The sequence below is a fragment of the Paenibacillus planticolens genome, assembly GCF_013141725.1.
Classification (GTDB): Bacteria; Bacillota; Bacilli; order Paenibacillales; family NBRC-103111; genus Paenibacillus_E; species Paenibacillus_E planticolens.
In genome coordinates this window covers 1-115,343 of record NZ_WHNZ01000042.1, presented here as the reverse complement: position 1 = coordinate 115,343, position 115,343 = coordinate 1, and the positions used below count along the sequence as shown (strand labels likewise).

Below are 115,343 nucleotides of genomic sequence, written 5' to 3'. Positions count from 1 at the left end.
ATTTATAACATTCTTATTGTCACACATTCGCATGGTAGATTTCAAGACTTGCAAAGGAGTTGTAGAAAATGACGGAAACGAGAGAAATTTTGCTGGAAGAGCTTCACAACATACAGGTTTGGGAAACGGAACAAAAAGATTTGTGGTTTTGGGAGAAAATAGGACGGCTGCCTTTCCAATTATTAGATCGGTTAACGCCCAAATTTGTAACTGCCAAATGAGCGAAGCCTTGAATGAGCTGGGGAATTATTTACAAGCGGGTGGCCGGTACCTGATTTCGGAAGCAGGCACACTGCGACATATTGAGGAAGTACGATATCGCAATGAGGGAATCCGTTCGGCGACAAAGGAAGTCGCGGCGATCGAAGACGTGAGGTCGCTTCCGCTGAACATCTTGGATCAAGCTGCCGATGAAATTGTTCAAAGCAGGACGAAGCTGGCCGGGCTCCAGGGAGCGACAACAGGCATTGGCGGAATTCTGACCCTCGCCATCGATATTCCGGCCGTACTTGGTTTGTCTCTCAAAACGATTCAAGAGCTGGCCATCTGCTATGGTTACGATCCAAATATCAAGCAGGAACGGATCTTTACGATCAAATGCATGCAATTCTCGTCAGCAGACATTGTCGGTAAAAAGGCGATCCTCGAAGAGCTTGCCAATGAGGCAGCGAATGAAAAAGCTGACGTTCAGATCATTTCGCAGCTTCAAGGCTGGCGTGAAGTTTTCGCGACATACCGCGATAATTGGGGCTGGAAAAAACTTTTTCAGCTGATTCCCATTGCCGGTATTCTCTTTGGCGCTTGGATCAATAGCGGAACGCTTAAAGACGTCGGAGAAGCCGCAAAGATGCTGTACAGGAAGCGGCGAATTATCGAACGATTAAGCGAGCTGGAACGAGATGGTATTTCATAGTTACTCAAGTACTTCAAGTTTCTTGATTTTTTTCTCGAATCGCAAGCAGCCGTAAGATAACAGCAGAACACACAAAAATTCCAGAAGTACCACGAAGGATATCGCGCTTCCTATCGCCACAGAGCGTGATTCGGAAAGTAAATTATTGATATTCAGAATAAGCGTTGGAATGTTTGCAATGGCAACGATTCCTAAAGTCAATTGGATCCTGCGGAAAAGCTGCTTCACCGATACGCGGTCGGTATAAATGTCATAGGACGCGTCTTCATGATAAGGTTTTCTGAAATAATGCCAACCTACCAGCGATCCTGCATGCTCCCAACCTGAATCCTCAAAAATGGCCAAATAATCATTTAAGTTTTTTTCCCCGGTGATTTTCTGGTAATCCATGCGATACACAAATCGAACAGAGGGATCCTTTTCAAATCGGTTTCGAAATATCCCCGGTTTATTCAGGTGTAAGCCTTGCGCAGACAAGCCGGTAAGCCAAGACTCATCCCTCTCGTAATTCCAGACAAATGAAAACCTAGTCCGATATTCGAAACCATTATTTGATGATCTTGTCATATTCCGCTCTCCCTCTCCTTCTGAACATTCGCGATGATTGATCTCGCATTCAGCAGCAACTCTTCCATACGTTCCATTTCGGCTTTTAAAACGCTTTTGCCCAACTCCGTTATACCATACAGCTTGCGTCGCGAATCCGCGCCAATATCGGTCTCAGGCACGTTTTCGATAAGCCCTTTTTTCAAGAGCGTGTTTAAAGCGGTATATAAGGTGCCTGCCCCGATGCGAACCCGGCCTGCGCTCATTTTTTCTACATCCTGCATCATGGCATAACCATGCGCAGCACGGGGATACAGAGTCACTAGAATGTAGTAAAACGCCTCCGTCAAGGGCAGTAAATCTTTAGATAACTCCGTCATGGTTCCTCCTCATTTCAATCGAGCTCTCTATACCGTCATTAATTATATAGACCTACGATATATCGTATGTTGATATAGTATCGCATGATATATCGTGTGTCAATATAGTTTTGGTCATTATTCGCAAATATAGTTAAAAAAGACTGCCGATTATTGCGGCAGCCTTTAATATAGGAATGCTTAATCTAGTTGAGGCGGAAAACGATGTTTCGTCGCTTGTTCAAATCCGTAAGCTATTTTAATCAGCGTAGGCTCAGAAAAAGCTTTCCCGGAAAAGACAACACCGAAAGGTCCCTTCGTGTGATCTCCATCCGCATCGATTACTCCAGTAAAGGAGTATCCTGCCGGTACACATACCAATGGATATCCCAAACGTGCGGCTATGTACATGCCGTCTACATCTCCCGGTAATAATAAGGCATCTAGTTGATAATTATCTATCACATAATCTATCCCTTGTTTTAAAGATAACTCGCTGTACGCTTGTTTCTTTTGCAAGTAAGCAAGTTCTGTCATCATTATTTCATCCGACCTGATCAATGTATCTTGCCCGTATTGCAAAGCAAGTTCCGAATGACTGTAATTATAGGCAATTAAATCCTTCAAAGAGTGAACCGGAACTGAGTGATCTAATTGCGATAAGTATTGATCAAGCCCCTTCTTAAACTCATAGCAAATGACGTCATTATTCCAACTGTTTTGTTCAATGTGAATAGTAATATGATCTACAACCGTGACACCTTCATTTTTCAAAGTCGTAATCGCCGCTTCCATGATCACCTTTCTTTCAGGATCTAAATGCTCATAGTAATGTCTTGGAATGCCGATTCTAGCATGTCGTAAAAAGGTTGCATCCAAGAAAGGCGTATAGTCTTTAAAGTGGCAATTCATGCTGGACAGTGTTGCCTCGTCTCTGTCGTCAACCCCGGCTAATGCGCCTAAAAGGATAGCTGCGTCCTTAACTGTTCTGGCGATAGGTCCTGGCGTATCCTGACTAACGGAAATCGGAATAATCCCAGCCCTGCTCACTAATCCGACAGTGGGCTTGATGCCTACGAGGAAATTTTGACTCGCGGGGCCAACGATTGAACCCGCCGTTTCCGTTCCGATGGCGGCAGCCCCCAAATTCACTGCGATTGCAGCCGCTGAGCCGGAACTTGAACCGCTAACGAACATTTCACCGGCTCCATAAGGATTAAGAACTAGACCGCCTCGTGAGCTGTAACCTGCCGGCATTTGACTGGACATGAAGTTAGACCATTCCGTCATATTCGTTTTTCCAAGCAGTATGGCTCCGGCAGCTCGCAGCTGTGAAGCGACATGCGAATCCCTGGCCGCAAAAGATTCGGCTAATGCCACTGATCCTGCACTTGTATGCATATTATCATGTGTGTCTATGTTATCTTTCAATAGGATAGGAATGCCGTGGAGCATTCCGCGGCTCCCTGTTTCTTTACGTTCCTTATCCAGAGCTCTTGCTATAAATAAAGCATCTGGATTTACTTCCAAGATTGAATTGATTTTACCGTCATATTTATGAATACGCTCTAAATAAACCTTAACTAAATCCTCCGAGGTAAAAAGCTCCGCTTCCAACGCATTTTGCATACTCGCAATATCAGCTTCTAGTATCCATTCATGTATATCGAAACTCATTCTGTCAGCTCCTTTCATCCATGCTTTTTTTCATCTAAAACTTACCATAAAAACTCAGATAGATGACACGGAGAGAATGGCTATATTAAAAAGGCCGTCTCAAAGTCGTTTCAGACTTTTTGAGACAGCCTCATATTTTGTACAGATTATGATACGGTTCTTCGTACTGCCTTTAATGGCAAGTTTTCGCTTAAACCAAGCGCATGCGCTGTTGAAGTATGAATTTCGTTGATAAGCTCTGGGTTTTTCAAAAGTGACACGCCATAAGTTGGAATCATCTCTTTTATTTTCGGCTCCCAAGCTTTCATTTGTTGCGGGAAGCATTTTTTAATGACTTCCAGCATGACGTGAACAGCGGTAGAAGCACCTGGAGAAGCACCAAGCAAGGCTGCAATCGAGCCATCTGCTGCACTAATAACTTCCGTACCGAACTGAAGTGTTCCTTTGCCGCCAGCTTCCGTATCTTTGATAACTTGTACACGTTGACCCGCTACTACTAGCTCCCAATCCTCGATCTTGGCACTTGGGATAAATTCTCGCAGCTCTTCCATACGCTTTTCTTTCGACAACATAACCTGCTCGATCAGGTATTTTGTCAAAGACATATTTTTGGCGCCTGCCGACAACATCGTGACGAGATTATCCGGTTTTACGGAAGTTACCAAGTCAAACATGGAGCCGGTTTTCAGAAACTTTGGTGAAAAGCCTGCAAACGGTCCAAATAACAGCGATTTTTTGTTGTCGATAAATCTTGTGTCAAGATGTGGAACTGACATCGGCGGAGCTCCAACCTTAGCTTTGCCGTATACTTTTGCATGATGCTGCTCGACAACTTCCGGGTTATTACATACCATGAATATTCCGCTTACCGGGAATCCTCCAATATGTTTTCCTTCAGGAATACCGGATTTTTGCAGTAAATGCAGGCTTCCTCCCCCGCCGCCAATGAAAACGAATTTAGCCGTATGGCGTTCGACGTTGCCCTTGTCGTTGCGTACTTTCAATTCCCATGAACCGTCACCGGCACGGTTTATATTATCAACGCTATGTTTATATTTAATATCGACGTGTTGACTTTTTAAGTGCTCAAACAATATGCGTGTTAAAGCACCAAAGTTGACATCAGTCCCTGAGTCGATTTTAGTTGCCGCAATAGCCTCGCTAGATTGACGATCTTTGATAATAAGCGGGATCCATTCCATGAGTTTTTCAGGATCATCGGAAAATTCCATCCCTTGAAACAGAGGATTGCTGGACAGAGCTTCAAAACGTCTCTTTAAAAACGCTACATTTTGTTCCCCTAGGACCATACTCATATGTGGCAATGGCATGATAAAGTCCTTCGGATTACGGATCAATTTGCTGTTTACAAGATAAGACCAAAACTGCATGGAAAGTTGAAATTGCTCATTAATTTTGATAGCTTTACTAATATCTACAGATCCGTCTGGTTTTTCTTCCGTGTAGTTAAGCTCGCACAGCGCCGCATGCCCCGTTCCTGCATTATTCCATTCGTTAGAGCTTTCCTCGCCTGCATTTTCGAGCTTCTCAAACACTTTAATTTCCCATTCCGGTACCAATTCTTTCAGAAGTGTCCCTAGCGTAGCACTCATGATACCGGCACCAATTAAGATGACGTCTGTCTTAGTTTCTCTGTTGCCCATTATTACCATCCTTATACCCTGAATTTGCAGAAAAGATGTAGGCTCTCCCGCTTAGGCGCACAGCAAGCCAAGGCGTAAGATATCACTCATCTTTTCCATATCAATTATAAGCCTATAGATTAAAATATTATCTTCTATTATATGACGATATACGCTATACGACAAGAACCGCGGAGAGAAAGTATTGGCTGATTATCCTTATTTCGCACAAATCAGCAACATTATGATGGGTTTAAAACAAAATAGCCGCGATTTACGCGGCTATTCATGAAATTAAACACCTTTCATTTGCATCGCTCTCTCCAAAATAATAGTGTCATATAGCTGCGACGATGTATGCACGTGGCTTTGCGTCCATTCGGACAACTCCTTGTCTTGGGGCAAAGGGTAATTAAACAGCGACTTCAGACCGCTGCCGTATCTCATCATGATTTTCGACCGGCTGTTCGCTGCATGCTTCAGCTCTTCAAGAACCTCAAGTTTATTCTCAACAAGCGAAGCTACAATAATATGCGTAGCCTCCTTGGTAAAGGCCAGCTGCTTCAACTTTTGATGACTGAAACCTATTTTGCTGCCGAAATCGGACATCGCAGCTGCCTGTTCGGCAAGCAGCACGGCTTCCTTGTCGATGTCCACCCCCAATACTTCTGCCCCCGTTTCCTGCGCAATCGTTAAAGCGGACAAAGGGAAAGCGCCCGAACCGACAAACAGTACCTTGGATTGATGATCAACTTGCAAGCTTGCTAACTCAGCCTGGACCGAATTTGATAATTGATCGATGTAATGACTAATTTGCTTTTCATGCTTATGTATAAGCCGCGATTGATATTTCTCTAATTCACAGAGAGCTTGAACGGCTGTCTCCCTTAGATTCCGCGCATGCTCCTGCACTTCGTCAAGCTGATTCCATGATTGCCATTTCTGCACATTTTCATCGTCATTAATAAATTCGCACAGAAAATCCAATTTATTTTTCAGTAAGGCAAAACAACTGGGGAAAACATTCGTGTACTTGGTCATTTGCCTAATTTCAAATTCCAACAGTTTCAAAGCAAGAATAAATTCGTACTTTTCTAACATCGATCACCCTCCTTTTACCTACTGGTTATATGCATATCAGACTCTTCCTGTGAAAAGTACTGAAACATGCTTAGAGGGAGAATTTATTTTTTAGGAAGGCGAGACAACAAGTGAATCGATAGGGATGGAGAAGCTCCCCCACGCTATAGTACAATGGGTATCATATGCTACTTATTTCGCATCAATTTGGAGGGCATGATGAGCCAACATACCGATCAACGATCACAGACTAAACTTGTTTTTTATCAAACTGAACATAAAACCGCTCTAGAAGCGTTTCATTTACCTGACACGCAGAAACAGTTTACCGGGATGCCGAAGGAAATGCTGCAGATCGCACTAGAGGATAAGCACCGCTTTCCGGTTGTTATCGTTGCGAATGGCAATCCCGTCGGATTCTTCGTTCTGTATGACGGCGAAGAAAGATTTGAGTATTCAGATCATGCGAATTCCCTCGTTCTTCGCGCATTTTCAATCAATTATTATGAGCAGGGAAATGGCTATGCCAAAGCCGCGCTTAGGCAACTCAAAGATTTTGTTGAACTGCACTTTCTCGAAGTTGAAGAAATCGCCTTAGCAGTAAACTTGCAAAACCCCTGTGCACGCCATGTTTACTTATCATGCGGATTCATAGATAATGGCCGAACAAAAATGGGCCGAAACGGCCTTCAGCATATTCTGGTCATGCCGATGAAAACAAAGAGGAGCTGCCATTAGGCAAGCTCCCCTTACTGTTTGTCGATGACAGGCATTTTCCTCCGTTTTGCCTGAACAACCAAATAGAGGCTGGTCAACACAGCTCCTATCGATCCGCAAATGATATCGGTCATCGTGTCAATTAAACTGCCGTTTTGCGAATTCAGTCCGAACCAGCGATCCGTCGTGAACTCATAGATTTCCCAGACTCCGGCCATAGCCACGGAAAAGAAAAGACTGAGCCATATCGCGACTTTCACACTTGAAACGACCGAACTTTCCTCGCTAGCACTTGCTTTTTGATAAATGAGTAAACCGACAAAACACAAAATTACGCCAGAAAAGAGATGCTCGACTTTATCCAAATAAGGAATCACACTGTAAAACCCGAATTCGTTCGCCAAAAACATCGTGATAAAAATGAACAGCAGCACGCAAAAGCGCAGCGCAGCAAACATCGTCGTCTTCGTCAACTTCAGCACAATTCGAATCAAAAGCAGTACCCCTGCAATCAAGACAGCCTGCCACATTTTTGGCGCTATGCCTTTGATCAGAAAATATACAAAACAAACCCCTGCAAGCACATACAATGCCAATTCAAAAAGATCGTTGCCTCTGCCTTTCCGGATCAGCTTTTGCATCTCAATCCTCCGTTTCCCATCAATAATTGCCTTTTTCCCATTCAGTAAATATTATAGTATTACCAAATTCGGTGCGGTGATACGGAGGCGTTCCTTGCCGCAAGTTTAGTTATAACTATCTTGCACCGTTGACGAAAAGAGACCTAAAAATTATATTTTATATGACATCTAACTATTCTTTTTTATACACCTTGCATAGGGAGGACTTCCATTGTCTGAGTTACAGGATAACGAAGAACTTGTTCCCGAGATGAACAATCGACGTCTGCGGTCTGATTGTGAAAACTGCTTCGGCTTGTGCTGTGTAGCTTTGCCGTTCTCCGCTTCGATCGACTTCGCGATCGACAAGGCAGCCAGCCGCCCCTGCCATAACTTGCGAGACGACTTTCGCTGCGGCGTGCATCAAGAGCTGCGGGAGATCGGCTTTCGCGGATGTACCGTGTACGATTGCTTTGGTGCCGGTCAGCAGGTCGCTAAAGTCACCTACAACGGGCAAAATTGGGTACAAGCCCCACATACCGCGAAGCAAATGTTTGAAGTGTTCCCAATCATGCGTCAGCTTCATGAATTGCTCTGGTACTTATCTGAAGCTCTGGAGCTGGAACAGTCGCGCTCGATACACACAGCGCTGCGCTCAGCGCTCGATGAAACGGATCGTCTAACAGCGTTAAGTCCTGAAACGCTCCTAGAGCTGGATATCATAGCGCACCGCGCGAATGTGAATGTTCTGCTCCTGCAGACAAGCGAGCTTGTGCGAGCCGGCGTTCAGCGAGAGCAGAAAGGTCCCCGCAAGCGTCAAAAGAGCTATGATCGCGGAGCCGATTTGATCGGAGCCAATCTCAGAAACGCTGATCTCCAAGGCGCATATTTGCGTGGCGCTTACTTGATCGCTGCGGATCTCAGAGACGCCGATCTGAGATCGGCTGATCTGATCGGAGCTGACCTGCGGGATGCCAACCTCCGTGGGGCTGATCTCACGGGAAGCCTTTTCCTCACGCAGTTCCAAATCAATGCGGCAATGGGCGATGCTCGTACCAAGCTGCCTTTATCGCTCAGCCGCCCTCCGCACTGGACATCTTAGATAGAGAAAGAAAGCTGTGCCAGAACGTCTTTTCAGACCTCTGAGACAGCCTCCTTTCTCCGCTTTGCCTTCAGTTACGATTTCCTTGGCTCCAATGGAAAATGGAGCGTCATTGTCGTTCCCTTGCCCAAACGGCTATCGGCGAGTATCGTACCGCTGTGCGCGCTTACGATCCATTTCGCGATGGCAAGGCCGAGGCCTGCTCCTCCGCTATTGCGGCTGCGCGCTTTGTCTCCCCTGTAAAACCGGTCAAAAATGTGCGGCAAGTCATGGCTGTCGATCCCCGAACCCGTATCCTCGACGACGATCTCGGCATGACTGCCTCTCTTGCGAGCGATTAGCCTAATTTTGCCCGAATCCGTTGTAAACTTCATGCTGTTGTCAAGCAGAATGACCAAGAGCTGATGCAGCCTTTCCGCATCTCCCAAGATTTCAAGCCTCTCCTCGATCTTCAGCACAAGCGCCTGCCCTTTCAGCTCGGCTACCGATTCAAACTTTCGTCCTACTTCCCGAACGATTTCATTCAGCTGTACAGGCTTTAAGCTCATTTCCTCCTGATTGGAGTCCGCCCTTGCGAGCGTAAGCAGTTGTGCCGTCAGTCTCCCCATCCGCAGCGACTCCGCATGCACCATCGACAGGGGTTCGCTCATATCGAGAATGCTGCGATCCGGATGACGGAAAACAAGCTCGGTATTCGCCTGGATGATGGACAGCGGCATGCGCAGCTCATGAGAAGCATCCGCCACGAACTGCTGCTGCTTGTCCCATGAACGCTTAATCGGGAGAAGCGCCTGATTGGCCAAATACAAGCCTGCCAGAACAGTCACCGCGCCGCCTCCGAAAATACCGAACAAAATCAGCTTTAGCAACTGTTTGAGCATATTTTGCTCGGAGTCAATGAGGGAGATCGCTTGAACGGACACGATATTCGAAGCAGGGCTGCTTGAAACATGCGTTTGAATCGTACGTTGGGATACTTGAGCGATATCTGTCAGCATCTGCTGGTTCATCGCAATCGGCTGCTCGTATTTCGTTGCATAGATGCGGTACGAATGTCCGTCCACATGGATGGTTTGCGGCTTAAGAATCGACCGGTACGGCTTGAACGCATCGATCGTTTTGCGATTCTGCGCCCCCGCGAGAATGGGATATGGATTCTCTTTGTCATCCCACATGACCAAAAAAGCCCTCGGATCTATCCCCTGCACCTGAATCAATGTTTTCTTCGTGTTCCCGTCCGTACGGGACATCTCGTTTTGGGCAAACAGCTGCACTTTGGCGAACATGAGCTGGGAATCCTGTTGAATTCTCAGCTGCAGCGATTCATCGACTTTAGCATACAGCTGATGCCGTAATTCCGAATACACGATTACACCAATGAGCGCAATGATGATGAAAAATACAACCGCATTCAACGCCGTAAGCCGGATCCGGGTTTTGTTAAACATGCATAGGCTCCTTCAACATATACCCAACATTCCGAACGGTATGGATGAGATGATCGTAGTCAAAAGGCTTTAGTTTTTTCCGCAAATAATAGATGTAGACATCTACCACATTTGAGCCTAAGTCGGAGTCTAGTCCCCACACCCGCATGCAAATTTGCTCCCTGGTCAGAATTTGCTCCCGATTTCGCACCAAATATTCGAGCAGCTCAAACTCCTTCTGCGAAAGATCCACCGGGTTTCCGCCTATGGCGGCTTCCTTCGTTCTGACATTCAGCGCAATCCGATGATACTCAAGCCCCGTTTCGCTATCGATTGCACCGCGTCTTCGCAGCAGCGCCCGCACACGTGCGAGCAATTCCGGCACCTCGAACGGCTTCGTCATGTAATCATCTGCTCCGGAGTCAAGCCCTTTCACCATATCCTCGACACTGTCCCTAGCGGTAAGGAATAAAATAGGCGTTAGTATCTGCTTAGCACGAATGGTGCGTACAATATGAAGACCGTCCATACCTGGCAGCATTCTGTCGAGCACCAATAGATCGTAGATATTTTGCTCCGCCATATAGCAGCCTTCTTCCCCGCACACAGCCGGATCGATTTGATACCCCTCTTCCGTGAGCAGAGTCGTAATGGTTTTGAGTAGATGGACGTCGTCCTCGACAACGAGAATTTTCATTATGTATGCCTCCTGTTTCTATGCCCGGCGAAGACTTGAACGCTTACGTTTTTACGGTTGGCTTAAGTATATAAGGACAAGATGAATGCCAGCTTAAAATGTCATGATCTTACTCCGCAAAAATAAACCAGTCAAGGTCCTTTTGAGCCAGCAGCACTTTCTGACCTTGAAATTCGTGGTAGACGCTGAGCCGATACGATGCGAAGTCTTTGACTTTATAAATTTTATCTTTGTTTGTGTAAGAAATGGTGGCATCGTGACTACCCAGCAGTAGTGACTTAGCGGGATCTGTTCCCTCAAAATCAAACGTTTGGCTTACGATAAGTTCTTTGCCGCTATCGACAAGCTCATCCGTCAGCTCAACGATAAGTTTATGATCTCTCATCTCGGCAGCAACCAGATCATTCCGGCTTAACTCATAATCGAAATCGAGCTGTACGGTTCCAGCGATAAAATTCGCCTGAGTACCGATATGACTTAACGTTATCGAATATGGATAAACAGCCAAACCAGCAAAGCTTGCCTGCGGCACTTTGTTTCCTTCAGGGATTCCGAATGCAACCCCGTTGACATAGCCCTCTTGCCGAGGTTTCGCCTTGTCATTTGTGGCAACAGCAGGTATTTCGTCTCCGAGTATCAACTGCATGCCTTCTGTCTTGTACCCTTTCGGTACCATCGCCCAAATGTACTGCAGCGCTTTCCCGCCAGGCATCACTTTATCGGAGGGAGCCGTTATGCTCGCCGGAAATACCGTCCCATCGGCCGCTTTGAATTGGGCGACCTGCTTACGCAATAGTGTAAACCTTTTTTCCAGATTTTCTACGTCCATGAGCACGGCGTACAAATCGGACGTATCACTATGAAAAATTTGATCGGCTCGAACGGTGTAAGCAGCGCTTTGACCGGTATCCTTCAGCGTTTTGGTTTCCCTTGCAGGGACAAATGCCATATTCATCAGATCTTTATTATGCTTGAACGTAAGCAGATCGACAATGGTATTGTCCGACTCCTTCTCTTGCAGATACAGGCTAATAGAGCTGAATTCGTCGGTATAAGGGATTTTGCCAGCAAAATGGATGTTTAGCTCTTTTCCTGGCTGCAGCGTTAGCGCTTTATCCATCCGGACGATCTTAGCTTCCACATTGACGGCATCATCGAGTCTAAAAGCACCCAGCAAATCCGGAATCGGAAGAGCCGCATTACTTTTATTTTTGATGATCACATTGGCGGCTAATATATCTTCATCCTCCCAGGGAAGACGCTGCAGCGAAGTCAACTGGGTAGTATACGTTCCAGTCTTAGTGGTAAAGTCATAATCGTGGCCAATCGACACTTCTTCAGCTGCTGCATCCGGTACTTCAAAAAAGGCGAGAGGCAGCTGAACGCTGCTTCCCGATTCTCCCGTAGAGACAGATTGCGTGATGATTAGCTGCCATCCTTCCGCCCCTGCTTCTCTCGGGATGGACCCGCTCAGTGTCCCCTCCTTCGTTGTTAGGGGCTGAATCGCGCTTCCTGCCGTGAATGCGCTCGATTGCAGCGAATACATCGCTCCGCTGCGCGTTCGCATGTAGTAACCGAGATCCGGCAATTTAGCTCCTTGAGACCCGTCATGAGTCAGTTCAAAGGATACTAGCGGCAAAAAATAGTCATCGTTGTAACTGAGCGTGGCACGGTTTATTTTGCCATGAAACGGTGTGCTTCCAATATTGAAAGCGCGCATGGCACCTGCGGGGGTTACGAAGCTGTAGTCCTGCGGCACGATGAGCCGGCCCACCTCTTGTTCATACCCTGCTGCCGCAAAATCCAATTTAACGAACTTAAACACCAGATCCTGCAGCTTTGCAGCCTGATTCACTTTGGCATAGAAATGAAATTCCTGTATTTGACCAGGGATAATCTTGTTTTTCACCTTATCCTGCTGCAGTAAATTGACAGTAAACTTCTCTCCGGCAGCGGACATCAATCTAACCAAATAGCTTTTAAAATCGATGTCATGCCCATCCCTGTTCGTAACGCTGAGCGTAAAAGTAACTAAAGCGCTATTGTCGCCGGGAAGCAGCTGAACGTCCTTGACCTCCATCGTGCTTTCATTTGTCAAGTTGACTTTCCCCACAGTATTGTCTTTGATCCGTTGGTCGTTCGTTACGTGCAAGGCCGAATCTGCCTGAACCGATTCCGTACTGGCCACGCTGCCGAAAACCATGAACAGGACGAGACAAATAATGAAATGTGAACGGTACATCATGCTTACTCCTGCAAATAAGTGCTGACTTTGTTTTGAATCACCTTGGCGACTTCTTCAGCGGATTTCTGGCCTTGGAAAAATGGCGCGGTTTCTTCCGCTACGACCATACTAATTTTCGGATCGCTTTCGGCAATTACCTTCGCGTTGCTTACAGCCTTCTCAATTGCGGCAATTTCCTCATCCGTAGCCGGCTGAAGCGTCATAGATTTGCCATTAATATTCAGCTTCATGTTTTTTCCGCCTTCGCCGGAACCCAGCTTCTTCAGGGTATCGCCTTGTGCTTTAGCGCCGTTCTTGTTCACAGCGAATCCGTTCAGTTCCATCGTCGATTGCATCTCGTCAGAGAGCAGAAACTTCACAAATTCCCAAGCTTCCTTCTTATTGGGGGATTTGCTGTTCATGGCAACGGGAAGCGAACTTGTAAACGAGCTTCCTCTCGTTTCATTTTCCGAAGGGAGATCGTAAAAACTCGATTTACCGTCAAAAGACATTTTTGGCATCGCATACATGTCCATGTACATAAGCAAGTTGGATTTGGGTTGAAAAACAACGGCGTCTTTATCGGCATTGTCGCCTTGAATGATGTTATCGTCATACATCGATTTGGCTAACTTCAAAAGATTGATGAATTCCGGCTTATCGAAGCTTGCCTTTTTGCCGCCCGCATCAACGAATTTGTTGTAAGAACTGTTCAGCATCAAGGTGATAAGCTGATCAGGATCGATTTTTCCCAGCGGATACGCATCGGGCTTGCCATCGTTATTTTTATCCGCCATCCAATTCTGTGCCAGCTTTTTGAAATCCGCCCATGTCCATTTGGTATCGTCAATCTTTTCGCTGCCTAGCACATTTAGATTGCCAAGCCATTTATTCAAGCCTATCCTCACAGGGACGTTATACAATACGCCATCGTATTTCATCGCCTCGAAAACCCCTGTATAATAGTTGTCTTTGGGGAAAGAAGCATCTTTATTCATCATATCGCCCATATTTTCGAGCAGCTTTTTGTCGGCATACTTTTTGTAAGGTAAATTACTGGTAACGATCAGATCCGAAGCTTTGCCGCTCATTAACTCAGCACCGACCGAACTTACGTATTTCTCGATGTTCTTAGGATCCGGCTTTGTCATCATGACGATATTTTGTCCGGGCCCCTGCGCTTTCGTCGCTGTATTCGGCGCAGCCGCATACTCTTTGATCTCGATTTTAATATCGGGATGGGCCTCTTCGAACTTTTGTTTCGCCAGTTCAAGAAACCGGTCCGATGTCATGACGGACAGCGACACCGTTTTGGGACCTGAACCGCTTTTCCCTTCACTGACTGTCGGGGCAGCGGTTGGATTTCCTGAACAAGCGGTAACACCTAGCATGGAAATGAGCGTACAAGCGAGAATGGTTTGTTTAGCTTTTATCTTGAATATCAAGAGAATTCACTCCTTTGAATTTATGAATAAATAAGACACATGAAATCATGAACACGCCTACGACAGCGTACTCTGTAAGGTCCAGCCGCATATTCAGCCCTGTTAGCTTAACGGTGGCAAATACCACTAGGGCTATAACCGGGATCATTAGAAATAGGCTTTGCAGTTGTATGCTTACCGGCACCCGCCTTATCGCCCACCACTTGAGCCCCGTCCATAAAATCGGAATCCCGCATGCCCCAATGAGCAGCAGTCTCCAAGAAAGCAGATCGACCACATCTGAGAGCCGTTCTTGCGGCGAAGGGACGTAGCCCGCCTGCACGGCTTGCTGCTCCCATACGCTCCTCAGCTTATCCACGTAAAAAGAGACTTGAATCAGCTCTTCTGGCAGCCATTCCGGGGCAATATAGAAGCGAAACCGGATCTGCTGCCATATCAAGGCTGTGCATGCAGCTGCGGCGAGCGTTGCGATGATGCAGAACAACAGAGTATATCGTTTATGCTTTACGATATTCGAAAATTCTTCTATCAACCGCCTCCGCCGGAATGATGTGATCTGCTCCCCCCACAGCCGGATAATCAACCGCACCAGCATATATATCGCAGCCGTCCCACAGCCAAACAGCAGCAGTTTTGGCAGTTGGGCGAGTTGACGATATCTGAGCACTTCGTTATCGATACGGAAGTTCGCCGGGTTCATCCCGAGGGCTCTCAGCCCGTTAACAGCGTCTGTCTCCGCTCGAACAGCCCCCTCCGAGTGAACGGCTAGCTGCATGTGTTGGATTCGGCTTTCCGGTCTCACATCAAGCATCGCAGTTACCGGAATCCATATATCCGCTATGCCGTCATCCGAGAGCTGTTTCAGTAAAGACTCGCGATCGGCATAAACCCCGGTGATCGTGAAATTTGTGTCAAACAGCTTTATTTGTTTGCCGACAACCGATCTGGAACGGAACAGCTTGTCAGCCGTCCGTTCACTAAGAACAGCGACGCGACTATGTTCATCAACCGCTTTTTGTGAAATCGTTGAACCGCTTCTCATCGGAAAGGAGGTGAATTGGCTGTAATCCCCGCTCACGCCGAATACATCGCAGAGCACCGAGACGCTGCCGGCAGCGGCCTTCTCCTGACCTGCCGCCGAGTAGGCGATCCCCAGCGGCCATTTCTTGGAGAACTGTTCGGCTTCTTGAAGCTCCAAGCCTTTCGCCTTCGATTCAGCGGCGTTCGCGTTCACAATAAGCTTATCCAACTGACGAGCCCCGCTTACCCGCTCCCAATCGGAGAGCACTGACGACATTAGCCCTAAGCTCCCTAGGATGAGCAGCATACCTAGGAGCACCAACCAGCCTCTTATGCGTAAATGACGCACCGCATTTGCCTCCTTACTCATTTGCTCTTCAGCACCCGGTCGCCTTCGGAGACAGGCTTGCTGCTGGAGACCACCACTTGATCCAGAGGTGAAATGCCATTCTCAATGGAAGTCATCTCGTCATCCGCATCTCCTGCCTGCAAGGAAGCCCGCTGCAGGACATATTCATTGCCAAGCGGCCCTTTCTTCTCCTTCACGATCAACGCATACTTGCCTTTATCGTCTTCCCTGATCGCATCATTGGGCAGCAGCGAACGGAATGGCGCCGTCTTCTGAACAATGTTGAATTCCCCTTTCTCCCCGCCTGTAAGCCGATCGTTTCGCAAGGCGAATGTCACCTCCTTCCGGTCCGAGCTAGACTGCGGAGCACCGGAAGAGGATGCTGCAGGCGTAACATCCCGAATGTCGGCAACCTTGGCTTTCATTCGTGCGTTGCTCAATGCGGCGAATAAGATATCGGTTTCATCGCCTACCTTCACATAAGAGCTCTTCTCAGTGGGAATCGTAGCTTTGAGCAACTGCCCCTTGGAAAAATCCGCAATTCGCACCGCAGCTTTCCCGCTTGGCACGGAGGCGTTCTTCACCGCATTCAGTTCCATTACAATGCCGTCAACCGGGGCAATCACTTGTGAATATTCAGCAAGCTGCCTCTGTAAATTATCGATTTGCCGCTTTAGAATTTGCAGATCCAGCTTCGCCGTTTCCATATCACGGGATAAATTGCGAAGCTGCTTCTCGTCATCGACTTGAAAAGCCTCGGCATAGGCATCCTGCTGCTTTTCCAAACTGATCTTCTTTTGCTCGTATCTGGCTTGGTTGTCTTTGAGCGTGTCCTCTGCATCTCTTGTTTTTAAAGTGACCAATACCTGACCCGCTTTGACGGTGTCACCTGCTTTCACATTCACCTCCAACACCGACCAAGTTGTTTCTACATACAAATCCGCTGTTTCCGCCGCTTCCACCGTTCCATAGCCCGAAACCTCGTGCGATAAACTGCCGGCATGCGATTGTTCCACAGTCACCTCAGGCAGTGAGATATTCAGCAGCGTATTTGAAAAAAACGTCAATGCCGCCATCGCAATCACGAAGCTGATGATAACCCTTTTGATTCCTCTTTTTTTGACCTGTTCGTCATCGGGGACGGCCATGGTTCCTTCCATTGCTAGTTCCTCCTATAAAGCTTTCTTTATCCCTTAATGCCGGAAAGTTGAATGCCTTCGACCAAGTATCTCTCCGCATAAAGCGCAATCAACAGAATCGGCAGCATATAAATCGCTGATGCGGCAAACGCAATGCCTCGCTCCCCTTCGCTGATCACCGATAAATAGACAGAGAGCGGCTGTTGGTAAGCCTCCTTCAAAAAAATGAGCGGCTGCTCCACCATATTCCATTGATCGATAAAGACGAGAATGGCCAGCGACGCGACTCCCGTGCTGCACATGGGCATAACGATTCTGGCGAATATGTACAAATGGCTCGCACCGTCTACACGAGCCGCTTCGATGTAACTTCCCGGCACGTAGGTCATAAACTGTCGCAGCAGAAACACACCGAAGCTACTGAATATCCCCGGATAAATGATGGCTCCATAGGTGCCAAGGAGGCCCAGCTTATCGGCGATGATGAAATTCGGTACGAGAGTTACTTGAAAAGGCATGAGCATCGTGACGATGTAGATGAAAAACAGGCTCTCACGGAAACGGAAGCGCAAATGGGCAAACGCATAGGCAGCTAACGAGGCAACCGCAATTTGACCGGCAATGACCGGCACTGTAATTTTCATAGAATTCCAGAACATGACCAGAAAATGGGGTCTTCCGATCAGGACGTTGTAATATTGCGAGAAGCTCACAAGCTCCGGAATCCATTTCAACTGTACGAACTCGCTGCTACTCGCTTTCGCTTTGTCCACGCCATCAAGAGCCGCATAATTGTTCGTTATTTCGCTCTCCGACATGAACGAATTGGAGGATGTCAGCACTAACGGAAAAAGAAATCCCGCTGTCATCGCCGTCAGCATCACAATGGCCGCCATTTGTCGAAGCTTGCGACCGGCCCGGAAGCGAAGCCGTTTATCCATACTGCTTCTCCTTTCAACTTAAAGTTTCAATTACCCGAACATTTTGCTGATTCGCCGCTCGATCAAGAAAATGAACCAAACCAGAAGTACAATGCCAAGCGCCATTAGGAAAGCTGCCGAAGTCAGCTTCTGGTAATCTAACGCTTTGAACATGTTGTTCATATAATGCTGCAGCATGTAAATGCTTGCATCGGGATATTCGCCGGCAATCAGATACGTTTCACGGAATACTTTGAACGAATTGATAATCGACATCAACAAAACGAAAAATGCCGTTGGAGTCAAGTAGATCAGCGTGATGGAGCGCCATTGCCTGAATCTCCCCGCCCCGTCGATCGAAGCCGCCTCGTAGTAGTCGTTCGGTATATTTTGAAGACCAGCCAGGAATAAAATCATGTTGTACCCGATATTTTTCCATAGATACACAATCATGACCACGAACAAGGCGGCCTCGCTCTCCATCCAGTCCTTTGGAACGAATCCCCAACCCGCGAGCAATCCGTTCAAGCTCCCATGCAAATCGAACAGAGCCTTCCAGACAAGTACGACCGAAGCAACAGGGATGACGAGCGGCGTAAGGAAAGCAATCCTATACGTTGAACGAAACGGCAGCTTTCGGTTTAGAAGCATGGCCAACCCCAATGAAAGCAGCATATTCAGAGGGACGCATATGCCTGTGAACAAGCTTGTGTTCACCGCCGCCCGGCGAAACATCGGGTTTCCCAGCAAGTCGCGGTAATTCGTCAAACCCGTAAACGAGCCGTCCACAGGGCTGTCTAACAGCGAGTAATAAAATCCCATTCCGAAAGGAAGCAGGAAAAAAACAACAAACCCCGTTACACTCGGCAGCAGAAAGCATAACGCCGCAACTCCTTCCTTATTCCTTAACCAGCTCAGCACAAAGCTATGACCTCCTCTCCACTTTGCACATCTTCTCATGCAAAAATTAGAATTGGATTAGAGCATAAAAAAACAGCCCAAAACTTGTCGTTTTGGACTGTCCGTAACTTATTTATTTTGAGAGTAATGCCCAATCAGAATCGGTATAATTGCCCATGTACCATAAGGAAATGCCTTTTAATCCATAGTACTTCGCAAGCCATACTTTTTTCTCAATACTTGTCGTGTCTTCGTAGTACATTTCGTGACGGCCCCGATCATCTTGAAAGACGATTTCCCTCAGAAAAAACGGCATACTCAAACCCTGATTCGCGCCCGGCGCCTTTAGGCGGTTCTCGACGGCCTCGATGTCCGGATTAAATAATTCGGATTGGCCGTTAGCTGTTATCCATTGATTGGCCTGCTTGGAAATGCCAAGCACGAGCTTTTCTTTCGGAACATACGCCAATGTTCGCTTCACAGCATCGTTCACGAGCGGCAGCGGCGCAGATGGAAGCTTACTGTCAAGATGAGTAAAATCATAGGCCATAAGAATGACCGTATCCGCTAAAGCGCCGATTTCCTTAAGATCATAGCCTTTGTAATAATAATCCGGCTGTACGGCTACAGACATTGGGTATGTCGGTATTGCCGCTTTCAAGGCTTTGAGAAATTGGATATAGTCCGGCGCGCTATCGGCTTCCATGAGTCCTTCGAAATCCATCGTCACTCCGGTGAAACCATACTTAGAATCAGTAAGAACCGCTTTTAATGATTGGATAAAAGCTTTCTGAGCGGGCTCGTCCTTCAAAAAATCCTTAAGATTCTTCTCACCGTAATAAACCATCAAATCTTTATCGACTTTAGCCGCATCCGCTGTCTGTACAGCCTCTTCCCATCCCGATGGAATACGGTATTCTGTTGTGTCTGTCTCTAACTTGGCAGTGCCTGCAGCTGTGTAAGCCAAATGCGACCATCCGAAGGCAACTTGATTCAGCAGTGGCATACGTTTAATCGCCGGATAGGAACGAATCGCATAGAAACCTATCTTCTCTATTCCGTGCGCAGCCACCTCTGTATCAATTAGACGGTAAATGATGGCAGCCGCTTCTTTACGCGTTAGTGATTGCTGCGGGTGAAAGCCTGTTTGATCACCTTCCATGATCCCTTGGTTTACCGCATAGTAAGCGTATTGCCCGAGTTTATCACTCATGGCCCCGCTGTCGGCAAAGTTTCTCTTCTCCTTCTCCTCTTTCCAGCCTTGAACCGTCCAACGGTTGCGAGCTTCGGCCGTCTGAGAATCGAGTAACGCTTTGCCTACAACGCTTGCCACTTCTTCTCTGGTTATCGCATTTTCCGGATGGAGCATGCCTTGCGAATCCAGCATGAAATCAATCCATTTCCGCTCATAAGCCGCGGATACGAATGGATACGACCATCTTCCCTGGTTAACATCCGAAGGCGCTCCCGCCAAAGCGGAGGCGGATGTTGCCTCTTGGTGTTTGGCCGTCATCAACAATTTAATGAAAGCTTCCCGGGTCAACGTATTGTCCGGCTTATAAGTTAAACCCGAGTATCCGTCAATGATACCGATCGCGGATAGCGAATACACTTCATTTTGAAACCAATCTTGATCGGTTACATCCGTGAACGGCTTTAAGGATACATCATACGCATAGGCGGTTCCTGCCGAGGCCAATACGCAAAGCGCAGCAGCTTGAACCGCTACTTTTTTGAATATAGACAATGCAACTCTCTCCCCTCTGTCCTAATTTGACGTCAACAGTGAGATTTAGTTGCACAACATTCCAAATCTTTAAGGAAGCAAATTCTTCTCATGCAAGTGATCAAAAATAAGTTGAACGACACGAGATGCTCGATCCCGGTCCTTGTAGGACAGCCACGCCAATTCATCGATTTCGGAAGCGGGGCTTAATTCGCCGTCAAAATCTGCCGTATAACAAGCCATTTTTACTACAATACCTTCAGTCTTACCGTCCGCTTGCGCTTCGAAATTCCCGAAATGTTTGACCGTTTCCGGCTTAACACGTACGGAAAGCTCCTCTTCGATTTCCCGGATCAGCGTCTCGGTATCGGTCTCTCCAGGGTCTCTTTTACCTCCCGGCAAATAAAATAATTCTTTCCCCTTCGAGCGCGTACCCAATATTTGGCCGTCAACGATGCGAATTAACGCGATTTTATCAATAAATACAGACATTTCCATGTGCTCCCTTCTATTCCTTTGAAACTCTATTTTCTATAAAAGCGTATTAAAACAATACCAAACAATTCAAGTATTCTCAAATTACGCGAAAAAGGAGCTCGAAAAGCAATTGCTGACCTTACAAACGCAAATCGAGCAATTTAATTTGCAAAGCGTACCGGCTTTCGCCAAAGATTTTCATCAGCAATTGGTAGATAAAAATAAAATCTTATTAGACGAGATTAATCAAGTGGTGGAAAACGGACATCTGGCGCTGGATAAACTGCAAAACTCCCAAATCCTTGCAACCATCAATGGCATCTCCGGCCTGATCAATCGGATTTCAAATCTGGGAGCCTAACAAAAGGAGTTGAGCGGCTTTTACGCTTAACTCTTTTTTTATTCAAAAGGGAACCTTTTGTGCTCTGAACGGTCTTATTTATTGAGGTGAACAAATGTCGGACGAGATGGAATACATACAGTTTCTAGCACATGGATACGATCGTGAACTCATACTGTGTGACTTAATGGAAAAGTTCGGGGAAGATGTGTGGAACTTTGCCTTCTTTATGTCCAAGCGCGCTGATGTAGCTGATGACTTGTCACAGGAAGTCTTCTTAGCTGCATACAACGGGATGTATGCCTTTCGCGGGGAATGCTCTGTAAAGAGCTGGTTGCTTACGATCACCAGAAATAAAGCGTTGCATTATTTGCAAGGTGCTTTTATTCGCAAAGTTACGTTGACGAACCGCTTCATTGCAGAGGATTCGTCCCCTCCGGCTGAACAAGTCTTATTCAATCGGCTTGAAAACCAACAGTTATGGGACACCGTTATTCAGCTGCCGCGAAAATATAGGGAAGTCCTAATTTTGGATTACCACTATGGGCTAAAACATAAGGAAATTGCCAAGTTGATACGTGTTTCGGAAGGTACCGTCAAATCAAGAACACATCGTGCGAAGAAGAAATTGAACGAACTGTTAAAACGAGAACACGAGGAGGTATAACCTATGACAGAAGAAAAGCCATACTGGGCGAAGGGAATGGCCGAATCACCTTTTTCTGACAAACATTTCACACCTCAATTGAAAAACAAAGTACTGATTCGAGCAAGTGCTGCACGCAGTAAAAGCAGATTCTCCACGATTGCTGCTGCAACGTTATTGCCAGTAGCCATTGTATTGTTTGTGTTTGTCATCTTCACGAATAAAGATGATCTCACATTCTTTGATACTCCTACTTTTGAGGTATCGACAGGTTCCGTTGCCGAACAGAAACAATATTATGAGCATGGGCGCTTACTGCTTTCCGTCTCTCCCCAACCTGACGCAAGAGCCGGGGAAATGAACGGATATCTTTTTCATTTTGAAGAGCCTTTCGAGAATTTTTCGGGGAAAACAATGACGATTCAAGCAGCACATTTAGGGACTGGTCTGGTGGAAACAGTCTCTTCCGAGATCATCAAAGAACCAAGCAGCGGTTACCCCGGGCTCGAAAGATACGCGGTCAGATTTGCACTTCCACTAGATGGAATGTGGCGAATCGATGTGAAAGTAAATGACAGCATTTATGGTAAATTGATGTTGCATATGCAAAAACCGTCTTGGGAGATCACTCCGTTGTTCCAATCAGATGTTTATTGGCTACATGGAATAGAAAAAAAAATCGGTTTTATTGATGCAGGGTTCATCGCGGGAAAGTCTCAGAAATATATGTGGCATTTTTGGGGAACGGATGAACAGCTAAACGGCCCCTTTGAGGTGAAAGCGGTAAAAGAAGGATCCGATAACATTATCAAAGTTTTCGCTTCAAACCCTTTGAGCTCAGCAAATGCTTTAGGCGGACCACTTAATGGTGCCGACAGAGTGCTTCCAACCTCCATGATGCTTCCCGAAACGGGGCGTTGGCGGCTGCTCCCTTATGTGCATGGACAACTGCTTGATCCGATTGTAGTTGATGTCAAGTGAACGGCATGCTTACGTTTCTCAATACCAGTAAAAACTACCTCTAATTTCAATGGCGCTATATCGACTTGGAAATTAACGGTAATTTCTCCTGCTAATGAGTTAGGATTTGCGAAAAATAGGCAGTTTCAGAAAAGTAACGGTAGTTTTTCAGGCTGTCGAGAAAGTCTTGTGGAGTTTTCGACAGTTTGATATTTATGTGGAGGGTGTCTCCTTTTAGAATAAAAATTGATTTAAATCGATCTGAGAGAGAACTTTTGAACCTAAAAACGACACTATTTATTTTAAACTTAAAAAAAGGCACTTTCTCGACAGCCTGAGTTTTTCCAGTTAAACGTTCCAGGATGAATTAATAAGTGAAAATACATGGAGAAAATCCTGTTATTCCAAAATAGGCGAGTCACCTCGAGGGAACATCAAAACGGCTATGATGAGAATACCATCATAGCCGCTTTCATTGCTTATGGCTAGACAACGCCCATGCGCAACCGGTAACCAAACAAAATCTCCCTTTCTTCACCGCCGAATGCCTTTGCTACTTGTTCACGAAAGGCGTTAATTTCGTCATTCAGCTCATCTGCGCCTAATTTCAATGCCGTTTGCAAGCCACCCTGGCTAAATGCAAGATTGGCATAACGCTCCGCATCGCAAGTTTCCCAGTTATGAAAAACGATCTCTCTGGCATAGCGGAATAAGCCTGAGCGGCGAATTTGCTGCAAATGCTCCTCCTTGTTCCACTTGTGAGCCTGCTGCTCCTTCGGTGCCAGCTCTAACGCGCGCGCGTCGCCCAGCGTGATTAGCCTCTGGTACTGCTCCTCGATTTTCCAATCGAACGCCGGCGGCCAATCACAGTCGTATGCGGCGAATACACCGCCGGGACGGAGTACGCGGGCGAACTCGCGGAGCGTGCTTTGCGGCTCCATCCAATGGAACGACTGCGAGCAAGTGATGACGTCGGCGGATGCCGATGGCAGGTCCAACTCATGGGAGAGCCCTTTTACAAACTGCATATGGTCCGGCTGATTGCTCGCTTCCCACTTGCTCACGGCTACCGCGCGCATATCGTCGCTTGGCTCTACGCCAATGATTCGTTCAGCTTCATTCAGCCATAAAAAAGTCGAGAGACCTGTGCCGCATCCAACGTCAACGACCGTTTGCGGTTTTCGCTGCAAGTATGTAGTTAACAACTTAACGACTTCTTGCGGAGCCGCGGGACGATTCTGATCATACAATGCGCCGAAGCCGGCAAACCGCTGTACATTACTTGTGCGTACGTTTTCAATCATGGTCCATTCACTCCTTCATTCAGCTATATTCCTGATTATACCTTATTCTGTTAGGACCTGCCGAAATGAGAAAAGAGCCGCCAAGGCAGCTCCTGCAACTTCCGATTGCTTTATTTAATCCGTTATCGCTTTTTTCAATAACTCATCGACTTTGGCTTGCATGCTGCGAACGGTAGTTTTTTTATACTGCATACCGAGCCGAAGCACCTTCAGCTGCTGTCTGCGCGAAAGACTACGAAACCGAGGCTCCCGTTTCATAAAAGTACGGATGATCGACCAACTGCTAACGGTCACTCGATCCGGACGAATGGCTGGCACATCGTAAGGAAGAGATCGTTTGCGAAACTGCTGAACAAACTTCCCGATGCCTGCCGACAACTTACTCTCATCGACCAAACACACTGCTGTTTGTTTCGATGTATGCTTTTTGAGGAAATGAAAATGATGATGGCCATCTAAAATGACGTATCCCTTCGCCTTTCTGCTTTTCTGAACAACCAACAGGTGCATGAGGTCTTGCGCGACTTTTTTTAATTCTTTTTTTCGTCCCGAGGTTTTGGTTATGGTACTTTCCGGTTTGATTTTACTTAGAGGAATATATTGCACCGTAAATCTCATCCGTCCCCCTCCTCGTCACCACTGTTTAAAGACATCAATTTGTTTGATGTAACAGTGTATGTGGGATAAGATTGAGTAGTTGCATGTCTCCTCGAAAATCGTCGTAAGAATACTAGATCTCTTCTATATCCGACCAAGGCTTAGTCAATTGCTTCCAACTATCTGGGAGAGCTAGAGCCTCATTTCCGCTCACATAAACAGCTGTTAGAAGGTCCTTTACACCCTGCATTTTCCCTTCAAGGAGGACCTCACGTATCTGAGATGGCGTGCTGGGCACCAAATCATTCTTAATGAGACTAAACTCCTCAAGTGGCAAAAACATAGCCAAACTCTTCTTATACGAACAATGCTTTGGAAATCGCGGCGAGCTGCCCGAATCGTATTTGGATAGCTTTACTTCGGTGCGGTGTTTGGATAACAAGTTATAGGCATGAAATGCAAGAACAGCAAAGGCCTCCTGCGGCTCTCTCCTGGCGTAGGTGGCCATCATTTTTTGACAATCCCTTAACGTCGGCCAAAAGAACACATGTCGGTCTAGATATGTCCGAAATTGTTTTTGCGTTGTGGACGCATCGATCATGCTGTCAGCAATTCTCAGGTGAGAATTGATCGTGATCTCTAGATCGTAATAATCGAGATGCTCGGGCTTTAACCGGCGTTCGCCTCCGTAGACAGGTTGGACACTATAACTGGAAAACAGCGTATCGAAATGAGCAATTGCATTTAGATTTTTCGCTCTCGTAAAATGGTATAAGATTTTCCTGTTTTGAGCTTTCGTTATTTGCAATAATACCGAATCGTCCATTGTATCTGCTCCTTGTACATCAAACCTTCCCATAGGTTACCACAATTAAAAAAGGCTATCCGTCAGATCTTTTCAGACCTTCGGGATAACCCTGTCATACATGATTATGCGTGAAACTCTTGTCCGGAACGAACTTCCTTCACATAGCCGGCGCGAATGACAAAATCACCGAAGTGCTCGCCATCCCAACGCTCTTTCGCATATTGCGTAATAATCGGTTTAAGCGACTGTAAAATCTCAGCTTCGCCGATGTTTTCTTTATATAGCTTGTTGAGTCGGTTGCCGGCATGGCCGCCGCCCAAATACATGTTGTATTTCCCTGGCGCTTTCCCGATGAACGCAAGCTCCGCCAGCATCGGACGTGCACATCCGTTCGGGCATCCCGTCATACGGATAGTGATTTCTTTCTCGCTAAGTCCGGCTTCATCTAGCATAGGCTCGATTTTCTCCATCAACTCAGGCAGGTAGCGCTCGGCTTCTGCCATCGCCATGCCGCAAGTCGGAAGAGATACGCAGGCCATGGAACTTCTGCGCAGCGCGGAGTAATGAAGACCATCAGTAAGACCGTGCTCTTTGATAAGTTCTTCGATTTTCTTCTTCTTTTGCGCGCTAATGTTTCCGATAACCAAATTCTGGTTCGCTGTGAGTCGGAAATCACCGGAATGTACTTTGGCAATTTCACGAAGTCCTGTCAACAAACGGTAGTTATCTTCATCTTTCACGCGTCCGTTTTGGATAAACAACGTGAAATGCCATTTGCCGTTGCTTCCTTTTACCCATCCATAACGATCCCCATTGTCATCGAAATGGTAAGGACGTGCGGCTTCAAGCTTCCAACCCAGGCGAGCAGTTAGTTCTTCAACGAACCATTCGATGCCGCGGTCGTCAATCGTATATTTGAAACGGGCATGTTTGCGTACAGCACGATCGCCATAATCACGTTGAATCGTAACCGTTTTTTCTGCCAAATCAACAACTTGATCCGGCGTTACGAAGCCGATGACTTGGGCAACTTGAGGGTATGTCAGCGTATCGCCATGCGTCATCCCCATACCACCGCCAACGGTAACGTTAAAACCTTTCAATTTACCGTCTTCCACAATCGCGATGAAGCCGAGATCTTGTGAGAAAACGTCCACGTCATTGGATGGAGGAACCGCGATGCCGATTTTGAACTTACGCGGCAAGTACACTTTTCCATAAATCGGTTCTTGCTCGCCGTCCTGACTATCTACGATTTTCTCTCCGTCCAGCCAGATCTCATGGTAAGCGCGAGTCTGCGGATCCAGATGATTGCTGATGCGGCAAGCCCACTCATAAACTTCACCATGCACATCAGAAAGGTGAGGATTGGGATTGCACATCACGTTACGGTTCACGTCGCCGCACGCAGCTAATGTACTAAGCAAAGAAGCGTTAACTTCTTGTATTGTTTTTTTCAGGTTCCATTTGATCACGCCGTGAAGCTGGAAAGATTGACGCGTGGTCAAACGAATCGTACCGTTTGCATATTTTTGTGCGACGCTATCCATCATTAACCACTGATCCGGTGTCACGACACCGCCGGCAGCACGAACGCGCAGCATGAACTGGTAAGCTGGCTCCAGCTTTTGCTTTTGCCGTTCGTTGCGCAGATCCCTGTCATCCTGCATATAGCTGCCGTGGAACTTCATCAAACGGTTATCATCCTCGGGGATAGATCCCGTAATGGTATCGATAAGCGTCTCTTCGAGACTTCCGCGCAAATAATTGGTTCTTAGTTTAATATGTTCAACTTCGCTATGCGGTGCGCTGTTCTTCGACAGTAAATTATTTTCTGACATATCGGCTCTCTCCTCTAGCAATCAACGGGTTCGTCTTAGTAGACGTCCCGCTGATAGCGTTTCTGCTGTTGCATACGGGACAAGTATTCAGCAGCTTCTTCCGAGCTGAACCCGCCCTCTTGTTCAATAATCGTTGCCAATGTTCCATGAACATCATGGGCCATGCGCTTCTCGTCCCCGCAGACGTACACGCTGGCTCCTTCTTGCAGCCATTGATACAGTTCCTTGCTTTTCTCAAGCATCCGGTGCTGTACATACACTTTTTGATCGGTATCGCGGGAGAACGCAACATCCATGCGCGTCAACACGCCATCCTTCAACCAACGCTGCCATTCAATCTGGTACAGGAAGTCCGTTGAGAAATGCTGGTCGCCGTAGAATAACCATGTTTTCCCTTCCGCACCCGTTTCTTCACGCTCGCCTAGGAATGCACGGAAAGGAGCCACACCTGTTCCCGGTCCGATCATAATGATCGGCGTATCCGGATTTTCCGGCAATTTGAAATTCGGATTGTTTTGAATGTATACCGGCAATGCTTCACCGGCTTTTACTCTTTCTGCCAACTGCACGGAGCACACGCCGTAACGTTCACGTCCGCGAGCTTCATAGCGTACGGCACGAACGGTTACATGCACTTCATCCGGGAATGCTTTCGAGCTGCTCGCAATGGAGTATAAGCGGGCAGGCATTTTGCGAAGAACCGCGATAAATTCACCTGCTGCAATTCCCTTCAGCGAGTAGTCCTGAACCAAATCAAGCAGATCTCTGCCGCTGATATAGGATTTAAGCTCCTGCTCGTTCCCAGGCGCTACAAGTCCGTTCAAATCCGTATTTATCGTCAATTTGGCAATTTGCTCAAGCAATGGCTTCGTTAATACGGTAATCTCGAAGTTACGAGTTAAGGCATATCGAACGGAACGTTTGTCACCGTTTTTATTGACAGTTACGGACTCGTCGGCATCCCAGCCCATAGCTTCGATCAATTCCTCGACGAGACGAGGATGATTTTCCGGATAAATGCCTAGGCAGTCGCCTGGCTCATACTGTAGGTTCGAACCTTCCAGCGAGATTTCCACGTGCCGAGTTTCGCGGTCTGACCCGCGGCCGTTCAAATTCAAGTTCTCAAGTACTTCCGCCTCGAAAGGATTCGTTCTTGAAAATTCGGACTCTGCGCCAGCCGCTGAGCTTGCAGTTGCTCCGCTCACAGCAACGGATTGCGATGCGGAAGCTGCGCTAAGCGAGCTTAGTACGCTGCTCATCCACTCTGCTGCCGGTTCATCGAAATCTACATCGCAATCGACGCGCGGCGCAAGCTGTTTACCCCCAAGCTCTCCCAAGCGCTTGTCGAAATCTTTACCGGTTTGACAGAAGAATTCATAAGACGTATCGCCAAGCGAGAGCACCGAATACCGCAAGCCATCCAGTTGAGGCGCTCTTTTGCTATGAAGGAAATCATGGAAAGAAATAGCATTATCCGGAGGAACCCCTTCGCCATGGGTACTGACAAGTACCAACAAGTTTTGCACCTTTTTCAAAGCGTTCGGCTTGAAATCGGACATGGAAGAAAGCGTTACCTGAAAACCTTGCTCTTCTAGCTTTTTCGAAAACTTCTTAGCTAATCCTTGCGCTTTACCGGACTGTGATCCGAAGAGCACCGTAACTTCTTTGGAAACCGTCTCGACGGTTGGCGCCGCAGCCGTTACCGGCACCGAGCCGGCACTCGCCGATCCTGCCGCTCCATTGATTGCAGTAAAATAACCGCTCAACCAAACTCGCTGTGATTCTGTCAGAGTAGGCAGCAGACGATTTAGCAGCTCTACCTGCTCCTGATTAAAAGGACTGTTCGTGACTTGAAGTTCCAACAAAATCCACCTCTCGTATCTTGCAGTAATAAGTAAATCCCCATTTATTTTGTCGCATAATTTTTCACTCTCTTGAAGCTATCATAGGTTTTCCCATAGGTCAATTATAATGAATTTATAAGTTCTATCAGTTTAACTGATAAGGTGTGTTCGAATCATGATCGCAATAGAAATGAAACACGAAAAACCTAGCCAGCGGCTAGGTTTTTGTCTAAACCCATACGTTCGAGCATGGGGAGGGAACTGGATTTGGGGCTCCAACCGTTTCTTGAAATCGTGTTTTCACCCCATATCCATTCCCCTTTTGTTCTAATATTTGCTGCCTTCGACTTCTCTTACCACGATTCGGACACAGCAGCCGTTAAATTCGCGAAAAGCGTCGTATCTCTATACTATCGGACACCAGAGACTTTATTTGCCGGTTTTGGGGTGAAATCAGTCCCTAAGTGAGTAAGTAACAGCGCTGGTGTCTGTTACATGTTTGAAGAGGTCCTTTTCAATCATATAAGGTCCTCTCTGTCCGAAAAAATCCATTTTCGCGAGGGAGAGGGAACTAGCATCCGCTATTCATCGCATAAGCGTCAATTTGGCAATTCAGTGGGAACTACGTTCCGCTATTTGATCACTTTCAGCCAAATGCAGCCTTTTCAGGGCGAATAAGACCCTGTCGTTCCCTCTGGAACCCGAAAATAGCCCATTTGGTGAAAATAGCGGCCTGTAGTTTCCCTCCCAGCCTGACCGCGAAGCGTCAAGATTGGCCACCGACGCATGAAGAGGCTGCCCCATAAGTAGATTCTTGAGAATTCTAAATCCATGATTACGAAGAAGGCGAGGACAGTGTTCAGGGGTTGTTCCTAACATTAAGTTCATTTTACAGCGTTAACTTCAACCTTTTTTCCTCTCCGCCTACTTTAACGCTGAAAAACGACGTCTCAGCTAGAAAAACAAGGGGATCAGGGGCTGTTCCCCGACTTTTAGCTTGTTTTACAGCGTTCAACCTTTTTCCCTCTCCGCCTACTTTAATGCTGAAAAATGACGTCTCAGCTGGAAAAACGAGGGGATCAGGGCTGTTCCCCAACTTTTAGTTTGTCTTACAGCGTTAACTTCAACCTTTTGCCCTCTCCGCCTACTTTAATGCTGAAAAACGACGTCTCAGCTGGAAATACAAGGGGATCAGGGGCTGTTCCCCAACTTTTAGTTTGTATTACAGCGTTAACTTCAACCTTTTGCCCTCTCCGCCTACTTTAATGCTGAAAAACGACGTCTCAGCTGGCAAATCGGTTGGAACCAAGCTTGAAATTACTAGTGAATTTACCTGTACAAACAATCCCGTATTGATCCATTTCGGCCGCGCTTTCCCCAAAAAACATATAAATTCTATATGTCAAAAGCCCAGCCTGCGGCTAGGTCCGGTCTAAACCCATACGTTCGAGCAGGGGGAGGGAATTAGATATGGAGCTCATCTCTTAGCCTTACGTCTCATCACGCTTCGAACACAGCGGCCGTTATATTCGCGAAAAGCGTCGTGTCTCTTTACTATCGGACACCAGAGACTTTATTTGCCGGTTTCGAGGCGAAATCTGTCTCCAAGTGAGCAAATAACAGCGCTGGTATCCGTTACACCTTTTCCATCGAATAACGGCCTCTCTGTCCTTCAGCGAGGGCAGACTGCGTTAACTTCCGAACTCCAATACGTATAAACGGGAACTCTATTCCCTTATTTCGGCGAAAAGCGGAAATAAGGGAGCTCAAGGGGAACTACAGGGTCCTATTCAACCTCCATTGACCAAATATGCGTCAGAATGGCGGAATAGCGGACCCTAGTTCCCACTCCCTCACATAAAGGAATCTTTTTGGCAAAATAGCGGCCTGTAGTTCCCCTACCTCGCGAGAATAAGCAGACCGCAGCACCTTGTCAGCACGGATATCTCAGCTCACCGCCGATCCTGTCCTGATCCTGGTAGTATACGACCGGCTCACCCATGCTCACAGCCTCATCAGCGCTCGGCGTTCAGCCTGAGGCCTGCAAACGGAACAACACCCACCACTCTGCCCTGCTCGTCCGAATAGAACGCCAGCTTTTTTTCCTTCTTCCGGCAGAAGGAACAAGCACTTTTGTTCGGAACCGAAGTCTTTTTCGTTCTGTACAAGGACATGTTAATTACTTTCGCAGTTTCTACCTTATCTCTGACTTTGCGTGTTATTTTAAAAATCCCAAAAAGAACAAGCAAACACGCGGGAATTAGAACGATAATATAAAGCATAGCTCATCCTCCCTTACATATCCTATTGCTCATTATAACTCACTTAATCCTCAATAGTCGTCAGACACTTATCAAGCGAAGGAAAAGGGTCATCCTGGCGCTTTGCCCGGCGCAGCAGCAGCTGCACTTTAATCTAATATGTCAAATGAATGATTGTCTCTGCAACTGAAAATGTCTCGTTTCCTTTATTCCAGCTTAACCGGAAAAACTTGAACAAATTCAGCGCCATCTCAATGGTCGCGGATCAGCCTCCTCTGATTCTCAGTGCACAAAAGGCTGCCCCCGAGATCGTGAACGACCTTGGGAACAGCCTCAAATGAATTTTCCTCTTATTCCAAAATTTTTCTAGCGATGGCTACAAGATCGAGAATATCGATCAATCCGTTTCCGTCATAATCCGCAGATTGGATAGAACTCCAATCCGGATCTGTGCGGTCTTTACCGTAGTGAGCTGCTGCGATTGCAAGATCGCTGATCGTGTACTTACCGTCGTGGTTCGAGTCGCCCGGCAAGCCTTTTGGAACCGTGACCTCGACATTGACGCTTGAAGGTGCCGCTATGTGTTCATTTCCTGCCCCATCCCCCAAAGTCGCGCTAACAACGGCAAGCGAACCGCTGGCGGTTTGCGCGACAGGCTTCGCACGGAAGTGAAGCTCAATAAAGACCGAGTCAGATGAGATCGCATGCGAGGGTCCTTCGCTTATGACGATTAATCGAATAACACCGGGTGTTTGTGTCAACGTGTTCAGGATTTTCACACCGTCTGCAGTCGTTTTTGTGTCCACGAATTCAAATAGATTCGAATCATACTGATAGTGCAGATCCTGAGCCAGTATTGGCTGCTGCAAATTCTTTAACCCTAAGCTCAGCGTGAAAGCCTCGTTCGGCTGAACGCCAGGAGGTCCGGAAAGCGTCGTCGCCGTTTGCTCGTTACCTTTTTTAAGAACATGGATTTGAGCAGTCGCCTGTTTCCCTCCATAATGCACTGTGAGTGTCGTACTGCCTTCAGCCAGGCCCGTAACGAGCCCTCTCTCGTCAACGGAGGCAATGCGGTTATCGGCTACTTGAAAGGAGGATAATGCCGTAACATCTTTGAGAGCTCCCGAAGAGCTGTAGGTTGCTGTAACAACCGTTTGATGAGTTGCTCCAACCTCCAAGTTATAGGAAGAACTATCCGTACGTAACTCAAATGTTTCCGGTGCGGCCGTTTTCTTCAATGTAAACTCATCCACGATGCGTCCGCCTACCGTTTTGGTGACAACTTTCATTTCATCGCCTTGAATGTCGACCGCCGCATACATTTGTGTATTTTCCGCATCGGTTACTTTCTGCCAATCTCTGGCCGTCAGCGAATAAAACTTAGGTCCTGTTGAGCCTGCCACCATATAAGTAGTTCCTTGCCCCTCTGCGGCCGGTTTGCCGTCTTTCATCGGGAAAGTCCGCAAATAAATATGGTCGTGACCGTTAATGCCAAGATCAACTTTGAACTCGTCAAATACCGGCACCCACTGTTCCCGTACAATAGCCGTATCATAAATACTGCCGTACGGGCCTCTGTGGAAGGCAACTACCTTCCATTTCTTCGTGGTGCTTGCAAGGTCTTTGCGCAGCCACTCCTTCTGCTCTTCATAAGCATATTCGCTGTTGAGCACTACAAAATGCATGTCTTTGTAGTCAAAAGAGAAATTCGTCCCCTTGAGCGTACTAACGCCGTTGCCCGGCTGGTTAAAATGAGCAAGGAAATCGTTGTTTTCCCGCATTCCCATCACTTCATGATTTCCGATAAGCGCAACCAGCGTCTTATTCATCAATTTGTCTTGCGCTGCGCTAAACCACATATTCCATTCGCTTTCTTTAAATCCGCTATCGATCATATCCCCGGCATGGACCATAAATTCCGCGTCCGGATGCTCTTCTACGGCTTTGGCAACCGTGTTCCCCCATAGTTTATAGCCGTTTAAATCAGCCGCTTGCGAATCGGCAAAGTAAAGAAATTTCGTATGATCGCCACTGGCTGCCGTTGTCTGAAACGAACCTAGGGAGCTCACATTCCCACTGCCGTCTCCAACCCGGTAAACATAGCGCGTATTCGGCTCTAATCCGTCTGCTATGGCTTTATGTACCCGAACCGTACCTAAATCGTACGTATTGTATACATAGCTGCTGCCCGTAAATTTCATAACATTTGCCTGTGTAAAATCAGTGAATTCCGCTTCTTTGGCGATTTCTACAACTGTAGATTCAATGCCGGGATGCGTATGCCATGCCAAATACCTCGAAGTCGTCGGATCATCGCCCATCGTCAAGCTGATGTTGTAAGGAACCGGCGTGCCTGCCAACGGCGAAACCTTGAAGCTCACTAACGGGCTGTACTTTTGATCCTTTACCGCTTGCAGTTTGTACTCTTTTACAACAGATGTCAACGTGTTGGTTTGTAACATCCCTTGTGCGTCGGTCGTACCAATTTCGGTTCCGTCCGCAAGCAGTTTCACGCCTTCAGCGGCCTGGCCTTGCTCATCTTTCACCGTGAACTTGGTTGTATAGCCTTGCACGACGCCAAATTCATCCCAGCTTACTGACAGATGGTTCTTGATCGTAGAAGTAATTGGGAGTCCAAAGAAAGCGAACTGTGTCTCTCCCGAATCCGTGAACCGAATGGATCCTGAACGGAAGGCAATCTCGTTCGACCCCGTGGCATCCGATTTGATGCGGTAAGAGATTTGGCCCAGAAGATCATTGTCCGAAAGAGCGGCTGCATCGATTCCTGTCCAAGTTAACCGCACGGTGCCTTGAGCTGGATCGACCGATGTTTGCCACATACTGTCGGCAAGCTTGCTGCCTTTGATTGCTTGCAGTTCTTCGACTTTTGATTGATTAAAGGCGAATTCGATTTGGCCGTCGCGGATTTTCGCCGCTTTTACTCCTTTGATATCCACTGTGTACGTATTTCCGGCATAAGTCTCTGCCTGCCCTAGGTACGCGATCTTAGGAGCGCCTGTGTCAACCGTGAACGTCCACTCTTTCGTTGTTTGGTTGCCGGACAAATCTTTGATCTGAAGCTTAACCTTGTGTACACCGTCAGCTAAAGGAACATCAGGCGTATGCCATATGCGTCCCTCCGGCGGGTACAGAGCATGCGGAACGAGATGATCATCCAAATACATCCGGATTTTGTCAGGATCAATCAACGTCGTGCCTGGATTCGTTTCGTGATTGTAGCCGTAGTCTTCGCCATATGCACGAATGGTCGGCGTGTTCGTATGCACGGTTGCGCCGTCTTCCGGCGTTATATTTTTGAGAATCGGCGGGGCCATATCGTCCTTGACAGGGCCGTACAAGGCGCGAATTTGATCGATATAGAGCACCCCGGCATCCTTCTTGGCCGCTTGCGTCTCCATATACCGAACAGGCATATCGATCGTAAGCGGAAGAGCTCTGCCTTTTGGAACGACAGCTTCCACGTATTTCCAACCGGTCCAGTTCACACCCGTATTCTGGTCGGTAAAATCAATCGGAATTGTCCCATTCACATCCCTGAGCTGCGCTCTTAGCCAGTGCGTCCGGCCATCCCCATAGACCCACATGCTGATTTTCTCCGGGTATCCCGGAATTTGAATGCGGGAGGCGACATCCTTTGCCGTCAAATACGCACCGGAAGTGCCGGGCTTGCCAGTAAAATCATACTCAAGCTTAAGCGCTTTTCCGCCAAACCTCACGAAATCTTCGCTAGTTTCTATGCTGGCAATGCTTTTTGCCGCTTGGGCCGATGAGCTCTCCAAATAATTGCCCAATCCGTTCTCGAAATCTTCCAGTATGACGGGCGGCAGCCCTACGTTTACGTCCATTGATGTCTCAACTCCATGATAACTCACATAAATTTTACCGCTTTTTTCCGTTTCCGCCGTTGCCGTAAACGTCCCTTTTGCATCAATCGCGCCAATCGGCCCCTCTACCCGCCAAGTTAACTTGCTGTTGTCCGCTTGCACCACTTGGCCGTTGCGCAGTGCTGTCACCGTTAAATCCGCTGATTTGCCTGAAGCGAATGTTTTCACGCTATCGGGGAATTTCAACGCTGTCAACTCGTCTACCACTTCAACCTTGGCTTTGCCGGGAGACAGCCCCTCTCCGTTAACTCTCAATTCGGTCAATCCTGCCGCTTGGCCTGCAAGAAACGTACCGGAACGGTCCATTGTCCCTACGGCAGCATCGAGCTGCCAAGAACGCTCTCCCGAATATGGAGCCGGATGACCCGATTCATCCACAGCAGCGGATTGGAAGTTGAAGGACGAACCGGCAAGAACACGCTCAAAGTTTGGCTGAATCACCAGCTTCGAGGCCGCTCCCTCAGGAGCCTTGTTCACGAGCAGCAAGCCGTTGGCCGTCTTCCTTTCGCCGCCGTCAGACGGTCTGTTCATCACTTGTCTTGCATCTTGCCCGGGAAGCTTGACCACGACCGTCGAAGAGCCGCCGCCGTCTAAGTTCAATGCTTGCACAACACCGAGTTTTTTCATCAGTTGACCTAACTCCTGCAGCTGCACCCCTTCACTAAAGCCCGGGCTGCGGCCATCCACCTCGATCATCACAATCGTTCCGTCCGCTTTGGTGCCAATAGCCGACCGTGGATGTACGGCCGTATCGCTATTCGGCTGCACGACGCCATCCTTCACCAGCAGCTCGGAGCCGCCGATCACCATTTTGACGTCGCGCCAAGCTGCTTCAAGCTCAAAGCTGGCTGACACCTCATCTCCGACGCGAAGTCCGCTAAGCGTATTTCTGGCATTGCCTGCTGCGGATAACACCACTTTGCCTTCCGTAAGCGCACTATTACCCTTGTCTTTGAGCACCTCGGCTACTTTAAGCTTCATCGTTTGTCCGCTTCTCACATCGCCTTCGAGGATATCCAGAACGACCTCATCGCCAAGATCATTCGTCATGGTTGACGTGTAATAATCAGACGAATACAAAACAAGCGCATCGGTGCCCCGCAAACGGTTAATATGCGTAATCGGCGTCGTTTTGCTGCCAATCGTCACGGTCCGCGTCAATTTGGGACTTGGCCCATACAGGCTGGTTCCGTCTGTTTTTAGGCCGAAAGCATACCAGTCACTAGGCGGACTCGTTAATATTTTCCCATCCCCCATGAACATGCCAAGCGGGATGCCATTGGCCAAATCGTAGAAATCGCCATTCAGCCCTGCGACTACCCGGTTGCCGGCCCGGTCGGCATCGCTGGCCATTTTGGAGACGCCTTGCATGCCGTAAACTTTGCCATCGGTCTTGCCCGGTTGCAAATCCAGCTTTCCTGCTTGCGGATTGAACTCGATGGTATGCACTTTCTCAAATCCCCGTTCCAGCTTCATATCATACCAGTTATAGGCAGCGCCAGAGGCGATTTCCATTTGGCGCGAGTCAACAATTTGACTCTCCAAGTCAGGTATTGCAGCGTGTGCAGCGCCATAAGGCAAAATCATGGAGATCACAGAAACGCCGCATAACCATTTGGAAAGTCGGTTGCGAAACTTTATCATTCTCAAAGCCTCCTGTTCAGCATTTTTGGACTAAGAACAGCCCCGCTCCCTAGGCCATGTATCTTGCACATAGCAGTATGTCTAAGGAGAGGGGCTGGTGTCCTTTATTCGATTGCCATCAACGTCTTATTCCAAAATCTTACTGGCGATAGCGGCTAGATCTAAAATATCGATGATGCCATTGCCGTCATAATCAGCGACTTTGATCCGATTCCAGTCCGGATTCGTGCTGTCTTCTCCATAATGAGCTGCCGCAAAAGCCAAATCGCCGATCGTATATTTGTCATCGCCGTTCGCATCCCCTGGTTTGCCAGGAGGCAGTGTCACTACTTCAACTCGGATAGACGCTGGTCGCGCCTCTATCTCGTGTCCTTGCGCGTCACCAAGCAGCGCACCTGTTACTGCGATTGTTCCTGCAGTAGTTTGGCTTACCGTTTTGGCTTTGAAAGAAAGCTGCACTAGATCAGCATCGCCGCTGACTGCATAGCTTGCTCCTTGGCTTGCAAGAATGAGTCTTACTTTCCCCGGACCCGACTTCTCGGATACGATACTCACACCATTCTTGATCGAAGCAGATGAAACATAATCCACAATTGCAGGGTCATACTCAATGGTAATGTCCTGCGCATAAACGCCGGTTGTCACGCTGCGAAGACCAAATTGAACCGTAAATGGTTGGCCCGTTAATACGCTGCTTTGTCCAACCAGAATGGCAGAGGTCTGGGTTTCCTGGCTTTCGCCAAGCGTGACATAATTGCTCGCTTCGCTCTCATTGTGCACCCTGTCAACAGCTGTAACAGCATACGTATACAGCTGCCCTTCAACAGTCTTCTTGTCTGTATAATGCTGAACATTACCCGACTGCTTGCGAACGATGCCTGCGATTTGCGCCGGATTGTCAATGCTGCCGCCTTGGTTTCCGTCAAATCTGTAAATCACATAATAGGCTGCATCGCTTGTGGCCGCATCTTTCCACGAAAGTTCGATTCCTGCCGCACTTTTGCTAACCGCTTCGAGCGTTGGCTTTTCAGGCGCAGTGGCATCGATCCATGGCATAGCAGGAATCAGAGCCGGCAGCTTGTAGCTGTCATTGATCAATCTGTCTTTAATGCCTAGCGGATTCGTCTGAAGATCCTTCGCGCTGAAGTGCATGCTGCCTTTGACGCCTTCAAAATTCAAATTGTATTTTAGCTGGTTCGGCAGCTCGTCGGGATTTTCCCATGCCTCATTGTTGGCATTAATTTTGTAAACGGCATGACCGATATAGAGATGGACATTCGTGCCCTGCGTTTCTTTCGTCCACCAGTCAATCAGCTTCTCGTAAGCAGCCGCTGTGAATCCGAAATTCCAATAAATTTGCGGTGTAATGTAATCAATCCAACCTTGATGAATCCAGGTGCGCGTGTCTGCATACAGATCGTCATAGTTTCGCTGTCCAGCCGTCGTATCCGAGCCAGTCGGATCGTCGGCAATATTCCGCCAAACGCCGAATGGGGAGATGCCGAACTTGACATAGCTTTTCTCGTGTTTAATTGCGATAGACAGCTCGTGTACCAGTCTATTCACGTTATCTCTGCGCCAATCCCCTTTATTTGGGAAGGCTGCTCCGTAGGCTTGGTACGTGGCGTCATCCGGGAAGTCTTTGCCATCGACCACATACGGATAGAAATAATCGTCCATGTGAACGGAGTCGATATCGTAATTGCGGACCACTTCCATAATGCTGCCAATGACAAAATCTTTCACCTCTGGCACACCTGGATTGTAGTACAGCTTACCGCCATAACTAACAACCCAATCCGGATGCTGTCTAGCCGGATGGTTCGCCACCAAATTCTCAATCTTATCCTTCATACTGATCCGGTATGGATTAAACCAAGCATGGAATTCCATATTGCGCTTATGGGCTTCCTCGACCATAAAGGCCAAAGGATCATATCCCGGATCTTTTCCTTGCACACCTGTCAAATACTCCGACCAAGGTCCGTATTCGGATGGGTAGAAAGCATCCGCAGTCGGCTTCACTTGAACGACGACGGCATTCATACCCATTTTGGCCAGATCATCCAGCATCGCTGCGAAGGATTGCTTCTGAGCTTCAGGAGTTACAACCCCTTTTTGCGGCCAATCGATGTTTTCAACCGATGCAATCCATGCCGCTCTTAGCTCCCGTTTAGGCGCGCTGGTGGCTTTATTAACGACGAGTGAGAAATAATCGGTTTTGCCGCCGAACGAAGCGGTAATCATGCTGTATCCCACCTTCAATGCTGTCACTTTTCCCGAATCGTCCACAGTCGCTACCGTCGGGTTGCTGCTCTTAAAGGAAACCCCGCTCGTAAGTTCCACAGGTTCGGGCGTTAAGCTGTAAATGCCTGTTACACGAGGCCGCTGCGAATCCCCTATCGTCATTGCGCTCAGCCCTTGAATATCAATGCTTTGCAGAACAGCCACAGGATTCGTCACGAAGAGATCATAACGAACGGATTTGCCGCCGAAAGCAGCCGTGATGGCCGTTTGACCGGCTTTCAGCGCAGTCACCTTGCCGGTCACGTCCACAGAAGCCACGTCCGGAGCGCTGCTGCTGAACGCGACTTCACTGGATGCTAGCTCAACCGGCACAGTATCGCCTGCATAGGTTGCGAATACTTTCGCTTGTTTCGTCTGTCCTTTCTCCATTGTCGTTAGTCCGGCAAGCTCGAGACGCTCGACTACAGGAGCTTCAGCTGTTACCTTCAGCACATAGACAGCTGGCGGAGCGCTTCCGAAGATCGCCGTAATCGTAGTTGTTCCGGCTTTTACCGCCTTCACCAGCCCTTTCGCGTCAACAGTCGCAACCGCAGCTTCACTGCTGTAAAAGGCCATGCCGCTTTGAACTTGCACAGGGGCTGTATTGCCGCCATACGTTGCATAGACGATCGCTTGCTTGCTATCCCCAATCACCATCGGTGTTAATCCGGACAGTTCCGACTCAAATACATCCGTGTTGGCGTATAAAGCCGTTACCTGATCGAAGTAAAGTGCTCCGCCGTTTTTATTCGTATCGCTTGTTTCAACGAGATAAATTTGATTCAAGCGAATCGGAGTCTTCAAATTGGCCGGCACATCGACCGTTACGTATTTCCATCCCATCCAATTGAGTCCGCCGGAAGATGTGAAATCCACCGTCGGTTTCGTTCCGGCAGCATCCTGAAGCATGGCGCGCAGCCAATGCTTCTGGCCGTCCCCGTAAACCCAAGCGCCCAGCTTTTTCGGATAGCCTTCCAGTACGCGACCTGTGCCGCCAAGCTCATCTTTAAAGTTCATGTAAGCCGCAGATGTTCCGGTTGTTCCTGTAAAATCATAAGTAAGTTTTCCTGCGTATGTCCCTGCATGCACAGGTTCCGGTCTGTTCACCTTCGTCAACTGCACCGAATTCGGAACTGTACGCACACTGGAGGGCGCGATATCCGCAATATCTTCAAAATCCTCCACGACCGCTGAAGGCTTACCAACGATCACCGCTGCATTGGCGCTTACATCGCCAATTGCGGCAACGACGTTACCGACCGCTGACCCGTTCACAGCTGTTAATACACCAGCTGAGGAGATCGTACCGATCGCTCCTGTTTGATTCCAAACCAGCTGTTCAGCCGGGACCTGCATGTCATTGCCGCTGCCGTCAAATCCTTTAACCGTAAAGGATTGCGCTGCGCCTGGGTTCACATTCGCCAATTTCGGCGCTACCTCAAGGCGTCTGAGGACTGGCGCATTCATATCAACAAGCTTCATGCCTTTATAATATGCGTCCAGGATTTTGTCATAACTCCAACCCTTTTGTCCGAGCATTTGCGCGCCGTTTTGGCTCATCCCTACACCATGCCCGTTGCCGCCGCCATAGAACGTTACACTCGTAAGCGATCCGCCCGCATCGGTCGCTAAATCAAAGCTGAAAAAGGCCGAGTACAAGATGCTTGGATTCGCAAGCGGTGAATTATCATAAACGCCTGCCCCGCCTTTGGCACGGTAAGCCAATATATCCCCACCGCCGGTATATGTTTTGCTTGGTCGAATCGTAAATCGAATGTTGAATTCACGTAAAATTTTATAAGTGCCCGTACTGCCTTCAATGACTAATTCCATCGCGTTGCCTCCGGCTCCGCGCTTTGTCACATACATCGTGCTAATCGTTCCTACGCCTTCTTGCGGGATAGGTTTGCTAACAAATCTGCCGTCAGTTTCTTTCGTCAAAACAAACATTGGCTCTGCTGCATAACGATCCTTTATATTGATGTTCACCGTATTTTGCAGTTCGGTTTTCGTCAGGCTCACTTTCCAACGGAAATAGGCAGAGTCTGAATCGTAACCGGTATAATTCAAATTTTTGTAAAAATCATTCAGCGCTTGCTCATTTGAAGTATCAATGGTGAGCATGCTGCTGCTGTTAGCAGGATCGTACGTATAACTGCGACCCGTCAAATACGGCAGCGGCGTGCCCGGGAACAGGTTCGTATCGACATCCTGCCACACCTCATGCTTCGACGCTCCGTAGCCGCCCGATGCCGAGTAAAACCTCGCATCCACCAGTTCGTCGCCGCTTTTCATGATTTTCCCGGCAGTGGCCTGCACGGCTTGCGTCGTCAGCGCGTTCTCCGCTTGGTTATTGTACACTTGGCTGAGCGTGCTGTCGTCGATGTGGAAGCCGAGATCGGCGAACCGGCTCGTCATATAATCCGTCAGCGCATACGTTCGCGCTGCGATCGATTGCGCTTTCAAGGCTTCCAATCCGAAAGAAGCCGGCATTTCACTCGGAACAACCTGATACAGATACTGTTCAATATCCACTTCATTGATCAGTCTAAGCTTGCTTTTATCAGGACTTAAGAAAAGTTCGAAAGTCCCCCGGTATTGCGGCTTGCCCTGGCCACGACTTATGGACATGACCTGCAGCAGGGAATCAACGCTTACAGGCTCGATATACAGTCGGTTCGACGTTGAGAAAAGCGCTGCGCCATTCTGCAGAACAGCGGTCTCACCGTTCGAAACGGTAAAAGAAACGAGCGTTCCGGCTGTGATCGGATATTGTTGATTAGCTGCTTTATCCTTGATCAGGAAACCTTGCGCCGATTTGATATCGATTTGCGGATGATCGATCTGCGTCATGTCGGCGATATTGGAAATATCCTTCCGAATGCCGACGCGCATCCGATTCATTGGCGTATCTCCGAGGATTACGATTCTTGAAGCTTTCCCGTCTCCGCCCAAATAGACGTCTACGTTTTCTGCCCCTACCATCACATCGTTCAATGATCTGGTAACGATTCTTTCGCCAAATTGTTGCTCAACGATCAAGTTATCGCTAAGCGCGACAGTCCCTTTGGAGGCAAGCTCAATCGTTTTGCCGGAGGTATTCTTAGCCATCACCTTCTCATGCAGCGGGGCAGGCGCTGCAGCACTTTGCAATGTGCCCTCTTGCGCCTGAGCGGTTGGTAAACCGCTTCCAAAACCCGATACAATCGTGCAGAGCAGCAGCATGAGCGCCACGGACGCATGCCATTTCTTTTTCTGTGAATAGGTGGAACTTCTCATCAAAAGGCACATCCCTTCTATGTATTTCCCTTGCTCGCCATTCATTGTTTCAAATCAGTATCCAACCTGCTACCGCATTTGCATCACCGTCCCTGAAGAGTCTCCATTTATTAAGATACACTTTGTATCCACCAAGATAGAAAATCCATGAACCCCACCTGTTCATACTCCTTATTCGAAAATATTATTTCGAAATTTTACTCATTTATGAAATTTAATTTCAATGCATATACGTTAAGTTTAGCCTTAACTTTCTAATATGTACATAGCGAAGAGTGACTGGTTATGTCATCTTTTGTCGCTTCACATATTGAATTTTTACCGTACAGCGACAATGATCCATAACGTATCTCCAAGTTTTCAGAAACGTTAAAAAAGAGGAGGCGAAAGGGCCGTTTCAGCCTGCCTCGCTCCCTCTTCCTCACCCCGTTCACTTTCTCTCCATCTCCACTCCGACCTTGCCGTCCTGCACATGGACTTGATACGTCTTCAACCAAATCTTCTCGCTAAACAGCGATTTGCCGGTTCGAATATCGAACTCCCAACCGTGCCACGGACAACGAAGGATTTCGCCGTTCATCCCGTACTCGTATTCATATACGCTTGACGGAAGCGTTGTTCCTGAAACGAGTCCGGCGCACATCGGCGCTCCTTGATGCGGACAATAATTGTTAATGGCATAGTAGGTGTCGTTGATCAGGTAAATGCCGATGCTCTTTCCCTCAAGCGTAACGACCGCGTGTCCGCCATCCGGAACAGCGCCTGTATCCAGCACATAATGAACCGTCATAAGCTCCTCCGTAAATTAAAGGTTATATAGGCTCTTGGCGTTTTCGTAAAAGATTTTGCGCTTGGCTTCCGGCTTTAATCTCCGCAGAATCATCTCCGGCGAGTCGAAGTCCCAGTGCGGGTAATCGCTCGAGTACAAAATCATATTCTCTGCATCGATCATATTGAATAAATCAATCAAATGCTGCGGATTGTCCGGTTCCTCAATAGGCTGCGTGGTCAAATAGCAATGCTCGCGAATGTATTGGCTGGGCATTTTTTTGAGCCACGGAACTGTGGAGCGCAGCGCCTTGTAGTTCTTATCCAGCCGCCACATAAGGTGCGGCAGCCAAGCTATGCCGCCCTCGGTAAGCACCACTTTCAGCCGCGGGAATTTCTCGAATACCCCCTCGCATACCATGGAGACGAGATGAGCCATAAACATTTGGGACAGACACGTGTGCCATTCGATGTAACGGGAAGGATACCCCGCTGCCGTAGGCGCTGTTGAGCTGCCCCCTCCTTCCGCCCCCGGATGGATGGCGATCGGCAGGCCGTTGCGCTCCGCCGCCTCATAGATCGGATGATATTGGCGCTGGCCAAGAGGCGCACGCGCCGCACTCGAAATCATCACTTCAACGATGTCGGGATGGCCTCCGACACGGTCAATTTCTCTTGCAGCGAGATAAGGGTCCTGCGTGGCTACAGCCATTGCGCCTTTGAACGCCTTATGCTTGCCAAGCCATTCGGCAATCAGATAGTCGTTGTAGGCGGAACAGATCACGGCCGCATAATCCGGATCATGCGTCGTCGAAATGTTGTACACCACTCCGGTTAATACGCAGTATTCGACATTGTAGTCCTCCAGAAGCTGCTTGATCATCAGGTCGGGATCTGAACCGGCTTTTCCGCCGCCCGGCGGAATCGCGTCTTTCTTCATGACGCCTACCGGCGAATAATAGCCGGAACCGGAATACCCGATTCCTGTAGCGGCTACGCGCGAGCGCCAAGGTTCAGCCAAATACGGCAGCAGATCGGAATCATTCTGCTCATTATGGACATCCACATCAATGACCTTCATCTTCTCGGTCATACGAATCCCTCCATTTCGGAGGCCCATTCTCATCTCCGGGCCCCCTTACAGTGCCAAAACTATTTATTTTTTACCGTAAGTGCGCGTATAGGCGGCATTGTACATATCCAGCAGCTCGTCAGCGCCAAGCTTTTTGCACTGATCGATAAATTCTTGCCAAGTTTTATCATTGATCGGCGTTTTACCGGAGACGAATTCCGTTAGCTTTTGCTCCAAGTACTTGTTCAGATTGTTCAATTTCGACTTCTCAAGCTCCAGCTCTTCACTCGTCTTCACGATTTGCTTAGGCGCCGGGATGATGAATGGTTCGTAGCTCTTGTTAATCGCTTTGCTCTTATCGCTTAAGCCGCTTTCCCATACCGCACGGGATTTGGCATTGTCCAGCGTAACCATGTCATACCAGACGCCCCAGTCTTTCCGCAGTGTGGTAAATGGCGACGCGCCGAAATCCTTGTTGTAAACAGGCTTGCCGTTTTCTTTCGTATACGTTTTGCCCTCGATCCCCAGAGATAAGTAGTTCGAGCCTTCTTCACTCAGCAGGTAGTCAAGGAATTGAACCGCTCTGTCCTTATCTTTCACTTTGGCCGAAATCGCGCGGCCCGTTGTGCCGACAACAGAACGGGAGAACTGGTAGTTTTTGATTCCGTCAGCAGCAAACTGCGGAATTGCGTCGAGCGTGTAATCGGCGATTCCTGCTTTACGTCCTTTATCCATTAGGGTCTCCAGATCAGCCTTCCAGAAAAACGTGACCAGTGACTTACCTTTCAAAAGGCGCTCTTCCCACTGCGCTTGCGTAATCATCGAGAATTCAGGATCGAGCAGTTTCTCGTTAAACAGTTTGTTTAAGAAAATGAGCGAGTCCTTATAGCCTTTGTGATAAGGGGCAAACGCATATTTGTCGGTCGCCGGATCGACGTTATAGAATCCATGAATGCCTGTAAATGCTCTTCCAAACGTAGTGAATAGCCCCGTATCTCCTACAATTGCGTTATTGATCAACGGATAGGTGTCAGGCTGCTTTTCTTTGAGTGTCTTCAAGAACTGGTAAAATTGATCCAGCGTAGTCGGCGCTTGCAAGCCGTATTTATCCATAATGTCCTTACGGGTATACCAAATAAAATTGAAGCCTTTGCCTTCGGCATCCCCTTCGATGACGGGTACGGTGTAAATGCCGCCGTCCGCTCCAGTAGCTACGGCTTTGGCTTCCGGATATTTATCGAAAAATGCCTTCATATTCGGGGCTTTATCCAAGTAATCCTTGAGATTCAAAAACACCTTGTCAGGCCCATGCTGCCTGCCCTCCAGAGTATCGACCTGGATGAAGTCCGTTACCGCGTTGGTCGCGATCATGATCTGCTTTTTCTCCTTCAAGCCTTCCTGACTAACCACTTGAAACTCTACTTTCACGCCGGTCTTCGCTTCAATTTCCTTGAAGATTTCCCAATCTTGGCGCACTTTTCCCTCCGGACGGTCATAAGCCAGCCAGGAGAAAGTAATCGGCTTTTTCGCTTCTTCCGCTTTCTTGGTATCGCTTGACGCCGGTGTATCCTTCGTTTCGCTCGTACAGCCTGCTGCCACCAAACTGGAGAACATAAGGGCAGACATCGCCGCTGCTACCGTTCTTTTTTTCATGAGAAGACCTCCCGAATTGGTTTAAAATATCGAACTATCGCTGCTTGATCGTCATCTATCGCATAGGCTACTTAGCCTTTGATGCCGCCGATCATCGTACCTTGAACAAAATATTTCTGGATAAACGGATATACGCACAAAATTGGGAGAGTAGCCATCATAATGATGGCGTACTTCATCGTTTGAAGCAGGCTCATATCGCCTTCTCCTTGAATCGTCGTACCGGCCACAAGAATGTTCCGGAGCATAATTTGCAGCGGATACATCGAACGGTCGTTCAAATAAATGAGCGCATCGAAGAATGCGTTCCATTGGTTCACAGCCGTGAACAGGCCGATCGTGGCCATCACAGGCATCGATAGCGGCATAACCACCCGCAATAGCACCTGTAGAGAGGAACAGCCGTCGATCGTCGCTGCATCTTCCAGCTCTTCCGGCAAGGCTTCAAAGAACGTCCGCATAATGAACAAGTACCATGTACTGATCATGGAAGGCAGCACGATAGCCCAAATCGAATTCAGCATGCCGAGCTTTTGGACGACGAGAAACGTTGGGATCATCCCTCCGCTGAAAAGCAGCGTAAAGGCTGCCATCATCAGAATCCATCTGCGGCCCGGCAGCCATTTCTTCGCTAACGGGTAGGCCATAGCCGCTGTCGTAATTAACGTCAGTATGACATGTACGACCGTATAACGGATCGTATTCCAGTAGCTGATCCATAGATCGGAATTCGCTGCCAGCTGTTTGTAGGCAATGAGCGTCACCTTTTTGGGAAATAAGAGAACATCGCCGCTAGACACCAGCGCATTATCGCTGATCGAAGCGCTAAACACATACACGAGCGGATAGATCATCACAATCATAAGAAGAATCATGATGCAATAGTTACAAGCATCAAATACTCTGGAGGCTGCCGACTGTTTGATTTTCAATAGGGTTCCTCCTTTACCACAGGCTTGTTTCCGAATGTTTTCTGGCTATGCGGTTAGCGCCGATGACGAGAATGAGTCCGATAACGGATTGAAATAATCCGACGGCCGTAGCGAAGCTGAAATCCGCATCCAAAATGCCGCGCCGGTAGACGAACGTATTAATGACATCTGAAGTTTCATAGTTCATGGAGTTGTACAGCAGCAGAATTTTCTGGAAGCCCGTCTCCATGAAATGACCGAGCGTCAGGACGAACAAAATGATCATCACAGGCACCATACCGATGAATGTGATATGGCGCATTTGTTGGTACCTGTTCGCTCCATCCATTTTGGCTGCTTCGTACAATGTCGGATCAATCCCGGCGATGGCAGCCAGGTACAGAATCGTCCCCCAGCCGATTTTTTGCCAAATTTCCGAGGAAACATAGATCGCTCTAAACCATTCGGGCAGCCCCAGGAACAGAATCGGCTCCATGCCAAATACCTTCACCAACAGGAAATTAATGATGCCGGTCTGCGGCGACAAGAAAGTGACAAGAATGCCGGCGATAACGACAGTAGATAAAAAGTGCGGCATGTAACTGATGCTTTGCGCGATGCGCTTAAACATTTTGTTCTTCAGTTCGTGAAACAAAATAGCCAGAATGATCGGCGCCGGAAAATGAAACAGCAAATCATACACGTTTAACATAACCGTATTGCGAATCAGCTTCCATGAATCCGGATTGACATAAAAAAATTCAATAAAGTGTTTGAAACCAACAAACTTGCTGCCCATAATTCCTCGGCCAATCGAATAATCCTGAAAGGCAATGATGACCCCGTACATAGGCACATATTTGAAAATGATGTAGTACAAAATCCCCGGCAGCATTAGCAAATATAGCGCTCTATGTTTCTTTAACACGTACCACATTCCATTTCGCCGAAGCATACTGTCCACCCCCTCCTCCTTTCGGAAGTTGATGGCCTAACTATACAGAGATCGGGTTGCGACCGTAAAGCACGCATAATTACCCCGTGTCTCTTTTTTTACAACCTTGATTTCATGCGGTTTCTCAGCTTTCCAAAAAGACCTGGAAGAAAAAATAGAGACTTCGGAAAAAATGAAGTCTCTACTCGTTTAATGATCCATCGACCGATATTTAGCCGGCGTAATGCCTTCATATTTGCGAAAAGTTCGAATAAAAGAGTTGCGTCCCCAATAGCCAACCTTTTCTGCAATCTCATCGATTTTCATATCCGTCTCCAGCAAAAATTGCTTCGCTTTCATGAGCCTGTATTTCGCAATATACTCCACATACTTTTCACCTACGGCCTCTTTAAATGTTCGGCTGAAATGCCCGCTCGACATGTTCAACAACCCGGCAAAATATTCAATCGAAAGCTCTTCGTTATAATGATCATGAATGTAAGCCAGAATCTCGGAAAACTGCTTCGTTCGCTGATCGGGTTCCTCGGTTCGAAACAACACACGGTGAATCTCAACAAAACATTGCTTCAATTCATCCCAGGTCATTACACTGTGGAGCCTTACGTACAGGCTTGAAAAAAACGGGACATTAAAATCGTTGTGCTCGGTTTCTACCGCTCGTATCCATGTATTCAGCACGTCGGTACATAAATATTTCACCTGCATGGCGGTCGCATTTTTGTGCCTTCCCTCTTCGAGCTTTTCGCATACGGACTCCAGCAGCTTGTCATATTCTCGTGTTTTGCATTGATTGAAGATCCTGTTCACTTCCTGCACGGATAAAAAGCTTTCCCACTGCGTCCGCTCGCCTACAAGCGGGCCGCGGCAAATTTCCACATCGGCATCCAATCCGCGATTTTGCAGGACGGATAACGCTTGATCGTAGGATTCATGCAGCTCCTCCGCTGCGTTCACGGTTTTCCCGATACCGATCGTGGCCTTGAAATATTGGCTATAAGATTCCAATACCAATTTGGCGACGTCCGCCGCCTCATCTGCGCCCAGATGCAGGAAGGCATCATGCGTCACAACGCAAGCCATCATATCCGGTTTCGTTTGACAAAACCATACCATGGAGGGCGTAGATTTCCGAATCAACTCTTTGATCTCTACGAACATGAAAGACTTCGTCGTTTCCGACAGCTTTTCATACACCTCCGAATTGTAATGAAAGGCAATGCACAGCACCGTACGCATCGCATGTTTATCATAGGAGAAATCAATTTCCTTCGCATAATAGGCGATGGACAACTCGTCCTTGTACTCCCCCTGCAAAATTTTGGTGACGAACAGTTCCTGCATCAAAGGAACCATTCCGCTCATTCGTTGCGAAAGCTCTTTATTTTCTTCCGTGATTTCTTGAACCGGACGATACCACCGGCGGCTTAAATAATAGGACACAAAGCTGCCCACCACAAGAAAGAAGACGAGAAACGCCCAACTGATAACCCTAGTTATATACGCAGGCTTCATTAAGGTTCGAAGATCGGCGATGGTCACGTAATACCAGGAATCGTTGAAGCGGGATTTCACAAGAGACATCGCAATCTCGTCTGTGACAAGGAATTGGGATGACATGGCATTCGCGCGCGTATGCGCCAAAACGGCTTTAACCTCCCTTTCCGTCAAACCGTTTTGGTTCAGAATTTCCCCCTGGCTGGTCGCAATGGCCGTACCCGTGACCCATTTCTCGGGAATGGAAATTTGTTCTTTGAGCTTGTCTTGGTCAAAATGTACGACCAAGTACACCTCCGGATTTTCCGTATTAAACGGATAGCTCATAACTGCATACATGCCGAGCGAGCTCGAATCGGTGATATCCATCATTTTTTTACCCGTAAAACGGGATAAATAGTCCCTCTTCTGCTGATCGCCGAGGGGGTAACTCATTTTGAAATAATACGATTTATCCGTATAAATATCGACATCTGCGACCAAATCGCGATTGGCAAAATATAAAAAAACTTTCGATACCAATTTATCGGACTGAAGCTTCATCAACTGCTCTCTGAGCGCATGAAACTGCTCCGCACGCTGTTGATTTTCCCGCGAATCGTCAATGACCCGCAGCACACCGGTCAAATTGGATGAACTGAGCATGTTAATCATGTTCGTTTTGAGTGAATCCAGTGCTGTATCGGTTTGTTTGGAAAAATGGCTGATAACCACGTCGTTGAGTTTCTCGGCATCCTTCTCGATCGTTCGGACGGCAAGCACGTGAGCCAGAAAGCTGGCGACAATGACCGGAACCAGAATAACAATAAAATAGTTGGTGAAAAGCCGCCAAAAAAGGGCTAACCGGAACTTATGCAGCTTAGAAATGGCCATCTGAATTACCCCGTCCCCTGTCATGTTGTCATGTTGGTTTCCAAATCATAGAATGACTATTGTTTTATACTATTGAAAAAAAATATAGGGGTCAATAGAAATTGAAATTTTATTTTATATAACAAATAATACAGTGAAGTTTTATTTCTTTTTACGACAAAAATAGACATTGCCCCTTTGTTCTCTTGTCCATTGCCGGAACCGTTAGTCCTGCATTTGATAAGAATACAGGTTTGATTTCCGAGGAAGGGGGATGGTTCATGATGAAATATGTCATTATCAATGCTGATGACTTCGGCATATCGCCCAGTGTCAATAAAGGAATTATAGAAGCGTTTCAGGCAGGCGGGATTACGAGTACAAGCCTCATGGTGAATATGCCTGGATTTGAAGAAGCGATTCATTTGGCTCGCATGCATCCAGGTCTCGGTGTCGGGCTCCACTTTAACTTAACGTACGGCAGACCCGTGTCGAGCCCCGGCAAAATCCCTTCTCTTGTGAGGCAGGACGGAAGCTTCCATCCAGTAAACTCGGCTTGCACGCGTGAAGAATCTGATATTGAAACGGAGCTGAATGCCCAGTGGCATCGCTTCCTTGCAACAGGCCTCAGGCCTACGCATGTAGATTCGCATCATCATATTCATCAAAATTTCCCAGCCGTTTTCAGAGCCATGTCTCATCTAGCGGTAAAAGAGAACATCCCTATGCGGCGCTCGCAAACGCCTCATGAGGACATCCATCCCTCCCCATTGATGACGGACCACGTACTATTGGACACCTATGATAAGCATGATGGCTTGCACCAACTACTCCAATATCTGCACCAGCTGCCGGAAGGCACAACGGAAGTGATGTGCCACCCCGGCTATATCGACGATACGCTGCGAAACATATCCGTATGGATCGAACCCCGGAAAGCAGAAATGACAGTTTTTCGCGATCCCATGGTAAAAACGACTTATGAAGCACTTGGCATTCAGCCTATCCATTTCGGCATGCTTAGTTCAATCGGCTTGGTGGATGCATTAGGTTCATTAGAGTCAACAAATCCAATAGATGTTCCAGAGTCACTGGCTTCCCTGGACTTCGCCGCCCAACAGCCACCCATCGCCGTTCGAAAACGGAAAAGAAAACCACGCTTACGCGCGCTCAAAAGCAAACGCAGAGGACTTAGGATTGTATCTCTAAAAAAGAAAGCGACGCGATTGAAATCCAAAAGCAAGCTTCGTACCACCCGCATCAAAGTGAAAAAAACAAAAAAAAGAGCTACGCCAATAAATAAGGTTAAGCCTCTTTTAACCTTTACCCGCAAATAGCTTTGAGTTGGAAAAAGCACCCTCATTCCTAAAGGAACAGGGTGCTCTTCTTTTGGCTTTACTCAGTAATTCGGATGCCCGTAGTAATATTGTCCTTGCGGGTAATAATGATGCGCATTCACCTGCTGTTGTTGCTGCTGTTGTGTCGATTTCTGCAAGCACTCATCCGTCGGCCCGATAACGATGGTCTCGTTATGGAGAGGTTCCAGCGCTTTCCTCAACAGAGCAGGGTCTAAGCAATACGTGTGTGCAAGTACTTCAATCGGCGTTTTGGTCAGAAGGTCGGACCCGAAAATATACTCCGGATAAGGAGCATCAAAGATGGCGAGCAAATGCGTTTGATCCTCTAACGCTACTTCCCAATGCCACCAGCCTTGCGGGATATTCGCGACTTGGCCGGGTGTAATGGTAACCGTTGTAAGTTGATTCGTAAACGGGTTAATGAGAGAGACCATGGCTGAACCCGCTATGCAATACACCAGCTCAGACGCATTTTGATGATAGTGCGGTTCCACGACACGTCCCCTGCTCAAATAAATATCAAGCAGCGAAACGTTGCCTAGCGTATTTAAATTATCCCGTCCTAGCCGATTAATGAAATTCTCTGCGTTTCTGGTCTTTAAGCGGTTTGTGTTCAGATCAAAGAAATATTGAAGATCCGGTCTCTTGTACTCCACATAGGGGTCTGTCACCGTTTTCACTCCAATCGTTATCACATGTATGCAATCATACTATTCGATTGAAATGGATGCGTGACAAATGCCTATTTTAAAACTTTAACTCGGCAATGGCTTTTTTATATGTATCGATTCTCGCATAGTCAGCATCAGTAGGCTGCGGAATTCGGCTTAAATCGCAATTATCCTCGAGATCCAGGAGCTTTACTTTCGATGCAAGCGGATTAACTTTGATTCGCTTGATAAATCCTTCATACGTTTCATCCGCTCTCCTTGTCAAACAATCCAGAGCTTCAATGACGTTCAAGCTGAACCCTTCATTTTTCAAGTCAAACAACGTCACATTGGAATCCTCTACGACATCGTGCAAAACGGCTACAATGGACTCCTCCGTCGTTTTCGCTCTGCTCGCTAACCGGATCGGATGTAGAATGTATGGGTTTCCACCCTTATCGGTTTGACCGTCATGCGCTTTAGCTGCAAGCAAAATTGCTCTAGTTAGCGTACTCATTTCTTTCTGCACCTTCATTCCGTAAGATATGACTCAGATGAATGCCCCGCCTGAATAAGGGAATTCCATTCCCTTATTTCAAGGAAAAGTGATAATTCGTGGGTTTGAGGGAACTGCAGGGACTTATTTCACCTCTATTGTCCAAATAGGTGTCCAGAGTGGTGAAATAGCGGACCATAGTTCCCTCTCATCACTCAAAAAGGCTGTTTTTGGAAAAATAGCGCCCTGAAGTTCCCTTACTCCACCAAGTAATACACGAGCATCTGTTGTACTTCTATACGATGCTTGTTCAACCATTCATTTCTGGTTATGAACTGCTTGAGAATGTAGTTGAAGTTTTGTTCAATGTCTACGCCTGCATTATGCTGACCGACATAAATATGCAGGACAGCAAGATGATACACTTGAGTCAGATTCTGCAATTGTTCTAATTCTAGAAGGGTGTGTTTCCGGTAAACGGAATAGCTCTTAACAAAAGCTTCCGCCATTTCCATAGAACCATCCGTCATTTGAAGAATATGATTCAGGCAAATCGTAAACTCCATAAAGCTGGTGTCGAGGGATAGGAAGTCAAAATCCAGAACTCCGCAAATCCGATTGTTTTGGGACAACAAATTGAAGATTAATAAATCATGATGTACAAGCTGAACGGGCAGCTCTTTCAATTTGCAAGCGTTCATATCGATCGATACGACCATTTCGTGATAAAAATCCAAACTCGATTCAGGGATGTGAAACGAAGGATTTTCCATAAAAGCTGCTATTGCCTGGCGATTAGCTAAAGGGTGAAGCCTGTACATATCCGAAAATGATATTCCGCTATAATTGAGCTGATTTATGTCGCATTGACGAAGTGCGTGCGTGATTTCGCCGGCAACACGTCCAATTTCGGCTGCATCCTCTATGTTTGAAATGTGATGAATACTTCCATCTAGATAGGATACAACAGCACCTAACGACCCGTCAGATAATCGTACAAACCTATCTCCTGTTCGTGTTGGAATGAAAACAGGTACTTGAAAGGAAAGAGAGCCTTGACTTAAAAATGTTGTAATCTTTGATTCCAATTCGATGCTTTCTATATGTTTGGTATGAAGATTGTAAATCCGGAGGATATAGTTCTCACCATTTATTTTTACTATTCTAGTTACATTGGTCAGTCCAAATGGCACAGTTTCGATTTCATAGATCGGTTGCTGAAAATAATTGCTTAGCAGCTCCTCGAATTGATCTTGCATAATTTCCCCCTAACATTCAATGGATGCGGCAACCGCATTATGAAAGCAATCCCGCAGCCGCACAACGGACTTCTCACGTCCAAAGTGCACCCGGTTGGTCAGCAGCACCGCAAAAACGCTTCTCTCCGGGTCCAGCCATACGCTAGTCCCCGTAAAGCCCGTGTGGCCATAGCTCTGTGGCGAAAACAAATCGCCGGAAGCGTCCCAAGCATCACCCTTCCGTACCCAACCTAGTCCGCGGTTTGCACTCGCCATACCTTCCGTATAATTGCGCGTCGCTGCCGCAATAGATGCGCTTGAAAGCACATGGCCGCCAGCGGCGAGCTGCCCGTTGCTAAGCCACATAGCCGCATATTTCGCCACATCTTCCGCCGTCGAGAATACTCCCGCATGACCGCTGACGCCGCCCATCGCCCACGCATTCTCATCGTGCACCTCGCCCCAGCGGTAGGCGCCGTTCATGAACTCGGTAGCTGCGATTCGCGGCTGCAACGCCGTAGCAGGGCGATAACCCGTATCGCGCATCCCAAGCGGATCGAATACATAACGGCGCGCCGCCTCATCAAGCGGCAAACGATACAGCAGCGCAGCCAATTCACCCAGAATAATATAATTGATATCACTGTACATATAGCCAGCGCCGCAAGGGTAGGTCAAGCTTTCTCCTAGTACGGCTGCCTTGATCTGCTCCGGCGTCCAACCATGTGAATGCAAATCTTTATAGTTCTTAAACCCGGAAGTGTGAGTCAGCAAATGCATCACCGTCACATCATCCTTCCCATTCGCCGAGAACTGGGGGAAATATCGGGAGATGTGATCCCTAAGCCGAAGCTCGCCGCGTTCGATGAGCTGTAAAATTAGCGGCAGTGTCGCCATCACTTTAGTCAAGGAGGCACAATCATAAATCGTATCTTCCGTCACCTGCAGCTTCGTTTGATCAGAAACAATGGAATATCCTGCCGCATAGGTTCCAACTATGGCATGATTCCGGCCAACGAGTGCCACGCCACCAGGAATATTGCCGGCTTTCACTTCATGATCCAGCAGCCGGAAAGCTAGCTGCAATTTACTTCCATTGATCCCCTTCTCTTCCGGAGAGGATTTGGGCAATTGATTTTCGGAATTCATAACGAAATGAAGCCTCCTTAGAATCGGGTATTTCTCTATTTCGAAATAAATGTTCTAATCCCTTTTTGTTACCGCTTTTTTCGCAAAAGAAAAAACCTGTGCCCTGGCCAACTTAATCGTTGAGCCGAGCACAGGTATTGGTTAGTCAAAAAAGCGACGGGATGGCCAAGATCCCTGCAGCTTGCGGATGAGCATGATTTGGCCCGTATGATAAGCGTCGTGCAGGATGAGACTGTTCACCCAGCTTCCAGAGGGGTGCATTCGATTCGGGTAAATATGCTCAAAATCGCTCTCTTCCCACCTCGCCATGCGTTCACGTATGCCTTGATGAACGGCTTGCAAGCGAGCCAGCGTTTCTTCCCAAGCTTCACTTGAGGAATCCTCTACAACAAACGTATCGTCGTTGGTCGAATCCGGATATTCGGTTTCTTGGCCAGTCATTCTATACAGCAAACGCTCTTTATAAAAAATCAAATGATGAACAGTTTCCCAAATCGTATTGACGTGCTCGCCGGCAGGCCGCCAGTTGGCTTGCTCAACAGTCAAGCCTTTGAGTGCGTCCGTAAGCGGCGGATACCAGTCTTCCTTCTCATAGCAGCTGTCCCAGCCGTGAAGCAATAGCTCGATTTTGTTCATTATACATCCTCCTACATTTGTTTGTGTAACCACCAAAACAACTTTAACAAGTTACAAAATTAATTTACCATGAAATGGTATGAGGGTCAAGTAACTAGCTAACTTTATTTTAAGGTGTTACACTAGCTGTAAAAAAAGAATGAGGATACGTACTATGCTCTGGGATGATTTTATAAATAGCTTGCATCATGATTGGAGAGGCGACGGTGCCATTGATGACCGGCTGGACAATCCTAAATGGCTGAACCAGTGGCTGCAAAACCATCATCTATCCGTAGAAGAGCCTCCTACTCCGCAGGAATTGCTTGCCTTGAAGGAATTAAGGACACTCTTGCATCGGATCGTGACACAGTTTACAGCAAATTCCTTGCCTGACGAAAAAGATATCGCAGCCCTCAATTCCCTTATGGCGCAAGGATCGGTTATTCGCCGACTGGCAAAGAATGAGGAAGGCTATCGCTTGGAGTGGTATGCTCAAGATCGGCGATGGCCGCAAATTGGAGCTGAAATCGCCTCTTCCATGGCACAAATGATCGCTTCAGGCGAGCCGTCACGGATTCGCATCTGCGATAATCCGAACTGCTTGTGGGTGTATGTCGATGAAACGCGCAATCGCTCCAAGAAATACTGCGACGACAAGATGTGCGGCAATCTAATGAAAGTGCGCCGTTTTCGCGCACGACAAAAAGCCGCTGCAGATGTGCCCACGCATGAGCACGAATGACAGCAGCAACTTGCAGAAGAGAGGGACGGCTCAATAGCCGTCCCTCTCTCATACTCCTTTATTACTCTAGAATCAGACTTGCGATTGCCGCAAGATCAAGTATATCAATTTTGTTGTCATGGTTGTAATCAGCCAGCTGATATTGACTCCAGTCCGAATCGGAAGCATTCTTGCCATAAGCTGCCGCTACGATAGCCAAGTCTCCAATGCTGATACGTCCGTCTCCGTTCAAGTCTCCAGGAATGCGGATGATCAGCTGTTCCTTAACCAACACATCATGCGAAGCTCCGATTACTTGCAATTCGCCACCCAAGCTATTCGCGATAACAACCTTATTCACGGACACTGTTGTATTCGTATCTTGGGTCATAGTCTTGGCAGTGAAGGAGAATTTCAAAACGTCTTCATTAGGATGGACGGCATGATCCGCTCCCTGGCTGGCAGCCAGAATTCGAACGCGGCCAGGCGCCTCTTCTTTTTTGGAAACGACTCCAAATCCAGGCTTCGCGGAAGTAATCGAAATCAGATCCAACTTTGCTGAATCATAATTGAGTGTCAGATCCTGCGCATAAATGTTCTGATACGTACTATCCGTTACATTTCTGAGCCCGTAAGTTACTTCAAAGGATTGACCTGCTAGTACGGTATTGACTCCGCTCAGGTCTGAGGTTGGAACCGATGGATTGACGGGAGTATCCACGTCCTCGCCGGTAAAATCAATTTCGCTCATAGAAGTAAATGTTTTCGATGTATCTGTATTGTAGGTTCCTGTCACTACAAATTTCACATAACGGCCTTGCACGGTCTTGTCTAGAGAAACATAGTCCTTATATAGCGTCCCTGTCCAAGTCTTGCCGAATGTGCCTGAAGCCTTATTCGCCGAATCGCTCAAGTAGGAAGAATCGCTTAAGTCAGCCAGTTGATCAGAAGCGTATAATTCGAATGTCTTAGGGAATTCCATCGCGGTTTGACTGAGCCGGCTCTTTCTTTGAATGCCGTTAAGCTTATAGGTTGTTGCCATGTCAATAATGACCGTATGTGGAAAAGGAGCAGCGGGAGCTTCCCATTTGGAATGCCAAATCGTCGTATCCTGTCCGTCCAAAATGTTGCTTGCAAATGCGCTCTCATTGTCCGCATAAGAGCTGAAGGAGTTAATCGTGAACGCCGTTTTCGGAATGAACGCGTAGACAACGTTGTCCTTGGAGTTTTGCAAGGCCCACATCAAATCAAGATAGGCTTGATCGATTGACGGCGCATCGCTGCTTGCTGTCAAAGCTTTTGCAGCAGAGAGCCTGGCATCTAATTCATTTTTCGCTTGCACTGGAACAGACATTCCCGTCGTTGCCGCAACTTTCGCCACAAATTGTTCTGCCTCATGGACTTTAGCTGACAACTGATCGAATGTGTACAAAGTTGACGACACGTATGAATCAGACAGTGCCTTGGCTTCTGTAGGGGTTAAGGCACGCTTCCATATTTTTAAATCGTCCATCGTAACGGTTGCTCCGCCATAGCCTTTATTGCCGTCTGCGCCGATAATAATGTGATAAGGAGTGTCCATGCTGGAGCTGCCTAGAACGGATATGTCCTTTGTTGCTTTCTGGGCGCCGTCCACATAAGTTGTGGCTGTCTTGGCAGCCCTGTCGACCGCTATTGTGAAGAGGTGCCACTCTGTTCCCACACCGGTAGCGGAGTAATCAATGCGGTTCGTGCCGTCCGCCATATTAAGCGTCATATTGTTCGCAGTCGCAGGGCCGATATACCAACCGGCATTCTTGCCTGAAGCCCAGTTTTTATTGGAAATGACCGTCTGATCCCCTGCCAAATTACCCGTATGCCAGAACGACACGGTAAAGCTGCCGTTGCCGAAATTGAAGTCGGGTCTGTTGCCCAGATCGATATAATTGCCATTGCCGGCCGCAATGCTTGCGGCTTTCCCGGATTTGCCTTCGACGAAGGAGACATTCCCGATACTGGAGGCCAGACCTGTTACCCCTGAGGCGTTGTCAACCAGATTATCGTCAAACCTCATGTCGGTCACGAGCTGATTCCACATCGTACTGGGGTCGATCGGCGTCAATTCCGGCGCCGTGCCGTCGGTCTTAAATAATGTCTGTAAAGCTGAACTTTTGTTTCCGTAGGCATCCACGGCCGTAACGGTCACGACGTAGGAGGTTGCCGGATTGAGTCCTGCCATAGGAATATTCATTTTGTTCGGAATCGGCGAAAAATAGTAATCTGACAACACGCTGTATGATTTGGCGATTTCGCCTGTTCGCTTGTTCATCACTTTGATCTCGTAATGATGCATGGACTGATCGTCCTTGGCTTGCCTGAACGAGAGGACCGGCACGTTATTCGCTCCCGGTTGCATCTGGATTTCGGGATTCGCAGGAAATTGAGGCGCCGTTTTGTTACGGTTGCCTGTTGTATACGTAAAGATGTTTTTAATTTCATCATTCGAATTTCCTTGCAGCTTTACAACCCATTTTTTGCCCGCTAATGCGCCAGCGCTCGTGTACGGTGGCCCGGCACCGGCTCCTTGCCATTTTCCTCCTATATAAATGGAGCCTTGATCGCCGTTATACTCTACTCGCTCAATCTCTACGCGATCCTTATAGACCTCAATGAACTGAGATTGGCTAACAGGAAATTCGAACCGTCCGTCCACTAAGCCTTCTTCTGTTACGGCTGAATTTCCGTGCTCTGTCTCAATGTACGACATGGACCCTAGATTGACCGAAGTAAAGTCTTTCTGATAAATGGACCTGTCATCGTTAATATTCAGATGCGAGTGGCCGGATAGAACAATAACTTGCGGATAATCCTTCAGATCCGTGTACAGATTTAGATTAGAGGATTGCTGACCGTCCATAACCGTATTTGCAACTGGATGATGCAACGTGACGAAGATCGGCTTGTTAAGATTCGCCGGATCGGCTGTCAGCGCTGCGAGCCGGCCCTTCAGCCAATTTCTTTGTCCTGTATCGCTGTTATAATTGTTTCCATTCAAAAAGAAAAATGAATAGTCTCCGATCGTCTTCTCGTAATAGCCGTTCAACTGGCTCGTAAACCAATCGGCAGGATAATACTTTTTCACTTCAGCAACGCTGGCGTCATGGTTGCCGATGGCAATCTGTACAGGCATGTCCGACCATCCTTTTCTTGCCATTTGTTCCTCGAAAACGCTGCGAACAAAAGTATGATGCGGCCCTTTCCCATCTCCGTTGTCATTGATGAGGTCGCCAGCGATAAGGATGGCATCCGGTTTGGGGAAGATGGAGGAAATCACATCGAAATTGCTCGCATACCTTGCGCGAGTTTTCGCATCATCTTCATCTGTGCCTGGACCTATATGAATATCCGACATAGCTGCGAATTTCAGTAGCGGCTTTTCGGTTGTCTTGATGATATAGCCGTATGTAGCTGGTTTACTCCAAACACCGTCTTTCGAGGCGATAACCGAGATGTTCGTTGAATCCGTGAGGACGATTGGCGTTCCGTTGTAGGCAAGGCTGGTTTCGTCAGGCATGGTGCCATCCAGAGTATAGTAGATGACAGCACCTGTAGTTACGCTGCTAAGCGAAACACGGACGGATTGTTCATAACGGCCGGCAGGTACAGAAGCGATGGGTATGCCGACCGCCTCTGCGGCAATAGCGACCGGGGCATAACCCGCTCCAGCAGCATACACAACTGAACAGGCGATGGTGCATGCCATCACTGCGGATATGAATTTCTTGGCATTTAACAAAATAAATCCTCCTTTAAAAGTGAATTTTGATTTGTTGCTTGAAACTCTCGGCTAATCCGGACTGGCAATGAGTTATCGTGCACGAATCAGAATCACTCGATATCGGCATCCCCCCTCACAATAAAACAACTTAAAAACATTTTAACAATCAATTAATTGTTGTTTTATTGAGTATTTTATTGTATTTTATTGTTGTTTTGTTTGTGCGATATCAAATACATCTGTTGATTTTGTAAATTGCTCCACGGCAGATCAACCGGTGAAACAAAAACAGGACCGCCCCCTAGTAGTCAACCTACTAAAGAGCAGTCCTTCCATTTTCCTTATTCCAGTTAACTTCCGCTGTCAACCGGCAAATGCAGTTCAACCGTTGTTCCCTGATCAATGACGCTTTTGATTTCCAGGCTTCCTCTGTGCGCTTCTACAATTTTGTGACATACCATTAAGCCAAGACCGGTCCCTTTTTCTTTCGTTGTATAGAAGGGTTCTCCTAATATCGCTATTCGCTCTTCCGAGATTCCACAGCCCTCGTCAGTGAAACGAATTTTGACTTGATTTTCGTCCGTTTCCAATGCAATAACGACATTTCCTCCGTCTGGCATCGCTTCTATGGCATTTTTAAGAATATTAATAAACACCTGTTTTAATTGATTTTCTTCGCATTTTATCAAAGGAATCTCGGAGCCAATTTCCGTATGAATTTGTACACTATTCAGGATGGCTTGTGTGTCAAGCAGCGAGATGACATCATCAACGATTTTTCTGACATCCTTCATCTCATACTTCACAACTTGCGGTTTGGCAATCACCATAAACTCGCTCACAATATCATTTATGCGATCTAACTCTGATAACATAATATCAAAATAGTGTTGATAATTGTCAATCTTAGACTGTAAAAGCTGCACAAAGCCTCTGAGAGAAGTCAACGGATTACGAATCTCATGGGCAACGCCTGCCGCCAGCTGGCCTACAATCGAAAGCTTCTCCGATTTAAGCAGCATTTCTTCCGTTCGTTTGCGTTCCGTGATGTCTTTCGCAATGCCGTAAACGCCATCAATTTTTTCGTTAATAATAATCGGAACCATTTTTAAATTTAAATCCATGCTTTTCCCTGTTTTGCTTCTAAGTGTAAGTTCCGTGTCATTCGCCTCACCCACAACCGCTTTAGCGAATTGGCGCCATGCTTTCTCTTGATCGTCTTCAAGAAGGAAGGGAATAAAAGCCTGCTGTTGAAACTCTTCTCTTCCATACCCGGTAATTTTCTCAGTAGCTGGATTAACCGTCAGTACATTTCCTTCTATGTCTAAGGTAAAAATAGCATCCGGGTTATGCTCGACAAGCGACTTATAGCTCTGTTCCCTCTCCTCCAGCAAACATTGGGCACGTTTACGCTCGGTAATATCGCGGCATAAGAGCTGCACGGCAGGCTCCCCCAGAAAGACAATCGGTACTTCTCTCACTTCAACATCGATAATACGCCGGTCTATACGCAGAAATTTCTGGTCCATCGGTTCCGTAGGCTGCTTATCCACCGTAATTTGCCTCATTCGCACCTGCGAAATGTTCACAAAGTCAGGATGAACGAAATTCATAACAGGCTGTCCGATAAGCGCCTCAGGACAATTCGCGCCAAGCATTCTTGCGCCGGCAGGGTTCATGAAGACGATGTTCCCATCGCTGTGAACAATGATTGGCTCTGGCGAATGTTCGACTAATATACGATAACGTTCCTCGCTCTCAATAAGCTCCTTTTTCAATCGGCTTAAACAAAAATAAAGGATAAACGCTGTTATGACCACATAAAAAAGTCCCTTTGATGAATTTAGGGTAAGAGCTTCAGAAACGTTTAGAGCAGCGATTAGTCTATCAGAAAAAATAACCCATAGACTGCCAGCTAACAGATAGATAATTGTCACTTTTAAAGAGCTTTTTATCCTTTTAGATTTTGCCATTTTTAACATATCGATCTACTCTTCCTTAGCCCTGTCATGATAGTGTGATGAATTGCTAGTTGATTATAACATTTATGAATGAAAATGCTTATTGGTTCTTTCTTCCAGCTGATCTTCATCCAACTTGACTCTTCTGCTTTCGGAAACCTGTGCGTTTCACAAGGATAAACGACTTCGTCGTCATTTTAGGACGATCGCGTTTGTCAAGGTAGATGCAAAGCAAAAGTATAAAACTTACACTTTCTTATCTACTAAAAAAATCCGACCTTATCCGCTAGGATTGCATAGCCAGATAAGATCGGATTTGTCGTATTATGCTTATATTTTGAACACATCGACAAGGCTGTTTAATTCCTCTGCAAGCACAGCCAACGATTGTGCCGCGGCGGCGGTTTCCTGGCTGCTGGCCGCCGTTTCCTCGGTAGCTGCTGATATCGTCTCGATTGCAATCAGCACCTCCGTTGTTTGAGCGGCCTGCTCTTCACTGGCGGCGGCGATTTCCGTCACCTTATAGGCGGATTCATTCACCATCGTGACAATCCGCTCGAACGATTCGCCCGTCTTTTGCGAGGAAGCGACCCCGGTATTAACAGCGGTTATGCTTAGTTTCGTATTTTGCTGCATGCCCTTAATAATTGCGGTAATTTGCTTGGTTGCTTCGCTGCTCCGTTCGGCCAGCTTGCGGACTTCAGCCGCCACGACGGCAAACCCTCTGCCCTGATCACCCGCTCTTGCTGCCTCGATGGCCGCATTTAATGCCAGCAAATTCGTCTGATCGGCAATATCGTCGATGACTTCAATAATTTCCCCGATTGTATTGGAGTCCTGCTCCAGCCTCGACATCTGCTCATTGGCCTGCAGCATGCCTTCAATCGAAGCGCCAAGCACCTTGCTTCCTTCCTGGGCGAGAGACATCGTTTTATTCGATAATTCCGCTGCCTGCTCCGCGCCTCTGGCAACGGAATTGATAGCGAAAGACAGCTCCTTGAACAGCTCGTTCATCGTTTGAGCGGAATTCGCCTGATTGGAGCTTCCGCTGGCAATCTCTTCGGTACTCGCGGAAATTTGCTCAGAAGCGGAAGATAAGCTCTGCGCCGAACTTAAGACCGAGCCTATCATATGGCGTAAATTATCGGCCATCTTATTAAAAGCAGCGGCCATTTGTCCGATTTCGTCGCGGTTTTTGACGTTTAGTTGAACATCGGTCAAATCGCCGTTCGCAATTTTATCCGCAGCTCTGGCGACGGACATGATCGGTATAGAAATTTGACGGCTGATATAGAATGCAACTACGCTGCCGGCTCCGATCGCGCAAATGCCGATGATCAGCAGCCAGCTTAATGTGGATGCTAATTGCTTCGAGTTATCGCTACTTCCCTGATCCAGCAAATTTTGCTGCGTTTCAATCAGACTTTCGCCCGTCTGCACCATCTTTTCAACCAATGGCGCTGCCTGCGTTTCGGCGATTTTAACTGCTTCTTCCGTATTCCCCTGCTGCTTCAGCCGCATCGCTTGGCCTGCCGTCTGGTTATATTGCATTTCGAGCTGGTCCATTTGATTAATGGAATCGCGGCCCTGCGCCGTATCCACCATTTTATTGTATATTCCGCTGACTTGCTTGTACTTTGCTTTGGCGGTTTCCAGCTTTGCCGTATATTTCTCATCGGCGGTCAGCAGGTAACTTCGTATACTTACCTGCTCTTCTTTAACGGCAAGAAGCAAATCCTTAGCCATGCTTACTTTTTTGGCACGGTTATCAATTAAATCGCTATAAGAGTCATCTACATCTTTCATTTGGGTGTAGCTAATCGTGACGATACCAACAAGCAATATGAGTACGATAAAAAATCCGCCGTACAGTTTTTGAGAGACTGATAATTTCATTCCCAACACGCGCCCCTTATGAAGTAACCGATATTTTAGTAATATTTAAGAGCTGAGTTTGATATTTTCAAGCATTCATCTGGAAGACTAAGCACAGCATTGACGACATATGTGTCAAACTGTTCGCCGGATTGCAGGAGCAGCTCCCGCTTCGCTTCGTAAAGCTGCATCCCTTTACGGTAAGGCCGATCGGAAAGCATGCAGTCCAGAGAGTCGATGACGGAACAAAAGCGGGCTAGCTCCGGGATCGCATCGCCCTGCATGCCATACGGGTAACCTTCTCCATTCCAACGCTCATGATGATAAGCTGCCGTGTTAACGATTTCGAGATCCATTGCTCCATCGGACCGCAGCATTTGTGCGCCTTGGACCGTATGCAGCTTCATCATTTCCCATTCGTCATCGTTCAAGCTGCCCGGTTTATTTAGAATCTCGTCCGGGACATATAATTTACCGATATCGTGCAGATAACAGCCGCTGACCAGCCTCGACTGCTCCAGTTCGCTAAACTGGAGATGATCCGCTAAATAAATAGCGATCTGGCCCACTCTTAAGCTGTGCTCGTAAGTTAGCACATCTTTACTTTTAAGAACGGTCAGATGTTTGCAAACAGCTTCGTTCGGCTGAACACAATTCATTTCCAACATACGGTTCGCTACCCCTCATTTCCCTGAAATTTTGTGTTAATATGAAGTTCGTACAATTTGCGTTGTGCGACCAATTCGAGGAGGTAAAAATGAGCACACAGATCGTACAGACCACACTTGCCGCTTCAACCGAAAACAACAATTACTCAGACGACCAGATCCTTGCCATGTTCCTTTCCGCGTATCATCGATCCGAATTCACCATTCGAAATTATAAAAATGCGGTTAACAAGTTCCGCTCGTTTATCGGTAACAAGACGCTTAGAGAAGTAACATGGAGGGAAATTGAAGCATACAAATTGGGTTTGATGCAAGGTCTGTTCAGCAAGAACAATCAGTCTCAGGCACCGGCCACGGTTGCCATCCATATAGCACCCATCCGTTCGTTATACAAATGGGGAAGCGATCCCAACATTGGGATTTTCGCCATGAATCCGACAAGTTCCGTTCGTACGCCTAAGGTAACGATAACGAGTAAAAATCATTATTTAACGACCAGCGAGCTCATTTTGCTTATTGAACAGTTGAAGCAGCAGGGCATGCGCGATTATTTAATCGGACTGACGCTTGCGCTGCTTGGTTTGAGGGTATCGGAATTAATAGCGATGAAATGGGGGGATTTTCACACAGATCCCGCGGAAACGTCAATTTGGCTGACCGTATGCGGCAAAGGCGGAAAAGAACGTGAGGTTAAAGTGCCTCAGCTATTATGGAAGCTGCTTAACGAATATTCTTTTAAATTGCAAATATCGGATAAAGAACAAGAACTCAGAATGTTCCCCTTGTCTGTAAGAGCTGTCGAAAAAATTATTCAGAAGGCCAGAAAACATTGGAACGTAAACAAAAAAGTAACACCTCATTGGCTCAGACATACGAATGCTACACTGGCGCTACTTCGGGGTGCATCGTTACAGCAGGTTCAAGAGTCTCTAGGCCATACGCATATCAATACAACTCAAAGATACCTGCATACCGTTCAGCAAATCCAAAAAGCAGCCCCGGATTATGTCGAAGATTGTCTGAAAGAACATATATTAGGAATGCCAATCTAGCTGAAAAACGAAATATATTGTACTTATGGGTAATATTAACTATAATACAAGTGAAAATAAAGTAAGAAAACTATGAATTTCGTAGAAATATGTCGCACAACGCAAATTGTACGAATCTACTAGAGATTACCCCATTTACGAATATCGTGCAAACATTACTTAGCGATGAAGAAGTGGGATGAGGGATTTTTACAAACAACAAACAGGCAGCAGATCCATGATGGATCGACTGCCTGTTTCTTTTTACGAACGGATATTCAACGGATGTTTGGCAACCGCTTAGAAAGCTGAGGCGTCGTCCCAGGTCTGATGTAGGCACTTTACACGCACTAGTTCTATGGGACGAACATATACTAGATTAAGACTGATAGAAAGGAGGTATTCATGATGAAAAAGACGGACTCCTATCGCATTTGCAAAACGTACCTCAACCGCCAAGTAATGATTAAAACGACGCACGGGACTTACAAAGGGACCATTGTGAGAGTAGACAACAATAAAGTATATTTAAAACCGATAAGAAACGGAAAGCAGGCGCAAGTCTCTTTTCTGCCCTTTATTTTACCGCTCGTGCTGTTTGATCTCTTAGCTATTGCTTTAATAGATACAAGACCTTTTTTCCCTTTCCGACCGTGTTAGTTATTTAAATTGCCCCTCATCTTCAGGATGAGGGATTATTGCAATCAACAAACAGGCAGCAGATCCATGATGGATCAACTGCCTGTTTCTTTTTACGACCGGATATTCAACTGATGTTTAGCAAACGCATAGAAAGCTGAAGCGTCCTCCCAGGTCTGGAACCCTGCTTGGGCGATCTTATCGCTCCCTCCGCCTTTTCCTTGATAGACTCCCAAATTCGTTTTGAAGAATGCTCCGCAGGATAAAGAAGGTTCATTGTTCGCGAGTACAACTTTGTTTTCCTTATGAGTCGCAAGAAGCACAGGGAGATTACTTTGTGCCGTTAGTCTGCTTGCCAGGCTCTGAAGATCTTTCAAGGACTTGTCTTCGAACACGTGCGCAATCAGGTCATCTTCGCGATTGGACAACAATTCTTGTACAACATAAGCTTCGTTAGTCTCTTTCAATTCCGCCAGCTCGGCTTGAAGCTGTTTTTGCTCGAGCTCCCATTTCTCAATCCGGTCGATAATGCCATCTTTCCCCGTGTTAAATTTATGGGCCAAAGTGCCTAAAATTTTCTGATTATCGTTAAACTCTTCCAGCGCACGGTATCCGCATTTAAAATAGATCCGCGTATTCCCCTTCTGCTTTTCCGCTTTCAACAGCTTGATCATCCCAATTTCACCTGTCGACGAAACATGGGTGCCCCCGCATGCATTATACTCAATATCCTTGATTTCAACGATTCGAATGTTCTCCGTTACTTTGGGCTGCTTGATAAGCGGCAAGCGGGCCATCTCTTCTTCCGTAACGAAATAACTGGTGATGCTGTGGTTATTGTAGATTTGCTGATTCACTTCTTTCTCAATCGCAGCCAGTTGAATCGGGGATAGTTCCGGCGATTCAACGTCAATGGTGGCATAGTCCGTCCCCAAGTGAAAAGAGAGGGTCATAGCTTGATAGAGATCTCGGCATACCGCCGATAACAGATGCTGTCCGCTATGCTGCTGCATGTGATCGAACCTCCGATCCCATTCCACCTCGCAGGTTGCATTCCCCTCATCCGGTAAAATTGCCAGTTTATGCAGCACGGTGTCCCCTTCGCTACTAACATCCAGTACAGGAATGCCATTAATACGCCCGACATCACAAGGCTGCCCGCCTCCATGCGGATAGAAAGCCGTCTCCGCCAAAGTGACATAATACCCGTCTTCCCGATTCAAAATCCCACTGATCGTTGTTTGCCATTCCCTAATGTAAGCAGAGTTGTAGTATAGTTTGTTCGACATGAGCATTTCCCTTTCTGTCCCTGGCTTAATCAAGGTTCAGCCGTGAAAAAACGTTCCATCACGACATAATCTTTTCCGCCTTTTGTAAATTGCAATTCTGTTACTGTTAGGCCAAATTTTTCATAAAAGGAAACCTTGTTGCTTCTCGCATTGCAAAAAATGCGCTTCACCCCGGCTTGATAAGCCTCTTCAAGCATGTACCTCAACAGGCGGCTTCCATAGCCCTTGCCCTGATCGGATCGTCTTGTAGCAAATTTGCGAAACTGAGCGTCCTCTCCATCTATGAATAAAGAGACTACGGATATAAGCGTACCCTCGTCTACAAGGCCGTAATGCACGCCCTTCTCGTCATCCGCGAGCTGAACATAGGACAAATCCCGCTCTGGCCACATCACTTCATGCCGCAGTTGCCAGGCTTGCTCTTTCCTGACTTTCTCAATTTCCATACCATCATCTCCAAAACTGGGTTGTATTCATGCTGCGCTTAAAGCCATACTTGTCCACGCCATAAGCAATGGCGATCCCTATGACGTTTCGAAATAAATCAATCGTCAAAAAACCTCTTCCAAGAATCAGCGATCCAACGACTGTCCTTCTAATTTCCACTAACCATTGCGCTTGGTACAACTGACTAAATTCAATGCCAAAGCTAAAAATGATGCCCAAACATACTGCCCACACTAATTTTCTTTTCAACAAAATAAATCTAAAACCAAAATAAACCATGCTTGCCCAGAGGATATCCCCGGCATTATCGGAAATAACATCAGGGAGCTCACTTGAGTACCTTCTGGAGCTTAAACCTAAGACGATCGTAATGACAATGGCCGCAGCATATTTTAGCATGAATGACCTCTTCGTTCGAATTTGAACTTAATGTTACTTGGGCCATCTCCATTATGTCAATTTATGGTTCGCTGGTCTACATACAAAAGAACCCCCAGATCCACTAAATATGTGGAAAATGGAGGTTCTTCTGCTTGCTTGTTTGGCATGTAAACCAAGCAAATTAACGTGCTTTTCTTTTTCTGCGATGAAAAACGAACCAAGCGATTCCGATGATGCCCGCCAGAAGCACAGCACTAAAAAATAGAATGTAGCTCAAATGAAATAACCGAATGGGAATCCCTCCTGTTTAAACGCTCGCCCGCTCAGGAAAGCCGTGAGAAGCCATTGAAATTGTTCTCCAAGATTGTTCTCCACTCACGAAATCAAATTCGTTTACCGCTGAATCTTCATGCCGGTCGCAAGCGTGAAGTTCATACTCGGCATTTCCGATCCGAAATGTCGCTGCAGCATCGCAATACGAACAACTTGCTGAATTACCTTTTTCCATTTTCAACAACCACCCGCCGATTATCATGTCATTACTTTCCATAATGCCACTTTTTCAGCATTTCCATACCTCAGGCATGAAACTTGTCCTATGCACATAGGATGGAGTATAGAGTAAAGCGTTTCCAAAAAGGAGTTGATGTTCATGTTCGATCCAAGAGAATGGACCAAACAGCTGAAATCCATCCATGGCATTGTAAGAATCATTTACGTCAACGAACACACCGGATTAGCCAAGCTGCGCTGCACCTTCACCAAAGAACAGCAGAAAGCATTAGAACGTGAAGACAAGAAGGTGTCTCATTCATAAAATAGAGCTGTTTAGAGCTGTCCCATAAGTCATCGTTGATGACGGAGGGGCAGCTTTTTGTATATCTCCGTGCTAAATTTTGCTCATCAGCAGCTTTACCTTAGAATCGGTATCGGAACCGGGTGACGGTGTATACACGCTGCATCTTAAATCTGCTCTGCCTTGCACTTGCAAAGTAGTTAAATCAAAAAGCAGCTTCCCCACTTTCGCGTGCCGAAATTCAATGAACACTTCAGGCGCGCTGCTTACATCGCTCTGATTCCAAAAAGTTCGAAAATCCTGGTTTTCCACGCTAATCCGCTCAATAAACTCACTATACCAATTATCACCTACATACTGCCCGTAATAGGAGCGAAACATCGCCAAGAACCCCATGGCAAACTCCCGCCAGTTGACGGCCAATGCTTTTAATTCTTTTCTTGTAAAAAGCAGCCAAATTAAATTTCGCTCTTCAAGCGGAATCATGGCAAAATCCAAAAATATGGCCGCCGCGGCTTGGTTCCAGCCCACAATATTGCACCTGCGATCCGAAATGATGGTGGGACAAGCATAAAGCTCGTCCAGAATTCGAAGCAAAGCTGGGGACACTGTCGGGGTTTGGTCAATAATTGTCGTGGGTCCCGGCTGCTCCAGCGCCAGCATGAACAAATATTGCCGTTCGTCCTCGTTCAACTGCAGTGCAGTCGCGATACTATCCAGCACTTGGACTGACATTTTAATTTCTCTGCCCTGCTCTAACCAGGTATACCAAGTCGTGCTTACCCCGGCAATCGCCGCGACTTCTTCCCTGCGCAGTCCTGGCGTTCTTCTGCGGCTGCCGCCGAGAAGCCCTGCATCACTGGGTTTCAACTTTGCACGATGTACTTTTAAAAACTCGGAAAGTGCTTGCAGCCGTTCTTTCGTATTCAGTTTATTTCCTCCTAAACATGGCATCCTAGAAGTTATTATACCAGTATAAACTGTAACTTGTAATAGGATAACTATTGTGACATTCTAATGACAAAAGATGCTGAAGAAGTACTTTTGCAAGTTACATTTAGGAGGCGTTATACATGAAACGTGTCGTTGTCACAGGAATGGGCGTCATTACGCCCATCGGCAATGAGGTAGCTACTTTTTGGGGAAATCTCATTAGAGGTACATCCGGTATCTCCAAAATAACACATATGGATGTTACCGATTATAAAACCAGTATCGCTGGAGTGGTTCGCGACTTTGATGCGGAAGCGGCCGTTGGACGGCGCGATGTACGCCGCATGGATCGCTACACGCAATTTGCCGTAGCCGCTGCCAAGCAGGCGCTGGAGGATGCTGCGCTAGAAATCGACGCAACCAACGAAGAGCGAATCGGGGTCTATATCGGCTCCGGCATCGGAGGGATTCATACCATGCTGGACAACTACCGCACGCTGCTGAACCGCGGTCCCAGCCGCGTTAGTCCGACCGTCGTGCCCATGATGATCGCCAACATGGCGGCCGCGCAGGTCAGCATTTTGGTCGGAGCCAAAGGGCCTTCCCTCGCTCCGGTCACTGCCTGCGCCACGGGCAACAATGCCATTGGCGAGGCTTTTAAGCTGATCCAGCGCGGAGGCGCAGACGCCGTCATTGCCGGGGGCGCCGAAGCGACGGTCATCGACCTCGCGCTGGCGGGCTTCGGCAATGCCACGGCCTTGTCGACGCGGTGCGATGCGCCGGAGCAGGCGAGCCGCCCGTTCGACGCGCAGCGCGACGGTTTCGTCGCCGCCGAAGGTGCCGGCGTGCTCGTGTTGGAGTCGCTCGAGCATGCCGAGCGCCGGGGGGCCCGCATCCATGCCGAGCTTATCGGCTATGGCTCAACATCGGACGCCTACCACATCGTGGCGACCGATCCTGAAGGCTTGGGCGCATACCGAGCCATGCGCGAAGCGCTCGCCGACGCGGGACTTGCGGCGGAGGAGCTTGACACGATCAACGCGCATGCGACAAGCACCCCCGCCGGTGATCTGTCGGAGACGCTTGCCATCAAGCGTCTGCTCGGCAGCCGCGCGTATGACGTGCCGATCTCCGCAAACAAATCCATGCTCGGGCACATGCTTGGTGCAGCTGGCGGCGTAGAAGCTGTGGCGCTGATTAAGACTTTGCAAGACAACTTAATTCCGCCTACCATTAATTTAGAAAATCCAGATCCAGCTTGCGATCTCGACTATGTGCCTCTCGTGGCCAGAAAAGCGGATCTGCATTACGGCTTATCGAGTTCCTTCGGCTTCGGAGGCCACAATGCTGTACTCGTTTTCAAAAAATACGCCTGACCATAGCTGTGCAGGCGCAAACAAACCTAATCCTTCCAGCGGCAGCTGAGCGGATTAGGTTTTTTGTTTCCGACTTATTTAAGCATCAGCAGCCGGTCATCATGAGCTGATGGCTTGCCTCTGCCGTCCGTATTGTTCGTAACCACATATATATTGCCATTGTGAACCTTGACATCCCGGAGTCTTCCTTCGCCTTCCAGCTTTGCTGTTAAGAGATTTGTACCGGGATTGTACCTGTAAAGCTTCTCGCCTCGCAAAGTTGCGATCAGCAGTTGCCCTTCTGCATCCATAGTAATCCCCGAAGGAGCGATGGCGGTATCTCCGGTTTGATACAGCGGACTTATCATGCCGTCCTTTTTAGAGTTTCCTATTATGACCGGCCAACCGTAATTGCGGCCTTTTTCAATCATGTTTATCTCATCATGCCCGCCAGGGTTTCCAGAAGGTCCGTGTTCGGAGTTGAACATACGACCCTGCTTGTCCCACGCGATACCTTGCGAATTCCGATGACCGTAAGTATACACGTAGGACCCCGGGAACGGGTTGTCTTTGGGCACTTTGCCATCTAGGGTCATGCGCAATATTTTGCCAGCGATACTTTGCACATCTTGAGCAAGCTTGTCATTCCCGGCATCGCCGGTTGTGATGTATAACATTTGGTCGGGTCCGATCTCCAGCCGGCCCCCATTGTGGGTATAAGCGCCTGGAATCCCTTCGAGATAGGATTGAATCTCTTCCCATGCGCCGTTTTTCTCCTGCAGGAGAACGACTCGATTGAGAACCTTGCTGCCCTCTTCATAAGTATGGTAAGCATAGGCTTGTCGAGATTCGTGAAAACCCGGGGCGAGTTGAAGCCCTAGAAATCCGCCTTCTCCTTGATTTTTCAGCGGTTTATGGAGCCGCACCTTTTGACGCGTCACCGAGCCTTCCTTGATTTTGACAATATTGCCCTCACGCTCACTTACATAGATCGTATCCCCGTCAAACTGAATCGACCAAGGTGTATGCAGCTTGTCGGCAAGGATGGTGTAAGCTCTGGCTGCATTCGTTTGACTATCAACGGTTCCCGTCGTGTGAACTGAATGATTTTTCTCCGTGCAGGCTGTGCTCAACAGCGCAGATGCTATGAGAGCAATGCCGATTTTTATTGATTTGTTCACAAACATCCTCCCTTCTATTAAATGATTATATTATTCCGTCTTCCGTTTACCTCCGCTGCCATTTCTATCACAGTAATGCTGCTCTCTTCTCTTATTTTAGCAAATGATCCTATATATTTCTAAATAGTTAGCCCACTCCCCCTCTTCAGACAACCCTTTTCGTAGAGTCCTAGCTGCCCGTTGGGAGTGATTTCCCAATCAAGCCCGGGAGACTATTAATAATAAGGACAAGGAGTTAATGGGAACTATGTTCCTCTATTTATGTTGAAGGCCGCCCTAGCACTACTCAGAGGGAACTATGATCCGTTATTTTGCTGAAATAAGCCGTATTGCAGTTGTCCGAGGGCAAATAAGGCCCTGTAGTTCCGCTTGGAAACTGAAAACAGCGAATTCAGCTCATATAACGCCCTGTAGTTCCCCAAACGCTCGATTTCTCTGCTAATCACAAAGTAAAAAGCTGCCCCCCAAGTAGAATCAACTACTTGTGAGACAGCTCTCTGATTTTCACTGTTCTTTCTGTACTAGACTCACTTACACCAGTCCGAATTCCCTGCCAACCTTCTGCAGGCAGTTCAACGCAAAGGCCAGATCTTCCTTCGTATGCTGTGCCGTAACGATTAGACGTACGCGGCCTTTGTCCATCGCAACGGTTGGATAGACAATCCCTTGCGCGAATACGCCTTCTTCCAGCAAGCGATCGGAGAAACGCATCGTTTGCGCTGGATCGCCGATAATGATCGGGATGATTGGCGTTTCGCTGGCCCCCGTATCGAAGCCCAAACGCTGCAATTCACTCCGGAATCCATTAGCGTTGTCCCACAGCTTGGTTACTAGATCCGAACTCTCACGCAGCACCTGAATCGCAGCCAGACATGTTGCTGCCACGGCTGGTGTCTGCGATGTGCTGAACAAGAACGGTCTCGCTGTATGAATCAAATGCTCTTTCAGCAGCTGCGCACCCGCTACATAACCGCCAACAGCGCCAATGGCTTTGGACAATGTACCGATTTGAATATGAACGCGTCCATTAAGTCCGAAGTGGTCTGTTGAGCCTTTGCCGTTTTTGCCTAGAACGCCGCTCGCATGCGCATCATCGACATAAACGATGGCGTCGTACGCTTCTGCCAATTGAACAATGTCAGGAAGCGGCGCAATATCGCCGTCCATACTGAACACGCCATCGGTAACGACAACGCGTTTGCGATGCTTTTGCGTTTCTTTAAGAACCGCTTCCAGTTGATTCATGTCTTTGTGGGCAAAAATTTTGCGAGCCGCCTTCGTGAGACGTATCCCGTCAATAATGCTGGCATGGTTCAATTCATCGCTAATCACGACGTCATCTGCACCGAGAATCGAAGATAAAGCGCCTTGATTGGTCGTGAAACCGGATTGAAACACGAGCGCCGCTTCCGTGCCTTTAAAGGCCGCCAGCTCAAGCTCCAACTGATCGTGAATATCAAGCGTACCCGTAATGGTGCGTACCGATCCGCTGCCGACGCCATATTTCTCGATGGCCGCAATAGCCGCTTCCTTCAGCTTCGGATGATGAGTCAATCCCAAATAGTTATTGGAAGACATTTGGAGAATTTTTCTCCCGTTCAAATTCATCCAGGTATCCGATCCACTTTCCCATACCTTCATCGTACGGTAACGTCCATCCCGCTTCCAGCCTTCAATATCAGCCGCCAAATCGTTTAAGTAATTCATGTGCGCCCTCCTCATTGTTGGTGCTTCGTAAGCATTCTCTTTAGAGTTAGTGGAACAAACTTGCTTCGTAAGTATTATTTTTAGTGAGTAAATACAATTTTACCGCATTGGCCCTCTTGCATTAAGCGGAAAGCTTCCTCATACTGATCCAGCGTGAATCTATGCGTAATTACCGAGGCAAGATCCAACCGATGCTGATTTAGCAAACCCTTCATTTGGTACCAAGTTTGGTACATTTTCCGGCCCGTGATACCTTCAACCTTCAACCCTTTAAAAATAATCTGGTTCGTTACATCCAAACTGACTTCCTTGGTCGGAATACCGAGCAAAGATACTCGGCCGGCATTGGCCGCAGCCTCAAACGCGTCCGCAATCGCCGTCGGATTTCCGGACATTTCGAGGACAACCTCAACGCCCTCTCCGTCTGTCAGTTTGCGCAGTTCTTCCGATGTACGCGTTTCCATTGCATTTATCGTAACATCCGCTCCCATTTGCATGGCCATGTTTAACCGGTTTGGATTGATGTCCACCGCATAGATCGCACCGGCGCCGCACGCTTTAGCAACTTTGATGGCCAGCATGCCAATCGGTCCAACACCGATAATAGCAACTGTTTTACCCACAATGTCTCCGGACAGAACAGTCTGCACGGCATTTCCCAGAGGATCCTGCAAACATGCAATTTCAAAAGGCAATTCAGGCGCATTATGAATAATGTTGCTCGCTTTCACAACCGCATATTCGGCAAAACAGCCGGGCGCTGTAATTCCAAAGCTTTTGGTATTCGGGCAAACATGACCATTTCCAGTCCGGCAAGCTTTGCAGCTTCCGCAAATCATATGACCTTCTGCCGATACGTGATCACCGATCTTAACCCCGCTTACACGCTCTCCGATCTCGACGACGATCCCCGCGAACTCATGCCCGAACACATTTGGGGTTAGTACCGTTTTGTCCGCCCAAGCATCCCAATTGTATATGTGCAAATCCGTTCCGCAAATGGAAGTCGCCTTAATGCGAACGAGCACTTCATCGTCACCGCAAGTGGGAACCGGAACTTCTTTTAATGTAGCACCGGGTCCCCGGTGTTCTTTAACCAACCCTATCATCGTTGCACCCATCTTATATTCCTCCTAGGACAAACATACAATATAATACACATACGTGCGTTTTACTGTCTATATATACCATAGTACACGAATGTATGTTATATTGTAAATAGGCATTTTTTACGGACATAAATTGACGAAAAGGAGTCGCAAACATGCATGAACCGATACACAAAATGGTCGGCAGAAAGCTGCTGAACATACGTAAAACAAGAGGCTTAAGCTTGGATCAGGTTGCCGAATTGACAGGTGTCAGCAAAGCGATGCTGGGGCAGATCGAGCGGGGAGATTCTAACCCTACCATCTCCGTACTTTGGAAAATCGTCAGCGGATTACAAATCTCCTTCACGAGCTTGATCGAAGATGATGAACCGAAGATTACAGTTGTTCGTGCCAAAGATCTTTCTTCCTTTGACGAAGAGGACGGACAATATCGCGCCTACCCCGTTTTCCCTTTTCATCCGCAAAAAAACTTTGAAATCTATACCGTCGAGATGGAGCAAGGCTGCACCCATGCTTCTGAGCCCCATAACGAAGGCGTGGAAGAATACATTCTGATGGTGGAAGGTACGCTGCAAATTGCCATTGCCCAGGAGAGCTACATCCTTAAAGTTGGGGATGCGATCCACTTCACAGCCGATCGGCCGCATACGTATACGAATCTGTCTGATCGGAAAGCCATTTATAAAACGCTCATTTACTATCCTTCTTCCTAAAAAAACGCAAGCAGCCACTCGCTCTGGCCGCTTGCGTTTTCTTTATACGGTTACTAGCCGTTTATAAAACTCGTCGATCGCTACCGGCTTGCCGCCATTCAAACGGGATTCTTCCGCTGCAAACGACATCAGATGGCTGCGCACGGAAACCGATGCGGAAGAGCTGCTTTCCCCGCCATTATACGTTCTGACTTCGTTTAAAAAGCTGCGCACGATGCCCGAGTCCCCACCGCTGTGCCCCTCTTCCGAGGCATGCACGCGTACGGTTGTTTGTTCATTCGTCACAAAGTCATGAACGGTGAATTCGTCCTCTTCCATGTTGCCGCGAATATCGCCTTTCGTACCCATGATCTGCAATATTCTCGTGTTATCCCGCGTAAACCCGCACATACTGAACATCGCGGTCGCACCGCTGGCAAACTCCATATTGACCACTTGGTGGTCAACGACATTGTTCTCGCTGCGATACACGCACTTCCCGTATGGCGTCGTCCGCAGCGCCTCAATGATTCCTTCATTGCTCGTATCCATCGTGAACTTTCGCGACCAGCGGCGGCCTGCGCCTAAATAATATTTGGGCGCATAATACTGGCAGGTCGATTCAGCCGGACAGCCATCCAAACAACGCGCTGGCGCGCCCTCGGGAGCATGATCCTCATTGAAATGCATGAGTGATCCGAATGAGGTGATGCGCTCACATGGTTCGCCCATGATATAGGACAAAATATCCATGTCATGGCATGATTTTGCCAAAATCATAGGCGAAGACTTCTCGGCATTGTTCCAATTCCCCCGCACAAAGCTGTGAGCCATATGCATATTACCTACATTTTCGTTCAACTGAATGTTGACGATTTGCCCGATCTTGCCTTCGTCAATTACCCGCTTCATCGCTGTCCAGAAGGCTGTGTAACGCAGGACGTGGCAAATCGTCAGCAGCCTGTTGTGCTTCTTCGCCATGAGCTCCATTTCCACGCATTCTTCCGGACTTGGCGACATCGGCTTCTCAAGCAGCACATGGTAACCAAGCTCCAGCGCTTGTAATGTGGGATGGTAATGCATTTGATCCTGCGTACAAATAATGGCGATATCCGCGATTTTCGGCTGTGCCAGCAGAAGCTCCCAGTTCTCGACCGAGCGCTCCGGTGCAATGTGATGGGCGGAAGTAAATGCAGCGCGCCGTTCTTCATCTGGCTCAGCGACTGCCACAATTTGCAGCTCGTGCGGATAATTCAGCGCATATGGCGCATAAGCCCGCGCGCCGCGATCGCCTGCGCCAAGCAGGATAGCCGTAACTTTTTGCATCAAACTCTCATCTCCTGTAACTTCTTATTGTAAGTGGAAAGCTGGTCTACGATGGAACTTAAGACTTGCTTCCAGTAAATGCAATCCCTTGAATAAAGGAACGTTGAAAAATAAAGAAAATAATAATCATCGGCAGAATAGCCATCATCGAGCCTGCCATAATGATCGTATAGTTCGTTTTATGCTCGCCCTCCAAGAAGGCGATTCCTGCGGAAAGCACCATTTTATCCGGAGAAGAGTTGACGATGAGCGGCCACATCAGATCGTTCCATGACCAAAGCATCGTGAATATAGCCAAGGCAATCATCCCTGATTTGGCCAAGGGCATCATGATTTGCCAATAAATCCGGAACTGGTTGCAGCCGTCCAGCTTTGCAGCTTCTTCCAGCTCATTAGGCAGCGTCATGAAAAATTGCCGAAGCAAGAACGTCCCGAATGCGCTGAATAAACCCGGCACGATCAAAGCCGTCAAAGAGTTCAGCCAGCCGAGATTTTTCATGATCATGTACTGCGGGATGAGGAACACTTGCCCAGGTACCATAAGGACCGAGAGCATCAGGATGAAAAAGAAGTGGCGCCCGGGAAAAGCAATCCTCGCAAACGCATACGCCGCTAACGAACAGATGATTAACTGACCAATGACCTTTACCAATGTCGTAATGAATGTATTCCAATAGAAAGTAAAGAACGGCAAGTTCACAAAAACCTTCGTATAATTGCTCCATTGAAAAGCCTTAGGCAGCAAAACCGGCGGAATGGCCGTTGACTCTCCTAACGTTTTTACCGATGTAAGGAACATCCAAATAAATGGCGTAACCATCATAATTGCACCCAGTATGAGGATTATATGAATGCCACCGATCTGAAGCGATTTCTGATTGACTGATTTCGTACTCATACACTCGCCCCCCTCATTCGTAGTGAACCCATTTCTTTTGAACTTTCATTTGAATATACGTAATCAACATAATAATCATGAACAGCAGCACAGCGATGGACGAAGCGTATCCTTTGGCATTTTTGAGGAAACCGTATTTGTAATATAAGAAAACAATCGATTGCGTAGATTCCATGACAATATCGCCAACCATCATATAAATGAAGTCAAACACTTGAAATGCGCCAATAAGCGACGTGACCATGACGAAAAAAATTGTCGGTGTCAGCAGAGGCATTGTGATCCGGGTGAATTTGGTGAAAGCACCTGCCCCGTCGATCGATGCTGCCTCGTAGTATGATTCCGAAATGCCCTGAAGTCCGGACAAAAAGATAATCATATGGCTGCCGATGGAACTCCAGATCGCGACAATAATAATGGATAGCAAGGCTGTGCGGTTGTCCGTCAACCAATGCGGTCCTGTAATGTGCAAACGGCTCAATACATAGTTGATCAAGCCAAAATCGGAATTATACAGCCACTTCCACACCATCGCAACCGCAGCTGGCATCGTAACGACAGGAAGAAAATACAAGGTTCTGTAAATCGAGAGCCCTTTGACTTTCTGATTCAGAAGTACGGCCAGTACGATGGATAAAAGGATGCCGATCGGCACCGCCGTGATAATATAGATGCTCGTATTTCGAAAAGCATAGAGAAGGTCTTTATCCGTGAAAAGCTTCTTATAGTTGGACAAGCCTGACCACGTATACTTGCCAAATGAACCCCAATCCGTAAATGAAAAATAAAAAGTTTGAAATACGGGCCAAATGTAGAAAACTAGCAAACCAAGCATTAATGGTGTGATCATGATGTACGCCCACATCCAATCGGACCGGCGCTTCGAGCTGATTCGCATGAGTACTCACGCTCCCATGAGTGTAGTAAGGAGGGAGATTCGCCTCTATGAGCGAACCTCCGTGCCGAAAGATTATTTTTCCGCTGCTAACGCTTGGTTCATTTTGGCGCCGAGCTCTTTGGCTGCATCAGCTACCGGTTTATCCCCTGTCCATGCGTTCTTCAAAATCTCTGTCTCATACGTTGTCCAAACCGATGTACTCTTAGATACCGGATAAGGTGTCGCATACGCCGCCATATCAATGAATGCTTTCGCGTGGTACTGTGGGAATGTGGCTAACCAAGCCGTCTCAGAACCTTTGAACGCCGGGATTGCACCGCCCTGTTTAGCGGCAACTTCCGCCGCTTCCTTGGAGCCAAGGAATTTAACAAATTCCCATGCTTCCTTCGGATGCTTCGTGTTCGCAGAAATGACATGTCCTAATCCGTGAATGACAACGCCTTGCTTTTTCCCTTTTGGCAGCGGAGCGACATCGGCATTGTTTTTCATATCGGCATTTTGATTAATCGAGAATGCAGCCCATGAACCGTCGAAATACATCGCGAGCTTACCGGAGGTAAACAGATCCGAAGGAGCCGTTTCCGTCATTTGTGCGAGCGTAGGCGATACTTTGTGAACTTGAATGAGATCCGTCAAAAACTTCAATCCTTCAATAGCTTCAGGCTGATCGTACCCCGACTTCTTGTGATCTTCGGAAATAATATTGCCTCCGGCTTGAAGAATCGTATTATAGTAATCCTCTTGATTCATCATCGGAGCCGCGAAACCATAGATGCCTTTACCTGGGTCTGTCAGCTTTTTCGCAACTTCTGTCAACTTGTTCCAATCCCACGTGCTGTCAGGGTAGGCAACGCCTTTTTCATCGAACAGTTTCTTGTTGTACCAGAGGCCAATCGTGTCATAATCTTTAGGAATTCCGTAGTTTTTACCGCCTAAGCTGTACAGTGAAATGAGCGAAGCCGGGTAATTATTCAGATCCAATTGGTCCTTTTTGATGTTATCGGACAAATCCTTCAGCATGCCATTCTCAGCGTACTTGATAAAGTTGGGCCCGTTCATCCACAGCACGTCAGGCATGGTTCCGCCCTGTGCCGCCGTCTCCAATTTGGTGAAATATTGCTTGTACGGCGTATTTTCTGCTTTCACTTCTATATTCGGATGACTGGCTTGAAAGGCTTTGATGACTTCCGTCATCGTGTCCAGTCCCCAACCGCCGTATGTTATCGTTACTTTCTCTCCGCTAGCGGCTGCTGTAGCTTTCGCATCGCTGGTCGGCGCACCGGATGAGGCTGGATCAGATGAATTGGAACTGCCGCAAGCACTTACAACAACCATTGAAGACATCAACATGGATAGGCAAACGATCTTTTTTGAATTCTTTACCATTTCACAATCACCCTTTTTAATTTTTTGTGAAAGCACTTTCATGTGAAACAATGCCATTCATCGAAGCTCCCGTAAAAGCGAAAGTCACCTCCTTGAAATAGTAAATTTAAATTGGTGCCAAACTCAGGATAACGTTATCCTGAGTTTCAAAAAAAATTTAGTTTCTATTAAACGTTGACGATTGCCGCACAATGATTTTATGTGGCAGCAGTACTCTAGATAACGCTAACTGCTCTCCCTTTAACATATCAAGCAAGGTTGCGGCGGCCGTCATGCCGATCTCGACTTTAGGCACATGCACCGAAGATAACGGCGGCGTTGTATACTGCGCGAAATCAATATTATCCATCGAGATAAAGGCGATGTCCTCCGGAATTCGCAAATTGCTTTCGATGATGGCACGCATAGCCGGGATTGCCAACTGATCGCTTGCCGAAAAAATAGCCGTTGGCCGCTCGATATCCGACTGCTTTAATTGTTCTTTCACGTACTCATAACTGCGGTCAATTTCCCATCGGGTGTCTATCACCCAGTCTTTGTTTATGGTTATTCCCGCATCGTACATGGCAAACTTGTAACCCTGGAATCGCTCTTCACTGTTCAGCTCTCCCGTATGTCCGGGCCCGCCGACAAATCCAATCGACCGGTGGCCTTGCGCAATAAGATGATCAACAGCGGATTTCGCTGCGTGAATACGATCGTAATCCACCATAGTAATTTCAGTCCCAATCGTACAAATGCCGATCAAGGCCAGATCTTCTACCTTTTGGAGAAACTCCAGAATTGCAGATCCCACTTCGCCTATAATGATGACGCCATCCACTTGAATCTCATGAATGCATCGATGCAGCAAAGCATCGTCTGCCAGCTCGTCGGAAGTGTGTATGAAAGCTAACGAGTAACCGGATTCCAATATCTTTTTCGTAAATGAAGTAATGATCGGTGAATAGTAGGGATGATCGTCATTCAGACGCGCCGCTTGAATAATGCAGCCGATTTGTTTGGTCTGTCTCTTCACGGCCTTCTGCTTATTCACGAGATGACGCGCCGACTCGTTTGGCGTATAGTCGAGCTGACGTACGGCCTCCCATACTTTGGCTCTCGTCTCCGGGTTAATATGCCTGCTCGTATCGTTCCTGACTACGCGCGAGGCTGTTGAAATCGAGACGCCCACTAACTCGGCGATATCTTTAAGTGTAGGCAATATTGTAACAGCTCCTTTTTATTCAAAACCCCAAACGCCAAACCAAAGCCCAAAATCCTTGCCCAAACGTTTTCCTGAATCTATTTAAATATTAATGTATGCCCTTACATTATGTCAATACAGTTACAAAAAGTTTTATCTCTTAACTGTTCCAAATGTAATTTTCATATTTGGGGCATAGGTAAGGAAAGAATCCATCTGGAATTCTTTTGAAAAGCGCAGCTCCGCCTCATATTGACTCTGCGCTTCCCTCTCTGTCAGTCCTCGGCTCATTAAGTTTCGTACAAATATATCTTCATCTCCGGGATTCCCGCCTATGCCCTCCTCTTTCAAAGAGCTGTACAGTCGTTGATTTGTTTGAGGATCCGCGTTTTGATCCAGAAAATTAACTTTATCACTTACTCTGCACGCTACGTTTTTTAAACCTAATTGACTTAAATAAACGGGGATTTTGATCCCTATATTTCCATCTTTCCCCTTGCTTTTCAAATCGTTTTCAAACAATTTTTGCAAGTTTCCAAGCGGTATCACTTGGCTTTGTTCCAGATCATGAACACTGTAATTTGACATATTAGCAATCCAGTGAGGCTCAAAACAAATGACCATTCCATCGTCCACAACACTATCCATCATCTTTTGAAGGATATTAGCCGGAGATGACATATGTAATAAAAAGGCATGACAAATGGCAATGTCATACTTCCTTTCAACGGTTATTTCCTCAATATCGCCTAAAATAAATTCAGAAGGATGAGTCTGAGTCAAAAAAACCTCCCTAGCTGTGTTTATAAGCTCTGATCCTTTATCAATCCCTGTGTACGTGGATCCCTTGGGCAAGAGCGGCAGCAATTTCAGTCCCAAATAGCCATATCCGCAGCCAAAATCAACCACGTTGACTGGCTCATTAAGTTTCCAAACCGTCTTTACGAGAAACTCCAAATAATCGTCGTTGTAATACAAGCCTCTCGTATTTCTTAAATACTCAATTTTGTTATCCCAGTAGTAATCGGTCATCGTAGTCTCCTTATTAAATTCCGATTAATAATCACTTTAATAATCGCTTGCGCCTGGTTTCCAACCTGTTTCTTGGCTCCAACGACTGGCGCTCCGCATGATTTCCCAAATCAACGGCTCTTTCGCTTCGACATACCTTTCTCTTTCGTTCCTGTACATGGCCATACATTCGTATTTGAACTCAACGTATCTCTGACACTCCTCTTGATGGCACCGCAGATAGTCCCTGAACAGTAACGGAAATAAAGACGACCAGCTCCCGTGTTCTCTTACGTGAATATGCGTCCTTTGAGAGCCTGGCTTTTCTCTAAAATATCTCTTGGTTTTGTCCCGGTTCTCAGCTTTGTGATAATAACCGATTTCTTCAAAGGAATCTTTGTATTTCTCAATTGGCTCCAATGATTCCAAACTAACTTGAATATCTATGATCGGTTTTGCATCAAGTCCTTGGATGGAAGTGGACCCGATATGGTCGATACGTAACGCAATTTCACCTAGTGCCCCACGGATTTTTTGGGCAATCGAGGCAAACTCCTCCTTCCATTCTTCTCTGTAGGCAACGACGATGATTGGTTCAGGCATGGCCCCTCCTCATGATTGATTGACGTATAGTAATATAAGTTCAATTAATCCCATAATATTCCTGCACGGTAATACATTAGGCTGGCCGACGCTGAGCAAACTTTTTCGAGCGCTAGCGAACCCCAAAAAAGAAGGCTGTCCCACAAGTAGATTCCTGATGGTTTCAAATTCGGGCTTTACTGAAAAGGTGAGGGGCTGTTGCTCAACTTTAAGTTTTTTTACAGCGCTAACTTCAACTTTTGCCCTCTCCGCCTACTTTAACGCTGAAAAACGACGTCTCATCTACCACAACCGGGGATCAAGCCCGAAGTCTCGGCTGACGAGAAGAAATAACTGGAAAATCCCCCTCTAAATGGTTCAACAGATGACCTCGTAGAGAATATAGAAGGAAAAACTCCTGCTAATTTGACCGGATTTCCTAGATTATCACGGAATCGGCGCAAATAGAGAAAGTTTTTCCAGCTAAATGGGTCTGACAAGCTTCTGCAGGCAAATTAGAGGGAACTTTTCCCACTATTTTGACCACCTAAAAAGAAAATGAGTTAAGCAGATGCAATTTGCAAGCCGCTTAACTCATTTATTCATTTGCCCTGATTATTAACTATCCCCATAGCTTAGTTAATTTCACTTATGGGACAGCCTTTCTCGTCCCTCTTCAAAACGGATGGCCGCAAGCAGAACAGAATTTCGTGTCGGCCACGACGACTTTACCGCAGACGCATTCCTTCTCGTTGCGAACTTCGATGACTTTTTGCTCCAAAACGGCGATTTCCTGTTTGACGGCCTCGATGCCATGGCTGAATCTCTCTACGATTTCCCCGGTCCGGTCTAAGCTTCCTGACACATGCGCCGCATAAACGGATTCCCCAATAAGGTGATAAAATTTCTCTATCTCTTTCTCTTTGGACGAAATCTGGGCCTTCAGCTTCGTAAGCTCGACGGTTTGCTGAGCTTTCTTCGCGGCATCGGATGCTCCTTGTTTAACTTTGTCAAAAAAAGACATGGGGTACCCCTCCATCAAATCGTTTTTCATTCTTCATAACGATTCATATGCGCCCCCGCGTCAAACTAATACTTCAGGATCCGAATGTTCCTAGGCTGCACCGTTCAAATGCGCCGCGACATGTGCAATTGCTCGACGAAAGAGGTAAATCCCCATTCCTCAAGCAGCTTGTTCAAGTCCCTGTTGGCTTGCCTCAAGTTCATCGCTAATCGCTTACAAGAGGAATCAAACGGTGCAAATACTTCACACAATGCCGCTTTAAGAATATCGCCCTCATTTTCATGGCCTGGAATCGACTCGCATTGGTAAAGAACCGTGGTTGCTAAATGTCCGTCCTCGCCATAAACGCGCTTGCAAAGCGCATAACCAACCACCTCTTCTTTCTCGGTAATGATTATGCTCTCGCCGCCTTTCATACTTGCCCATTGTGTTTGCCATGCAGACATAGGCCTGTAGAACGGTATCCCTTTGACTACTGCGGGGTGTCCTCGATGCACAGCATATCGTCCAGCGTTCTCAGACGCCTGCAAACTGGCTTCAAGTACATCGGTACGCTCTAAGCAAATGAGCTGCTCCGTAATTTCGTAACCAACCGATCGGTAGAGATGAATTGCCGCTTCATTTTGCACAAGAGCTTCCAGTAAAGCCGTTTCAACCCCCTGCTCACGATACAATTGCAGATTTCTTTCCATTAGTTGTTTTCCGAACCCTTTTCCTCTGTAGGCAGGAACAATACCTGTGCCGCCGTTCCACGCTACTTTTCTGCCTTCAATCGACCGAAATCCGTTCATCACGAAACCAATAGGCTCATCTTCTGCAAACATCACCAAAGAATGCTCTAAGGAGAGACCTTCATTCACAGCTCTGGACAAAAATTTGTCCAAATTCAGCTCACTGTTTATATAGTACCCTTCGAACCCTTTATTCCAAAGTGCCACCATATCTTCTGCTGTCAGTTCGCTCATTTTCTTGAAAATCATAGCGTTCATCCTCCAGTTCGATGGGTTAACTCAACATATAGCGGAATACCATGCTTTCCATATCGTCAATCGTGCGCCTATAATCGGCTTCTTCGCCGCTTAACATATACTGCAGAGCAAGTCCGTCCCGGATTGACCAGAATAACCGGGCTGCAGCCGCGCTATCCAAGTCAGAGCGAAATTCCCCTGTCTGCTTGCCGCCGTCCATAATGTCCTGAATGAAGACCAAGGCTTTATCCGCATACTCATTCCATCGTTCGGTCAAATGCGGCTGGCGAGCCGCATACAGCATAAACTCCAAGTGAAAAGCCATCCACCTGCGAAGCTCGTTCAGCGATTGGTTGCGGAATCGCCCGTACATATAGCGGACCTGATCGGCAGCGCTTGGCATCGTTTTGAAAAGTTCTGTCGAATTCTCCAGCATGGCATTCATTTTGTCGTCGGCCATTTGAATGTACATTTCTTCCTTACTGGCAAAATAGCTGTAAATGGCACCCTTGCTTATCCCTAAGTGCCGAACAATATCGTCGATCGTCGTAGCTTGAAAGCCTTTTTCAATAAAGCAGTGGAGCGCTCCCTCAAGAATGATTGCCTTACGTTCTTCCTTGTAGGCTTGCGAAACTTTAGGCGACATACGGCTCCTCCCTTTTCTTTTTCTATGAAATTGCCCAATCTCCGCGCCGGAATAACGGTTCTGCTTCCCCGTTCGGTAAAATACCGTCAATGTCCATGTCGGCCGACCCCATCATGAAATCGACATGCGTCAAGCTGTCATTCAATCCATGCTGCTGCAGTTCGTCTCCGCTCATCCGGGTGCCGCCTTGCAAACAAAACGGAAAAGCCCGGCCGATGGCAAAATGACAAGAAGCGTTCTCATCATACAGCGTGTTATAGAAAATAAGATTCATATCAGAGATCGGCGAGCGATGCGGTACGAGTGCAATTTCGCCCAAATAATGGGAGCCTTCGTCCAATTCAATAAGACTTTTCAGCATCTCTTCGCCTTTTTCCGCTTGAAAAGCTATGATTTTCCCATCCTTGAACGTTAAAGAAAAATTTTCAATGAGAACGCCGTTATAGCTCAGAGGCTTTGTACTTTTCACTGTTCCGTTTACGCCGTCTCTTAATGGGGACGTGAAAACTTCCTCCGTCGGAATATTCGCAATAAAGCTGTTGCCCTGTTCGTTGCTGCTGCCGGCAGATACCCAGATATGGTCCTTTGGCAGACTGATCGTAATGTCCGTCCCTTCCGTACGGTAATGAAGCGCCTTATACTGCTTCTGATTCAGTAGGGCGGATTTCGTCTCCAACGCATGGGCGTGTGTTTTCCAATTCAGAATCGGATCCTCGGTGTCCACTCGGGTAGCTTTGAAGATCGCGTTCCATAAAGCATCGACGCGTTCTTCTTCCGGCAGCGATGGAAACACTTTATTCGCCCAGGCAAGTGAAGGAACTGCGACGATCGACCAGCTGACCTTGTTCGTTAATCTGGATGACGTTAAACCCATTAGTGCGGCATTGTTTGTTTTGCTGGCTGTCTGAATGCGATGGGGATCAATACCGTTCATAAGATCAGGATTATTCGCCACGACATATAGAAAAGCAGCATTCTGGTTGGCTAATTCTTCGTATCCTTTAGCCTGCCACATCGGGTATTCAAGCAAGGCTTCAAATGGCGCCATCTCATATTTTAACCGCGTAATTTCACTATCAGACCAATCTACATATACATGCTTTGCGCCTGCCTCATAGGCTCGTTTAACTAGTAGGCGTACAAAATCCACCGATACAAGAGGTGCGAAAATGACTAATGTTTGTCCCGGCTGTACATGAACTCCTAATTGTATGGCCAAAGAAGCATATTTGTCTAAATTGTCTAGGTGTGCAGTCATAGTAATCCTCCTCAAATATCATCAATTCCAAATAAAAGACTGACTAGTCGTTTTTATTATCATTCGAATTGGCGACAATTGTCAAGAGGATTTTCAACGTATAGGAGCCATTCAAAACAAATAAAGAGCTGCTTTACAGCAAGCTCTTGGTCGTATTCCGTACGTCAGAATCATAGCAATCCCCACGAACGGCCGGAAATGAGATTTCAAATTCGGTCCCCTTGCCTTTTTCGCTCGTTATATGTATTTTACCTTTCATTGCTCTAATTAAACTGAACGAGACCATAGTACCGAGGCCGGTGCCTTTCTGTTTGGTCGAAAAATACGGAGTTCCCAACCTGCTGATTTGTTCCTTCGTCATTCCAATGCCGTTATCACGCATCGTGATGATCCGTTTATTCGCTTGTTCAGTCAGTATGATTTCTAATACCCCTCCGTTCTTCGGCATGGCCTCAATGGCGTTTTTTCCGAGATTGATCAACGATTGCCGAAGTTTATTGCGATCTCCCTGAATACATATTTGCTCATCGGGCAACGAAACTTCCATTTTGACATCATGATAGTTCGCGATCGTTAACAAGACTTGAGAAACATACTGCACTTCATCCTTCAGATTGATAAGTTCATCTTTTTCCGGTTCAGGCTTGGCAATCGCTAAATAATCACTAATGATTAATTGCGCCCGGTCTAATTCTTCCAGTGATATTTGTTGGTAAAATTGGATTTTCGTTTGATCTAAATGAGGGATCGCCATTAATTGAATAAATCCTCTCACGGCCGTAAGCGGATTTCTAATTTCATGAGCGACCGAAGCGGCCATTTCGCTTACAATCTTGATTTTCTCCCCCTGAATAGCTTCTTCTTGCATATGAATATAGGTTTGGAGAAACTCAATGAGATAGATATATACCGCTATTACGATGCTTTGCAGAATGTAAGTTTTCAATGTGGCGAAGAGGTTGGTTGCAAAGAGCTCCAAATTATTCAGACAGCTAAAGTAAATTAGAAAAGTAACGAGTTTAATAGCTATGCATCCAAGAACGGCAGCTAATATTTTTTGAGCTAAATTCAAATCACGGTACTTTCTAAGGAGAATGGCAACAAAAAGAATCGTCGGGAGAAAAGAGATGATGTAGATGAAATAGTGCGGCCCTCCGAGAAAAAACCGGACGACAATAAGTGCTGCATACAGAAACATAGCCACATAGATCCCGCCATAAAGCGAACCGACCAACAATGGAATGGAACGAAAATCATAAACCAATCCATTAAAACTGACCGGAATCGACATGGTAAATCCAATGGCTGCTGAAAATAACAAGCAAAGCCATAGCCGAAACTTCGTGCTATGACTTTGTGATTTATACAAATATGGATAGATAACAAGAGGCGAAAAAATTAACATGACATTTAATATAAAATCCTCAATGAAATTAATCATCGGTACACCATCACAATCGCTTAGTAAGGACCACGGATATATTCTTTCACTTTCTCCTCATAAAAAGCCTGGAGACGTTCCAGTTCTTCCACTTGAAAAGAAGGCGTCTGCGCAGTGCCTAAGTTGTCATTCACTTGCCGCTCGTTCTTGAAGCCGGGTATGATGCATGTAATGTGCGGGTTGTCCAAAATCCAACGCATGGAAGCCTGGGCCATGTTGCCGCGCCCTTCCGCAATCCATGCCAATTCCCTGGCCAGCTCCACTCCCTTCGTAAACGGCAAACCTGCGAACGTCTCACCTACATTGAACTGAGCGCCGTCCGCATTGAAATTCCGGTGATCGTCTGCAGCGAATGTGCTTGTTTCCGTGAATTTTCCGGTAAGCAAACCGCTTGCAAGCGGCAGTCTGACGAGAATCCCTACCCCTGCAGCATTCGCCTGCGGAAACAAAGACTCGGCCGGTTTTTGCCGGAACAGATTAAAAATCACTTGAAGCGCTTTCACACCAGGCATGCTCAGCGCAAATAAGCCTTCTTCCACTGTCTCTACACTGACGCCGTAATGGCGGATTTTACCTTCCGCTTTGAGTTTGTCCAGCACTTCAAAAACTTGTCCATCTTTCAGAATGGCAAGCGGCGGACAGTGAATTTGATAAAGATCGATACGTTCGCGGTTCAATCGCTTCAAACTGTTCTCACAATATTGGCGAACGGTTTCCTCCGAATACGTATGCGGATCGTGAATATCGCCTGCCCGGCAAAACTTTGTAGCTATGTAGATCTCGTCTTCTTTGCCTTTAGTCGCCTTTGCCAGCAGTTCTTCCGCATGCCCCGAGCCATAAACGTCGGCCGTATCAAAAAAGTTAACGCCTGCATCCATAGCCATGTTTAAGCCTTTTATGGCTTCCTCATCGTTAGCTTGACCCCAGCCCCCACCGATGGCCCATGTGCCAAAGCTAACTTCACTGATGCGAAGCTCCGTATCGCCAAGTTGACGGTATTTCATTTCTTAGTCTCCTCCTCGTCATTGCATCTTTGGTTTCAAAATGCAACGTGGTTATATTCTCCATATATATCCTGTTTCCCTTCTTCAGCCGGACGATCTGAACCACTTTACACCATATTTAATAAATCCCTAACCTCTTCCTTATTTCCAGAACCACTTCTCATACACCAAATAGCCAAAGTACGAAAGAACCCCCAACGATATATTTAACCACCCTGCAATGGTTGCCCCCTTCTTCTCTTTCAACATGCTCGCCTGTTTATAAATCTTCACATCGAAAATTAAGACGAGCCCTCCGGAGATCAGCAGCAGCAGAATCGTGTAATAATTAAAAGTGATCATGGGTCCTTCCCCCTACTTGGCTTTCGTCCCAATTCGTCTGATCTTTACACGCAAATTAACTTCAACGAACATCTCTTTGTACTGGTTTTGCCACTCTTGTTTCGTCATAATTTGCTTATTCCAGTAGGAGGACTGGGTACCCCGCACATATTCCCCAAAACCGAAAATGTCACTGCCTTCCTTTTGCGTCTGATGGATGAATTTTTCAAATCCTTGCTTGGCTTCTTTTTCAATTTGCTTTTCTAGTTCCGCCAGATTTTCCTTTGTAACACGAAACTTCTCATTCGACTTCTCCTGAAAGTCTCCCTCGATCTGACAAGTAACCGTCGCGTATACTTTACCGTCCTTGATCTTAGTCGAAATCCTTGATCTCCGGTGGGTTGTTGTAAAAATGACCAATGTATCTGTACCTGGTATTTTTTGTAGAGCACTATAGCCTCCGGGATTAATCTGTTTGATTGCCATGTAATGGCCTATCTGCAGGGCTGTCGTGTGTCCAACCATTTTATCGTTTTTAAAATAGGCCATTCCGGCAAGTTCGATGTTCGATTCCTTCTTTAATTCCAAAAGAGGAAGCGCTCCTTCCTGCCCTTTGGCAGAGCTGGCACTGAAAAAAACGCCTAAGAATATATTAGGCAGTTTGCCCATCTCTCTCGCGTGCTCCAAAGTGGCAAGCAAATATAACGTTGGGACACGTTCCAATTGAGGTGTGGCATGCATAATGTCCGCTGCCTTCCCTTTGGAGACAACCATCCATACGGTTCTTCTGACTTGCGGCTGGCGCCGGAAGAAATCATTTTCGTTTGCGATACCTTTTCTGGCCACAGCCTCCGAAATCACAATAACCCGCAAATGACCATAGAATAAACGGTCTGCGAGCTGCTGCTGCAGGTTCATTAGGGAATCGTCAATGGTTTTGCCAACACTGGTTAAAACCCAGATCGGTTTTTGATTGGGTGATGAACTGCCGGGTCCTCCGCCTGTGCCTAGCGGAATACGCCCTGGAACGGCAATTTGGACTGTGATGCGAATAAGATCCTTGTTCGCTCCCGCGCTGCTATTTAATAAATGCGTAGCATTGCTGCTTTCCTTCGCCTCGCTAGGGTTTGCTTCATCAATTCCGATGGCCAGAACGACAGCCCGATCTTCAATTTCCAAACGATCCCAGCAGCCTGTCAGCAGCGGGGCTATCAACGAGAAAACAAGAATCTGTTTAATCAGATTTTGCCACAAGTTGATCCCCCCGACCTTTTTTCTTGCGAATCATAGCTACAATAAGTAGTACACAAGGATAAAAAATTGTGATAACTAATCCCCAGCGGCCGACAAGTTGAATGATTTGATACATTTGAAGAACGTTTTGGGGAAACATCGCGAGAACATAAATGAAAGGAACGAGAAAAAATGAGAACATCTTGTGATCACGCATCCGAAACAGTTGGCCTATGAAGTAAATGGTTGAATAGTGAGAAGACAACAAAGTCGTAAAAACTCCGGTAACCCATATGGCAAGAAAAGCGCCATCTAAACGCTCCAGAATATTGGCAGGCAATGAAGTCGTTTTGGCTAACTCCAAAGTTGGCCAAACTAATTTCTTGATTTCCTCCGCCCCAAATACGCCAACTGTGGCAATTACGATCAATGTATATAAGGAGCCGGCTATTACCATGCCAATAACGCCGGCAAGCATCGCCTTCTCCGGCCTTCTCATTGCAGGAATGACGATTGTCATAACAAATGAGCCTTGAAATAAGGCGGCCATCGTAAGTATTCCCCCATGCATACCGTTCGGTTCGTTCCCCCATAGAGGCAGCAGGTTGATTAGTTGCGCGTTCTTAAGTGAGAGCACAACGATCAACAATCCGGGAAATAAGATAATTGGGAAATAGAAATGATGTAAATATGTAAAGGTCGTAATATCCGCGCGAGAAGAAACTGCCGCCAGCAGCAGCATCACAATAACCGTTACTTCCAGAGGAGTTTTCGTCAATACGGAAGTAACGACGACTTCGCCAAATTCACGCGAAGCGAGCGCAGTAATTAAGCAAAAGAACGCGATGATCATAACGCTAAATAGTCCAGCCATCCATTTGCCGATCAGATCCTGGCTGTACTCAATAATGGATTGTGAAGGAAAACGCATACCTAGTTTGGTTAAAAACCAAAATCCTAATAAAGCAAGTAAAAAGCCGAGTAAAGTGATAAGCGGCGCCCCGGAATCGGCTGATTTGACGGCAAAAAGAGAAAGAGCCAACACGCCAACCCCAACGATTGTGCTAATCAGTATGATCGCCGCTTGAATGACTGTGATCTGACGAGGCTGCTCCATCCATTTCGTTCCTCCTTGTGTTTCCAACTTTCAAAGGGTCTAGCGTGTTGTTGTGCGCTGCTTCACTCATTTCTTGCGAAAATTTCCCCAGACGGGTGTCGTTAGGCGTGTGCAATTGAGCCGGACGCTTCGGCATGGACCATAGAGGCAGCCGCGCCAGTGTGTCTTTCATCCCCTGAAAATTGCCCGGGACGATCGGACTCAAGTAAGGAACGCCGAATGATTTCAAGGACAGCATGTGGTTGGCGATTAAAATTAACCCGATCATAACCCCATACAAGCCGAAGATGCCTGACAAAATGACCAGCGGAAAGCGCAGCAGCCTAAGAGCTAAAGCCGCGTTGTAAGCCGGTGTGGCAAAAGAACCGATCGTCGTTAAAGCAATGATGACGACCGTAATTGGAGAGATAAATCCTGCCGCTACGGCTGCCTGTCCGACAACCAGCACACCTACGATGGAAAGGGCTCCGCCTACTTGCTGCGGCAATCGCAGCGTAGCTTCCCTTAGCACTTCCATGGATACCTCCATGATCAGAACCTCAATGACAGAGGGGAATGGCACGCCAGCTCTTCCGCCTGCTACCGCCACCGCGAACTCCGTTGGGATAAGCTCCGGATTGAAGGAGATAAGCGCCACATACAGCGATGGGAAAATCAGCGAGAAGACCAACGCGACTAAGCGCGCAAGCCGTATGAAGCTGACGAGGAGATACCGCTCTGAATAATCCTCTACCGTTTGGTAAAATTGACTAAATACAGTTGGCAAAATCAGAGCAAACGGAGACCCGTCAACAAGCAGCACCACTCTGCCTTCCAGCAGATTGGAAACGGCTTTATCTGGCCGCTCGGTATTTTGGATCTGCGGGAACGGAGAGATATGGTTATCCTCGATAAATTGTTCTAAATATCCTGCATCCAGAAGTCCATCGATATCAATCAATGATAATCGTCTAAACACCTCTTCGACGAGAGCAGGATTAACGATGCCATCTACGTAGCAGAGAGCCACTTTGGATTTGGTGACACGCCCGATTCGAATCGTTTTTATCCTAAAATCCGGAGTCGGGAGCCGATAGCGAAGCAGAGCCAAATTCGTACCTAACAATTCAATAAAGCCTTCACGCGCGCCCCTGATCACTTGTTCGGTTTCCGGCTGCGTGATTGCCCGCTTGTCGACATGGCGCGTACTGAAGATAAACGCTTCCTCTAGTCCATCAACAAGAAGGACGGTATTTCCTTCTACAATGGTTTGAACGATTTCAATGATCTGTAATTCCGTTCTCCCTTCAGAAGCATACAGCGTATCGTTCAGTAGAAACTCTCTCATGGTGCGGCTATCAGTTTTCGAATCATCGCTGGAGGTCGTTGACATCAAAGGCCTCATAATATGATCATTCAAAGTTTGTTTATCAATTAAGTCAGCGAAATAAAGAACCGCTGCCGGACGCTCATCGCATATACGAATTCGGCGTATGATGAAATCGTCATTTTCGCCTAATACGTTTTGAATGATGCTCATCGTCTCTTCAAGCTGGCGGCTGACGTTCATCTCTTGGTTCTGTTCCAAAAACTGATGGGCTGGCGGTTCATTCTTCGGTATCATCCGAGCCTGCTGACTTGGGGAACTTTGTCTTGACCTTCGCTTATACGATTGCCAAATGGTCATCCGAATTCGCCCCCTGTACCTGTTCCCATTCATTTCCTTCCTCGTATTTTTATCCAAATTTGAGATTCTATGCATCAAGGATCAACGACACAAATAAAAGCTGCCCCCTCTGGTCTTTCCAGACCTTTGGGAGCAGCTCTCTGATACCGCTTGCTTATTTATATGGATCAATCGTTTGAATCGTGCCGTCTGCGTTATACGTCAGCTCTGTATATTTGACGCAGCGTTTGTGGTTAACTCCATCCGATAATGAACAATCATGATAAAATAAATACCATTTATCCTCGAACTGCACGATAGAGTGATGCGTTGTCCACCCGATTACAGGGGTAAGTATTTTGCCTTTGAAAACATATGGTCCTTGAGGGTGCTCGCTCATCGCATAAACGAGACAGTGCGTAGTCCCCGTAGAATACGACAGATAGTAGTATCCATTGTATTTATGAACCCAAGGCCCTTCGAAATATCTTCTGTCTTCATCACCCGCAAGAATTGGATTACCCTCTTCATCCACGATCTTGATTTCTAGCGGCTCATCTTTAAATGTGAGCATATCGTCGCTGAGTTCCGCTACCCTAGGTCCTAGAGCAGGTTCATGCTCGGCAGGTCCTGTCGCCTCTGGAAGAAAGGACCCAGTTTGCCATTTCTCAAGCTGGCCGCCCCAAAGTCCGCCAAAGTAAATATAGGCTTTGTTATCATCATCGATGAACACAGCAGGATCAATGCTGAAACTGCCGGGAATATAATTTTCTTGCGGAGTAAAAGGACCTGCCGGGGTTGAGCTTGTGGCAACGCCAAGTCTGAAAATATGGTCTTTATCGCGAGCTGGGAAAAAGAGATAGTACGTATTATTTTTATACGCTGCATCCGGTGCCCATAGCTGCTGCTTCGCCCATGGAATGTCCCTCAGGTGCAAAGCCTCCCCATGGTCAATACATGGAGAATTAAAATCATCCAAGGATAGAATATGATAATCTTCCATTGCGTACTGGTCGCCATTGTCATTAGAAGGTCCATCATGATCAAGATCATGGGAAGGGTAAATGTAAATTTTTCCCTCGAATACGTGGGCAGATGGATCAGCCGTATAAATATGTGTAACTAACGGTTCTTTAGGTTGTACAGGCTTATTCATGTCCATTTTCTCCTTGGTCAACTTAGTTTGTTTAATGTATAAACTTATAAGTCTAATTATAACCAAGTTAGCCCAACAATCAAGAAGATTATGCATATGGACATAATGCTAAGAGTAGTTGATCTTATTTGCTATTTTTGACTGCTGCTATCAATAGAAAAATAGGACGTCTGGTTTCGTCGCGCATTGCGGGATATTTGTCCAAAGCTTCCTGTGTAGGTTGGGGCTCCGACAGTCTTTGCAAGCTGAAGCCAGCATCGATTAGCGCATTCAAATAAGTGGCAACCGTTCTATGGTATTTGACAACGTCGCTATCCAGGAATCTTGCCTGCCTGCGGCCTTCGCTTTGGTAGCTGTCAACCGGCCAGTGCAATCGTTCGCCCTGTGGTCCATAATACCAATCTTGCTCCGCGCGTGAAGTAAAAATGGGATGCTCAACCGAAAGAATAAAGCTGCCGCCCTCGGCTAGGCAATGGTGAACCTTATGACAAAGCTCGTCGAAGTGCTCAACATAATGGATGGCAAGAGAGGAGATCACCACATCGAATTCTCCCGCGGCAAAATCGATGTCTTCAATCGCGAGCCTGCGGTAAGCAATCGCTGAATCATCCGTCAATTCTTTTGCACGCTCCAGCATTTTTTCGGAAAGATCCACGCCTACGACGGTACGAGCACCCATTTCGCGAGCGTACCGGCAGTGCCAGCCATAACCGCAGCCGAGATCGAGCACGGCTTTCCCTGAAAGCTCAGGCAGCAGCGCACGAAGTGCGGGCCACTCCCCCGCAGCGTCCAATCCTCCGATCGAGCGTGCCATTTGGCTGTATTTTTCAAAAAATCCAAGATCGTCATATTTGTTTTCTTTCATATCGCTTCATGTCTCCTAACTGTCTCGTTTTTTGGCAATATGAATCTATCTTACTATGAATTAGGAACTGAATCATGCTTTTGGGCACGTTGCACTACAAAATAAAAACGAGACGGCCTTTTCGGACGTCTCGCATACATTCACACACCGTCTCAGCTGCTGAGACGGCCTTTTTCACCCTCTCGCGGCAGTGAGAGGCTTCTTACATACATCCAGGGAACATGCCGGTCGAGATCGCGATGCGATTCCAAGCATTGATCGTATTAATGGCCATGATGAGCGTCACGTATTCCCGTTCGTCAAAATGCTCGCGAACTCGGTCATATACCTCGTGAGGAACACCTTGTACGGAAATGTTCGTTACCGTTTCCGTAAGCTCCAGTACCGCTTTCTCGCGCTCCGAGTAGATCGGAGCTTCCCGCCAAACGCTAATCAGATTAATCCGCTGATTCGTTTCGCCTAAATTGCTGAGATCCCGGGTATGCATATCAAGACAGAACGCGCAGCCGTTGATTTGGGATGCTCTAATTTTGATAAGCTCGTATAGGATAGGGTCCAATCCGCTCGTTTTCATGAAACCTTCAAGCTTATACATCGTTTGCAAAGCCTCAGGATTTGCCTTGCTATAATTGAATCTTACTTCCATGTGAATCTCCTCCAAAGTGGTTAATTTGACTTCTCGCTTATAAGACAAAATAGCTTGGAGTTTTGTGACACGTTTACAAAAAAGATTCGAGTTTTTCTAGTTTATCCGGGTTCACAATCAGATAAACCTCTAACGCTTGCTGCTGCCCGGCATACCAATGAAAACTAATGATCTTCACAGGTTTCCGCTCCTGGATAAGCACAAGACCCGTCTGACCGTTTATGTCCAGCAGCCGCCAATCTCCTTGCAGCGCCCCTTTGGCCGCGATTCCTTCGAGAAAAGCTTGAATCCGCTCTTTGCCGAAAATCGGCTTGAGCGCTGCCCGCTTTTTCCCCCCGCCATCGGAAACCAGCACCGCATCGTTTGTTAGCATAGAAACGAAATTCTTAAAATCTCCTGTATTCACCGCACGCAAATACAGCTGAGCAAGAGGCTCTGTATCGCCTGTCAATTGAGCGGGAGCCTCTCCTCCGCTTCCGATTTTAAGCTTTGCGCGGCTGTAAATTTTGCGGCAATTGTGTTCGGTCTTCTGCAGCATTTCAGCGACCTCGCCATATTCGTAGCCAAGCACTTCTCTCAGCACAAATACAGCCCGCTCCATAGCTGACAGCTTTTGCAAAAGGACCAGAAACGCATAATTGACGGTTTCTTCTTGTTCAAGCCGGTCTAAAGGATTATGGCCGATCTCGTGGACCTGCGGCTCTGGCAGCCAAGGACCGATATATAACTCTCGCTGCTTGCGCGCAGATTTCAGCTCGTTCAAGCAGCGGTTGGTCACCATTTTAACTAAATACGATTTCATATTGGTGATATGCTCTGTGTCCATCGTTTGCAGCGAAATAAACATTTCCTGCAGAATGTCCTCGCTATCTGAGACTGAGCCTAGCATTCGGTAGGCAACAGAGAATAACAGTTTTTTATAGGTCCGATAATACTCCTCCATGCCAACGTTACTCTCCGGTATGGTTTGGTGCACTGCTTCCTGATTCATAATTATCCTCTCATTTCCTTTGCAGCATCCTCTATGTTGTATTCATACCATATCGTGATTAAGCCTGTAAAGGCTGACAGACTAACGCAAGAAAAACAAAACAACGCCTATATGCAGAAAGCATACAGGCGCTTCAAAGGAATTTATTAATGGAATTGCTTGATCAGGCGCTTAGCCGTTCCGTTAGGAGTCTCAATGACTTCGTACATGTTAACGACAACACCTGAGTCAATTTGCTCGTCTTTCAGCCCGCTGACGACAACTTTTTGCTTGCCACTGGTCAGTTTGCCGGTTCCGACTAATGTGGACGTTTGAGTGCCCACGATGCGACCGAGAGAATCAATCATGTCGAATTCAATTTTGGAGAAGTTTGAGTCAATGATGACCTGATCCTCATGTGTGATATCAAGATCAAGATTTAATTGATACGAATAAGTGCCGTTATTATAAAGCCAGCTGATCGAATCGCTATTCACTTTCAAGGAGAATGGATACAGGTCAAGCTTATCGCTGTCTTCGTCCTTCTGCAGAGCAACCTGATACGTTCCGATCGATACCTTACCTTCGGAAACCGATTTATCATCGTAGATGTTCAGCGCAAAAGCTCCATCGTCCTCTGTTTTGCTATTCGGCAGCAGATAGGAATAACTAACAACATAAGAGCTGCCCGGCGTGAGCTGTGCCGCGACTGAACTCTGACGCGTTCCCGTATAGGAATTGCCGCTGCTGTCCAGCAGCTCGTTCTGTAGTTCAGGAAGCGCAATCGTGCTGGTGCCGTTATTCGTAATTTTGTACTTGGCGATGGCCGTTTTGTAGCCTAGATCGTCGTTCTCATGCGCGTGAAGCTCAACAAGCGAAACATCCACATTTTTGTTCACTGCAGCATTGTCGCTAAAATTCAGCTTGCTTCCTAGTGTATAGTTCGCAGCTGTCGTGAAGCCGTTTTGGGCTTCGACCGCCCCTTTAAGCAGGAACACGGCAACAGGCATTTGGCCTGTCGTCCCGGTGCTTGTATCGGCATTCGTCGATGTGCTCGTGCCGGTGGATCCGGAAGACGTTGTTGAACCGCCGGAGCTCGCGGATGTCTTCTCCCAGAGGACAAGCTGCGCCGTGTTGGGATCTGAACCGGCAGGCAGAACCGCGTTGAAATAATACGTCGTCGTTTCATTTGGTGCCAAATACGCATTGCGGGCCGTATTATCGGCAGCCGTCAAAGCCGTGCCTGAATCGCCGACTTGGTACGCGGCAAAGAACGAAGGAACTGCGGCCGCCTCTTTTCCATCATTGCTTAGCGTAACGATCGTTTGCACATGAACGCCATCGGCTTGCTTGGTGTATTTGGTTGAGTTGGCTTTGACTGTCATTTGCTCGCCCGACTGCTGACCGCCGTATACCTGCTTCGTATCTAACGCAGTTGTTTGAAGGGAAGTACCCAGACTCATGTTCCCCAGTGTCACATCTTCACTTTGGTTTACATAATAAAATTCCAGCGATACCCCCGACATCGCCATCTGCTTGGAGATCGGCGTTTTCAACGTTAACGTATCCGACTCGTTCGGGAGGAACGTTGTGCCTGATCCATTTGCAATCGCTGAGGTATATTTCAACCCACTGGCATCCACTAATCGGAACTGAAGTCCTGCCGGCAGCTTAACGGAGCTGGATCCAAGGTTTTTGGCGGACAATTGCGTATACAGATACCATTTGCCATTCTCTGAAACCCGAACACTTTGCCCTAACTGGAACGCAAGCGAAGAATCATTCGCAAGTGTGGTGTCGATAGTTCGAAGATTAATAATTTCTTCCGGCACGCCCACTTGACCATCGCCAAGTGCAGAACTTACAGGCAGTTGGCCGAGATGATTCATAAAATCAGCTTGCCCCGCATCCCAGCGGAAGACATCAATCTTCAGCTGATCTGCAGATTCCCCTTCACCCAAATTGGCATAGAAGCGAAAGCTCGCATCTTGACCTGGAAGGACACTCGCGCTCTTCTTTTCGCTCATTTTGGCCGTATAACTGTGCCCGGACGTATCTGTAACCCGCACGCCGTATTGATTGAAGTCTATCGCTTTTGCGTCTCCATTATGTAAGGATACGGCAAACTGAAGCGATGAAGACGAAAGCGCAGCTTGGCTTAATGTAAAATAGGAAGACGACGAGATATAAACCGCTTCCCCTGCCGCGTGAGCCGCCCCGGTGGGTAAAGAGGCAGCGGCTATGCTGCCGGTTAGAAACAGAGCTAATGTTGTATGCTTCAAAGAAATCGATGTTAATTTGCGGATCATGATGTTTTACCTCCCGTAGCTTTTAATAGTAAACAAGTCATTCTGCAGTCACTAATCATAACGAAGGGCATCGATTGGCTTTAATTTGGAAGCTTTGTTGGCCGGATATAATCCGAAGATGACGCCAACTAAGGCTGAGAATAAGAATGCATATAAGCCTACGTTGATTGAAAGACTGGTAGCCTGGCTCGGATTGATATAGGGCCACGCGAGCGATAACGCTACGCCAACAACTAAACCGATGAATCCGCCCATGCCGCTAATTAACGTCGCTTCCACCAGGAACTGCAGCAAAATATTCCGGCGCTTGGCACCAATGGATTTGCGAATCCCAATCTCTCTGGTTCTTTCGCTTACCGTCACAAGCATAATGTTCATGATGCCGATACCGCCTACCAAAAGGGATATCGCGGCTACGGCTACTAACTGATTCGTTAGCGTGCTGGACGCAGTTTGCTTGGCGCTGATCAATTCGGAGGAATTGAAAATGTTGAATCCTGACGTGCTTTTGAATTTGCTCGTTAAATATCTTTCCAGCACGGCCTGCACCCTGCTTACGTCATCGCCGCTAGCTGCTTCGACGTAAGCAGTTCGAATGGATCCAAGTTTAAAATCTCTGCTCATTGTCGGCAACGGCACAATAACCGAGCTGTCTAACGACGTCCCGCTTGTATTGGAACCTTTGCTTTTCAAAACGCCGATAATCGTGTACATGTAGCCGTTGACATTAATTTCTTCATTGATTGGATCGTCCTTGCCAAAAAACTTCGCCGCCACGTCGGTTCCAATCACCGCCACGTGATTGCGATAGTCCAAATCCGCTTGGGCGAGAAAACGGCCGCTGCCGATCTCTCCCTTTTGCATGCTCAAATAACGGTCATTGGTACCTAGCACATTATACGTTTCCGTAGTGCGTTCATATTTGATGCTGGTACTGTTCCTGGTCATCGTCGGCGCAATCCCGCTGATCCCGGATGTGCCCTCCAGATCCATGATTTCTTCATATTTCAGTTGAGTTGCACGGCCATTGCCTAGCAAGTTAACGGTCAGCAGGTTCGTGCCTAGCCCCTCATACTGCTTTTCAATCGATTTGGAGGTACCCTGCCCGATGGAGACGAGCGTAATGACCGAGCTCACCCCAATAATGACGCCGAGCATCGTCAGAACCGTCCTGAGCGGATTGGATCGTACTGTGGCCATGGCCATTTGGAAAAGCTCCCAAGGTCTCATAGCGAAACCGCCTCCTCCGCTTGCGGAATCAGCAACCGGTCATTGCGTACGTCTTTGATAATCTCGCCATCCCGAAGCGTAACGACACGCTTGGCATGATCTGCGATATGATTGTCGTGCGTAATCAAGACAATGGTGTTGCCCTGCTGATTGAGCTCCTGAATTAACTCCAGCACTTCAATCCCTGTTTTGGAATCCAAAGCGCCCGTAGGCTCATCCGCCAATATCAGTGAAGGCGATATCGCTAACGCTCTCGCAATCGCCACCCTTTGCTGCTGTCCGCCGGAGAGCTCGCTAGGTTTGTGGTGTCCGCGCTGGCCCATACCCAATTTCTCCAGCATGCGCTGCGCTTGTTCTCTGCGCTGTTTGGCGGGAATGCCCGCATAAATCATTGGCAACTCCACATTTTCGATGGCAGATAGCCGGGGGAGCAGGTTGAATTGTTGGAAAATAAAGCCGATTTTCCGGTTTCGCAGTTCGGCAAGACCGTTGTCGGACATCTTCTCGGTAGCGACGCCGTCGAGCGAGTACGTGCCGGAAGTCGGAACATCGAGCAGCCCGATGGTATTCATCAGTGTGGATTTCCCCGATCCGCTGGGACCGATAATAGCAACAAAGTCACTTTTTGCAATATGCAGCGTGATCCCTTTCAGAATCTGCAATTCTTCTTCCCCGCGGGCGTAGCTTTTGGTGATTCCCGTTAATTCAATAATATTCATCCGACTCGCTCCATTCCTCGATGCTTATAGGTCATTGACGCGAACCTCCACCGCCTTGACCGCCTTGGAAGCCGCCACCACCGCTACCACCTTGGAAGCCACCGCCACCGCCACCAAAACCGCCTTGGAAGCCGCCTTGCATCATTTGCTGCTGGTTCGTTGTCGTGGTTGCTTTCCGTGTCGGCATGACCACTTCGTCGCCTTCTACCAAACCACTCACAATCTCAACCTGTGTTTTACTGCGAATACCGGTCTTGATTTCATGCTGCTCTTCCACGGTGCCGTCCGCTTTCTTCAATGCAACGGTTGACTTGCCTTTCGTCGTTGTAATCGCCTGAATCGGCACGACCAGAATGTCCTTCTTATCTTGGATGAAAATTTCAGCCGTAGCCGTCATAGCATATTTGAGGTCACTCGCTGCCGTGTTCGGAATGGAAACGACCGCATCATACGTCGTCACTCCGTTCGAGGTGGTCCCTACATTGGAGACCGAAGTCACTTCGCCATCGAAGGATTTGCCCGAAATCGCATCAACCTTCACGACAGCTTTCTGCCCCACCTTCACACTGGTTAAATCCAGCTCATCCACGGCAATGGCCAGCTGCATCGTACTTAAGCTCGCTACCGCCCCTAACGTCGTATTGGCATTAATTTGCGCGCCAACAGGATAGTTACGAAGCACATTGCTTTTACTATTGGCAAAATCCGCCGAGAACACGCCGTCAAAAGGCGCCGTGATCGTCAATTGATTCACCTTTTGCTGCGCATCGTCCACTTTGATTTTCTGGCTGTCGATAGCTGCTTGCTTGCTGATTATGTTTTGCTGGAGGTCATCGTTAAATAATCCCGCAATGAGTTCCCCTTGCTTTACCGTATCTCCGTCTTTAAACTTCAAGCTTTTGATCGTTCCGCTAGCTTCTGAAAAAATAGGCGATGTGCGCACATAATCTAACGCAGCTTGCTCTGTTGACTCTACTTTGTCGTCACCGGTGCCGATGCTGCCTTTCACCTTCAAGCCTGAAGAGAGCGTCCCGTCATTGGTAACGAGAACTTCGACATCCACGATTTTATTTCCATTCGCATCGGCCTTCATGTCGTGGGAAACGGTTGAAACCGTTCCAATCTTAGAAAGCAAATACCCGTCAACCGTCAGCTCAACGTTATCGCCTTTCTGCAATTGAACCGCTTCTTGAAGCGGAAACGGCAGCTTGACTTTGAATTGCGAAGTGTCGGAGATCGTTCCGATCTTCGTCGTTTTATTCACCTGACTGCCCACATCCAAATTGGATGCTAGCGTAAGCTTTCCGCTCATCGAAGCGGATATGCTCATATGGTTCTGTTCGCCTTGCAGCTCAGCGAGCTCCTTCTCCAGCTGCTGAAGACTCACTTGTGCTTCTTTAAGGTTCGTTTCGGTAGATGGGACGGACAGCTCTACGAGCACGTCGCCCTTCTTAACCGCTTGATTTTGCGTCAAATTCATCGTTTTAATGATGGCATCCACGGGAATGACAATGTTTTGCTTATCTTTGGCATCCAGCTGCGAAGTTCCCGATATGGATGAAGAGATCGAGCCTTTCGTCACCTTCATTGCCGATTGCTGCCCGGATGCGGCGACTGCAGGCTTCGCCTTACCATGTATGTAATAATAAGTTCCTGCCCCGCACAGCATCGCAGCCACAACAATGATGATCCATTTCTTTTTCCGATTCATGCTCATTGATAATTCCCCTTTCCCATGTACCAAGACCACGATTGTCTTCGTCATATCCAACCTACAAGTAGCAGTTTAAGGGGCGTGACTGAATCCATACTGAGCGGTGGCTGAAAGAAAGTTGAATGCCAACTTAACGTTTGCTGAAAATGGAAATGAAAGGTATCAAAACATGAATGCAATCATTTGAACAAAACTCAGCTTATAGAAGTCAAATCTTTCATTAGCATGGATATACGGCATATAAGAAGTATCAAGAGGTGAAAAAAACATGAACATGCATTTGAAACAATTAAGCATTTTTACATACCATGCAGCGTTGTCTTGCATTTTTCCTGTAGGCATTTTTGTAACACTTGCTTTAAGCAAGTTGATATCGATACCCGGCCTTCCGCGGTATGATTTTATTCTAGCTGGCTGCCTTCTTCTGCAAGCTTTTATGTACTTCAGCAAACTTGAAACCAAAGATGAATTAAAAGTAATCTGTGTCTTTCACATTATTGGCATAATGCTCGAGCTGTTCAAAGTACATATGGGATCATGGAGCTATCCTGAGGAAGCGTATAGCAAATGGTTCGGCGTTCCTCTCTACAGCGGCTTTATGTACGCGAGCGTAGCAAGTTATATTTGTCAAGCATGGCGGAGGATGGAGCTTTCCTTGCACGCCTACCCGCCAAAATGGATAACTGTTCCATTCGGAGCTTGTATTTATCTTAATTTCTTTACCCATCACTTCATCTTCGATGTGAGATATTTGTTAATTGTATTGCTTTGTTTTCTCTTCTACAGCTCAAAAGTTAGATTTAAGCTTGCACAGATCAGCTATTCGATGCCGCTTGTGGTGTCCTTTTTATGTACTGGTTTTTTCATTTGGATTGCTGAAAATATCGCCACTTATTTCGGCGCTTGGCGGTATCCGAATCAAGACCATGCCTGGCATTTCGTACATCCGACCAAAATTGTGGCCTGGTTCTTGCTTGTGATCGTTTCCTTTGTCATCGTAGCTGAATTGAAAAGAATCAAAACAAAACAATAAAAATAAATAAGCTATCCCAGTCATTTCTATGACTTGTGGGATAGCCTTTTGGGCTGTTATGCTTCTGCGCTCAAATTAAGGAAAAATTTCCCTCTAAATGGACTGCAAAGGAGCGTCAGATCCATTTAGCTGGAAAAACTCCCTCTATTCGCATCAATTCCGTGAAAATCTACTACATCCGGTCATAGTAACGGGAGGTTTTCCTTCTAAATTCTCTGAAAGGTCAACATTCGAGCAATTTAGCGGGAGATTTTCCAGTTATTTCACTCGCTTTCTTCGTAAAGCTTGGATCCACACGTCTGGAAATGATCCGTGCTGCCCATTTCGCTGTATTTAGTGGGGTTTCGTATTCACTTCAAAAATCCAAACGCTTCCCCTTTTATCGATGCCAAAATCGTAGCCCAGCATGCCGATGCCCGGAAATTTTGACTCTAGCAGCATCGTGCACGTTCGGGATACGCCTACCATCGTGTCTATTTTGGATTTGACCAGCGATGCCGGGAACGTCCGTCCAACGGCATATCTGCCTCTCAATTGCGTACCCCCTTGACACAGGTTCGTGACAAAAAGTCCCGGACGGGCTAGTCGGCCAACAACCGCTCGAATCTGCCAATGACGTCCGACTTTTGCCAGCTTGACCCGGTAGTCGACAGGCCGACCATCGATGGTGGCTAAATTAATGCCCTGTTGAATCATCAACGGACGGTTCTGACGAATCCGGTTAATGACCTGCAGCAGTTCACTCCAGCTGCGATAGATTTTTTTTGTTCCCGCGTTATGCAGCAGAAAGCCGTTCCCTGCTCTTTGGATTTTCATTACACGGTTGCCCCCGGTTCCAACGATCGGCTTTGCCACGACAAATTGATATTGACGCAACATCGCTGCAAGGTTCTCCGCACTATAACGACGCATCGCTGGAATATGTTTGGCGACTCCGGAATGCTGCAGCAGGACTGCGAACTTCGACCATTTACTAGCAACCATACGCATGAGAATCTCCTCCTCTGTCCATGCCTTCCTTTATGCTACAGTATGCCTGGTTCCCCGGAAGGGAAACGGACAATCTGGCACTATTCCTAAAATAGGTTGCCTCTGACCTCTCGCCAAGAGCACCGGGCCTATAAAAAAGAAGCAGGCTGCAGGATCTCTCCGGCATCTGCTTCTACTTATATTTTTCTATTTTTCGTAAACAAGCCTCAATTGAATGCCGGAAGGATCCGTTACCATTGCTGCATCGTCAATATCCGTCGTCTGTACGCCTGCTAGCTTCAACCGATCAACAGCCTCATTGCGTGTTTGCCTATTGGGGAAAACAAGGGTGTAATAACTAAGACCTGTTCCGTTGGCAGGCCGCGACGGCGCCTCTTCGCCTGCCCAAACGTTTAGTCCGATGTGATGATGATATCCGCCGGCGGAGATGAATAAAGCTCTCATCGTCTCCCTTGCATCTGCCACCACATCGAAGCCAAGAAGATCGCAGTAAAACACTTTGGACTGCTGCAAGTTTTTAACATGGAAATGGATATGTCCCATCGTTGTTCCGACAGGCAAACCGCTCCAAGACGTGCCTTCCGCTTCGCGCAGCAAGCCGTCCCAGTCGATCGGATCAGAGGCCATCATATAATTACCGTCCGCATCGCGGCGCCATGTGCTTCTAGGCCGATCGCAATAAATTTCAATCCCGTTATGATCCGGATCTGTGATGTATAGCGCTTCGCTGACTAAATGATCCGCTTGACCGATATGAATGCCGGATTTGATCAAATTATTCAAGCTAAGACCGAGATCTTTGCGTGTCGGCAGCAAAATCGCGAAATGATACAGCCCGGCCGACGATCTGCGGGGAGTGATCCGTGCGTCTGCAATCTCTTCCAGCAGTAGAAAGGGCTGGGCGCCGTCAACAGTTAATTCGGCAGTCGAAGCGTTATATTTTCCTAGGCGCAGCCCAACGATCTCTTGATAGAAGCGCATAGAACGCTCTAAATTTGAAACATATAATTTTACGATGCCTAACTTTATATCCGAAGGTAATGTCGTGGACATTGGAAAATCCCCCTTTTTGCTTACTATTTGTAATTAAGTTTAGTAAAGTTATTTAATTACGTCAAGTTTCGTTTGTTGGTGGTATTCCTAGATCTCTGATGTTTGAATTTCATGCATTGGAATTTTATACTCGGTAAAACACCACATAAAATAATCATCGCAACAACCCAATCGCCTCTCTCAACATTTCTCCTGTCTCAGCCAAACGTCCAGCTGCATTCGAGCTATCTGCCGGTTCCTGCCATGCAAACCCGTCCTCCTTATATCGCGGAAAAATATGCATGTGGTAATGCGTTAAATCATTAAATATACCGCCGTTTTGTATCATCGTTATGCCATCAGGGCGGAAAATATCCTTCAGCGCTTTCGCTAATTTGGCCGAAGTCAGCATAATCTCAATGGCTGTGCTCTCATCCAAATCATCAACATCTGCATAATGTTGTTTCGGTAGGATTAATATATGCCCCTCATTTAGTGGAGCGTGATCAAGAAGGCATGTAACCGCCTCAGTTTCATAAACAATGTGAGCCTCAAGCCTGTTATTAGCTAATCTGCAGCCAAGACATGGATCGTCCAGCACGTCACTCCCTCCTCTTCCTTGCCCGCCAAGGATCACAGCGAAGCCTGAAGCGACCGACGTCCAAAAGTGGAAATTCCCAATTACAGGCCCGCGCTCGCCCTTCTCTGTATAATCGGCCAACAACAGGCGTTCGCTCATTTTTTGCATCGCATTGCAAACGCCCATCAGAAGCTGCAAAGCGAGTACCCAAGAGTAACTTGTTATCCAAGGGAAGATCAGCATAGCAGCCATCATGCCCACCGAGCTCCAAGTCAGCAGCCGTATCCCGTGGCGATCCAGTCTCGAACCCAGCCATTGCGACACAGCCGCTGAACTAATCGTGAAGACGGCAAATGCAAGCCCGTATTTCGAGTAGCTGTTGCCGAGATTTTTGAGAAACAATAAATAATAAGGATAAATCATCCCTGCTGCCAACGTCACGATACTTTGTGAACGAATGAGCCATTTTGTATCCATGACTGCTTACTCCCCTTTGTAATCCGTGTAAAAATAGTTCATGAAGACATGGTCTGGATCGTACTGCTCTTTCTTTTGAAAAAACTCCGCGTACCTCGGGTAGACAGTACGAAATTGATCAAGTCTCGGATAAGCGATGTACGGCAAATAATACGATCCTTGATGCTCAATCACGCGATCAAGCACCTTCTGGATACCTGAGCGCACACGATCCTGACCAACTTTTGACAATGGAACATTAAACAGACAAACAAGCGCGAACATATCGTCCGTCGCATAAGAGAGCGCTGCTTCCTCATCGTGGTTGACATAACGCACCGTAATGTTCAGCAGATTTAATTTCTCCGTTTGCAGCACAGTCCTCATATCGTCGACAAAACCAGCGAATTCTTTGACCGGAATGAAATATTCCTGCAAAATATCATTGCTCCCCGCATGGCGATACTCCATAAACTGAGATTCCGAACGCATAGCGTTATTGCGCGTTATTAACTTTCCTTCCTGCTGGGCAAAAAGCGGCTTTTGCAGCTGCCACAGCACCTTTTTCCCCCAATCGAACGTACGGTTCAAATTGAACATCAGCTTGGCGATGATCACTCCGTCTTCTCTCGTTGTCAACCGGTCATTCCTTTCCAGCGGAACGGAACTCTCTTCTACATAATTCAAAGCATACATATCCTTCAGAAAATTGTCAGGCTCTACCGATATACGCGCAATATGCAGACGAATATCAGGATTCGCCTTCACCTGCTCCTCAAAATAACCGCTGTACGAACTAACGTTCATCTGATCGAATCGCAGCTTATACATTTCGTTGTCAGTCAATGAAAGCGTTACGTCAAGAATAATTCCGAATAAACCATAACCACCGATTGCGAGTTCAAAAAGCTCAGCGTTCTCATTTCGACTCACGTTAACGATACGTCCATCTGCGGGAAGCAGGCGAAACGCTTCAACGCTTTTAATAAGCGATCCGTTTCGGATATCCCGGCCATGCGCATTCACGCTAAGCGATCCACCGATCGTGAAAATGTTTTGCGACTGCATCGTTTTCACTGCCAACCCATACGGGTTGACGTAATCTTGCAAGTCTTTCCAAGTCGCTCCTGCCTCAATACGAATCCGCTTCTGCTGCGGCTCGAAAGACAGCACTCTGTTGAATGAAGTCATGTCAATGACGACGCTGTCTTTGTAAAACGTATGCCCTCCTTGACTATGCCGCTGTCCGGCAATGGAGACCGTTAAATGCTGCTCCCGGGCTTCCCGCAAAATATTTCGTAGTTGCTCTTCCTCACGGCCTTTAACTACACTTGCAACTTTAACTGGATGCAGTCGACTGTAATCTGTGATGAGGTAGGGGTCCTGATCCGACGAATCGTTCTGCACATAATTAACGACACACAAGGCTGTGAGAAGAAAAAGAGCGATCCATTTTTTCATTGCAGCTGCTTGCTCCTATTCTTCTCGTATTCATCTAATCCATTAGTTCGCATCCTTATCCCACTCGTGAATTAATTCCCTAAGCTCACGAACAGTCCGCGCTATAAACTCACTTACAATTTGATCCGTTATGTATCTTGGCAAAATGCGCGGTTCTTGTGACTCATCTCTTAAGTTTCTTACGACGCGCTCGCCATACTGTTTGATTTCGCTTTCTGCCAGTAAAGCATTCACCGCGAATGGTGCAGCAAGCAGAACGGATGTCAGTACCCTGTCCGTCCAGTTCTCACTTCTGCACAGGTTATACTCGATTTGAGCGACTTCCCGATTATATATGCTCTTTACTTGTCCATGCGGGCCCTCACATTCATGATTAAGCTTGTCCACAAAATCAGTCCAAACCCTCTGCGTCCACCTGAGATCTGTATAGAGATGTGAAACATATCCCAGCATGAACTGCCTATATGCATAATCATCGCTCATTGAGTTTTTGTAAAAATCATGTAAAACCGCTAGAGTCGGCATAGTACCGTCTTCTTCGCATAAATGTGTGCGCCCCTTGTCTTGCCTCGTTGCCTCTTCTCGCATATGAATCGCATCCGGCGCAACGCTGCCCAACAAAAACTCAGGCGAAGGATGGTGATCAAACAATTGCTCTGCTATGCTAAAATGCACCATTGGCCACGGCATCTTCATCTCTCCCCCATATTCAGAATTGTCATATATATCCTTTTGACGATTTTAACACGAATTTAGGTAAAAAAAGCCCCCAAAAACTTTGGATAAAGTTCTTGGAGGCTTTTGCTTATCATGGGTAGATCAATGAAACGGACTTACTTAAAAAAGGAGGGATATTTCAACCGAAGCTCTTCCTTTTCGAAACTGACCCGACCCAAATGCTCGCCCATCGCTTTCTCAGCTTCGTCGGGATTTTTCTCGCGGATAGCCCGCGTAATGGCTTGATGTTCGGATAGTATAATTTGCCAATCGTAATTCACGGCTAATCGCAGAAAGCGGATTCGATTATAATGGGTGCTGAGCTGCTGCAGTAAGTTCCAAGTCCGGTATTTGCCGCAGCCAACGATGATTGTTTTATGAAACTCTTCGTCCAGTTCAAATAATCGTTCGTAATTATTCCCCTCGACGCAAAGTTCTTGGAGCGAGATCAGATTATGCAGCTGCATCACTTGCTCGGCATTCAGCATCTCGCATGCCTGCCGAATGATTGCACGTTCCATCGTCTCCCTTACGAATCTTGATTCCTCGACCAGCGCAAGATCGATCAGCGAAATGAACGAACCTTTTTGCGGAATAGTCTCAATCAATTCCTCTTGCGACAGCTTGACGAAAGCTTCCCGGATCGGGGCGCGGCTAACCTGCAGCATTTCGACGACTTCTTTCTCGGAAATAAAACGGCCGGGCTCCAGTTTAAGCTCCATAATATTACGCTTTAGGGTATTATGGACATAGTCGCGGACTAGTCCTTTCGCGTCTCGTGAAGCATCCATTCTTATGTTCATCGTTCTTGTGACCCTCCTAAAGGGGCTCAACTACTACTACGACGTACGAGCCAAAAAATCGTTTCAATACCTCGGACTAGTATTACTAGTAATACTAAATTGATTATATATGCCATTGTAAGGGTTTGCAACCCCTTATTTTTCAAATATTTCACAGTCCTATGGCAAAAAAAAGCCTAAGAACCGTTATGAACCGGCTCTTAGGCTTTTGAGCTCACACATTTGCTCCCGAATTAACGGCAGACGGTGTTGAAGGAATCTCATCTTTGGACGTTAAAACTTCTTTCTTCATGATCCAAGTCACAAGAAAAGCAACGATCGCGAAGCCGATACTAATTGCAAAGATGTGCTGGAAGGCTTCGGAGAAAACCAGCTTGATCTGCAGCAGTAAATCTGCGGAAAGACCCTTCGGGATGCCTCCGTTCATGATTGTCTCGCTAGTGCCAACGGGAAATTGACCGGATAAGCCGTGGATGCCGCCGGTAATATTCCTGGAAAGGAGACTGCCAAAAATACTAAAGCCCAGCGTCGTTCCAATAGCCTGAAACAATTGAACGGTCGCCACGCCTACACCGCTATGCTCCTTGCTCACGGATTCCTGAACGATCAGATTATCAGAGCCGAATAAGACCCCAATCCCAAGCCCCATAATGAAAAAGGAGACGATGATATACCATACTGTCGTATCCACATGAATGCGTGACAGCATAATAAAACTGGCGATCGGAAACACGAATGAGACAAGAAATAGATGCTTATAAGGAATCTTCGTAATGAGATTTCCGCAAATCACACTCGCCGGAATTGCCCCGACCATAAATGCAAGCGACAAGTAGCCGGAAGCTGTCGGAGTCAAGCCCATGACATTTTGAGCGAAGAACGGGAATCCGGACATCCCGCTCATAATGCCCAGCATCGTTACAAATACAATAACGGAAAGCACGACTACAGAACGGTTTTTGAACAGGACTAGAGGAATGATGGGCTCCTTGGCTTTCGCTTCGATACGTACAAAGAGGACGATAAGCACCAGGGATAACGCCAGCAGACTAATAATGACCGGAGAAGCCCAGGTGTAGCCTTTTACATCGATTAAGACAGGAGCCAGCAGCAGCGATAACATAGCAAGAACCAAAGTGATGGCGCCAGCCCAATCAATCGATTGTCTCTCCGCACGCATCGACTCGCGCAGACCTTTGGATACGAAGATGGCCGAAGTTATGCCGACTGGAATGTTGATGAGGAAAATCCAATGCCAACTCACATGACTGACAAAATATCCGCCGACCGTCGGCCCAAGCAGCTGCGGCAATATTAATAACGGACCGACCAGACTTTGTACTTTCGCCCGCTGCCCCAGAGGGAACGTATCTCCGATAATAACCATGCCCAGCGGCATGAGTCCGCCTGCGCCAATGCCTTGAATGCCTCTGCCGATCAGCAGCATGGTCATTGAACCGGATGTACCGCAAATGACTGAACCGGCTAAAAACAGTGCGACGCAGCTCAAGTATATTTTCTTTCGACCGTAAATATCGGCGAGTTTGCCGAAAATAGGCATGAACATCGTAATCGAGAGCATGTAAATGCCCGCTACCCAACCGTATAGCGAAAGTCCGTGCAGCTCACGAATGATGGTTGGCATTGCCGTGGACACGACGGTTTGGTCCAATTCGGAGAACACCAGGCCTAACAGAAGGCCGATTAAGATCAGTTTTTTGTTATTCCCTTGCTTATTCAATTGCACACCTCATCTTTTCAAAATGATTTGAAATCCATACGCTTATCTTACCTTCGCATATGAACTCAATCATCCGACTTGAGGATTTATAAGTTCTCCGTCTTCAGACGGAATTTCAACTTGGTAAACTTGAAGACTTCTCCCAGCAAGCAAAGCAAATTAGGCTTTTATCCTCCAAAACAATGCCGTCAAGAAACCCTTCCCGACAATAAATCTTTTTCCCGCAAGTTTTACAAAGACCAACAAATTCCTGCATACTATGCCCTCCGACTGTGATCGTTAGTAAATGCCTTCCACGTATTGAGGATGTTTGCTCAATATTCGCGTTTCATAATACTCACGTTTTCCTTATGGCATTCTTCGGTAAAGGAGGACAGGAAGGCATGTTCTTGATACAGGGCCTCCAGCGCAGCTTCGTCGTTCGCAATAACGGACTTCCTAAGTCGTTTCAAATAGTCCGACGCTAAATCCAGACGTCTCTTCATTTCTTCTGGCTCCGTTGTTACTGCGCCATGTCCAGGAATTAATAGCCGAACAGGATGCTTCTCAAGCATCATGGCGCATTTTTCAAGTGTTTGCGTATAGGCCTTCGCACTCTGATAAATAAACGGAAGTTCAAAATTCGACAAATAATCCCCTGCAATCAAGATACCGAGTGGTTCAAAGACCGTCATCAAACCATCAGCTGTATGACCGGGCGCGTGGTAGAAAGTCAACGTTGCGTCTCCCAGATGAAGCTGTTGACCATCTTCTTGGATCACAATATCCAGCTCCGGAAACTGGATGGGATAGTTCCTTACGATATAGTTTTGGTTGTCAAAATCCCGGATAAGCTTCAGTTTATGCTCTTTCTTAGGGTGATTGTGAAGCTCCAGACTTCCTATCGTTTTCGCATTCGGAAATGCTTGATAGCCGATAATATGATCGAAATCGCCATGGGTAAAAAGAAGATAAATCTCCCGCTCCCCATTGATCGTATTGACATGCTGTTGGATGGCTTCAATTTCATTCGGCAACCAATTCGGGTCAACAATAAGAATCATTTCTTTGGTTTGAATTACCGTCGAAGTGGTTTGATATAGTGCGCTCTGGAACACAGTAACGTGTTCATTTTGATATTGAATCATGATGGTTCAGTCCTTCTTTCTAGCAGCTGTTTCGTTCATCTTATAATAATCTTCCATGAATTCACAACAATTACCTTGGCTAATATCCCCACGTGACCCAGCAATCAACTAAAGCTCCCTATGATTTTCTATGGTACAGTTATCCCATAAAAACTTCATACTACCAAATTTGGAATAAGGATGTGTTGTCAGCAATGAAAAAACTAGTTATTTCCACCTCGGTAGCGCTTTCCGTTCTATTCTCAACTGTTGGGATGTCCTTACCGACTTCTGCCTCTGCACAAGAGATTTATGCGACGAATGGCCATAAGTTTGTGAATACCGCCAAATCATATATCGGCAAAGTCACTTACCGTTTCGGCACAAGAGATCCGCAGCATCTGACATTTGATTGCTCCGCATTTACACAATTTGTGTTCCAAAAAAATGGCGTAAATCTCCCGTGGGGCTCAAAAGCTCAAACAAGCTTCGGCACCAAAGTTCCTAGCAAAGATCAATTAGCCATTGGCGATCTTGTGATGTTCAGTGTGAGCAAGCCTGGTCAAATCGACCATGTAGGGATTTACGTTGGCGACGGTAATTTTATAAGCAATACCAAAAGTTCCGGTGTGGTCATTACATCTTTGAACACAGGTTACTGGAGTACTCGCTACATAACAGCTAGGCATTACTAGCATTTGCACCACTAATAAAGAGAGTTCGAGGATATCTTCCTCTGAACTCTCTCCTTTTTTTTGCCTCTTGATCATACCTATCTAGATCCGAGAATGATTTCATCTAAATTTGGGTTTGCTTTTACGTTCACTTTTCAATAGAATAAATAAATTCGCTAACAACTTTGCAAAGAAGGAATCAGCATGCCGTTTCTCCGTTTTAAAGGATTTCAGCAAGACTTCGTTTCTTCGATTTCGACCGATGTGATTCAGGAGTTTTCAAGGATAACAGGCGTTTTGCCGCAAAAAGTCAAAATCGAGCTTCTGCTTGTGGAACAGTTAAACAATTCGCCGCAGTCCCTGGAAATCCTCATGTTCCCAAGAGATCAGGAAATGCATGACCGCATTGCACAAGAAATGAACAACCTGTTGGCCGCGCATGGCTTTGGCGAGGTTCATATCTTTTTTATCCTATTGTCCCCTCATTTGTATTACAAAGAAGGACAACCTTTGAAGTCCAGCCTCGAAGAGCCGATTTCGCTGACATAACGGTCAAAAAATGATAGGCTGTCCCAACCTGTGGGACAGCCTTTTGTGCTGTTAGGCTTCTGTGATCGAAATAGAGGGAAAAGTTCCCTCTAATTTATCTGCAGAAGCCTGTCAGATCCATTTAACAGGAAAACCTCCCTCTATTTGCGCCATAATCGTGAGATTTCACGAAAGCCGCTCCAATTAACGGGAG

95 protein-coding genes and 1 pseudogene are annotated in these 115,343 nt (G+C 47.1%); 16 read left to right on the top strand and 80 right to left on the bottom strand.

Annotation, left to right across the window (positions count from 1 at the left end):
- The first annotated feature begins 68 nt into the window (after nt 1-68).
- Nucleotides 69-913 (top strand): annotated as a pseudogene (locus tag GC097_RS19705) (EcsC family protein).
- Here the strand turns inward: GC097_RS19705 and GC097_RS19700 are convergent.
- The 5 genes from GC097_RS19700 to GC097_RS19680 all read right to left on the bottom strand — a co-directional run bounded on the left by GC097_RS19700 (nt 914) and on the right by GC097_RS19680 (nt 6,239).
- Nucleotides 914-1,480, bottom strand: a complete 567-nt coding sequence (locus GC097_RS19700; protein WP_171685014.1) for a DUF2812 domain-containing protein — start codon at nt 1,478-1,480, stop codon at nt 914-916. It lies immediately after the preceding pseudogene.
- The gene (locus tag GC097_RS19695) at nt 1,477-1,839 is read right to left on the bottom strand and encodes a PadR family transcriptional regulator (RefSeq protein ID WP_171685013.1); all 363 of its coding nucleotides are present in this window, start codon (nt 1,837-1,839) and stop codon (nt 1,477-1,479) included. The genes GC097_RS19700 and GC097_RS19695 overlap by 4 nt, the downstream gene beginning before the upstream one ends.
- Before the next feature lie 180 nt (nt 1,840-2,019).
- Nucleotides 2,020-3,495 (bottom strand): amidase family protein, encoded by a 1,476-nt coding sequence (locus GC097_RS19690; protein WP_171685012.1) that lies wholly within the window; start codon nt 3,493-3,495, stop codon nt 2,020-2,022.
- Between the two features lie 146 nt (nt 3,496-3,641).
- Nucleotides 3,642-5,159 (bottom strand): malate:quinone oxidoreductase, encoded by a 1,518-nt coding sequence (locus GC097_RS19685; RefSeq protein WP_171685011.1) that lies wholly within the window; start codon nt 5,157-5,159, stop codon nt 3,642-3,644.
- 273 nt (nt 5,160-5,432) lie between these two features.
- Nucleotides 5,433-6,239, bottom strand: coding sequence for a nicotianamine synthase family protein (locus tag GC097_RS19680; protein ID WP_171685010.1), 807 nt, complete (start codon nt 6,237-6,239; stop codon nt 5,433-5,435).
- Nucleotides 6,240-6,437: 198 nt separating this feature from the next.
- Here GC097_RS19680 and GC097_RS19675 point away from each other — a divergent pair, with 198 nt between their 5' ends.
- Entirely contained in the window at nt 6,438-6,956 is a 519-nt protein-coding gene (locus tag GC097_RS19675; RefSeq protein WP_171685009.1) for a GNAT family N-acetyltransferase, read from the top strand.
- Between the two features lie 11 nt (nt 6,957-6,967).
- Here the strand turns inward: GC097_RS19675 and GC097_RS19670 are convergent, their stop codons facing one another.
- Nucleotides 6,968-7,576: a DUF2238 domain-containing protein gene (locus tag GC097_RS19670; protein ID WP_171685008.1), complete on the bottom strand. Its 609-nt coding sequence runs from the start codon at nt 7,574-7,576 to the stop codon at nt 6,968-6,970.
- 250 nt (nt 7,577-7,826) lie between these two features.
- Here GC097_RS19670 and GC097_RS19665 point away from each other — a divergent pair, with 250 nt between their 5' ends.
- Nucleotides 7,827-8,657 carry a pentapeptide repeat-containing protein gene (locus tag GC097_RS19665; protein ID WP_171685198.1) on the top strand — a complete coding sequence of 277 codons (831 nt, stop codon included), beginning with the start codon at nt 7,827-7,829 and terminating at the stop codon, nt 8,655-8,657.
- 74 nt (nt 8,658-8,731) lie between these two features.
- Here GC097_RS19665 and GC097_RS19660 read toward each other — a convergent pair whose 3' ends face one another.
- From GC097_RS19660 to GC097_RS19615, 10 genes are all read right to left on the bottom strand, one after another.
- Complete coding sequence (locus tag GC097_RS19660) at nt 8,732-10,105, bottom strand: sensor histidine kinase (protein WP_171685007.1); 1,374 nt, start codon at nt 10,103-10,105, stop codon at nt 8,732-8,734.
- On the bottom strand, nt 10,098-10,781 hold the full coding sequence (locus GC097_RS19655) for a response regulator transcription factor (RefSeq protein WP_171685006.1): 684 nt from the start codon (nt 10,779-10,781) through the stop codon (nt 10,098-10,100). Before GC097_RS19655 ends, GC097_RS19660 begins: the two co-directional genes overlap by 8 nt.
- Nucleotides 10,782-10,890: 109 nt before the next feature.
- Entirely contained in the window at nt 10,891-13,023 is a 2,133-nt protein-coding gene (locus tag GC097_RS19650) for a hypothetical protein (protein WP_171685005.1), read from the bottom strand.
- A gap of 5 nt (nt 13,024-13,028) precedes the next feature.
- On the bottom strand, nt 13,029-14,450 hold the full coding sequence (locus GC097_RS19645; RefSeq protein WP_171685004.1) for an ABC transporter substrate-binding protein: 1,422 nt from the start codon (nt 14,448-14,450) through the stop codon (nt 13,029-13,031).
- A complete protein-coding gene (locus GC097_RS19640) occupies nt 14,428-15,819 on the bottom strand; it encodes an ABC transporter permease (RefSeq protein WP_171685003.1) in 1,392 nt (463 codons plus the stop codon). The genes GC097_RS19645 and GC097_RS19640 overlap by 23 nt, the downstream gene beginning before the upstream one ends.
- Before the next feature lie 17 nt (nt 15,820-15,836).
- On the bottom strand, nt 15,837-16,979 hold the full coding sequence (locus tag GC097_RS19635) for an efflux RND transporter periplasmic adaptor subunit (protein WP_171685002.1): 1,143 nt from the start codon (nt 16,977-16,979) through the stop codon (nt 15,837-15,839).
- 26 nt (nt 16,980-17,005) lie between these two features.
- Nucleotides 17,006-17,899, bottom strand: coding sequence for a carbohydrate ABC transporter permease (locus GC097_RS19630; protein ID WP_171685001.1), 894 nt, complete (start codon nt 17,897-17,899; stop codon nt 17,006-17,008).
- A gap of 30 nt (nt 17,900-17,929) precedes the next feature.
- Nucleotides 17,930-18,799 (bottom strand): carbohydrate ABC transporter permease, encoded by an 870-nt coding sequence (locus tag GC097_RS19625; RefSeq protein WP_312875704.1) that lies wholly within the window; start codon nt 18,797-18,799, stop codon nt 17,930-17,932.
- Between the two features lie 112 nt (nt 18,800-18,911).
- Nucleotides 18,912-20,525, bottom strand: coding sequence for a glycosyl hydrolase family 18 protein (locus GC097_RS19620; protein ID WP_171684999.1), 1,614 nt, complete (start codon nt 20,523-20,525; stop codon nt 18,912-18,914).
- Nucleotides 20,526-20,594: 69 nt separating this feature from the next.
- A complete protein-coding gene (locus tag GC097_RS19615; RefSeq protein ID WP_171684998.1) occupies nt 20,595-20,996 on the bottom strand; it encodes an NUDIX hydrolase in 402 nt (133 codons plus the stop codon).
- 34 nt (nt 20,997-21,030) lie between these two features.
- Between GC097_RS19615 and GC097_RS19610 the strand changes: the two genes are divergently transcribed.
- From GC097_RS19610 to GC097_RS19600, 3 genes are all read left to right on the top strand, one after another.
- Nucleotides 21,031-21,342 (top strand): DUF6376 family protein, encoded by a 312-nt coding sequence (locus tag GC097_RS19610; protein WP_312875708.1) that lies wholly within the window; start codon nt 21,031-21,033, stop codon nt 21,340-21,342.
- A gap of 94 nt (nt 21,343-21,436) precedes the next feature.
- On the top strand, nt 21,437-21,988 hold the full coding sequence (locus GC097_RS19605) for an RNA polymerase sigma factor (RefSeq protein ID WP_246294350.1): 552 nt from the start codon (nt 21,437-21,439) through the stop codon (nt 21,986-21,988).
- Nucleotides 21,989-21,991: 3 nt separating this feature from the next.
- Nucleotides 21,992-22,948 carry a DUF4871 domain-containing protein gene (locus tag GC097_RS19600; RefSeq protein WP_171684996.1) on the top strand — a complete coding sequence of 319 codons (957 nt, stop codon included), beginning with the start codon at nt 21,992-21,994 and terminating at the stop codon, nt 22,946-22,948.
- Nucleotides 22,949-23,412: 464 nt separating this feature from the next.
- Here GC097_RS19600 and GC097_RS19595 read toward each other — a convergent pair whose 3' ends face one another.
- From GC097_RS19595 to GC097_RS19530, 14 genes are all read right to left on the bottom strand, one after another.
- Nucleotides 23,413-24,231 (bottom strand): class I SAM-dependent methyltransferase, encoded by an 819-nt coding sequence (locus GC097_RS19595; RefSeq protein ID WP_171684995.1) that lies wholly within the window; start codon nt 24,229-24,231, stop codon nt 23,413-23,415.
- A 114-nt stretch (nt 24,232-24,345) separates the two neighbouring features.
- Complete coding sequence (locus tag GC097_RS19590) at nt 24,346-24,849, bottom strand: hypothetical protein (protein ID WP_171684994.1); 504 nt, start codon at nt 24,847-24,849, stop codon at nt 24,346-24,348.
- A 112-nt stretch (nt 24,850-24,961) separates the two neighbouring features.
- Nucleotides 24,962-25,654, bottom strand: a complete 693-nt coding sequence (locus GC097_RS19585) for a DUF7002 family protein (RefSeq protein ID WP_171684993.1) — start codon at nt 25,652-25,654, stop codon at nt 24,962-24,964.
- A gap of 104 nt (nt 25,655-25,758) precedes the next feature.
- Nucleotides 25,759-27,477, bottom strand: coding sequence for an assimilatory sulfite reductase (NADPH) hemoprotein subunit (gene cysI, locus GC097_RS19580; RefSeq protein ID WP_171684992.1), 1,719 nt, complete (start codon nt 27,475-27,477; stop codon nt 25,759-25,761).
- Between the two features lie 35 nt (nt 27,478-27,512).
- On the bottom strand, nt 27,513-29,339 hold the full coding sequence (locus GC097_RS19575) for an assimilatory sulfite reductase (NADPH) flavoprotein subunit (RefSeq protein ID WP_171684991.1): 1,827 nt from the start codon (nt 29,337-29,339) through the stop codon (nt 27,513-27,515).
- A gap of 1,997 nt (nt 29,340-31,336) precedes the next feature.
- Nucleotides 31,337-31,603, bottom strand: a complete 267-nt coding sequence (locus tag GC097_RS19570; protein ID WP_171684990.1) for a hypothetical protein — start codon at nt 31,601-31,603, stop codon at nt 31,337-31,339.
- Nucleotides 31,604-31,932: 329 nt separating this feature from the next.
- Nucleotides 31,933-37,131 carry a phosphodiester glycosidase family protein gene (locus tag GC097_RS19565; protein WP_171684989.1) on the bottom strand — a complete coding sequence of 1,733 codons (5,199 nt, stop codon included), beginning with the start codon at nt 37,129-37,131 and terminating at the stop codon, nt 31,933-31,935.
- Between the two features lie 126 nt (nt 37,132-37,257).
- Nucleotides 37,258-42,696, bottom strand: coding sequence for a family 10 glycosylhydrolase (locus GC097_RS19560; RefSeq protein ID WP_171684988.1), 5,439 nt, complete (start codon nt 42,694-42,696; stop codon nt 37,258-37,260).
- Between the two features lie 430 nt (nt 42,697-43,126).
- Nucleotides 43,127-43,486: a Rieske (2Fe-2S) protein gene (locus tag GC097_RS19555; protein WP_171684987.1), complete on the bottom strand. Its 360-nt coding sequence runs from the start codon at nt 43,484-43,486 to the stop codon at nt 43,127-43,129.
- A gap of 15 nt (nt 43,487-43,501) precedes the next feature.
- Nucleotides 43,502-44,557 (bottom strand): amidohydrolase family protein, encoded by a 1,056-nt coding sequence (locus GC097_RS19550; protein WP_171684986.1) that lies wholly within the window; start codon nt 44,555-44,557, stop codon nt 43,502-43,504.
- A 63-nt stretch (nt 44,558-44,620) separates the two neighbouring features.
- Nucleotides 44,621-46,189 carry an extracellular solute-binding protein gene (locus GC097_RS19545; protein ID WP_171684985.1) on the bottom strand — a complete coding sequence of 523 codons (1,569 nt, stop codon included), beginning with the start codon at nt 46,187-46,189 and terminating at the stop codon, nt 44,621-44,623.
- Between the two features lie 71 nt (nt 46,190-46,260).
- Nucleotides 46,261-47,121 carry a carbohydrate ABC transporter permease gene (locus GC097_RS19540; protein ID WP_171684984.1) on the bottom strand — a complete coding sequence of 287 codons (861 nt, stop codon included), beginning with the start codon at nt 47,119-47,121 and terminating at the stop codon, nt 46,261-46,263.
- Nucleotides 47,122-47,134: 13 nt separating this feature from the next.
- Nucleotides 47,135-48,055, bottom strand: a complete 921-nt coding sequence (locus tag GC097_RS19535; RefSeq protein WP_171684983.1) for an ABC transporter permease — start codon at nt 48,053-48,055, stop codon at nt 47,135-47,137.
- A 189-nt stretch (nt 48,056-48,244) separates the two neighbouring features.
- Entirely contained in the window at nt 48,245-50,422 is a 2,178-nt protein-coding gene (locus GC097_RS19530; protein WP_171684982.1) for a helix-turn-helix domain-containing protein, read from the bottom strand.
- 260 nt (nt 50,423-50,682) lie between these two features.
- On the opposite strand from GC097_RS19530, the gene GC097_RS19525 reads away from it, so the two are divergent.
- On the top strand, nt 50,683-51,738 hold the full coding sequence (locus GC097_RS19525) for a carbohydrate deacetylase (RefSeq protein WP_171684981.1): 1,056 nt from the start codon (nt 50,683-50,685) through the stop codon (nt 51,736-51,738).
- A gap of 62 nt (nt 51,739-51,800) precedes the next feature.
- Here GC097_RS19525 and GC097_RS19520 read toward each other — a convergent pair whose 3' ends face one another.
- From GC097_RS19520 to GC097_RS19500, 5 genes are all read right to left on the bottom strand, one after another.
- On the bottom strand, nt 51,801-52,454 hold the full coding sequence (locus tag GC097_RS19520; RefSeq protein ID WP_376768408.1) for a cupin domain-containing protein: 654 nt from the start codon (nt 52,452-52,454) through the stop codon (nt 51,801-51,803).
- 52 nt (nt 52,455-52,506) lie between these two features.
- A complete protein-coding gene (locus GC097_RS19515; RefSeq protein ID WP_171684980.1) occupies nt 52,507-52,926 on the bottom strand; it encodes a GTP pyrophosphokinase in 420 nt (139 codons plus the stop codon).
- 236 nt (nt 52,927-53,162) lie between these two features.
- The gene (locus GC097_RS19510; protein ID WP_171684979.1) at nt 53,163-54,164 is read right to left on the bottom strand and encodes a phosphotransferase enzyme family protein; all 1,002 of its coding nucleotides are present in this window, start codon (nt 54,162-54,164) and stop codon (nt 53,163-53,165) included.
- 9 nt (nt 54,165-54,173) lie between these two features.
- Complete coding sequence (locus tag GC097_RS19505; RefSeq protein ID WP_171684978.1) at nt 54,174-55,292, bottom strand: serine hydrolase domain-containing protein; 1,119 nt, start codon at nt 55,290-55,292, stop codon at nt 54,174-54,176.
- A gap of 141 nt (nt 55,293-55,433) precedes the next feature.
- Nucleotides 55,434-55,928 carry a DinB family protein gene (locus tag GC097_RS19500; protein ID WP_171684977.1) on the bottom strand — a complete coding sequence of 165 codons (495 nt, stop codon included), beginning with the start codon at nt 55,926-55,928 and terminating at the stop codon, nt 55,434-55,436.
- A 154-nt stretch (nt 55,929-56,082) separates the two neighbouring features.
- Here GC097_RS19500 and GC097_RS19495 point away from each other — a divergent pair, with 154 nt between their 5' ends.
- Nucleotides 56,083-56,652, top strand: coding sequence for a CGNR zinc finger domain-containing protein (locus tag GC097_RS19495; RefSeq protein WP_171684976.1), 570 nt, complete (start codon nt 56,083-56,085; stop codon nt 56,650-56,652).
- Nucleotides 56,653-56,713: 61 nt separating this feature from the next.
- Here the strand turns inward: GC097_RS19495 and GC097_RS19490 are convergent, their stop codons facing one another.
- From GC097_RS19490 to GC097_RS19475, 4 genes are all read right to left on the bottom strand, one after another.
- The gene (locus tag GC097_RS19490) at nt 56,714-60,406 is read right to left on the bottom strand and encodes a LamG-like jellyroll fold domain-containing protein (RefSeq protein ID WP_171684975.1); all 3,693 of its coding nucleotides are present in this window, start codon (nt 60,404-60,406) and stop codon (nt 56,714-56,716) included.
- 332 nt (nt 60,407-60,738) lie between these two features.
- Nucleotides 60,739-62,166 (bottom strand): PAS domain-containing sensor histidine kinase, encoded by a 1,428-nt coding sequence (locus GC097_RS19485; RefSeq protein WP_171684974.1) that lies wholly within the window; start codon nt 62,164-62,166, stop codon nt 60,739-60,741.
- 513 nt (nt 62,167-62,679) lie between these two features.
- A complete protein-coding gene (locus GC097_RS19480; RefSeq protein ID WP_246294349.1) occupies nt 62,680-64,245 on the bottom strand; it encodes a methyl-accepting chemotaxis protein in 1,566 nt (521 codons plus the stop codon).
- 35 nt (nt 64,246-64,280) lie between these two features.
- Nucleotides 64,281-64,883, bottom strand: a complete 603-nt coding sequence (locus GC097_RS19475; protein WP_171684973.1) for an HD-GYP domain-containing protein — start codon at nt 64,881-64,883, stop codon at nt 64,281-64,283.
- A 98-nt stretch (nt 64,884-64,981) separates the two neighbouring features.
- On the opposite strand from GC097_RS19475, the gene GC097_RS19470 reads away from it, so the two are divergent.
- Together GC097_RS19470 and GC097_RS19465 are read left to right on the top strand one after the other, a co-directional pair.
- Complete coding sequence (locus GC097_RS19470) at nt 64,982-65,944, top strand: tyrosine-type recombinase/integrase (RefSeq protein WP_246294348.1); 963 nt, start codon at nt 64,982-64,984, stop codon at nt 65,942-65,944.
- 387 nt (nt 65,945-66,331) lie between these two features.
- Nucleotides 66,332-66,583: a hypothetical protein gene (locus GC097_RS19465; protein ID WP_171684971.1), complete on the top strand. Its 252-nt coding sequence runs from the start codon at nt 66,332-66,334 to the stop codon at nt 66,581-66,583.
- Between the two features lie 92 nt (nt 66,584-66,675).
- On the opposite strand, the gene GC097_RS19460 is transcribed toward GC097_RS19465, so the two are convergent.
- The 4 genes from GC097_RS19460 to GC097_RS19445 all read right to left on the bottom strand — a co-directional run bounded on the left by GC097_RS19460 (nt 66,676) and on the right by GC097_RS19445 (nt 69,214).
- Nucleotides 66,676-67,851: an alanyl-tRNA editing protein gene (locus GC097_RS19460; protein WP_171684970.1), complete on the bottom strand. Its 1,176-nt coding sequence runs from the start codon at nt 67,849-67,851 to the stop codon at nt 66,676-66,678.
- Nucleotides 67,852-67,880: 29 nt separating this feature from the next.
- Entirely contained in the window at nt 67,881-68,297 is a 417-nt protein-coding gene (locus tag GC097_RS19455; RefSeq protein WP_171684969.1) for a GNAT family N-acetyltransferase, read from the bottom strand.
- A 4-nt stretch (nt 68,298-68,301) separates the two neighbouring features.
- Complete coding sequence (locus GC097_RS19450) at nt 68,302-68,697, bottom strand: ribosomal maturation YjgA family protein (protein WP_171684968.1); 396 nt, start codon at nt 68,695-68,697, stop codon at nt 68,302-68,304.
- 289 nt (nt 68,698-68,986) lie between these two features.
- Entirely contained in the window at nt 68,987-69,214 is a 228-nt protein-coding gene (locus tag GC097_RS19445; protein WP_171684967.1) for a hypothetical protein, read from the bottom strand.
- 117 nt (nt 69,215-69,331) lie between these two features.
- Here GC097_RS19445 and GC097_RS19440 point away from each other — a divergent pair, with 117 nt between their 5' ends.
- Nucleotides 69,332-69,496, top strand: coding sequence for a hypothetical protein (locus GC097_RS19440; protein WP_171684966.1), 165 nt, complete (start codon nt 69,332-69,334; stop codon nt 69,494-69,496).
- Between the two features lie 72 nt (nt 69,497-69,568).
- Here GC097_RS19440 and GC097_RS19435 read toward each other — a convergent pair whose 3' ends face one another.
- Nucleotides 69,569-70,429 carry a helix-turn-helix transcriptional regulator gene (locus GC097_RS19435; RefSeq protein WP_376768407.1) on the bottom strand — a complete coding sequence of 287 codons (861 nt, stop codon included), beginning with the start codon at nt 70,427-70,429 and terminating at the stop codon, nt 69,569-69,571.
- A 119-nt stretch (nt 70,430-70,548) separates the two neighbouring features.
- Between GC097_RS19435 and fabF the strand changes: the two genes are divergently transcribed.
- Nucleotides 70,549-71,784 (top strand): beta-ketoacyl-ACP synthase II, encoded by a 1,236-nt coding sequence (fabF, locus tag GC097_RS19430; RefSeq protein WP_171684965.1) that lies wholly within the window; start codon nt 70,549-70,551, stop codon nt 71,782-71,784.
- A 74-nt stretch (nt 71,785-71,858) separates the two neighbouring features.
- On the opposite strand, the gene GC097_RS19425 is transcribed toward fabF, so the two are convergent.
- The 3 genes from GC097_RS19425 to tdh form a co-directional block, all read right to left on the bottom strand.
- Nucleotides 71,859-72,944: a PQQ-dependent sugar dehydrogenase gene (locus tag GC097_RS19425; RefSeq protein ID WP_312875703.1), complete on the bottom strand. Its 1,086-nt coding sequence runs from the start codon at nt 72,942-72,944 to the stop codon at nt 71,859-71,861.
- A gap of 531 nt (nt 72,945-73,475) precedes the next feature.
- The gene (locus GC097_RS19420) at nt 73,476-74,651 is read right to left on the bottom strand and encodes a glycine C-acetyltransferase (protein WP_171684963.1); all 1,176 of its coding nucleotides are present in this window, start codon (nt 74,649-74,651) and stop codon (nt 73,476-73,478) included.
- Nucleotides 74,652-74,731: 80 nt separating this feature from the next.
- Nucleotides 74,732-75,772, bottom strand: a complete 1,041-nt coding sequence (gene tdh, locus GC097_RS19415; RefSeq protein WP_171684962.1) for an L-threonine 3-dehydrogenase — start codon at nt 75,770-75,772, stop codon at nt 74,732-74,734.
- 143 nt (nt 75,773-75,915) lie between these two features.
- Between tdh and GC097_RS19410 the strand changes: the two genes are divergently transcribed.
- Nucleotides 75,916-76,476, top strand: a complete 561-nt coding sequence (locus GC097_RS19410) for a helix-turn-helix domain-containing protein (protein ID WP_171684961.1) — start codon at nt 75,916-75,918, stop codon at nt 76,474-76,476.
- 42 nt (nt 76,477-76,518) lie between these two features.
- Here the strand turns inward: GC097_RS19410 and GC097_RS19405 are convergent, their stop codons facing one another.
- The 25 genes from GC097_RS19405 to GC097_RS19285 all read right to left on the bottom strand — a co-directional run bounded on the left by GC097_RS19405 (nt 76,519) and on the right by GC097_RS19285 (nt 104,011).
- Entirely contained in the window at nt 76,519-77,781 is a 1,263-nt protein-coding gene (locus GC097_RS19405; RefSeq protein ID WP_171685193.1) for a Gfo/Idh/MocA family protein, read from the bottom strand.
- A 58-nt stretch (nt 77,782-77,839) separates the two neighbouring features.
- Nucleotides 77,840-78,679, bottom strand: coding sequence for a carbohydrate ABC transporter permease (locus GC097_RS19400; protein WP_171684960.1), 840 nt, complete (start codon nt 78,677-78,679; stop codon nt 77,840-77,842).
- A 13-nt stretch (nt 78,680-78,692) separates the two neighbouring features.
- Nucleotides 78,693-79,577, bottom strand: coding sequence for a carbohydrate ABC transporter permease (locus GC097_RS19395; protein ID WP_171684959.1), 885 nt, complete (start codon nt 79,575-79,577; stop codon nt 78,693-78,695).
- Between the two features lie 72 nt (nt 79,578-79,649).
- Nucleotides 79,650-80,963 carry an ABC transporter substrate-binding protein gene (locus tag GC097_RS19390; protein ID WP_171684958.1) on the bottom strand — a complete coding sequence of 438 codons (1,314 nt, stop codon included), beginning with the start codon at nt 80,961-80,963 and terminating at the stop codon, nt 79,650-79,652.
- 157 nt (nt 80,964-81,120) lie between these two features.
- Nucleotides 81,121-82,167 carry a LacI family DNA-binding transcriptional regulator gene (locus GC097_RS19385; RefSeq protein ID WP_171684957.1) on the bottom strand — a complete coding sequence of 349 codons (1,047 nt, stop codon included), beginning with the start codon at nt 82,165-82,167 and terminating at the stop codon, nt 81,121-81,123.
- A gap of 135 nt (nt 82,168-82,302) precedes the next feature.
- Nucleotides 82,303-83,181 (bottom strand): methyltransferase domain-containing protein, encoded by an 879-nt coding sequence (locus GC097_RS19380; protein WP_171684956.1) that lies wholly within the window; start codon nt 83,179-83,181, stop codon nt 82,303-82,305.
- Nucleotides 83,182-83,217: 36 nt separating this feature from the next.
- Entirely contained in the window at nt 83,218-83,763 is a 546-nt protein-coding gene (locus GC097_RS19375) for a GrpB family protein (protein ID WP_171684955.1), read from the bottom strand.
- A 655-nt stretch (nt 83,764-84,418) separates the two neighbouring features.
- Nucleotides 84,419-84,766, bottom strand: a complete 348-nt coding sequence (locus tag GC097_RS19370; RefSeq protein ID WP_171684954.1) for a hypothetical protein — start codon at nt 84,764-84,766, stop codon at nt 84,419-84,421.
- A 104-nt stretch (nt 84,767-84,870) separates the two neighbouring features.
- Nucleotides 84,871-85,746 (bottom strand): GNAT family N-acetyltransferase, encoded by an 876-nt coding sequence (locus tag GC097_RS19365; RefSeq protein ID WP_171684953.1) that lies wholly within the window; start codon nt 85,744-85,746, stop codon nt 84,871-84,873.
- A 25-nt stretch (nt 85,747-85,771) separates the two neighbouring features.
- On the bottom strand, nt 85,772-86,380 hold the full coding sequence (locus tag GC097_RS19360; protein ID WP_171684952.1) for a TetR/AcrR family transcriptional regulator: 609 nt from the start codon (nt 86,378-86,380) through the stop codon (nt 85,772-85,774).
- Nucleotides 86,381-86,402: 22 nt separating this feature from the next.
- A complete protein-coding gene (locus GC097_RS19355; RefSeq protein WP_171684951.1) occupies nt 86,403-87,638 on the bottom strand; it encodes an aminopeptidase in 1,236 nt (411 codons plus the stop codon).
- 133 nt (nt 87,639-87,771) lie between these two features.
- Nucleotides 87,772-89,043, bottom strand: coding sequence for an ATP-binding protein (locus GC097_RS19350; RefSeq protein ID WP_171684950.1), 1,272 nt, complete (start codon nt 89,041-89,043; stop codon nt 87,772-87,774).
- A gap of 56 nt (nt 89,044-89,099) precedes the next feature.
- On the bottom strand, nt 89,100-90,083 hold the full coding sequence (locus tag GC097_RS19345; protein WP_171684949.1) for an aldo/keto reductase: 984 nt from the start codon (nt 90,081-90,083) through the stop codon (nt 89,100-89,102).
- 141 nt (nt 90,084-90,224) lie between these two features.
- On the bottom strand, nt 90,225-90,425 hold the full coding sequence (locus tag GC097_RS19340; RefSeq protein WP_171684948.1) for a CLC_0170 family protein: 201 nt from the start codon (nt 90,423-90,425) through the stop codon (nt 90,225-90,227).
- Nucleotides 90,426-90,437: 12 nt separating this feature from the next.
- Nucleotides 90,438-91,658: a Ger(x)C family spore germination protein gene (locus tag GC097_RS19335; RefSeq protein WP_171684947.1), complete on the bottom strand. Its 1,221-nt coding sequence runs from the start codon at nt 91,656-91,658 to the stop codon at nt 90,438-90,440.
- Complete coding sequence (locus GC097_RS19330) at nt 91,639-92,754, bottom strand: GerAB/ArcD/ProY family transporter (RefSeq protein ID WP_171684946.1); 1,116 nt, start codon at nt 92,752-92,754, stop codon at nt 91,639-91,641. Before GC097_RS19330 ends, GC097_RS19335 begins: the two co-directional genes overlap by 20 nt.
- The gene (locus tag GC097_RS19325; protein ID WP_171685192.1) at nt 92,702-94,357 is read right to left on the bottom strand and encodes a spore germination protein; all 1,656 of its coding nucleotides are present in this window, start codon (nt 94,355-94,357) and stop codon (nt 92,702-92,704) included. Before GC097_RS19325 ends, GC097_RS19330 begins: the two co-directional genes overlap by 53 nt.
- A gap of 217 nt (nt 94,358-94,574) precedes the next feature.
- Entirely contained in the window at nt 94,575-95,555 is a 981-nt protein-coding gene (locus GC097_RS19320) for a glycoside hydrolase family 43 protein (protein ID WP_171684945.1), read from the bottom strand.
- A gap of 124 nt (nt 95,556-95,679) precedes the next feature.
- Nucleotides 95,680-96,420, bottom strand: a complete 741-nt coding sequence (locus GC097_RS19315) for a class I SAM-dependent methyltransferase (RefSeq protein ID WP_171684944.1) — start codon at nt 96,418-96,420, stop codon at nt 95,680-95,682.
- A 202-nt stretch (nt 96,421-96,622) separates the two neighbouring features.
- Complete coding sequence (locus GC097_RS19310; RefSeq protein ID WP_171684943.1) at nt 96,623-97,066, bottom strand: carboxymuconolactone decarboxylase family protein; 444 nt, start codon at nt 97,064-97,066, stop codon at nt 96,623-96,625.
- Nucleotides 97,067-97,139: 73 nt separating this feature from the next.
- Entirely contained in the window at nt 97,140-98,057 is a 918-nt protein-coding gene (gene sigJ, locus GC097_RS19305) for an RNA polymerase sigma factor SigJ (protein ID WP_246294346.1), read from the bottom strand.
- 146 nt (nt 98,058-98,203) lie between these two features.
- Nucleotides 98,204-100,345, bottom strand: coding sequence for a hypothetical protein (locus GC097_RS19300; RefSeq protein WP_171684942.1), 2,142 nt, complete (start codon nt 100,343-100,345; stop codon nt 98,204-98,206).
- Nucleotides 100,346-100,396: 51 nt separating this feature from the next.
- Nucleotides 100,397-101,575: an ABC transporter permease gene (locus GC097_RS19295; protein WP_171684941.1), complete on the bottom strand. Its 1,179-nt coding sequence runs from the start codon at nt 101,573-101,575 to the stop codon at nt 100,397-100,399.
- Nucleotides 101,572-102,294 carry an ABC transporter ATP-binding protein gene (locus GC097_RS19290; RefSeq protein WP_216625823.1) on the bottom strand — a complete coding sequence of 241 codons (723 nt, stop codon included), beginning with the start codon at nt 102,292-102,294 and terminating at the stop codon, nt 101,572-101,574. The genes GC097_RS19295 and GC097_RS19290 overlap by 4 nt, the downstream gene beginning before the upstream one ends.
- A 31-nt stretch (nt 102,295-102,325) precedes the next feature.
- Complete coding sequence (locus tag GC097_RS19285) at nt 102,326-104,011, bottom strand: permuted SH3 domain-containing protein (RefSeq protein WP_171684940.1); 1,686 nt, start codon at nt 104,009-104,011, stop codon at nt 102,326-102,328.
- A 271-nt stretch (nt 104,012-104,282) separates the two neighbouring features.
- Here GC097_RS19285 and GC097_RS19280 point away from each other — a divergent pair, with 271 nt between their 5' ends.
- Nucleotides 104,283-105,041: a DUF817 domain-containing protein gene (locus GC097_RS19280; protein WP_171685189.1), complete on the top strand. Its 759-nt coding sequence runs from the start codon at nt 104,283-104,285 to the stop codon at nt 105,039-105,041.
- 333 nt (nt 105,042-105,374) lie between these two features.
- Here GC097_RS19280 and GC097_RS19275 read toward each other — a convergent pair whose 3' ends face one another.
- The 8 genes from GC097_RS19275 to GC097_RS19240 form a co-directional block, all read right to left on the bottom strand.
- A complete protein-coding gene (locus GC097_RS19275; protein WP_171684939.1) occupies nt 105,375-106,031 on the bottom strand; it encodes a YheC/YheD family protein in 657 nt (218 codons plus the stop codon).
- A gap of 186 nt (nt 106,032-106,217) precedes the next feature.
- A complete protein-coding gene (locus GC097_RS19270; RefSeq protein ID WP_171684938.1) occupies nt 106,218-107,084 on the bottom strand; it encodes a VOC family protein in 867 nt (288 codons plus the stop codon).
- Nucleotides 107,085-107,238: 154 nt separating this feature from the next.
- The gene (locus tag GC097_RS35045; protein ID WP_312875702.1) at nt 107,239-108,120 is read right to left on the bottom strand and encodes an MFS transporter; all 882 of its coding nucleotides are present in this window, start codon (nt 108,118-108,120) and stop codon (nt 107,239-107,241) included.
- A 6-nt stretch (nt 108,121-108,126) separates the two neighbouring features.
- Entirely contained in the window at nt 108,127-109,560 is a 1,434-nt protein-coding gene (locus GC097_RS19260; protein WP_171684937.1) for an FAD-binding oxidoreductase, read from the bottom strand.
- A gap of 42 nt (nt 109,561-109,602) precedes the next feature.
- A complete protein-coding gene (locus GC097_RS19255; RefSeq protein WP_171684936.1) occupies nt 109,603-110,250 on the bottom strand; it encodes a zinc dependent phospholipase C family protein in 648 nt (215 codons plus the stop codon).
- A 143-nt stretch (nt 110,251-110,393) separates the two neighbouring features.
- The gene (locus GC097_RS19250; RefSeq protein WP_246294345.1) at nt 110,394-111,080 is read right to left on the bottom strand and encodes a GntR family transcriptional regulator; all 687 of its coding nucleotides are present in this window, start codon (nt 111,078-111,080) and stop codon (nt 110,394-110,396) included.
- Between the two features lie 214 nt (nt 111,081-111,294).
- Complete coding sequence (locus tag GC097_RS19245; RefSeq protein ID WP_376768406.1) at nt 111,295-112,827, bottom strand: MDR family MFS transporter; 1,533 nt, start codon at nt 112,825-112,827, stop codon at nt 111,295-111,297.
- Between the two features lie 308 nt (nt 112,828-113,135).
- Complete coding sequence (locus GC097_RS19240) at nt 113,136-113,948, bottom strand: MBL fold metallo-hydrolase (RefSeq protein WP_171684934.1); 813 nt, start codon at nt 113,946-113,948, stop codon at nt 113,136-113,138.
- Nucleotides 113,949-114,142: 194 nt separating this feature from the next.
- Between GC097_RS19240 and GC097_RS19235 the strand changes: the two genes are divergently transcribed.
- Together GC097_RS19235 and GC097_RS19230 are read left to right on the top strand one after the other, a co-directional pair.
- Nucleotides 114,143-114,622, top strand: coding sequence for a C40 family peptidase (locus GC097_RS19235; RefSeq protein ID WP_171684933.1), 480 nt, complete (start codon nt 114,143-114,145; stop codon nt 114,620-114,622).
- 183 nt (nt 114,623-114,805) lie between these two features.
- Nucleotides 114,806-115,150, top strand: coding sequence for a DUF1904 family protein (locus GC097_RS19230; RefSeq protein WP_171684932.1), 345 nt, complete (start codon nt 114,806-114,808; stop codon nt 115,148-115,150).
- Nucleotides 115,151-115,343 lie beyond the last annotated feature (193 nt).

Coding starts and splice junctions, on each gene's coding strand:
- GC097_RS19700 (WP_171685014.1), bottom strand. CDS start 1,480: ATGACAAGATCATCAAATAATGGTTTCGAATATCGGACTAGGTTTTCA.
- GC097_RS19695 (WP_171685013.1), bottom strand. CDS start 1,839: ATGACGGAGTTATCTAAAGATTTACTGCCCTTGACGGAGGCGTTTTAC.
- GC097_RS19690 (WP_171685012.1), bottom strand. CDS start 3,495: ATGAGTTTCGATATACATGAATGGATACTAGAAGCTGATATTGCGAGT.
- GC097_RS19685 (WP_171685011.1), bottom strand. CDS start 5,159: ATGGGCAACAGAGAAACTAAGACAGACGTCATCTTAATTGGTGCCGGT.
- GC097_RS19680 (WP_171685010.1), bottom strand. CDS start 6,239: ATGTTAGAAAAGTACGAATTTATTCTTGCTTTGAAACTGTTGGAATTT.
- GC097_RS19675 (WP_171685009.1), top strand. CDS start 6,438: ATGAGCCAACATACCGATCAACGATCACAGACTAAACTTGTTTTTTAT.
- GC097_RS19670 (WP_171685008.1), bottom strand. CDS start 7,576: ATGCAAAAGCTGATCCGGAAAGGCAGAGGCAACGATCTTTTTGAATTG.
- GC097_RS19665 (WP_171685198.1), top strand. CDS start 7,827: ATGAACAATCGACGTCTGCGGTCTGATTGTGAAAACTGCTTCGGCTTG.
- GC097_RS19660 (WP_171685007.1), bottom strand. CDS start 10,105: ATGTTTAACAAAACCCGGATCCGGCTTACGGCGTTGAATGCGGTTGTA.
- GC097_RS19655 (WP_171685006.1), bottom strand. CDS start 10,781: ATGAAAATTCTCGTTGTCGAGGACGACGTCCATCTACTCAAAACCATT.
- GC097_RS19650 (WP_171685005.1), bottom strand. CDS start 13,023: ATGTACCGTTCACATTTCATTATTTGTCTCGTCCTGTTCATGGTTTTC.
- GC097_RS19635 (WP_171685002.1), bottom strand. CDS start 16,979: ATGGAAGGAACCATGGCCGTCCCCGATGACGAACAGGTCAAAAAAAGA.
- GC097_RS19630 (WP_171685001.1), bottom strand. CDS start 17,899: ATGGATAAACGGCTTCGCTTCCGGGCCGGTCGCAAGCTTCGACAAATG.
- GC097_RS19615 (WP_171684998.1), bottom strand. CDS start 20,996: ATGTCTGTATTTATTGATAAAATCGCGTTAATTCGCATCGTTGACGGC.
- GC097_RS19605 (WP_246294350.1), top strand. CDS start 21,437: ATGTCGGACGAGATGGAATACATACAGTTTCTAGCACATGGATACGAT.
- GC097_RS19600 (WP_171684996.1), top strand. CDS start 21,992: ATGACAGAAGAAAAGCCATACTGGGCGAAGGGAATGGCCGAATCACCT.
- GC097_RS19595 (WP_171684995.1), bottom strand. CDS start 24,231: ATGATTGAAAACGTACGCACAAGTAATGTACAGCGGTTTGCCGGCTTC.
- GC097_RS19590 (WP_171684994.1), bottom strand. CDS start 24,849: ATGAGATTTACGGTGCAATATATTCCTCTAAGTAAAATCAAACCGGAA.
- GC097_RS19585 (WP_171684993.1), bottom strand. CDS start 25,654: ATGGACGATTCGGTATTATTGCAAATAACGAAAGCTCAAAACAGGAAA.
- cysI (WP_171684992.1), bottom strand. CDS start 27,477: ATGTCAGAAAATAATTTACTGTCGAAGAACAGCGCACCGCATAGCGAA.
- GC097_RS19570 (WP_171684990.1), bottom strand. CDS start 31,603: ATGCTTTATATTATCGTTCTAATTCCCGCGTGTTTGCTTGTTCTTTTT.
- GC097_RS19565 (WP_171684989.1), bottom strand. CDS start 37,131: ATGATAAAGTTTCGCAACCGACTTTCCAAATGGTTATGCGGCGTTTCT.
- GC097_RS19560 (WP_171684988.1), bottom strand. CDS start 42,696: ATGAGAAGTTCCACCTATTCACAGAAAAAGAAATGGCATGCGTCCGTG.
- GC097_RS19555 (WP_171684987.1), bottom strand. CDS start 43,486: ATGACGGTTCATTATGTGCTGGATACAGGCGCTGTTCCGGATGGCGGA.
- GC097_RS19550 (WP_171684986.1), bottom strand. CDS start 44,557: ATGACCGAGAAGATGAAGGTCATTGATGTGGATGTCCATAATGAGCAG.
- GC097_RS19545 (WP_171684985.1), bottom strand. CDS start 46,189: ATGAAAAAAAGAACGGTAGCAGCGGCGATGTCTGCCCTTATGTTCTCC.
- GC097_RS19535 (WP_171684983.1), bottom strand. CDS start 48,055: ATGCTTCGGCGAAATGGAATGTGGTACGTGTTAAAGAAACATAGAGCG.
- GC097_RS19530 (WP_171684982.1), bottom strand. CDS start 50,422: ATGGCCATTTCTAAGCTGCATAAGTTCCGGTTAGCCCTTTTTTGGCGG.
- GC097_RS19525 (WP_171684981.1), top strand. CDS start 50,683: ATGATGAAATATGTCATTATCAATGCTGATGACTTCGGCATATCGCCC.
- GC097_RS19515 (WP_171684980.1), bottom strand. CDS start 52,926: ATGAGTACGCTAACTAGAGCAATTTTGCTTGCAGCTAAAGCGCATGAC.
- GC097_RS19510 (WP_171684979.1), bottom strand. CDS start 54,164: ATGCAAGATCAATTCGAGGAGCTGCTAAGCAATTATTTTCAGCAACCG.
- GC097_RS19505 (WP_171684978.1), bottom strand. CDS start 55,292: ATGAATTCCGAAAATCAATTGCCCAAATCCTCTCCGGAAGAGAAGGGG.
- GC097_RS19500 (WP_171684977.1), bottom strand. CDS start 55,928: ATGAACAAAATCGAGCTATTGCTTCACGGCTGGGACAGCTGCTATGAG.
- GC097_RS19495 (WP_171684976.1), top strand. CDS start 56,083: ATGCTCTGGGATGATTTTATAAATAGCTTGCATCATGATTGGAGAGGC.
- GC097_RS19480 (WP_246294349.1), bottom strand. CDS start 64,245: ATGAAATTATCAGTCTCTCAAAAACTGTACGGCGGATTTTTTATCGTA.
- GC097_RS19475 (WP_171684973.1), bottom strand. CDS start 64,883: ATGAATTGTGTTCAGCCGAACGAAGCTGTTTGCAAACATCTGACCGTT.
- GC097_RS19470 (WP_246294348.1), top strand. CDS start 64,982: ATGAGCACACAGATCGTACAGACCACACTTGCCGCTTCAACCGAAAAC.
- GC097_RS19465 (WP_171684971.1), top strand. CDS start 66,332: ATGAAAAAGACGGACTCCTATCGCATTTGCAAAACGTACCTCAACCGC.
- GC097_RS19460 (WP_171684970.1), bottom strand. CDS start 67,851: ATGTCGAACAAACTATACTACAACTCTGCTTACATTAGGGAATGGCAA.
- GC097_RS19455 (WP_171684969.1), bottom strand. CDS start 68,297: ATGGAAATTGAGAAAGTCAGGAAAGAGCAAGCCTGGCAACTGCGGCAT.
- GC097_RS19450 (WP_171684968.1), bottom strand. CDS start 68,697: ATGCTAAAATATGCTGCGGCCATTGTCATTACGATCGTCTTAGGTTTA.
- GC097_RS19445 (WP_171684967.1), bottom strand. CDS start 69,214: ATGATAATCGGCGGGTGGTTGTTGAAAATGGAAAAAGGTAATTCAGCA.
- GC097_RS19440 (WP_171684966.1), top strand. CDS start 69,332: ATGTTCGATCCAAGAGAATGGACCAAACAGCTGAAATCCATCCATGGC.
- GC097_RS19435 (WP_376768407.1), bottom strand. CDS start 70,429: ATGCCATGTTTAGGAGGAAATAAACTGAATACGAAAGAACGGCTGCAA.
- fabF (WP_171684965.1), top strand. CDS start 70,549: ATGAAACGTGTCGTTGTCACAGGAATGGGCGTCATTACGCCCATCGGC.
- GC097_RS19420 (WP_171684963.1), bottom strand. CDS start 74,651: ATGAATTACTTAAACGATTTGGCGGCTGATATTGAAGGCTGGAAGCGG.
- tdh (WP_171684962.1), bottom strand. CDS start 75,772: ATGGGTGCAACGATGATAGGGTTGGTTAAAGAACACCGGGGACCCGGT.
- GC097_RS19410 (WP_171684961.1), top strand. CDS start 75,916: ATGCATGAACCGATACACAAAATGGTCGGCAGAAAGCTGCTGAACATA.
- GC097_RS19405 (WP_171685193.1), bottom strand. CDS start 77,781: ATGCAAAAAGTTACGGCTATCCTGCTTGGCGCAGGCGATCGCGGCGCG.
- GC097_RS19400 (WP_171684960.1), bottom strand. CDS start 78,679: ATGAGTACGAAATCAGTCAATCAGAAATCGCTTCAGATCGGTGGCATT.
- GC097_RS19395 (WP_171684959.1), bottom strand. CDS start 79,577: ATGCGAATCAGCTCGAAGCGCCGGTCCGATTGGATGTGGGCGTACATC.
- GC097_RS19390 (WP_171684958.1), bottom strand. CDS start 80,963: ATGGTAAAGAATTCAAAAAAGATCGTTTGCCTATCCATGTTGATGTCT.
- GC097_RS19380 (WP_171684956.1), bottom strand. CDS start 83,181: ATGACCGATTACTACTGGGATAACAAAATTGAGTATTTAAGAAATACG.
- GC097_RS19375 (WP_171684955.1), bottom strand. CDS start 83,763: ATGCCTGAACCAATCATCGTCGTTGCCTACAGAGAAGAATGGAAGGAG.
- GC097_RS19370 (WP_171684954.1), bottom strand. CDS start 84,766: ATGTCTTTTTTTGACAAAGTTAAACAAGGAGCATCCGATGCCGCGAAG.
- GC097_RS19365 (WP_171684953.1), bottom strand. CDS start 85,746: ATGATTTTCAAGAAAATGAGCGAACTGACAGCAGAAGATATGGTGGCA.
- GC097_RS19360 (WP_171684952.1), bottom strand. CDS start 86,380: ATGTCGCCTAAAGTTTCGCAAGCCTACAAGGAAGAACGTAAGGCAATC.
- GC097_RS19355 (WP_171684951.1), bottom strand. CDS start 87,638: ATGACTGCACACCTAGACAATTTAGACAAATATGCTTCTTTGGCCATA.
- GC097_RS19350 (WP_171684950.1), bottom strand. CDS start 89,043: ATGTTAATTTTTTCGCCTCTTGTTATCTATCCATATTTGTATAAATCA.
- GC097_RS19345 (WP_171684949.1), bottom strand. CDS start 90,083: ATGAAATACCGTCAACTTGGCGATACGGAGCTTCGCATCAGTGAAGTT.
- GC097_RS19340 (WP_171684948.1), bottom strand. CDS start 90,425: ATGATCACTTTTAATTATTACACGATTCTGCTGCTGCTGATCTCCGGA.
- GC097_RS19330 (WP_171684946.1), bottom strand. CDS start 92,754: ATGGAGCAGCCTCGTCAGATCACAGTCATTCAAGCGGCGATCATACTG.
- GC097_RS19325 (WP_171685192.1), bottom strand. CDS start 94,357: ATGATACCGAAGAATGAACCGCCAGCCCATCAGTTTTTGGAACAGAAC.
- GC097_RS19320 (WP_171684945.1), bottom strand. CDS start 95,555: ATGAATAAGCCTGTACAACCTAAAGAACCGTTAGTTACACATATTTAT.
- GC097_RS19315 (WP_171684944.1), bottom strand. CDS start 96,420: ATGAAAGAAAACAAATATGACGATCTTGGATTTTTTGAAAAATACAGC.
- GC097_RS19310 (WP_171684943.1), bottom strand. CDS start 97,066: ATGGAAGTAAGATTCAATTATAGCAAGGCAAATCCTGAGGCTTTGCAA.
- sigJ (WP_246294346.1), bottom strand. CDS start 98,057: ATGAATCAGGAAGCAGTGCACCAAACCATACCGGAGAGTAACGTTGGC.
- GC097_RS19300 (WP_171684942.1), bottom strand. CDS start 100,345: ATGATCCGCAAATTAACATCGATTTCTTTGAAGCATACAACATTAGCT.
- GC097_RS19295 (WP_171684941.1), bottom strand. CDS start 101,575: ATGAGACCTTGGGAGCTTTTCCAAATGGCCATGGCCACAGTACGATCC.
- GC097_RS19290 (WP_216625823.1), bottom strand. CDS start 102,294: ATGAATATTATTGAATTAACGGGAATCACCAAAAGCTACGCCCGCGGG.
- GC097_RS19285 (WP_171684940.1), bottom strand. CDS start 104,011: ATGAGCATGAATCGGAAAAAGAAATGGATCATCATTGTTGTGGCTGCG.
- GC097_RS19280 (WP_171685189.1), top strand. CDS start 104,283: ATGCATTTGAAACAATTAAGCATTTTTACATACCATGCAGCGTTGTCT.
- GC097_RS19275 (WP_171684939.1), bottom strand. CDS start 106,031: ATGCGTATGGTTGCTAGTAAATGGTCGAAGTTCGCAGTCCTGCTGCAG.
- GC097_RS19270 (WP_171684938.1), bottom strand. CDS start 107,084: ATGTCCACGACATTACCTTCGGATATAAAGTTAGGCATCGTAAAATTA.
- GC097_RS35045 (WP_312875702.1), bottom strand. CDS start 108,120: ATGGATACAAAATGGCTCATTCGTTCACAAAGTATCGTGACGTTGGCA.
- GC097_RS19260 (WP_171684937.1), bottom strand. CDS start 109,560: ATGAAAAAATGGATCGCTCTTTTTCTTCTCACAGCCTTGTGTGTCGTT.
- GC097_RS19255 (WP_171684936.1), bottom strand. CDS start 110,250: ATGCCGTGGCCAATGGTGCATTTTAGCATAGCAGAGCAATTGTTTGAT.
- GC097_RS19250 (WP_246294345.1), bottom strand. CDS start 111,080: ATGAACATAAGAATGGATGCTTCACGAGACGCGAAAGGACTAGTCCGC.
- GC097_RS19240 (WP_171684934.1), bottom strand. CDS start 113,948: ATGATTCAATATCAAAATGAACACGTTACTGTGTTCCAGAGCGCACTA.
- GC097_RS19235 (WP_171684933.1), top strand. CDS start 114,143: ATGAAAAAACTAGTTATTTCCACCTCGGTAGCGCTTTCCGTTCTATTC.
- GC097_RS19230 (WP_171684932.1), top strand. CDS start 114,806: ATGCCGTTTCTCCGTTTTAAAGGATTTCAGCAAGACTTCGTTTCTTCG.